Annotated in this window: 103 protein-coding genes, 1 pseudogene and 3 riboswitches (2 of these 107 cut by a window edge); of the genes and pseudogenes, 30 read left to right on the top strand and 74 right to left on the bottom strand. The window is 32.9% G+C overall.

Annotated elements, in window-relative coordinates; translation table 11 throughout:
* From CAB05_RS10120 to CAB05_RS10090, 7 genes are all read right to left on the bottom strand, one after another.
* Positions 1-194: the start of a GNAT family N-acetyltransferase gene (locus tag CAB05_RS10120; RefSeq protein WP_087999719.1), read on the bottom strand. 337 nt of this gene lie to the left of the window's left edge; 194 of the gene's 531 nt are visible here — the first part of the coding sequence; its start codon is at positions 192-194; its stop codon lies beyond the left edge, outside the window.
* Between the two features lie 362 nt (positions 195-556).
* Positions 557-1,264: a response regulator gene (locus CAB05_RS10115; protein WP_087999718.1), complete on the bottom strand. Its 708-nt coding sequence runs from the start codon at positions 1,262-1,264 to the stop codon at positions 557-559.
* Complete coding sequence (locus CAB05_RS10110; RefSeq protein WP_087999717.1) at positions 1,230-2,864, bottom strand: ATP-binding protein; 1,635 nt, start codon at positions 2,862-2,864, stop codon at positions 1,230-1,232. Before CAB05_RS10110 ends, CAB05_RS10115 begins: the two co-directional genes overlap by 35 nt.
* A gap of 81 nt (positions 2,865-2,945) precedes the next feature.
* Entirely contained in the window at positions 2,946-4,472 is a 1,527-nt protein-coding gene (locus tag CAB05_RS10105; RefSeq protein ID WP_087999716.1) for a tripartite tricarboxylate transporter permease, read from the bottom strand.
* 23 nt (positions 4,473-4,495) lie between these two features.
* Positions 4,496-4,948 (bottom strand): tripartite tricarboxylate transporter TctB family protein, encoded by a 453-nt coding sequence (locus CAB05_RS10100; RefSeq protein ID WP_087999715.1) that lies wholly within the window; start codon positions 4,946-4,948, stop codon positions 4,496-4,498.
* Between the two features lie 57 nt (positions 4,949-5,005).
* Positions 5,006-6,022 (bottom strand): Bug family tripartite tricarboxylate transporter substrate binding protein, encoded by a 1,017-nt coding sequence (locus CAB05_RS10095; protein WP_087999714.1) that lies wholly within the window; start codon positions 6,020-6,022, stop codon positions 5,006-5,008.
* Between the two features lie 259 nt (positions 6,023-6,281).
* Positions 6,282-8,663, bottom strand: coding sequence for an immune inhibitor A domain-containing protein (locus CAB05_RS10090; RefSeq protein ID WP_174567289.1), 2,382 nt, complete (start codon positions 8,661-8,663; stop codon positions 6,282-6,284).
* 210 nt (positions 8,664-8,873) lie between these two features.
* Between CAB05_RS10090 and CAB05_RS10085 the strand changes: the two genes are divergently transcribed.
* Positions 8,874-9,458 carry a DNA-3-methyladenine glycosylase gene (locus CAB05_RS10085; RefSeq protein ID WP_087999712.1) on the top strand — a complete coding sequence of 195 codons (585 nt, stop codon included), beginning with the start codon at positions 8,874-8,876 and terminating at the stop codon, positions 9,456-9,458.
* A 131-nt stretch (positions 9,459-9,589) separates the two neighbouring features.
* Here the strand turns inward: CAB05_RS10085 and CAB05_RS10080 are convergent, their stop codons facing one another.
* From CAB05_RS10080 to CAB05_RS10065, 4 genes are all read right to left on the bottom strand, one after another.
* Entirely contained in the window at positions 9,590-11,248 is a 1,659-nt protein-coding gene (locus CAB05_RS10080) for a glycerol-3-phosphate dehydrogenase/oxidase (protein ID WP_087999711.1), read from the bottom strand.
* Positions 11,249-11,493: 245 nt separating this feature from the next.
* Complete coding sequence (locus CAB05_RS10075) at positions 11,494-12,669, bottom strand: sugar ABC transporter permease (RefSeq protein ID WP_087999710.1); 1,176 nt, start codon at positions 12,667-12,669, stop codon at positions 11,494-11,496.
* A gap of 15 nt (positions 12,670-12,684) precedes the next feature.
* Entirely contained in the window at positions 12,685-14,205 is a 1,521-nt protein-coding gene (locus CAB05_RS10070; RefSeq protein WP_087999709.1) for an ATP-binding cassette domain-containing protein, read from the bottom strand.
* A gap of 114 nt (positions 14,206-14,319) precedes the next feature.
* Positions 14,320-15,468 (bottom strand): sugar ABC transporter substrate-binding protein, encoded by a 1,149-nt coding sequence (locus tag CAB05_RS10065; protein WP_087999708.1) that lies wholly within the window; start codon positions 15,466-15,468, stop codon positions 14,320-14,322.
* 593 nt (positions 15,469-16,061) lie between these two features.
* Here CAB05_RS10065 and CAB05_RS10060 point away from each other — a divergent pair.
* Positions 16,062-16,187: a GapA-binding peptide SR1P gene (locus CAB05_RS10060; protein ID WP_087999707.1), complete on the top strand. Its 126-nt coding sequence runs from the start codon at positions 16,062-16,064 to the stop codon at positions 16,185-16,187.
* A gap of 180 nt (positions 16,188-16,367) precedes the next feature.
* Here the strand turns inward: CAB05_RS10060 and CAB05_RS10055 are convergent, their stop codons facing one another.
* The 7 genes from CAB05_RS10055 to CAB05_RS10025 all read right to left on the bottom strand — a co-directional run bounded on the left by CAB05_RS10055 (position 16,368) and on the right by CAB05_RS10025 (position 26,764).
* On the bottom strand, positions 16,368-17,183 hold the full coding sequence (locus CAB05_RS10055) for an alpha/beta fold hydrolase (protein WP_235821426.1): 816 nt from the start codon (positions 17,181-17,183) through the stop codon (positions 16,368-16,370).
* Positions 17,184-17,730: 547 nt separating this feature from the next.
* A complete protein-coding gene (locus CAB05_RS10045) occupies positions 17,731-18,225 on the bottom strand; it encodes a DinB family protein (RefSeq protein ID WP_087999705.1) in 495 nt (164 codons plus the stop codon).
* A 378-nt stretch (positions 18,226-18,603) separates the two neighbouring features.
* Complete coding sequence (locus CAB05_RS22685; RefSeq protein ID WP_217348562.1) at positions 18,604-20,223, bottom strand: BclA C-terminal domain-containing protein; 1,620 nt, start codon at positions 20,221-20,223, stop codon at positions 18,604-18,606.
* A gap of 337 nt (positions 20,224-20,560) precedes the next feature.
* Entirely contained in the window at positions 20,561-20,740 is a 180-nt protein-coding gene (locus CAB05_RS22145; RefSeq protein ID WP_158093239.1) for a hypothetical protein, read from the bottom strand.
* A 647-nt stretch (positions 20,741-21,387) separates the two neighbouring features.
* Positions 21,388-21,822: a TspO/MBR family protein gene (locus CAB05_RS10035; protein ID WP_244972776.1), complete on the bottom strand. Its 435-nt coding sequence runs from the start codon at positions 21,820-21,822 to the stop codon at positions 21,388-21,390.
* A gap of 180 nt (positions 21,823-22,002) precedes the next feature.
* On the bottom strand, positions 22,003-24,540 hold the full coding sequence (locus tag CAB05_RS10030) for a cyanophycinase (protein WP_235821424.1): 2,538 nt from the start codon (positions 24,538-24,540) through the stop codon (positions 22,003-22,005).
* Between the two features lie 169 nt (positions 24,541-24,709).
* On the bottom strand, positions 24,710-26,764 hold the full coding sequence (locus tag CAB05_RS10025; RefSeq protein WP_087999702.1) for a sigma-54 interaction domain-containing protein: 2,055 nt from the start codon (positions 26,762-26,764) through the stop codon (positions 24,710-24,712).
* Between the two features lie 266 nt (positions 26,765-27,030).
* On the opposite strand from CAB05_RS10025, the gene CAB05_RS10020 reads away from it, so the two are divergent.
* The 3 genes from CAB05_RS10020 to CAB05_RS10010 are packed head-to-tail and all read left to right on the top strand — an operon-like array spanning position 27,031 to position 30,909.
* Positions 27,031-28,452, top strand: coding sequence for a YfcC family protein (locus CAB05_RS10020; protein ID WP_087999701.1), 1,422 nt, complete (start codon positions 27,031-27,033; stop codon positions 28,450-28,452).
* 37 nt (positions 28,453-28,489) lie between these two features.
* Positions 28,490-29,668, top strand: a complete 1,179-nt coding sequence (gene iadA / locus CAB05_RS10015) for a beta-aspartyl-peptidase (protein WP_087999700.1) — start codon at positions 28,490-28,492, stop codon at positions 29,666-29,668.
* A gap of 20 nt (positions 29,669-29,688) precedes the next feature.
* A complete protein-coding gene (locus CAB05_RS10010; RefSeq protein ID WP_087999699.1) occupies positions 29,689-30,909 on the top strand; it encodes a cyanophycinase in 1,221 nt (406 codons plus the stop codon).
* Between the two features lie 356 nt (positions 30,910-31,265).
* Here CAB05_RS10010 and CAB05_RS10005 read toward each other — a convergent pair whose 3' ends face one another.
* Genes CAB05_RS10005 through CAB05_RS09995 form a run of 3 tightly spaced genes read right to left on the bottom strand, consistent with a single transcriptional unit; the run spans position 31,266 to position 34,957 of the window.
* The gene (locus tag CAB05_RS10005) at positions 31,266-32,360 is read right to left on the bottom strand and encodes a GerAB/ArcD/ProY family transporter (RefSeq protein WP_142283079.1); all 1,095 of its coding nucleotides are present in this window, start codon (positions 32,358-32,360) and stop codon (positions 31,266-31,268) included.
* Between the two features lie 18 nt (positions 32,361-32,378).
* A complete protein-coding gene (locus CAB05_RS10000; RefSeq protein WP_087999697.1) occupies positions 32,379-33,443 on the bottom strand; it encodes a Ger(x)C family spore germination protein in 1,065 nt (354 codons plus the stop codon).
* A 17-nt stretch (positions 33,444-33,460) separates the two neighbouring features.
* On the bottom strand, positions 33,461-34,957 hold the full coding sequence (locus tag CAB05_RS09995) for a spore germination protein (RefSeq protein ID WP_087999696.1): 1,497 nt from the start codon (positions 34,955-34,957) through the stop codon (positions 33,461-33,463).
* 349 nt (positions 34,958-35,306) lie between these two features.
* Here CAB05_RS09995 and CAB05_RS09990 point away from each other — a divergent pair, with 349 nt between their 5' ends.
* Positions 35,307-36,179 carry a tyrosine-type recombinase/integrase gene (locus tag CAB05_RS09990; protein ID WP_235821423.1) on the top strand — a complete coding sequence of 291 codons (873 nt, stop codon included), beginning with the start codon at positions 35,307-35,309 and terminating at the stop codon, positions 36,177-36,179.
* Between the two features lie 522 nt (positions 36,180-36,701).
* On the opposite strand, the gene CAB05_RS09985 is transcribed toward CAB05_RS09990, so the two are convergent.
* From CAB05_RS09985 to CAB05_RS09940, 10 genes are all read right to left on the bottom strand, one after another.
* Positions 36,702-38,246 (bottom strand): response regulator transcription factor, encoded by a 1,545-nt coding sequence (locus CAB05_RS09985; protein ID WP_158093238.1) that lies wholly within the window; start codon positions 38,244-38,246, stop codon positions 36,702-36,704.
* 17 nt (positions 38,247-38,263) lie between these two features.
* Positions 38,264-39,679 (bottom strand): sensor histidine kinase, encoded by a 1,416-nt coding sequence (locus CAB05_RS09980; RefSeq protein WP_087999694.1) that lies wholly within the window; start codon positions 39,677-39,679, stop codon positions 38,264-38,266.
* Positions 39,676-40,662, bottom strand: a complete 987-nt coding sequence (locus tag CAB05_RS09975) for a substrate-binding domain-containing protein (RefSeq protein WP_087999693.1) — start codon at positions 40,660-40,662, stop codon at positions 39,676-39,678. The genes CAB05_RS09980 and CAB05_RS09975 overlap by 4 nt, the downstream gene beginning before the upstream one ends.
* Positions 40,663-40,918: 256 nt before the next feature.
* The gene (locus CAB05_RS09970; RefSeq protein WP_087999692.1) at positions 40,919-42,145 is read right to left on the bottom strand and encodes a sensor histidine kinase; all 1,227 of its coding nucleotides are present in this window, start codon (positions 42,143-42,145) and stop codon (positions 40,919-40,921) included.
* 7 nt (positions 42,146-42,152) lie between these two features.
* Positions 42,153-42,824: a response regulator transcription factor gene (locus CAB05_RS09965; protein WP_087999691.1), complete on the bottom strand. Its 672-nt coding sequence runs from the start codon at positions 42,822-42,824 to the stop codon at positions 42,153-42,155.
* Positions 42,825-42,885: 61 nt separating this feature from the next.
* Entirely contained in the window at positions 42,886-44,049 is a 1,164-nt protein-coding gene (locus CAB05_RS09960; protein WP_235821451.1) for an ABC transporter permease, read from the bottom strand.
* Positions 44,009-44,713, bottom strand: coding sequence for an ABC transporter ATP-binding protein (locus tag CAB05_RS09955; protein ID WP_088000379.1), 705 nt, complete (start codon positions 44,711-44,713; stop codon positions 44,009-44,011). The genes CAB05_RS09960 and CAB05_RS09955 overlap by 41 nt, the downstream gene beginning before the upstream one ends.
* 22 nt (positions 44,714-44,735) lie before the next feature.
* On the bottom strand, positions 44,736-45,695 hold the full coding sequence (locus CAB05_RS09950; RefSeq protein ID WP_087999690.1) for an efflux RND transporter periplasmic adaptor subunit: 960 nt from the start codon (positions 45,693-45,695) through the stop codon (positions 44,736-44,738).
* A 12-nt stretch (positions 45,696-45,707) separates the two neighbouring features.
* On the bottom strand, positions 45,708-45,992 hold the full coding sequence (locus CAB05_RS09945) for a hypothetical protein (protein WP_087999689.1): 285 nt from the start codon (positions 45,990-45,992) through the stop codon (positions 45,708-45,710).
* 196 nt (positions 45,993-46,188) lie between these two features.
* Positions 46,189-46,563, bottom strand: coding sequence for a hypothetical protein (locus tag CAB05_RS09940; protein WP_087999688.1), 375 nt, complete (start codon positions 46,561-46,563; stop codon positions 46,189-46,191).
* Between the two features lie 431 nt (positions 46,564-46,994).
* Here CAB05_RS09940 and CAB05_RS09935 point away from each other — a divergent pair, with 431 nt between their 5' ends.
* A complete protein-coding gene (locus CAB05_RS09935) occupies positions 46,995-48,245 on the top strand; it encodes an MFS transporter (RefSeq protein WP_235821422.1) in 1,251 nt (416 codons plus the stop codon).
* A 106-nt stretch (positions 48,246-48,351) separates the two neighbouring features.
* Here the strand turns inward: CAB05_RS09935 and CAB05_RS09930 are convergent, their stop codons facing one another.
* The 3 genes and pseudogenes from CAB05_RS09930 to CAB05_RS09920 form a co-directional block, all read right to left on the bottom strand.
* Entirely contained in the window at positions 48,352-49,065 is a 714-nt protein-coding gene (locus CAB05_RS09930; protein ID WP_087999687.1) for a class I SAM-dependent methyltransferase, read from the bottom strand.
* Positions 49,066-49,209: 144 nt separating this feature from the next.
* Positions 49,210-49,548, bottom strand: a complete 339-nt coding sequence (locus CAB05_RS09925) for an antibiotic biosynthesis monooxygenase (protein ID WP_087999686.1) — start codon at positions 49,546-49,548, stop codon at positions 49,210-49,212.
* Positions 49,549-49,591: 43 nt separating this feature from the next.
* Positions 49,592-50,103: pseudogene (locus tag CAB05_RS09920) on the bottom strand (ABC transporter ATP-binding protein); the annotation flags it as partial.
* Between the two features lie 132 nt (positions 50,104-50,235).
* Here CAB05_RS09920 and CAB05_RS09915 point away from each other — a divergent pair.
* Together CAB05_RS09915 and CAB05_RS22140 are read left to right on the top strand one after the other, a co-directional pair.
* On the top strand, positions 50,236-51,171 hold the full coding sequence (locus CAB05_RS09915; RefSeq protein WP_217348561.1) for a hypothetical protein: 936 nt from the start codon (positions 50,236-50,238) through the stop codon (positions 51,169-51,171).
* Positions 51,172-51,314: 143 nt separating this feature from the next.
* The gene (locus tag CAB05_RS22140; RefSeq protein WP_158093237.1) at positions 51,315-51,578 is read left to right on the top strand and encodes a hypothetical protein; all 264 of its coding nucleotides are present in this window, start codon (positions 51,315-51,317) and stop codon (positions 51,576-51,578) included.
* A gap of 247 nt (positions 51,579-51,825) precedes the next feature.
* Here CAB05_RS22140 and CAB05_RS22135 read toward each other — a convergent pair whose 3' ends face one another.
* Genes CAB05_RS22135 through CAB05_RS09900 form a run of 3 tightly spaced genes read right to left on the bottom strand, consistent with a single transcriptional unit; the run spans position 51,826 to position 53,399 of the window.
* Positions 51,826-51,966 carry a hypothetical protein gene (locus CAB05_RS22135; protein WP_158093236.1) on the bottom strand — a complete coding sequence of 47 codons (141 nt, stop codon included), beginning with the start codon at positions 51,964-51,966 and terminating at the stop codon, positions 51,826-51,828.
* A 52-nt stretch (positions 51,967-52,018) separates the two neighbouring features.
* Positions 52,019-52,885 (bottom strand): permease, encoded by an 867-nt coding sequence (locus tag CAB05_RS09905; RefSeq protein WP_087999684.1) that lies wholly within the window; start codon positions 52,883-52,885, stop codon positions 52,019-52,021.
* Positions 52,886-52,943: 58 nt separating this feature from the next.
* Positions 52,944-53,399 carry a MarR family winged helix-turn-helix transcriptional regulator gene (locus CAB05_RS09900; protein ID WP_087999683.1) on the bottom strand — a complete coding sequence of 152 codons (456 nt, stop codon included), beginning with the start codon at positions 53,397-53,399 and terminating at the stop codon, positions 52,944-52,946.
* 172 nt (positions 53,400-53,571) lie between these two features.
* Between CAB05_RS09900 and CAB05_RS09895 the strand changes: the two genes are divergently transcribed.
* From CAB05_RS09895 to CAB05_RS09880, 4 genes are all read left to right on the top strand, one after another.
* Positions 53,572-53,937, top strand: coding sequence for an ArsR/SmtB family transcription factor (locus CAB05_RS09895; RefSeq protein ID WP_087999682.1), 366 nt, complete (start codon positions 53,572-53,574; stop codon positions 53,935-53,937).
* Complete coding sequence (arsB, locus tag CAB05_RS09890; RefSeq protein ID WP_268876394.1) at positions 53,934-54,992, top strand: ACR3 family arsenite efflux transporter; 1,059 nt, start codon at positions 53,934-53,936, stop codon at positions 54,990-54,992. Before CAB05_RS09895 ends, arsB begins: the two co-directional genes overlap by 4 nt.
* 23 nt (positions 54,993-55,015) lie before the next feature.
* Positions 55,016-55,423 carry an arsenate reductase (thioredoxin) gene (gene arsC / locus CAB05_RS09885; protein WP_087999681.1) on the top strand — a complete coding sequence of 136 codons (408 nt, stop codon included), beginning with the start codon at positions 55,016-55,018 and terminating at the stop codon, positions 55,421-55,423.
* 187 nt (positions 55,424-55,610) lie between these two features.
* A complete protein-coding gene (locus CAB05_RS09880) occupies positions 55,611-55,895 on the top strand; it encodes a hypothetical protein (RefSeq protein WP_087999680.1) in 285 nt (94 codons plus the stop codon).
* A 105-nt stretch (positions 55,896-56,000) separates the two neighbouring features.
* Here the strand turns inward: CAB05_RS09880 and CAB05_RS09875 are convergent, their stop codons facing one another.
* The 12 genes from CAB05_RS09875 to CAB05_RS09815 all read right to left on the bottom strand — a co-directional run bounded on the left by CAB05_RS09875 (position 56,001) and on the right by CAB05_RS09815 (position 74,574).
* Positions 56,001-57,089 carry a DNA alkylation repair protein gene (locus tag CAB05_RS09875; protein WP_087999679.1) on the bottom strand — a complete coding sequence of 363 codons (1,089 nt, stop codon included), beginning with the start codon at positions 57,087-57,089 and terminating at the stop codon, positions 56,001-56,003.
* Positions 57,090-57,107: 18 nt separating this feature from the next.
* Positions 57,108-57,878, bottom strand: coding sequence for a hypothetical protein (locus CAB05_RS09870; protein ID WP_087999678.1), 771 nt, complete (start codon positions 57,876-57,878; stop codon positions 57,108-57,110).
* Positions 57,859-58,347 carry an ECF transporter S component gene (locus CAB05_RS09865; protein ID WP_158093235.1) on the bottom strand — a complete coding sequence of 163 codons (489 nt, stop codon included), beginning with the start codon at positions 58,345-58,347 and terminating at the stop codon, positions 57,859-57,861. The genes CAB05_RS09870 and CAB05_RS09865 overlap by 20 nt, the downstream gene beginning before the upstream one ends.
* Complete coding sequence (locus CAB05_RS09860) at positions 58,337-58,960, bottom strand: histidine phosphatase family protein (RefSeq protein WP_087999676.1); 624 nt, start codon at positions 58,958-58,960, stop codon at positions 58,337-58,339. The genes CAB05_RS09865 and CAB05_RS09860 overlap by 11 nt, the downstream gene beginning before the upstream one ends.
* Complete coding sequence (gene cobS, locus CAB05_RS09855) at positions 58,957-59,700, bottom strand: adenosylcobinamide-GDP ribazoletransferase (protein ID WP_087999675.1); 744 nt, start codon at positions 59,698-59,700, stop codon at positions 58,957-58,959. Before cobS ends, CAB05_RS09860 begins: the two co-directional genes overlap by 4 nt.
* A gap of 10 nt (positions 59,701-59,710) precedes the next feature.
* Positions 59,711-60,271, bottom strand: a complete 561-nt coding sequence (gene cobU, locus CAB05_RS09850) for a bifunctional adenosylcobinamide kinase/adenosylcobinamide-phosphate guanylyltransferase (protein ID WP_087999674.1) — start codon at positions 60,269-60,271, stop codon at positions 59,711-59,713.
* A gap of 231 nt (positions 60,272-60,502) precedes the next feature.
* A complete protein-coding gene (locus tag CAB05_RS09845) occupies positions 60,503-61,618 on the bottom strand; it encodes a Ger(x)C family spore germination protein (RefSeq protein WP_087999673.1) in 1,116 nt (371 codons plus the stop codon).
* A gap of 6 nt (positions 61,619-61,624) precedes the next feature.
* Positions 61,625-63,091 carry a spore germination protein gene (locus tag CAB05_RS09840; RefSeq protein ID WP_087999672.1) on the bottom strand — a complete coding sequence of 489 codons (1,467 nt, stop codon included), beginning with the start codon at positions 63,089-63,091 and terminating at the stop codon, positions 61,625-61,627.
* Positions 63,088-64,158 (bottom strand): GerAB/ArcD/ProY family transporter, encoded by a 1,071-nt coding sequence (locus tag CAB05_RS09835; RefSeq protein ID WP_087999671.1) that lies wholly within the window; start codon positions 64,156-64,158, stop codon positions 63,088-63,090. The genes CAB05_RS09840 and CAB05_RS09835 overlap by 4 nt, the downstream gene beginning before the upstream one ends.
* 140 nt (positions 64,159-64,298) lie before the next feature.
* Positions 64,299-68,468, bottom strand: a complete 4,170-nt coding sequence (locus tag CAB05_RS09830) for a S8 family serine peptidase (protein WP_087999670.1) — start codon at positions 68,466-68,468, stop codon at positions 64,299-64,301.
* Positions 68,469-68,822: 354 nt separating this feature from the next.
* Positions 68,823-72,962, bottom strand: coding sequence for a S8 family serine peptidase (locus CAB05_RS09820; RefSeq protein WP_087999668.1), 4,140 nt, complete (start codon positions 72,960-72,962; stop codon positions 68,823-68,825).
* A 367-nt stretch (positions 72,963-73,329) separates the two neighbouring features.
* On the bottom strand, positions 73,330-74,574 hold the full coding sequence (locus CAB05_RS09815; RefSeq protein WP_087999667.1) for a helix-turn-helix domain-containing protein: 1,245 nt from the start codon (positions 74,572-74,574) through the stop codon (positions 73,330-73,332).
* A 523-nt stretch (positions 74,575-75,097) separates the two neighbouring features.
* Between CAB05_RS09815 and CAB05_RS09810 the strand changes: the two genes are divergently transcribed.
* Positions 75,098-75,946, top strand: coding sequence for a MurR/RpiR family transcriptional regulator (locus CAB05_RS09810; RefSeq protein ID WP_087999666.1), 849 nt, complete (start codon positions 75,098-75,100; stop codon positions 75,944-75,946).
* An 821-nt stretch (positions 75,947-76,767) separates the two neighbouring features.
* Here the strand turns inward: CAB05_RS09810 and CAB05_RS09805 are convergent.
* A complete protein-coding gene (locus CAB05_RS09805) occupies positions 76,768-77,376 on the bottom strand; it encodes a TetR/AcrR family transcriptional regulator (protein WP_158093234.1) in 609 nt (202 codons plus the stop codon).
* Between the two features lie 178 nt (positions 77,377-77,554).
* Here CAB05_RS09805 and CAB05_RS09800 point away from each other — a divergent pair, with 178 nt between their 5' ends.
* Positions 77,555-78,742 carry a YhgE/Pip domain-containing protein gene (locus tag CAB05_RS09800; protein WP_087999664.1) on the top strand — a complete coding sequence of 396 codons (1,188 nt, stop codon included), beginning with the start codon at positions 77,555-77,557 and terminating at the stop codon, positions 78,740-78,742.
* Positions 78,743-78,959: 217 nt separating this feature from the next.
* On the opposite strand, the gene CAB05_RS09795 is transcribed toward CAB05_RS09800, so the two are convergent.
* From CAB05_RS09795 to CAB05_RS09770, 6 genes are all read right to left on the bottom strand, one after another.
* Positions 78,960-79,781, bottom strand: a complete 822-nt coding sequence (locus CAB05_RS09795) for an MBL fold metallo-hydrolase (RefSeq protein ID WP_087999663.1) — start codon at positions 79,779-79,781, stop codon at positions 78,960-78,962.
* A 123-nt stretch (positions 79,782-79,904) separates the two neighbouring features.
* On the bottom strand, positions 79,905-80,381 hold the full coding sequence (locus tag CAB05_RS09790) for a YbaK/EbsC family protein (RefSeq protein WP_213087729.1): 477 nt from the start codon (positions 80,379-80,381) through the stop codon (positions 79,905-79,907).
* A 71-nt stretch (positions 80,382-80,452) separates the two neighbouring features.
* On the bottom strand, positions 80,453-81,544 hold the full coding sequence (locus tag CAB05_RS09785; RefSeq protein ID WP_087999661.1) for an MBL fold metallo-hydrolase: 1,092 nt from the start codon (positions 81,542-81,544) through the stop codon (positions 80,453-80,455).
* Positions 81,545-81,875: 331 nt separating this feature from the next.
* A complete protein-coding gene (locus tag CAB05_RS09780; protein ID WP_087999660.1) occupies positions 81,876-82,757 on the bottom strand; it encodes a LysR family transcriptional regulator in 882 nt (293 codons plus the stop codon).
* A 60-nt stretch (positions 82,758-82,817) separates the two neighbouring features.
* On the bottom strand, positions 82,818-83,576 hold the full coding sequence (locus CAB05_RS09775; protein WP_087999659.1) for an SDR family NAD(P)-dependent oxidoreductase: 759 nt from the start codon (positions 83,574-83,576) through the stop codon (positions 82,818-82,820).
* A gap of 81 nt (positions 83,577-83,657) precedes the next feature.
* Positions 83,658-84,317 (bottom strand): type 1 glutamine amidotransferase domain-containing protein, encoded by a 660-nt coding sequence (locus CAB05_RS09770; protein ID WP_087999658.1) that lies wholly within the window; start codon positions 84,315-84,317, stop codon positions 83,658-83,660.
* A 639-nt stretch (positions 84,318-84,956) separates the two neighbouring features.
* Here CAB05_RS09770 and CAB05_RS09765 point away from each other — a divergent pair.
* Complete coding sequence (locus CAB05_RS09765) at positions 84,957-85,715, top strand: alpha/beta fold hydrolase (RefSeq protein WP_087999657.1); 759 nt, start codon at positions 84,957-84,959, stop codon at positions 85,713-85,715.
* A gap of 42 nt (positions 85,716-85,757) precedes the next feature.
* Here the strand turns inward: CAB05_RS09765 and ribH are convergent, their stop codons facing one another.
* From ribH to CAB05_RS09740, 5 genes are all read right to left on the bottom strand, one after another.
* Positions 85,758-86,219: a 6,7-dimethyl-8-ribityllumazine synthase gene (gene ribH / locus CAB05_RS09760; RefSeq protein ID WP_087999656.1), complete on the bottom strand. Its 462-nt coding sequence runs from the start codon at positions 86,217-86,219 to the stop codon at positions 85,758-85,760.
* Between the two features lie 14 nt (positions 86,220-86,233).
* The gene (locus CAB05_RS09755; RefSeq protein ID WP_087999655.1) at positions 86,234-87,427 is read right to left on the bottom strand and encodes a bifunctional 3,4-dihydroxy-2-butanone-4-phosphate synthase/GTP cyclohydrolase II; all 1,194 of its coding nucleotides are present in this window, start codon (positions 87,425-87,427) and stop codon (positions 86,234-86,236) included.
* Positions 87,428-87,439: 12 nt separating this feature from the next.
* On the bottom strand, positions 87,440-88,087 hold the full coding sequence (gene ribE, locus CAB05_RS09750; protein ID WP_087999654.1) for a riboflavin synthase: 648 nt from the start codon (positions 88,085-88,087) through the stop codon (positions 87,440-87,442).
* Between the two features lies 1 nt (position 88,088).
* Positions 88,089-89,174: a bifunctional diaminohydroxyphosphoribosylaminopyrimidine deaminase/5-amino-6-(5-phosphoribosylamino)uracil reductase RibD gene (gene ribD, locus CAB05_RS09745; RefSeq protein WP_235821421.1), complete on the bottom strand. Its 1,086-nt coding sequence runs from the start codon at positions 89,172-89,174 to the stop codon at positions 88,089-88,091.
* Positions 89,175-89,410: 236 nt separating this feature from the next.
* A riboswitch (FMN riboswitch) is annotated at positions 89,411-89,564 on the bottom strand.
* Positions 89,565-89,801: 237 nt separating this feature from the next.
* The gene (locus tag CAB05_RS09740) at positions 89,802-91,073 is read right to left on the bottom strand and encodes an APC family permease (RefSeq protein ID WP_087999653.1); all 1,272 of its coding nucleotides are present in this window, start codon (positions 91,071-91,073) and stop codon (positions 89,802-89,804) included.
* Positions 91,074-91,201: 128 nt separating this feature from the next.
* Between CAB05_RS09740 and CAB05_RS09735 the strand changes: the two genes are divergently transcribed.
* Positions 91,202-92,092 carry a LysR family transcriptional regulator gene (locus CAB05_RS09735; protein WP_087999652.1) on the top strand — a complete coding sequence of 297 codons (891 nt, stop codon included), beginning with the start codon at positions 91,202-91,204 and terminating at the stop codon, positions 92,090-92,092.
* Between the two features lie 81 nt (positions 92,093-92,173).
* On the opposite strand, the gene CAB05_RS09730 is transcribed toward CAB05_RS09735, so the two are convergent.
* Positions 92,174-93,133, bottom strand: coding sequence for a LacI family DNA-binding transcriptional regulator (locus CAB05_RS09730; RefSeq protein WP_087999651.1), 960 nt, complete (start codon positions 93,131-93,133; stop codon positions 92,174-92,176).
* Between the two features lie 274 nt (positions 93,134-93,407).
* Between CAB05_RS09730 and CAB05_RS09725 the strand changes: the two genes are divergently transcribed.
* A complete protein-coding gene (locus tag CAB05_RS09725; protein WP_087999650.1) occupies positions 93,408-93,587 on the top strand; it encodes an H-type small acid-soluble spore protein in 180 nt (59 codons plus the stop codon).
* A gap of 37 nt (positions 93,588-93,624) precedes the next feature.
* Here CAB05_RS09725 and CAB05_RS09720 read toward each other — a convergent pair whose 3' ends face one another.
* The gene (locus CAB05_RS09720; RefSeq protein ID WP_087999649.1) at positions 93,625-94,515 is read right to left on the bottom strand and encodes a LysR family transcriptional regulator; all 891 of its coding nucleotides are present in this window, start codon (positions 94,513-94,515) and stop codon (positions 93,625-93,627) included.
* Between the two features lie 112 nt (positions 94,516-94,627).
* Between CAB05_RS09720 and CAB05_RS09715 the strand changes: the two genes are divergently transcribed.
* From CAB05_RS09715 to CAB05_RS09695, 5 genes are all read left to right on the top strand, one after another.
* Complete coding sequence (locus tag CAB05_RS09715) at positions 94,628-95,674, top strand: YeiH family protein (protein WP_087999648.1); 1,047 nt, start codon at positions 94,628-94,630, stop codon at positions 95,672-95,674.
* 315 nt (positions 95,675-95,989) lie between these two features.
* The gene (bcaP, locus tag CAB05_RS09710) at positions 95,990-97,396 is read left to right on the top strand and encodes a branched-chain amino acid transporter BcaP (protein ID WP_087999647.1); all 1,407 of its coding nucleotides are present in this window, start codon (positions 95,990-95,992) and stop codon (positions 97,394-97,396) included.
* A gap of 139 nt (positions 97,397-97,535) precedes the next feature.
* The gene (locus CAB05_RS09705) at positions 97,536-97,757 is read left to right on the top strand and encodes a hypothetical protein (RefSeq protein WP_087999646.1); all 222 of its coding nucleotides are present in this window, start codon (positions 97,536-97,538) and stop codon (positions 97,755-97,757) included.
* A gap of 25 nt (positions 97,758-97,782) precedes the next feature.
* The gene (locus CAB05_RS09700) at positions 97,783-98,064 is read left to right on the top strand and encodes a hypothetical protein (RefSeq protein WP_087999645.1); all 282 of its coding nucleotides are present in this window, start codon (positions 97,783-97,785) and stop codon (positions 98,062-98,064) included.
* A gap of 230 nt (positions 98,065-98,294) precedes the next feature.
* Positions 98,295-98,420 carry a YjcZ family sporulation protein gene (locus tag CAB05_RS09695; RefSeq protein WP_087999644.1) on the top strand — a complete coding sequence of 42 codons (126 nt, stop codon included), beginning with the start codon at positions 98,295-98,297 and terminating at the stop codon, positions 98,418-98,420.
* Positions 98,421-98,487: 67 nt separating this feature from the next.
* Here the strand turns inward: CAB05_RS09695 and CAB05_RS09690 are convergent, their stop codons facing one another.
* The 3 genes from CAB05_RS09690 to thiC all read right to left on the bottom strand — a co-directional run bounded on the left by CAB05_RS09690 (position 98,488) and on the right by thiC (position 101,315).
* On the bottom strand, positions 98,488-99,027 hold the full coding sequence (locus CAB05_RS09690; RefSeq protein WP_235821419.1) for a DoxX family membrane protein: 540 nt from the start codon (positions 99,025-99,027) through the stop codon (positions 98,488-98,490).
* 322 nt (positions 99,028-99,349) lie between these two features.
* The gene (locus CAB05_RS22130) at positions 99,350-99,520 is read right to left on the bottom strand and encodes a hypothetical protein (RefSeq protein WP_158093233.1); all 171 of its coding nucleotides are present in this window, start codon (positions 99,518-99,520) and stop codon (positions 99,350-99,352) included.
* Positions 99,521-99,539: 19 nt separating this feature from the next.
* Positions 99,540-101,315, bottom strand: a complete 1,776-nt coding sequence (gene thiC, locus CAB05_RS09685) for a phosphomethylpyrimidine synthase ThiC (protein ID WP_087999643.1) — start codon at positions 101,313-101,315, stop codon at positions 99,540-99,542.
* Between the two features lie 132 nt (positions 101,316-101,447).
* Positions 101,448-101,563, bottom strand: a riboswitch (TPP riboswitch).
* Between the two features lie 256 nt (positions 101,564-101,819).
* Positions 101,820-101,929, top strand: a riboswitch (TPP riboswitch).
* A 118-nt stretch (positions 101,930-102,047) separates the two neighbouring features.
* Between thiC and CAB05_RS09680 the strand changes: the two genes are divergently transcribed.
* Genes CAB05_RS09680 through CAB05_RS09660 form a run of 5 tightly spaced genes read left to right on the top strand, consistent with a single transcriptional unit; the run spans position 102,048 to position 105,745 of the window.
* The gene (locus tag CAB05_RS09680; RefSeq protein WP_088000369.1) at positions 102,048-102,650 is read left to right on the top strand and encodes a thiamine phosphate synthase; all 603 of its coding nucleotides are present in this window, start codon (positions 102,048-102,050) and stop codon (positions 102,648-102,650) included.
* Positions 102,647-103,738, top strand: coding sequence for a glycine oxidase ThiO (thiO, locus tag CAB05_RS09675; RefSeq protein ID WP_087999642.1), 1,092 nt, complete (start codon positions 102,647-102,649; stop codon positions 103,736-103,738). Before CAB05_RS09680 ends, thiO begins: the two co-directional genes overlap by 4 nt.
* 23 nt (positions 103,739-103,761) lie before the next feature.
* Positions 103,762-103,965 (top strand): sulfur carrier protein ThiS, encoded by a 204-nt coding sequence (gene thiS, locus CAB05_RS09670; RefSeq protein ID WP_087999641.1) that lies wholly within the window; start codon positions 103,762-103,764, stop codon positions 103,963-103,965.
* A 2-nt stretch (positions 103,966-103,967) separates the two neighbouring features.
* On the top strand, positions 103,968-104,735 hold the full coding sequence (locus CAB05_RS09665; protein ID WP_088000367.1) for a thiazole synthase: 768 nt from the start codon (positions 103,968-103,970) through the stop codon (positions 104,733-104,735).
* Positions 104,732-105,745 carry a ThiF family adenylyltransferase gene (locus CAB05_RS09660; RefSeq protein WP_087999640.1) on the top strand — a complete coding sequence of 338 codons (1,014 nt, stop codon included), beginning with the start codon at positions 104,732-104,734 and terminating at the stop codon, positions 105,743-105,745. The genes CAB05_RS09665 and CAB05_RS09660 overlap by 4 nt, the downstream gene beginning before the upstream one ends.
* A 46-nt stretch (positions 105,746-105,791) precedes the next feature.
* Here the strand turns inward: CAB05_RS09660 and CAB05_RS09655 are convergent, their stop codons facing one another.
* The 4 genes from CAB05_RS09655 to CAB05_RS09640 form a co-directional block, all read right to left on the bottom strand.
* Positions 105,792-106,601: a DUF8832 domain-containing protein gene (locus tag CAB05_RS09655; RefSeq protein ID WP_087999639.1), complete on the bottom strand. Its 810-nt coding sequence runs from the start codon at positions 106,599-106,601 to the stop codon at positions 105,792-105,794.
* A gap of 95 nt (positions 106,602-106,696) precedes the next feature.
* Positions 106,697-106,897, bottom strand: coding sequence for a cation transporter (locus tag CAB05_RS09650; protein WP_087999638.1), 201 nt, complete (start codon positions 106,895-106,897; stop codon positions 106,697-106,699).
* A 14-nt stretch (positions 106,898-106,911) separates the two neighbouring features.
* Positions 106,912-109,302 (bottom strand): heavy metal translocating P-type ATPase, encoded by a 2,391-nt coding sequence (locus tag CAB05_RS09645; RefSeq protein WP_087999637.1) that lies wholly within the window; start codon positions 109,300-109,302, stop codon positions 106,912-106,914.
* A gap of 15 nt (positions 109,303-109,317) precedes the next feature.
* Entirely contained in the window at positions 109,318-109,617 is a 300-nt protein-coding gene (locus CAB05_RS09640) for a metal-sensing transcriptional repressor (protein WP_087999636.1), read from the bottom strand.
* 117 nt (positions 109,618-109,734) lie between these two features.
* On the opposite strand from CAB05_RS09640, the gene CAB05_RS09635 reads away from it, so the two are divergent.
* Positions 109,735-110,283, top strand: coding sequence for a hypothetical protein (locus CAB05_RS09635; protein WP_142283076.1), 549 nt, complete (start codon positions 109,735-109,737; stop codon positions 110,281-110,283).
* A gap of 73 nt (positions 110,284-110,356) precedes the next feature.
* On the opposite strand, the gene CAB05_RS09630 is transcribed toward CAB05_RS09635, so the two are convergent.
* From CAB05_RS09630 to CAB05_RS09615, 4 genes are all read right to left on the bottom strand, one after another.
* Complete coding sequence (locus tag CAB05_RS09630) at positions 110,357-111,529, bottom strand: murein hydrolase activator EnvC family protein (RefSeq protein WP_235821418.1); 1,173 nt, start codon at positions 111,527-111,529, stop codon at positions 110,357-110,359.
* A gap of 174 nt (positions 111,530-111,703) precedes the next feature.
* Positions 111,704-113,365: an acyl-CoA dehydrogenase family protein gene (locus tag CAB05_RS09625; RefSeq protein WP_087999633.1), complete on the bottom strand. Its 1,662-nt coding sequence runs from the start codon at positions 113,363-113,365 to the stop codon at positions 111,704-111,706.
* Positions 113,366-113,367: 2 nt separating this feature from the next.
* Entirely contained in the window at positions 113,368-113,748 is a 381-nt protein-coding gene (locus tag CAB05_RS09620; RefSeq protein ID WP_087999632.1) for a MerR family transcriptional regulator, read from the bottom strand.
* A 157-nt stretch (positions 113,749-113,905) separates the two neighbouring features.
* The gene (locus CAB05_RS09615) at positions 113,906-114,361 is read right to left on the bottom strand and encodes an SRPBCC family protein (RefSeq protein WP_087999631.1); all 456 of its coding nucleotides are present in this window, start codon (positions 114,359-114,361) and stop codon (positions 113,906-113,908) included.
* 338 nt (positions 114,362-114,699) lie between these two features.
* On the opposite strand from CAB05_RS09615, the gene CAB05_RS09610 reads away from it, so the two are divergent.
* On the top strand, positions 114,700-115,343 hold the 5' portion of the coding sequence (locus CAB05_RS09610; RefSeq protein WP_087999630.1) for an isocitrate lyase/PEP mutase family protein. 127 nt of this gene lie beyond the right edge of the window; only the first 644 of its 771 coding nucleotides appear in the window; its start codon is at positions 114,700-114,702; its stop codon lies beyond the right edge, outside the window.

Below are 115,343 nucleotides of genomic sequence, written 5' to 3'. Positions count from 1 at the left end.
CCATTATTTGTAAATGCTCCAAATGTATAATTGATGTCTTTATCTAATATTTCAGCTTTATATTCTATTGGGTCATCTTGTTCAAGTATGTCATCCATCGTTGTACTAAATACTTCTGGATTTTTTTCTAAACCTTCTAGACGAATATTAAGATAGATTTCTGCATCTTCCTTTGTTAATAAACGTATTTTCATTTCTATCTCCTCCGTGTTGTATCCACATTTAAATTTTAACGAACTCAATGTAGGTTTTCAACGCTTTATGAGGTATGCTTCGACTGTCATATATTTGTAAAAAAGGCAGAAAAACGCCTGTATATCAGTATGTAAACAGAATTAAACTGTCTATTTTTCAGTACAAGCTGTTACAGAATTGTTAGCTTTGTCATACTCAACTTTACATTAGTAAGAAAAGATTATTGTTGATATTTACTATTGGCTGTTTTTGTGACTTGCTGCTATTTAACAAAAAAAGAAATGTGTTAATTTCCACTCCAGGATGCTCTTGAGCTAAAATATGTGAGACTCCTAGTCAAAAAACACTGCATTCCAGACCCTTAACTAAGTTTATTAATTAGATAGACTCTTTCAGGTCTTCCAATCGTTCCATAGGCTAAATCAGCAAGTACCTTTCCTTCTGATACTAAGTACTCTAAATATCTTCTTGCAGTTGTGCGACTGACTCCAATTTCATGACTAACATGTTCTGCAGTCATTCCATTACTTTCCTCATGAATCGCTATTAAAACTTTTTCTAAGGTAAGTTTATCTATTCCTTTTGGAAATTGACTTTGATCTTCGATGACGCCGATATTCTTCCCAATTAAACTATCAATCTCACCTTGAGTAATATAAGCACTTTTGGATTGTAAATTGCTAACTTTCTTTGAATAATTCGCATATCTAATTAAAGAATTTTTTAAGCGTTCAAAAATAACTGGTTTAATAATGAAGTCAAATACTCCGTAATGAATAGCTTGATTAACTGACTCTATTTCCTTAGAAGCGGTAATCATAATTACATTCGAAGTTGTTGAGTTGTCTTTTATCCATTTTAAAAAATCTAGTCCGTTCATATCTGGAAAATAAACATCTAGTATTACTAATTGTGGTTTTACGATTTCAAATAGCTCAACCGCTTCTTGATAATTAGTCGCAATACCTATTACGCTGAAACCATCAATTTTATCAATAAATCTCTGATGAATTTCCGCAATTCTACTATCATCCTCAACTATTAATACTTCTATTAAATTCTTTTTCATAGATTATGTTATTCTCCTTTTGTTGTTTAGGAATGGCAACAATAAAGGTTGTTCCTCCATTTTCATTAGAATGAAATGTAATCTGGCCATTTAATTTATGGAGTAATCTTTGAACTAGATGTAGTCCAATACCTGAATTTTTGTACTTCTTTTTTGTCGTGACACCATATAAAAATATATCTTCCACTAGTTTTTCTGGGATTCCATTTCCATTATCATCTATTTCAATGATTAAATCCTGGCCAATGTCTGTAAGAAATAATGATACTTTCTTTTCTGGTTTATTTGAATCAAGCACAGCATCAAATGCATTATTAAGTAGATTCCCTATAATTGTTATTAAATCTTCGCGATTAACCTCTTTTGGCACATCCGCAAAACTACTATTATGATCTAACATGAAATCTACTTTTAACTCATTCGCTAAACTTATTTTCCCCATTAAAAGCCCTGCGATAACCGGATCAGAAATTTCTTCCATAATGAATTGAATGATATTTTGAGTTATATTGGACTCTTTTGAGATTAATTCAATTGCTTCTTGGTATGATTCAAGTTGCATCAAACCTAAAATTGTATGCAATTTATTTGAGTATTCATGAGATTGAGCTCTTAATCCTTCTGAATAAGCCTTTATTTGTGACAATTCATTCAGCACTTTATTCAATTCCGATTTTTCTCTAAAGGAAGTTACTGCACCAACAATATTACCGTCTACTCCAGAGATTGGAACACAGTTGATAATCACCATTTTTTCGTTAATTAGAAATTCTAAATCATATATTGCTTCTCCTGTTTCTACTACTTTTTTCAAATGAGAATTATGTAAAATGTCTTCTATTTTTAATCCTCTAAGTTTTATATTATTTGGAATAGAAAGTACTTTATGGGCATTTTCATTAACGACTGTAATTTCACAATTTTCATCTATCGCAATAATACCTTCATGAATAGATTCTAAGATAGCATGTTTTTCTTGATACATTCTTCCAATTTCTTTTGGTTCTAATCCGAAAATAGATTTTTTAATATTAAATGAGATTAGAAAAGCTGCCGAAATACCAATTACTAATATAATTAAGCTATTAAATAACAACTTTTTATGAAACTTATTAGCTTCTTCTTCAATATCCTTAATTAAATAACCGACGGAAACTACACCTATTACATCTCCTTGATTGTTTATAATTGGTGATTTTCCTCTTAACGAAGGTCCAAGTGTACCGGTAGATTCTGATATGATTTCCTTACCTTTAAATACTTTCTCATTATCACCACCAACCATCCTTTTACCAATTAACATTGAATTGGGATGTGAATAACGAATTTCATTCCTGTTACCAACAACGATAAATTCTGCTCCAACTTTTTTTCTTATTTTTTCTACAATCGGTTGAATCGTTACAGATGGATTTTCTTTCAAAAATGCAGTGCGTATTTCTGGCATATTTGCAACTGCTTGAGAGATTGCTAATGCTTTTAATCCTTTTTCGTGCTTTGCATTTTTTTGAAGCATTTCTTGTGATACTAATTCAAAAACACTGCTAATACATAAGATTAAAACTGATATAAAGATGATTAGTTTATAGTGTAAGCGCATAAAATTCTCCTTGTATTTTTATAATAATCAAAAAACTCCTTTTATTAAAGGAGTTTTTCTAGATATTTAATGCTAGTTATTTTATGCTTCTATATTTAATACAACACTTTTACCTTTTAATTTAATAATGATTGGAACTATAATCCACAAAGCTGCAACGACTAAAAATGAAGCTGAAATTGGATGTGTAATAAATATGCTATAGTCACCATTTGAAACTGTTAAAGCTCTTCTTAAGTTATTTTCAATCATTGGTCCTAACACTAAACCTAATACTAAAGGTGCAATTGGAAAATCATTTTTAGAAAGAAAATAACCAAAAATGCCACAAGCAATTAATAGTAGTAAGTCATTTACAGAAACTTGTACCGCATAAACCCCAAATATTGATATTGCGATAATGATCGGTAGTAAGTATTTTTTCGGTGTTTGAATAATCTTTGCAAACAATCTTACCAATGGCATGTTTAGTACTAATAACATAATATTACCGATAAACATACTTGCAATTAATCCCCATGCAACATCTGGGTGTTCTTCAAATAAAAGTGGTCCTGGTTGAATGTTATACATCATAAATGCACCCATTAATATCGCAGTCGTACCAGAGCCAGGAATTCCTAAAGTTAATAGTGGAATCATTGCTCCTCCAGATGCAGCATTATTAGCTGATTCAGGTGAGGCAACTCCTGCAATTGTACCAGTTCCAAACTTTTCAGGAGTTTTACTTAACTTTTTTTCAACAATATAAGCAAAAAATGAAGCCAATGTTGCACCTGCTCCGGGTAAAATACCGATAAAAAACCCTAACAATGAACCCCTAGCAATGGGTGCAGCACTTTCCTTTAATTCCTCTTTTGAAGGTACTAAATTATTAATTTTTGCGATTTCTCCATCATCTACTTCATTTTCCAGAATCGTTTTAAATACTTCTCCAAGGGCAAATAACCCAACAGCAATTGTTAAAAATTCTAACCCTTGATATAACCAAGGAATATCATAAGTAAATCGTGAAACTCCAGAAACTGAATCGATACCAATCGTCGCAAGAAGTAACCCAACAATTGTCATAATCAATGCCTTAGTTATTGATTTACCTGCCAGGCCACTAACTGCACATAATCCTAAAAGCATTAATGAAAAATACTCTGCTGGTCCAAATTTTATAGCGAGAGCCGACAAAGGTTTAGCAAGTAGTATTAATGCTACAAGTGTAACGACACCTGCAACAAATGAACCAATAGCTGCGATAGATAAAGCACTACCAGCTCTTCCTTTCTTAGCCATCTGGTAACCATCTAATGTCGTAACAACAGATGACGATTCCCCAGGGGTGTTTAAAAGAATAGATGTGGTTGATCCACCATACATTGCACCATAATATACACCCGCAAGTAATATAATCGAACTAGTCGCTGCTTGTTCTGGTGCTAAAAAACCAGTTGCAGAAGCTGTTACAGGTATAAGAAGTGCTACTCCACTCATGGGTCCAATACCAGGCAAAACACCTACTGCTGTACCAATTAACACTCCGACAAAGGCGAATAATAAGTTATACCAAATAAATGCAGTTTCAAAACCTTGAGCTAAATATTGAATTGTACCCAATTGTTTGTCTCCCTTCTAGTCGTTTAAAACCAAATTGGCCATCCAGGTAATGTACCTTTCATAACATTAACAAATACAAAGTAAATAATGATTGAATATCCTAGAGAAATAGTAATTGACTTCAACCATTTCCCTCGGTCTAATGCTTGGAAACAAATCAATAAAAACAAAAATGAACTGATAATAAAACCAATTTTTTCAAGTAAAAGTGCATACATAATGGCTGAAACTAAGACAATTAAAAATCGTTTGTAATTAAATTGGATTGTATCTGTGTTTTCTTGTTTATAAAAAAATGTTTCGTAAAATAGACGAAAACTCAATAATGCCAGAATACAGCCAAGTATAAAAGGAAAGACATTTGGACCTACAACACTTCCATATGCAGATGTAGCAACCCCCCGGCTTTCTATCATAAATGTTAGACCGATTATTAAAAATATGATTGCTGCAATTCTATCAAACTTTTTATTCAATTAATTCACCTCTCTATTTAGATAGTAGAAGGAGATAACTCTCCTTCCTCTCATCATTTATTTTTTCATTCCCAATACTTCTAATAAATCATTAACTTGTGTTTCTTGTTCTGCTAAGAACGTTTTAAAGTCTTCACCGTTTCTATATTCTGGCTGCCAGCCTTGAGTCTCTACTTCTGTTTTCCACTCATCTGTTTCTACTAATTTAGCAATTGTATTTTCCCAGAAAGTATATGCATCCTTAGACATTTTTTCTGGACCGAAAACGCCACGCCAAATGACAAACTCTGCATCAACTCCTTGTTCTTTAGCTGTTGGAACTTTTGATAAAACCTCTCCCCCAATGCGTTCAGGTGCTGTAACTGCAAGAATTTTCACTTTACCAGCTTTTACGAATTCAAGCGTACTTGAAATATCGGTAGAAATAACATCTGCATTTTTTCCTAAAAGAGCTGTTATTGCTTCAGAACCGCCATCATATGAAACGTATTTAATTTTAGTAGGATCAATACCATATTTGTAGGCTGGTAAGATTCCAATTAAATGATCCATTGATCCCGGAGCAGAACCACCTGCTAATGTCACTTTACTAGGGTCTTTTTTCATATCTTCTAAAAGCGATTTTAAATCTGTATATTTTGAATCAGCCCTAACAACAATTGCACCGTAATCAATTGTTAACTGTGCTAAAGGAGTTGTATTTTTATAGCCATATGGACTGTTTCCCTCTTTTTTTAAGTTATTAATAATAATTGGAGGTGAGTTTACAAATAGTTTTTCATTATTAGCTTTATCCTTCGTAGCATACTCAGCCATAAATACTGCTCCGCCACCACCAGGCTTATTCTCCACTGTCATCGGTTCCTCTACAAGATTTGTTTCACTTAAAATTTTTACAAACGATCTAGATGTTAGGTCCCATCCTCCACCTGCCCCAGATGGTGCCACAACCGAAATTGCTCTTTCCGGATACGAAGATTTACTTCCTGAAGTTTCTTTCCCGCTATTACATGCTGCTAGACTTACAGTTAAAATAGATGACAATAATAATAAACTAGCTTTCTTACAATTCATTATTAATCCCCCTTTGTTTGTAAACGCTTACTTATAGAAGTATTATAGTTTAATAATTCAGAAAAATATTATTATGAACGTTAAAGATGTAAGTATCATTAAAACCATTTTGTTCATAAAAACCACAGTGATTTTAAATCTATACAAAGCACATTAAATGGGAAGTTTTCTAATACAACATCTTCTTTCCCTTCGTTTTTTTTAGACATAAAAAAATACGAGACTGAATTTAATCAGCTCGTATTTTTCATTGATCGATTTATTTATGAATCCAAACAGCTCCAGCAGAATTATCTTTTGCTTCTCCAATTACTTGGAACTTTAAGCCAAAGTTTGGAAGGTTTCTTCCTGCATCAGGAATTAACTCATTCATGTATTCGTTTGAATCATCGAATTTTGTTACTCCTGTTAATCCGTCATAATCGAAAATTCCACGAGATGGTGAGTTAATATACCATTCTGGAGATTTATCATAACTGAATGCAGCATCTGAAACTTGGTATCTAGTACTCTGTTCAACTGATTGTTGTCCATTTAGGTTACCAACAATTGCTGATGGATGAGCGTCAACTACACCTAAGAATCCTTCTCCTGGATGTACCCCTACCCAGTTATCAGTATAGCTATCATCACCATACCAAACTACTAAACCAGTATTATACTTAACTCCGCGAGCAAATTCTAATGCTTTATCACTTCCAGCATAATTTCTCCACTCTAAGTAGTAGTAATGTTTCTTGAAATCAGTTCCATTTGATACACTTGCACCATCTAATGTAAATGCTGGTGTACCTTCTGCTCCATCAGTAAATACTACTTGATCATTTACTGTTAACTTTGCTTCATCAAACGCAAAACCATTTGGAGCTAAACCGCCATCAGTTACATACTCAAATTGAACTTTTACATTTTTCCCTTTAAATGCAGATAAATCATATGATTTATCAACCCATAGGCCATTTGATGTTTCATATCCACCTGCTGTATTTTCATCACCAATTGTATCAATTGTCGCAAGTTTATTACCATTCTCGTCTAATACGTTAACATATAGATAGTCAAAATCAAATTCTACTTGATAGTTAGCTTTTAATGAGAAATTAGCACTTGTTGCGCCAGTTAAATTAAACACTGGTGAAGTCATTGTAGTGTGTAAGTCATCACCTTTTGAACTGTAGTAATATTTTGCACCAAATTGAGGTTGAATTTCACTCTTAACCTCTTTATCTGGTAGATTTACTTTAACAATTCCAGGATTATTTGATTTTGTTACACTTTGATCGATAAATGCAGCAATACCTTCTTTATCGATATCTTTATAATCTACTTCTGTCATGTTAGCCCAGTTCCCACCAATTGTTTTTTGGAAGAACTCTTTATTTTGTGGAGAAAAGCTTGTAGGTGTTGTTCCAGCAATTGCACCATTCCAACTACCACCACTCATAATAGACCAAGAAGCAATTGGCTCACCATCACCAGTATATTGCGTATCATATTCATCTGGTAATCCTAAATCATGACCGTATTCATGAGCAAATACACCTACAGCACCATCTTCTGGTTCAACTGTGTAATCATATGCTGCCATATATCCGCCCCAATAAGGAACAGAAGCTTGTGTTCCTGCAAAAGGAGTAACTCCATTTAATACCCAACGGTGTGACCAAATAGCATTATCACCTAATGCTCCGCCACCTGCTTCTTGTCCAACTCCAGCATGAATTACCATTAAGTGATCAACTAAACCATCTGGCTCATTTGTATTACCATCACCATCGATATCGTAAATATCTAGGTCATCATAATCAGCTAAATTCACTCCAGAGTTAATTGCAGCTTTTAATGCATCTTTAATGAAGTCACGTGGACCTTTTGGATTTAAATTATCATGTCCAGTTGCACTATCATCACCATAATCAGCTGCATTGCCTGGAACTGTTAACCAATCAGTTACTGTACCTTTTACAGTGTAACTTCCACCAGATTGTTCTTCATAAAATTGTTTAAACGTTTTTACTTTTGAACCGTCAAATAATGTAAAGTCCTTATCTCCAAAAAGCATATTTTCATAGTGTGCTTTATTGAAGTCTGAAGAATACATATATCCTTCTTCTTGCTCAATACTATTATGTTTAAAATCTGCAAATTCTGCTAATACAACTAATACTTTATCTTCACGAACACCGCCATCGTATTTTGCTTGTTTAGCTGAATCTACTTTGACGATACCATTTTGCTTACCTTTTTTGTAATTTCCATGACCTTTAGCTAATTGCTTTAACAATTGGCTTTTACGTTTTTCTAACGTATTTTTTTGTTTTTCAGCAATTTCTGAACTATGATCATTTGTTGCTTTACTCTTTTCACCTTGTTTTTTCTTTATGTATGCTTTAACCTTGGCTTTAGCAGTTTCAGAACTATCAGATGCCTTAATGACACCTCTGTCTTTTAAAGCTTTTTCTAAACGTTCTTCATCTACAATATTTAAATCTAAATACGGAGAATCTGCTACTTGCTGACTCTTTTCTTCAGTAGGGACCGCAGCTTTTGTCGTAAGTCCCGTTGAAAGAACAGAAAAACTTAATGCTGTGACTAGCGAAATACTTGATAAAACTTTCCAATACGATGGTTTCCTCATGATTTGCACCTCTATTCTGAATTTTCATAACAGTAAATAAATAGTACAAGCTACGTTCTCTCTCGACAATGAGTCTTTATTAACTATTTTTAAGTTAGTCAATAATCAATTATCACTAAAATCTAATAATTTTTAAAAAAGGTAGAGGTAAATAGTCATATTTTTTCGACAAATAGAAACACAAAAATATACTATGAAAATGGTGAAAATCAGATGATTACTCCTATTGATCAAAGCTTTTTTAATAAACCTACACTTCAACTGTCGAAAGATTTACTTGGTTGTCGTTTAGTACATTTAATGGATAATATTGTAATTTCTGGAAGGATTGTCGAAACAGAGGCTTATATGGGGCCTGTAGATCGTGCCGCGCACAGCTTTCAAAATCGCCGTACAAAACGGACTGAAATCATGTATCATGAGGCTGGGCTAATTTATACATACCAAATGCATACACATACTTTAATAAATATTGTAAGTGGAAATATAGATTGTCCTGAAGCAGTTCTGATCAGGGCTATTGAACCGATTGACGGAATCGATTATATGATTCAAATGAGGAATAACCAGCCTATTTCAAATTTAACAAATGGCCCAGGTAAATTAACAAAGGCTATGAATATTACAATGTCTTCTTATGGACAAAAAAGCTGGGAGCCACCAGTATTTATTGCGGAAGGAACCAAGCCGCACGCTATTAGTTCGGGTCCCCGTATTGGCATTGAGAATACTGGAGAAGCAAGAGATTACCCTTGGAGATTTTGGATTACTGATAATCCATTTATTTCAAGGAAATAGTGAAACCACTCCCTGGAATCTAAAAAAATCACCAAGGCTACTAATTGAATGTTAATTAGTTGCCTTGATGATTTCGAATTGTTTTACCCTCAGAGAAGAACTCTTTTAAATTTAAGTTTCTTTTCATTTCATCATTCTCTAAAACCTGTGGTAGCACTAATTATTTGTTCTTCTAGTTCAAATCGGTATTCCTTTGTTTCATAATGACTCCACCCGAATCTTTTTTCCATATAATTAATTACTCTATTTTTGTATTTATTTACAACATCGATTTGAAAATATAATGTCCCTGTACGTCTTATAAAAAAATCTACTGGTTTTACAATCATTTCATATTGAATTCCATACTCTAGCGGTAAAAATAATGTCAAAGGTAAATCATAGTTATCCTTTATATTTCTTAGTCCAATATCTAATATTTGGTCGATATTTGAACCGTACCTATTACTCAATTGCTCATATTCATGTTCATTTAAACCAATTGCAATGCCTGCTGATTCGAATCTTTTTTTATAATAATGAAATCCTTTTGATCCCCCAACTTCTCCACCCGAAATGGGTAATTCTTTTGTTTGGCAATCCTTGTAGACTTTATTTTTAGTCATAAAAAATTCCTTCGAGATATGATCTACAACAGTTTCAGCCATTTTACGGTAACCGGTCAACTTTCCTCCAGCTATTGTAATTAATCCTGAATTTGAAAGCCAAATTTCATCTCTTCTAGATATTTCTGATGGATCCTTTCCCTTCTCATAAATAAGTGGTCTGACTCCTGCCCAACTTGATTCAATATCTTCTTCATGAAGTTGAATTGTTGGAAACATAAATCTGATGCAATTCAGAATATATCGTCGATCATCTAGACTTACTTTTGGGTTTACTGGTTCATTATCAAAAATTGTATCCGTTGTACCAATATATGTCTTTTTGTCTCTTGGAATGGCAAATACCATTCGCCCATCCTCTGTATCAAAATAAACAGACTGATTCAGTGGGAATTTTTTATGGTCAATGACTAAATGAACCCCTTTTGTTAAACGTAGATTTTTATCATTTTCGATTTTATCTTTTTCGCGTAATTGATCTACCCATGGCCCAGTTGCATTTACTACTTTTTTAGCTTTGATTGTAAAAGGAACTCTTGTTATACAATCGATCACTTTAACACCATTAACCAGACCATTTTCATAAGTAAAATCAGTCACTTGGACATAATTGATTGCCTTTGCACCATGCTCAACTGCCTTTTTAATGACTTCAATTGTTAATCGAGCATCATCTGTACGATATTCTACATAGTATCCCCCACCCTTTAACCCATCTTTTTTAATGAGTGGTACTTTAGCAATAGCTAGATTTCTATTTAACATTTTTCGACGTTCTTTTTTATGCACTCCCGCTAAGTAATCGTATAATCTTAAACCAATTGATGTACTAAATCTCCCAAATGTTCCACCTTTATAGATTGGTAAAAGCATCCATTCCGGTGTCGTTACATGAGGCCCATTTTCATACACAATCTCTCGTTCTTTTCCAACTTCTGCTACGATACTAAATTCAAACTGCTTTAAATAACGTAAACCACCATGCACAAGCTTGGTGGATCTACTTGAAGTACCTGAAGAAAAATCCTGCATTTCGACAAGGGCAGTGCTCATCCCCCGCGTCACTGCATCAAGTGCAATTCCGCATCCGGTTATTCCTCCTCCAATGATTAGTACATCAAATTCTATTTCAGCTAAATGTTTCTTTATACTCTTCCTACTAAAATATGAAAATTGTTCATTCATTATTGAAACCTCACTTTAGTTATTTTTCTCGTTGAAATGATTTTGTAAGGAATAAACAATAAATGTGAGATATGTACTCTTTACGTCTCATTCTTTTAGCTTATTAGTCTGAATAAAAGAACATGTGTGAAATACACGAAAATAATAAGATCATTTTTCTAGATGACTAAACTGTAAAAATGGGCAAATAAAAAAACAGAAACATGTCATAACAAATGACTGTTTCTGTTTTTAAATGTATATTCTTATTTTCCTTTATTTCGAGTTATTACATCAAACACAACCGCAAGAACAAGAACAGCACCTCGAATGATGTATTGGTAAGATATATCAATACCCATCAAATTCATACCACTTGTTAGTGAAGCCATTACGAATGCACCGATGATTGTACCTGTAATTTTACCAACACCACCTGCTGCTGAAACACCACCAACATAAGCAGCTGCAATCGCATCTAACTCAAACATTGTACCTGCTTGTGGAGATGCAGATGCAAGTCTTGCTGTAAATAATACACCTGAAAGTGCTGCAAGCATACTCATAGATCCGAATACAATATAAGTGACTTTTTTAACACTAATCCCACTTAGTTCTGCAGCCTCTGGATTTCCACCAACTGCGTAAATGTGACGTCCTAAAGGTGTTCTAGTTGAAATGAAATGATAAATTATAACTACAATTAGCATTATAACAGCAGTCCAAGAAATTCCTTGGTACCCTGCAAGGATATAGCTAATATAGCCAATAATACCTGAGATAAATACTAATTTTAATACTTGCATTGGTACAGAAAGTACTTCAAAGCCATAAGTTATGTTTACTTTTCTCTTTGTAAAATCACTCCAAATTAGAAGAATAATAGAAAGAGCGCCAACTATTAACGTTGATACGTGTAAACCATTCCAATTACCTAAACTCGGAATATAGCCATTTCCAATCGCTTTAAAGTTTTCGTCAGAGATGATAATTGTCCCTGTTTCAACAAGCGACATAAGTAAAAATCCCTTAAAAATTAGCATTCCCGCTAATGAAACAACGAATGAAGGAATTCCTAAATTGGCAACAAAAAAGGCATTAATTAAACCAATAATTGCACCAATTACTAGTACTGCAACAATTGCTAACCAAACAGGTAAACCAAACTTTGTTAAAAACAGAGCAACTACTGCTCCAAGAAAACCTGCTACAAATCCTACTGAAAGATCAATGTGTCTAATAACAATGACCAGCGTCATCCCTACAGCAAGAACTGCAACATAACCCGTCATATTAATTAAATCACTTAAGTTACGAGATGACATAAATAATCCATCTGTATTAATTGTAAACACTAGCATAATTACTGCTAGAGCAATATACATTCCGTATTCACGAATGTTTTTCTTTAATAACATACCTGCTTCTTGAAAAAAATTCATATTATTCAACCTCTCCTAAATCGTAGCAAGGGCCATAACACTCTCTTGCGTTGCTTCTTCTCTTGACAATTCCCCAGTTATTTTACCTTCTGCCATTACATAAATTCGATCACTCATACCAAGGACTTCTGGAAGTTCAGAAGAAATCATGATAATACTCATACCTTGTTCAACCAATAGATTCATAAATGTATAGATTTCAAATTTTGCACCTACATCAATTCCACGTGTTGGTTCATCCAGAATCAGTACGTTTGGATTTGTGAACAACCATTTACTCAACGATACTTTTTGCTGATTTCCACCACTTAATTTTCCTACAATTGAAGCAATGGAAGGTGCTTTAATATTTAACTTATTTAAATACTCATTTGCAACTACTATTTCTTCATGTTGATTGATCACACTTTTTTTAGAAATCTTAAATAAATCCGTAATTGAAATGTTATTTTTTATATCTTGTTCGAGAATCAAACCATCGCCTTTTCGATCCTCAGTTACATATGCTATACCTGCATTTATTGCATCTTTTGGATGAGTAAAACGCTTCATTTCACCTTGCACTAAAACCGAACCATCAAGTTTGAATTTTGTTGGATTACCAAAAATACTCTTTGCTAATTCTGTTCGACCAGAACCCATCAATCCAGCAATTCCAATAATTTCACCTTTTCGAACATTAAGGTTGATATTATGAAGAATCTTACGTCCAAGTTTTGGATTGTAAACATTCCAATCTTTTAATTCTAATGCTGTCTCGCCAAACTTTTGATCTGGGCGTTTCGGATAAATATCATCAATTTCTCGACCAACCATGTGTTTGATGATTGTATTTTCACTAATTTCACCTTTATTCTTATCTAACGAACAAATTGTTTGCCCATCTCGAAGTACTGTAACAGTGTCCGCAACTGCAATAACTTCTTTTAGCTTGTGTGAAATCATAATACAAGAAATCCCTTGATTCTTTAATTCTTCCATTAAGAATAGGAGATTTTCACTATCATCTTCATTTAACGCAGCAGTTGGCTCATCAAGAATTAATAATTTAACGTCTTTACTAAGTGCTTTGGCAATTTCAACAAGTTGCTGTTTACCAACACCTAATTCTTTAATTTGAACTTCTGGATTAACATCTAATTTAACTTTCTTTAACATTTCCATTGCTTTCACAATTGTTTCATTGAAATCAACAGTTATACCCTTTTTAATTTCATGTCCAATGAAGATGTTTTCAAATACAGAAAGCTCAGGAAATAGAGATAGCTCCTGATAGATGATCCCGATACCTTCTTTTTCACTATCACTTATTTTTGAAAACTTTTGTATTTCATCTCCGAAAACAATATCTCCTGCATATGTTCCAAACGGATAAATACCACTTAAAACTTTCATTAAGGTCGATTTACCTGCGCCATTTTCACCTACTAAGCAATGAATTTCACCTTTTTTGACTTTAAAATTTACATTACTTAAAGCTTTGACACCTGGAAATTCCTTTGAGATGTTTCTCATCTCTAATATAAATTCGCTCATATAATCCGTCTCCTGAGATTGCAAATTGATTCAGTAAAAAAATAATAGAATAACTAACAAAATAGTGACGGGAGGCACCATCACTATTTTGCCAGTTTAATATATTTCATCTAATTACTTTAGTCCTGTGAAATCAGAAGCTTGATAGTAACCAGAATCAATTAATGCACTATTAACACTATCTTGATCAACAACAATGATGTCCGTTTGTTTAGTTTTGATATCAGCCTTACCGTTGTTTGTTACACCTGCAGCATCAGGAGTTTGATCTTCTAAGATTGCAGTTGCAGTAGCAATTGCATCAGTAACTAAAGTACGAACATCTTTGAAAACAGTCATAGATTGTAATCCATCAATGATGTATTGTACAGAAGCTTTTTCAGCATCTTGACCAGAAATTACGAAAGAAGTAACATCTTTATCTGCTTTAAATGTATCTGCGATTGAACGAGCTGTTCCATCATTTGGAGCAAGTACTAATACATCACCTTTATCAGCTTTAGTAGCTTTTGTTAAGTTAGATGATGCTAATGTTTTTGCAACGTTGAAATCCCAGTTTGTTGTTACTTGACCGATGATTTTAGCTTGCTCATCACGAGTTAATTCAGCTTTATCTTTTAATTTAACTGCTTCAGATGAATTCACAACTTTGAAAGTACCATCAGCAATTTTAGGTTGAAGAACACTCCAAGCACCTTGGAAGAATAAGAATGCGTTGTTATCACTTGCAGCACCAGCATAAAGGTTTAAAGGTTGACCTTTTTTACCAGAAGCATGATCTACAAGATATTGAGCTTGTGCAGCACCTACTGCAATGCTATCGAATGATACATAGTAATCAACTGCATCAGTATCTGTAATTAAACGATCGTAAGAAATTACTTTAACACCAGCCGCTTTTGCTGCTTCTGCTGAAGCTGCAGCAGCCGCTCCATCTTGTGGACAGATAATTAATACTTTGATTCCTTTTGCAATTAAAGAATCAACATTTGCTTTTTCTTTTGCAGAATCACCTTGAGAGAATAAAATTTGAACTGAATAATCAGTATCTTTTAATGCGTCTTTAAAACGTGTTTCGTCTTGTGTCCAACGTGGCTCATCTTTAGTTGGTAAAACGATACCAATATCAACTTTGCCATCTTTATTTTTCTTACCAACATTAGAGCTTTCATTCGAAGTAGAAGAAGAGCCACAGCCTGTTGCAAATACAGCAAATACTAAAAATGCTGAAAGTATTACAAAAATATTTTTTAACTTTCTCAAAACATTTCCCCCTTAATTTTTCTGTTTACGTTTACATAATTAAGGTATCATGTACTTGTTTGAAAACGCTTTACTATTTCCTTCACTCATTTGTCTATTACCTGTACTTATTTAACTAGAACGGAAAGCGTTTTCAAATCCAACTTTAAAACTAGCATTATTTTGACTTTTGAATAAATTTGTACAGAATTTTTAAGGTATATTTATCTAACCTAGATTAAAAAATTAAAAGATTAATAATAAACTAGACGATTTTTACTTTTATCAATTCGTAATTTGATCAAATAATTGCCATCATAAAAGAAGACCCGTCCGCTAATACGAATTGGTCTAAATTTATATTCTATATATGTGTTAGTGAAAAATGTCTTATATCGTATCTCACAGGCAAAATAGATTTCAAATTCATTATTAATCAATCTAATTTCGTTTTTTATAATGCCATAAAAAAATTTTTTTGCGTCTATTTCCGATTGAAAACCTTGCTATTTCAACGTTTTTTTAACTTGGTCAATTTATGTCCCTAGGGTGGGGAAAGTCCCTGGAGAAATGGTGAATCGGACGTGGTATAGTTGGCGTAGGAGGTGTTTCTCATGCAAATTTTAATCTGTAAAGAATGCGAAGAAACCATTGAATACGCGGAGTATAAAAAAATTGTGAAAATCTATTCAACTTGTGAAGCTTGCAAAAATGAAGCAACTACTTCAACAGCAAAATAGTACACATTTACACTAATAAACACGACAATTTTGATATTGACCTTAATAAAGAAACTAGTTTTTTTAGGGGTTTAACAAAATACTCATAAATACTTAATTGAAAATGATAAAAGGATCTTACATTGAAGATCCTTTTTGATTCTTATTGAACTGACCCATGCGATGAATAAGGCTTGTTTATCATTTTATTTCTAACAGTCTGTCTAACCATTCATTAATAAGATTGTTAAATAATACTTCTTGCTCAATTTGAAGATTGTGTCCTGCTTTGTCTAATATTGCAAAAGTTGCACGTGGAAAATTGCTCAATAGATTAAATGCATCTTTATATCCAACGACTGAATCTTGTAATCCTAAAAGAAAAATACTCGGAGATTCAAACGATACTGAATCGACATCAAATTTGAAACCGTATCTTTTCTTTATTTTAGATAAGAATTCCTGATCAGCAATCGAACAGCCACTTACTACCTCATTTTTATAGCGAAACCAAGTATTCTTATCTAATACAACATTATTCGAACGAAAATCGTTCCTCTCATCTTCACTTAACTTATTTATAAACTCTTCATCTTCAATTATAACAACATGCTCTGGTAATGACCTTTTTTCCATTTCTGGAATTATCATTGGGCAGATAAAGGCCACCCCTTCTACTTTATCTTTTCTTTTAGCTATAATTCCTCTTGATAAGTAACCTCCATATGATTCACCAACCAACAAGAATGATTGACCGGGTATAAGCGTATCGATAAAATTAATAACTACATCCAACATATCATCGGTACTGTTAACGCTTTTACTTCCTGCTGTTTGACCCATTCCTGGTAAGTCTAAATAGATTCTTTTATACTTTTCTCTTTTAGTGAAGATAGGTTCCATACACCCCTTCATTAATCTTGAATCTGGAGTAAAGCCATGAATCATTACTACAGGTTTTCCTTCTCCAATAATTTCAAAGTTTATTTCTAAATCATTAATTGACAATTTAGGCACCTAAAAACCCTCACCTTCGATTATTAAAGTTCATATTTATTTTTTAATATTTCAATTTAGAATTGTATAGTACCCGTTTACTCTATAACATTTATATAACTGCCGGTAAGATTAGTTTTAAATTTATGCTTATGCTACCCAACCTTGTTGAACTATCGCATGCGTTAGTTCAATTAAACTAATCTGTTTTATTTTTGAAAAATAGTTTCCTTAATACATAATAAGTAAAACCAATGCCGAACAAGATTATTAAAAACTGCAATGAAAAAGCCTCTTTTTTATTTAAAATCCAATTCAATACAAAGAAAACAGCAATAAATATCACAGTATCTATTAATAATGGAAATGTCTTTTTCTCTTTCAAAATTGATATCACCTCACTTAATAAGTTTCTATGTTAATGCAGATTCCACCTTTCTTATTCAAATCTATCCGCAGATTTCAAAAAAAAAAAAAACTGCCGAAGCAGCTCAAATGTATGGCTAAGGAATCCGTTATTCATAAAAGCTTACAATAATAAAATAGCTGTAAAGCTAATGATGATTTATTAAAAGCTACGTTTACCTGCCCAAGCTCCTTGCATTTTACTAAGTAATACAATTTGTCCAATATGATATGCGTCATGCATTGCTAAACTCTTCAGTTCAAGCAATAATGAATGATCTTCTCCTGGCACCTGTCTATACAAATCTTCATGTTCTGATGTTGCTAATAATTTTTCAAGTTCACGATGAACATAAAAGCATTCTTGTTTTGTTTCCTTCCAATTTTCTAACGTTTCTGTAGGTAATCGAAATGTATCGTTGTTATTTTCTGCCTGCGGTTCGTTTTCTGTTTCACCAAGAAATCGCAACAGAAATCTCTTTTCATAGAAAAGTAAATGACACATTAATTCCCAGATGGAATTCATTGTCCCATCAGCTGGTTTCCAAATTGCCTGTTCAAAAGTAATATTCTCAAGTACCTTTTCTAGTGGTGGAAACCAATCTTCTTTATCTAAGCAGCTTGCCCATTGTTGCAACAAAAGTGTCCTTGCATCCATATTTTAGTCCCTCCAATTTATAATAAAATGCGAAAAAAATCCTAATCTATAACTTTAATAAACTACTTTATTGATATATATTCCATTTTATTCGCTATCATTTAAATATTAACCTTTTCAATTTTCTTATTTATTCTTTTTCAAATTGTACAATACTGATAAATACATAAAAAAAGCAACCGATAGGCTGCTTTGGATCTTCAACTATCGCATGCGTTAATTGGATAAGAAATATATGATCTTGTTTCAATTTTTTAATTGTTGAATAAAAAATCTTTTTGAAACTTGAATATAAAAAATCTCCTTCTGCAGGAGATTTTTTATTTCGTTTTATTTGTTAAAGATTTAGTGCCATTTGAAAAACTTATCCCTTTGAAACTAATCTAATTTTTTAATGACAATAGAAGCATTTACGTTCGCTTGGGTTCCTCCAATTACAGTTGCAAGCCCAATAGCTGCAGCAGAAGAATGATTTCTAAGAGTAAGCACATCAGCAGCTGAAAAAGCTATTATAGCTTGCCCGTTGTTTTGCTGAGTACCAGCACCTGAACCATAGATCGTACCTGAAACCGGTAAGCCATTTACAAATAGTGCAAATTGGTTTGGTTCTGTACCCGAAACAGAGAAAGTAACTTCGTAAATCCCCGGAGTTATAATTGCAATTGGAGATGTATTAGGCGTATGCGTAATTCCACTTGTCATTATTCCATTTGAATCAAAAATGACATCTGCCTCTACTGCAACCGTCTGAGGAGTTAGATTGAAGATGTATGCGAACTCTGATAAGCCACCACCTGTTGCTCCTGTTGCTCCTGTTGATCCAGGTGTGCCTGTTGGGCCCGTTGCTCCTTGGAGACCTGGTATTCCTTGTGAGCCTGCTGGGCCCGTTGCTCCTTGGGGACCTGGTGTTCCTTGTGAGCCTGCTGGGCCTGTTGGGCCTGGTATTCCTGCTGGGCCTGCTGATCCTGTTGGACCTACTGGACCAGGTGTGCCTGCTGGGCCCGTTGCTCCTTGAGGACCTGGTGTTCCTGGTATTCCTTGGGGACCCGCTGGACCTGTTGGACCGGGTGCTCCTGGTATTCCCGCTGGGCCTGCTGATCCTGTTGGACCCGCTGGACCTGGTGTTCCTGCTGGGCCTGTTGCTCCTTGGGGACCTGGTGTTCCTGGTATTCCTTGGGGACCCGCTGGACCTGTTGGACCGGGTGCTCCTGGTATTCCCGCTGGGCCTGCTGATCCTGTTGGACCCACTGGACCTGGTGCTCCCCCTGGACCTGTCGCTCCTTGGGGACCTGGTGTTCCTTGGGGCCCTGCTGATCCTGTAGGACCTGGTATTCCTGCAGGACCTGCTGATCCTGTTGGACCTGCAGGACCTTGTGGACCTGTTGGGCCCATTGGTCCTACTGGTCCTCCCGATGGGCCAGTAGGACCAGTAATTCCAATTCCTGTAGAACCTGTTGGACCTACTAATCCCTGTGCACCAGTTGGACCTGCTGGACCTACTAATCCCTGTGTACCAGTTGGACCTGCTGGACCTACTAATCCCTGTGCACCAGTTGCTCCTGCTGGGCCTCTTCTTCCTCTTTCACCTTGTTCGCCTTCTTTACCTCTTTTACCTTCTTTACCTCTTTTACCTTCTTCACCTCTTTTACCTTGTGGGCCTGTTGCTCCCGTAACTCCTGGTGGACAGCAACAATGACATTCACATGGACTACAATCACACCTATTACATTTACATTTACATTTACATGGATCACAATGACATTGATCACATTTACATTTACACGGATCACAATGACATCTATCACATTTACATTTACACGGATTACAATGACATCTATCACATTTACATTTACACGGATTACAATGACATCTATCACATTTACATTTACACGGATTACAATGACATCTATCACATTTACATTTACACGGATTACAATAACATCGTTTACATATCGGCTGTTGTGATATTAGACTGGGAATTTTAGGTGGTTGTGACACTTTTTACACCTCTCCTACTTTATAATGTTCGTTCTCATTATTTTATTAAAATAGGACAAAGTGGTTCTTATGTATTATAGAAATAAGCAATATAACTATAAAGTTAAATTAATCTACTATTTATTCTTAAATTAAAACTTTAAAACTCTAATGATATATAATTTATCTTAATGAGCAATAGGTAGATACTAAGTTCCAATTACACCTCTTTTATTCTTGTTCAACTATCATTCCATTTACTTCAATAAAAAATGAGCCACAAAAGTGACTCATGATCTTAAACTATCGCATGCGTTAGTTGAATAAGGAATTTATAATATTAAGGAATATCCTATTTCTAGTCAATTTTACCTTTTCCACTCATCTGAGTTCCTTCAGGCAAACCTAATTGAGAAAAAGTATATGTATAGTTTGATTGTCTTCTCTTTTCTATACCTTCTATTACAACGAAATATTCTTTACCTTCTTCTAAAAGATTATATATTCTGGAATCCTCAATCATTACCTTATAACTCACTTTATTTTGTTTATCATCATTAGCATTTATAATGTATTAGACATCTCCCCACCTCGATGGTTGATTCAAGTATACCTACTCATATTAACTAAACTCCCTATTTTTACAAAGTGGTTTTTATTTTATGTTTTCATTAAACAGGATGATTGCAGTAATAACTGGAGGATGATTCTGAATTGGTCTAGCTACAGTAAGACACAATGTTCTTTGTACAACTCTAAAGCTGTAACCCAATTTAAGTGAAAAATAGGATTCCCTTCAGTATCTTGAAACTCTAGTAATCCATCCAAAATATTTAGAGTAATAACGTCCTATTCACTACGCATGATCGGCTGATGAAGTGAGCCTGCCGGTTCAAAAATAACATCTCATACTTTCGCAATCCATTCTTCACCGTCCATAATTCCAAGCCCCTTATAGTATTACTTAAATATTTTACTTGCTACCCATTTGGAATCAAACCACTCCAATTTGAGTTTACCAATCAAAATTAATCTAGTTATTATGATAAAAAAGTGAGTTAATTTAATTAGAATATTTTTAGGTGAAAATTCTTTCATTTAGTACTCTAGCCAAAATTAAGTTAAGTACTCGGAAACTCTTTAATATCATGAGATTCCATACAACTTGTAAAGTTAGAAAGCTCTTTATATATTCAGTCGATATATTCTATAAGAAAGATAGGTGGCAAAAATAACCCAAACTACATAAGGTACTAAAAGTAAGGCAGCTAATAATGAATAAGGAATAGTTAAAAAACATAACAGTATTCCTGTTAATGCTACTACTAAGCAATCAATCGTAGCTAAATCAAGCCTTTTCACCTTAAATTGGAAAAAGCTAAAAGCTTGGTTAGCCAAATAATTTATTATCCAGGTTAATAAAAAATAACTAGATGTATTTAATATCCCCACTTTGCTTTCAACAATTGTAATGGACAAAGCGATTAAAAAATATAGAAAACCCCAGACTATACCAAAGAGTTTACTTGGGGGTGTCCAATTTGGTTTTTTCAACTTGGAATACCAAGCTACATCTATTGGGAATAAAAATGCTGATATAAGAAAAAGTAAATATGTCAAAATAAATACACATAATAGATTTAGTATAATTAACTCCTCCTATCGATTGTCCACTTTAATTTAAGCATATGTTTTTTAATTTTATTTATTATTGAAATTCATAAATAGATCTTGATCTAAAACTAATAAAGTCATGCCATTATATGGCATGACGAATACAGAGATGGTATTTGAATTAAACTATTTGATTTCTACGTTAATTGGCTTAATATCTAAAGAAACTTTAAGTATACTATAGTCATCTTTTTGGCCATCCGTATTAGCCCAATAGCCGTTTGTTTCAACCGTTTTTCTAAACGTTAATTCAAATCCCTTTCCTTCCATAAAACTATAGCTTTTTACTTCATTAGCCTTGATATTATCAATTAAACCATAAGCTAATAAATTTTTTAATAGTCCATGCGGAGAGAATGCACCTGAATATGGGGGCACTTTATTATCATAGTATTCGTTATCTCTAGTTGGTGATTTAGTATTGCTAATAAGAATTTCATTCGTTAATAAATCTACACTATCGCCTGGTGAAATGACAGAAACAATTATATTTTTATAGTTACTTGATTTATTTTTATCTGTGTGAACTTTTGATAAGTCAATTAGAGTAAGCCCACCTCGACCAACTACATTAACCCTTTGGTCTTTGTTATTTACAACCATTGCTGTGTCTTCGTCTATTCCATATGCTAATTGATTTTTTTCTCCTTTTTCATAAGCAGTGGCAATCAATCGCCCTAATCTGGCTTTATTATCGAAATGTTGATCAATAATCCCATATTGAAAGAAATTTAAACCCTGTTCCAAATAGACAGGTCCACCTTCTTGTTGTTCCATATTAACGTATGACTCTGTAAACCCATATCTCAAAGCTCCATAACTATCTCCACCAGCTATCATTGTATTGCTCATAATAGCTGCACCGGCACTAGTTCCACCTATTACTGCACCATTTTTATAAACTTTCCAGATTGCTTCTAACACCTTAGATTTTGAACCATTTTCATTTAACAGTGATTCAGTGATTAGCGTCTGGTCTCCACCTACAAACCAAATACAATTTAAATTATTTATTTTACTAACCAGTTCTGTACTATTCTTATTTCCATTCCACTCGGACTCATCTTCTTGTGTTCCTTTAAAATCATGGTTTGAAACAGGTAATATTTCAATAGAATCCTTATTTACACCTTGTTTAATTAAATCATTTCTAAAGTCAATTGATGAAGTTAATTTAGAACTAGCAGCAGGAATGATGCCTACTTTTGCCTTCTCTTTTCCACCAGCAAGCTCTATTAGTTTTTTATAAACCTCACTATTACTACTTCCTAGTGCTCCGCCAGTGATGACTAAACTTCCTTCTATTTTTTCATTAACATTATTTTTAGTAGTTTTAAAAGCTGATTTTTGATAATCGCTAGTTTCCTCTTTATCTGAACTAAATGTAAAAGTTTTAGGAATGATATTCATCGAAACATTTTCAAGGGAATAATCATCCTTTTGTCCATCAACATATTTCCAATAACCATTCGTATCGATTTCTTTATTAAAGATAATCTCAAATCCTTTACCTTCTTTATCATATATATAGGATTTTAGAGTTTGCATCGATTCGTTATCTATAAGAGAATAGGCTAAATAATTCTTAAACCTACCGTACGGAGTTAAGATTCCTGTATTGGGTCTTGCGTAAAACTTATAATACTCGTATCCCCTTGTTTCATATTTACCTTCCGCAAATTCAAAAGTGTGAGTAATATAGTGAATCTTATCCCCAGCTGTTAGGTAGCTGATCTTTATATTTTCTAAGATGGGCTTGTCACTTTTTTTTGATTCACCAATTCTTCTAGCTTCGTTAGCATTTATAACAGCTACCCCATTACGACCTATAACTTCAATTATCTTTTCTTTATTCCTAACAACCATAGCAGTATCTTCATCTACTCCGTAGGCAAAATTACCTTCTTTTTCATAATTAATTGCACTGATTGCAAGTCTAGCGTAACGTGCTCTTTCGTTCATATGTTGATCTATAATACCATTTCGGAAGAAACCTAATCCACTTTGAACAGTCAAAGGCTCATATTCACTTACGTTTCTTTCATCTATATTCTTTTCATAAAATCCCTTCAACGCACCTAGACTATCCCCTCCAGTAATCATTGTATTACTCATTATAGCTGCTCCTGCGCTTGTTCCTCCAATTACTGCACCATTACGGTAAATATCCCAAATAGTTTGTAACGCTTTTGAATCTTTTCCGTTCGTACGAAGCGTATTTACAATGCGTAGTTGATCTCCGCCTACGAACCAAATAGCAGAAAGTTTCTTTATTTGGTTTACTATTTTAGAATTATTCACATTGTCTTTCCAATTCATTTCATTCTCTTCCGTATCTGAAAAATCATGGTCTGATATAGGTAAGATTTCTACAAATTCAGATTTTACACCATAAGATGCCAAATCTTTCTTAAAATCATTAGAAGACTTTAACTTACTGCTTGCTGAAGGAATAATCCCAATTCTTGCATCTTTTCCACCAGCTAATTCGATAAATTTTTCGTAGACATCTTTATTTGAGGTACCTAAACCACCTCCTACGATTAAAAGATTACCTTTAATATCATCGTTTTCAGTTTGAGCGTTTCCTAAAGTTAAGCCAAAAAGTGATGACATTAGCATGGAGCTAGTTAAAATAGAAATTAGTTTTTTTCTCAATTCCATAACCCCTTTCAAATTAGTATGTTTCACTTAAAAGTACAAGCAAGTTTTATACCAATTTGATTCCATTAAAATACTTAATTTAATCTGATTAATTAAATATTTTTGTTAATAACTGGTTATATATATTCACCCAAATACAACCAATTTAGGATTATAAAGAAAGAAAAAACTAATATGTTGAATTAGACTTTAGAAAATTTAAATATTTAATACCATTAGGAGTAATCTTGGTACCAGCCCTCCCTTTCCCCTTCGTTATTAGACCGTTTGTTTCCAAACCTTTTAAACGGAGTCTGATTTGTTGAGGAGATAAGTATCTGTCCTTTTGTTTACTTGCACTTGAAATATTATCTCTACTTGCTACTTTACCTACATCATTAAAATCCTTAATTGATTCAAGAATTAAAATTGATTCTTCAATTTCAAGTACGCTTGCAGAAGCATTAAATGGATATTCGTCGATATATTTATTTTGGTCTACATTATCCTGTAAAAGACTATTTTGAGGAAAATCTTTTAGTGAAATTACATCCCCTTCGCAAACAGTAAGCATGTAATCTATAACACCTTTTAATTCTCGTACATTGCCTGGCCAATCTAGTTTCTCTAATTTATTTAGCACTTCTTCTTCTATAGAAATCCCCTCTCTTTTCGAAATAAAACTTTGAACTAATAACGGAATGTCAGTTCTTCTTAGACGTAAGGGAGGAATTAAAAGATTTAATACATTTAATCGATAATACAAGTCTGAACGAAAAAAACCTTCTGAAATCTTCTGGTAAATATCTTTATTTGTAGCAGCTATTATACGTACATTAATAGGAATGATTTTTCTGCCGCCTATTCTACGAATCTCTTGTTCTTGGAGAACACGTAATAAATGCGACTGAACGTTTAAACTAATGTCACCTATCTCATCTAAGAAAATTGTACCTCCATCTGCAATTTCAAAAAGTCCTTTTTTACCTCCCTTTTTTGCACCTGTAAAGGTTCCATCATCATAACCAAATAACTCACTTTCTAACAAACTTTCCGTAAATGCACTACAGTTTATAGCTAAGAATGGTCCATTTTTACGAGTTGACTGTTTGTGAATGGCATGTGCAAAGAGTTCTTTTCCTGTCCCAGTTTCACCTTGAATTAAAATTGGATGTTCAGCTTTTGCTAGTTTCGTCGCAACTCGTTTACATTCTAAAATTGCATGATGGTTGCCAATTATATCTGAAAAATCATATCTAGCGTAAAATCCTTGTTTTCTAAACTCCTTTTGTGCTGTCTTTTCTATTTCAAAAGCTCGGTTAACGCTTTTAAAAGTCGCTACAATTCTTTCATCCTCTTTAATAAAAGTTCGATAGATAACAATATCGGTGTTATTTATTGAAAAGAATTTTGATTCCTCATTTCCATTTAAAATAAAGTCTTTAATATTTTGTTGTGAAATTATCTCCTCAAAATGTTTCCCAACAATATTCTCATTATGTAGTTTAAACAAATTTGCTAATCGTTCATTAAATACGGTAATCCTTTTATAACTATCAATGGCTAAGATTCCATCATCAACAGCATTTACAACATTTTGAATGTGTTTATTTAATTGCCTTGCTTGTTGCTCTGCATTTAAAAGTTCTCTTTGTAATTCAATAATATTTCTTATATATTTTTCAGAAATTAAAGAAGCTATATTTCTATTAAGCTTACAGTATTCTACAATTTGTAAAATAGTTGCAATATCAAACAGACGAACACCTATATCAATAACTTCTTTTATGTAATCGGGGCTTAAATGAGTTTCTCCTGGTGAAATTGCAACTTCAATATCTGGATAATATAATTGTTCCATCTTAAATGGAGTAAATCGCAAGTGATCAATCCCCATTTGGTATAAGGACTGAATCAATTCAACTGTCGATTCAAAATCATCATTTACAACTAGGACATTCTTCCCCTCTATTATCTTTAATAACTTATCAACGTTTTCATGATTAAGTGTTCTCTTCCCTACAAGTACATGCTTGCCTAACACTTTTGCTATTTTTTCAGTTTCTTTTTTCACTTGTTCCGATGAAAAAAGGATAATATCATCCTTAATTTCATCAATACCTTTATCATCAATGGCAATTGACTTAATTGTTATGTAATCTTCTAGCAATTGAGCAAGCTGATTTGATAATGTTTCCTTTGTTTTTGAACTTCCGGTAATTAAAGTAAGTGATGTTGTTTTCATAGTAAAGGATCACCCTATCGGTTTGAATTGGTTTAAATTGATTTCATTTTATCATTTAACAAACCAAAAAGAACCAATAAATATTAGCAATCAGTAAAATTTTCTTAAAAATAAGAATTTAAATATTGGCACACTATTTGCTTATATAAAACTAGAAACCTTTTTTAAAGAATTCAATTTGTAGGGAGGAATAATATGGAAGCGCTTTAATATTTTTTTACTTCAAAATTCGTACACAATCTAGGAATAAAAAGGGGGAGTAGTTAATGACACAAATTCAAGCTACAGAAGTTACAACTAAGACAAAGGATAAGAAAGAACGTAAAATAAATGTTTTTGCATTATTACTCGTTATATTATTAATTGCAACCATTCTTACTTATATTTTACCTACTGGAGAATACGCTCGAGTTGATATTGATGGACATACAACAGTAGATCCAAATTCTTATAAATCAATAGCATCAACTCCAGTTGGTTTGTTTGAAATGATTAAATCCATTCATACAGGTATGGTAGAAGCGGCAAATATTATTTTCTTCGTCCTTATTATTGGTGGGTTTTTTGGGGTATTAAGCGCTACTGGCACTATTGAAGTGTTAATTTCAACAATGGCTAGAAAACTTGCTACTAGGGAAAAGTTACTAATCCCTATTATGATGTTATTCTTTGCAATTGGTGGCTCATTAATGGGAATGGCTGAAGAAACTTTAGCTTACATACCACTTTTGGTCCCTCTAGCACTTGCATTAGGTTTTGATACAATTACTGGAACTGCTATTGTATTAGTCGGTGCATCTGCTGGTTTCACAACAGCAATTATGAATCCGTTTACAGTTGGTATCGCTCAAGGAATTGCCGAATTGCCTACTTTTTCTGGTATGGGATTTCGATTAATTTTATTTGTAATTGTTTATCTTGTTTCAGTTGCGTATATCTATCGTTACGCTATGAAAGTTAAGAAAAATCCTAAACTGGGCTTTTACGGAAAATATTCAATTGAACAAACGAATGAACTATTAATATCTAAAGCTAGACTAACCACTAGACATAAATGGATTCTAGTTGCTTTCCTAATAAATTACATTGTTTTAGCTTTTGGCGTAATTAAATATCAATGGTATATTACTGAAATTGCTTCTTTATTTATAATCTTAACAATTGCAATAGGAATTATTGGCAGATTATCTATTGATGATGTAGTTAAATCATTTACCCAAGGTTCTGCCGCATTGATTAGTGGGGCTCTTATTATCGGTGTTTCGCGTGCTATTTTAGTAGTGTTAAATGAAGGACATATTGTTGATCCGATGCTTCATGGTGTTTCAGAGGCTATTAAACATATCCCAGCTTATTTAAGTGTTATTGGAATGTATAATTTCCAAGCAGCTATCCACTTTATTTTAGCTTCAGGTAGCGGTCATGCAATGTTAACGATGCCAATTATGGCACCATTGGCTGACCTCTTAGATATAACTCGCCAAACTGCTGTATTATCTTTCTCTTTTGCGGATGGGATTGGAAATATTATTTTCCCAACAGCCGGTACTTTAATGGCAGGTTTAGCAATTGCAGGTATCCCTTGGACAAAATGGGCAAAATGGATTTTCCCATTAGTATTCATTCAATATTTAATCGGTTTAGTTGCCGTAGTAGTAGCACATTTAATTAACTACGGTCCATTCTAAAAAAATTAAGTCATCCAAAGATTTAGGGGGAAATACGTTGTTAACTTTAATAAAAAATGGTCAAGTATACACACCACACTATATTGGCAAAAAAGACATACTAATAGCGGGTGGCAAAATTGAAATGATTTCCGAGCAAATTGAATTCCCACCCGCCCTCTTCTCCTGCAACGTTATTGACGCATCAAACTCATTTGTGGTACCAGGATTTATTGATTCACATGTCCATATTATAGGTGGAGGTGGTGAAGGCGGTTTTAAGACTCGTACTCCTGAACTTAAATTAACTGATATAACTACTGCTGGAGTTACTACTTTGGTTGGTGTACTTGGTACAGACGGAACCACAAGAAATGTAGAAAGTTTGCTTGCTAAAGCACGCGGATTAGAAGAAGAAGGTGTGACTTGTTATATTCATACTGGTTCATATCAAATACCTGTAAAAACATTAACGGGTACTATACAAAGTGACATTATTTTAATTGATAAAATAATTGGTGTAGGTGAGATTGCCATTTCTGATCATCGTTCATCTGAACCTACTTTAGAGGAAATGGCAAAGATTGCTTCTGCTGCTCGAAACGGTGGAATTTTATCAGGTAAAGCCGGTATTTTAGAAATTCATGTTGGAGATGGTGAAGAAAAACTCTCGATACTCCATGAACTTGTAGATATGACAAATATTCCTATACGGCATTTTCATCCAACTCATATAAACAGAAACGAGGAATTATTTAAAGCAGGTGTACAATATGCACTTCGAGGTGGCTATGTGGACTTCACAACAAGCACAATTCCACTATTTCTAGAGGAAGGAGAAGTGAAATGCAGCAAAGGACTTCGTGTTATGCTTGAAGAAGGTGTAGAAATTCAAAACATAACTTTCTCTTCAGACGGTCAAGCAAGCCTTCCATACTTTGATCAGGACGGTGAATATATGGGGCTCCAAATAGGAAAAATCTCATCCCTTTATCAAGAAGTTAGAGATGCAGTTATAGATGAAGATATTCCATTAGAAGTTGCATTACAAGTTATCACATCTAATCCTGCACAAGTACTAAAGTTGCAAACTAAAGGCAATATCAAAGTTGACAATGACGCTGATATTGTCCTAATAAATCAAGAAACGTTAAATATTGAAACAGTAATTGCTCACGGAAAAATCATGGTAGAAAATAGTATACCAATTGTAAAAGGAACATTTGAATACAATTAAAAATGGAGGAGTAATAAAATATGAAACTCAAAATATATAATTCTTTCGTATTATCCTTTGTTTTAGTAGTCTCTCTTGTACTTGGTTCATTTTTCTTACCAACTAAAAAAAATGCAAATGCAGCAACAGCTCCAAAAGTATTTTTAATGGGTGGGGCTATCGCTGATAATAATTCAGAAATTTATAATGCTCTAAAAACAGCGACTGGAAAAACAAACCCTGTAGTTGCAGTAGTATGTAGTGCAGCAGCAGACTATGCTACAGCATTAGACGCTTATACAAATGATATTCCAGGTCACCTATCATATAAAAATCTGTTCACTAGTTACGGATTCACACCTGTTTTTATTCCTGTAGCCGTTGATAATTATACAACTGAAGCTTACAAACAAAGTAATATTGATTTAATTAACTCGGCAGACGTAATCTTCTTTAATGGTGGAGATCAGTCACGTCATGTTCGCAGCCTTTTAAAAGATGATGGAACCCCAACTCCGTTATTTTCGGCAATTCAACAAAGAGCATCGGCTGGTGCAATAATATCTGGTACTAGTGCAGGTACTTCTGTTCAAAGTCCTAAAACTTATGGTGAAGGAATAAGCTACGGATACTTATATTTTAACAAGTTAGCATCTAAAAAGATTAGTGATGTTTCTTTAGCGGATTCTACACACCCAGACAACGGTGGCTACACAACAGGATTTGGTTTTGTAAATGCAGCAATTGATACACATTTTGATGCTCGAGGGCGAATTGGTCGTATTTTATTAGCAGAACGTGATTTAAATCTAAAGGTCGGGTATGGAATCGATGAAAACACAGCGTTATATCTTAATGGCACGACAGGGAAAGTGTACGGAGAACGTGGTGTTTTTGTTGTAGATTCCACAAATGCCGTGTATGGAACATTATCTTCATTTACCGCTAATAATGTAAAAGTAAGTTATTTAACTTCAGGAGATATCTATAATAGTAGTACAAAAACTGTAACATCAACAAAAACTCTAATTACAACACCTTATTACACTACTATTCGTGATTCATCTAATATTTTCGGAGAATATGAAACTACAACAACAATTACAAGATTAGTTGATACGAACGTTTCTTACTTATATGGAGACACTTATGAAACTGGACCACAATTTACACTAAAATTTATAAAAGATGCAAATACAAAAGGTTATTATAAAAATGGTAAATACACTGTAAGTAATGTCACAATAAATATTTCCTATTAGAACGTATAAGAGCACTCTTTTATAAGAGTGCTCTCTTTGGTTTTAAAATTATGACTTCCTTATACTTATAAGATAAAAAATGTTATTGTTTAAAAACAAGTTGTGAGCAAAAAATCAACCATTAAAAATGATTTTATCACTGTTTATCTATTTTTCATTAGAAAATAAATCCATATTTTCCAAACTAAAACTGTTATTTTACGCAATAAAAAAATCTACTACACGGTTGATCATGTTGTACTACAACTATTGCATGCGTTAGTTGAATAAGCAAAAATATTTAATGTGGTGGTTTTCGTATAAATTGATGTATGATAAACATTCCATATCATATAGAATTATACAAATTATAAAGTTTAGCTACTAAAGTGGCGCTGTATTTTTGATTTTATGTAATTTATAACAAATAGGAACGGAATATAAATATAAATAAAATATAACCCTAGTGTACCTACTAATTGATTTAACATATTTATGCTTATTCTTCCTTTTATAAAAAAAACGGAAGAATATATAATAATAGAAACAATAAGAAGTGAATTTTTTGGTTTAACATTAAATAAAATCTCTAGACTTCGTCCAACACTCCAAACTGGTAAACAAACTGTGGGAAGGACAACTAAAAACCAAGTGAATATTACAACATACTCAAAACGTTCTAAAATCGGGAACGAAATAATCTTTGTCATATTTAAAGTAGCCCAAAGAGCATGTAGCATTTGTTCTTCATTAAAGTACATATAAGATATGACCATAATAACTGCATATAAAACCATAGTGAATATACTGCCAATTTGTGCCCATTTATGCGATTTATCTGGTTTTTTAATAAATGGATAATATATTAATATTGATTCAAATCCCATAAAATTTAACGTTAAATCTTTAATTCCTTTAAACATACTCGTAAGAGAATGATCAAAAATAGGCATGATATTTTCTAGGGCAGAGTATTTTAGCGGAAATCCTAAAGAAACTAGCAATAAACTAGGTATCACCATACCCCAAAAACAAATTCCTGTAACTACTCTAAACCCACTGACAACTGTATAATATATAGCGATAATGAAAAAAAGACCAAGATACCAAGTCGCAAAGGTTGGAAATACCCAGATTTGCAAGATGTCTAGGTATGTTCTAAAAACAATTAAAGCAGATAATATTAAGTAAGTACTAAATGCTAATGTAAGTATGGTTCCTATAAAGCTACCAAATGAATGATTGTGAAGATTTATTAAATCATTTTTGTCTTTTAGCATTTTGTATATTAAGAAAATAATGATGTTAATCGATATACCACTTAAGATGCATACAATCCATGCGTCATACCCTACATCACCGGCTACTTTATTTTGAAATCCTAACATACCTATTCCTGTTTGAGCACTATGTATCAAAAAAAATGCAAAAAATGGAGATACTTTCTCTTGTACGCCTATAGGATGATTCATAACTTTCACCTTTCCTTGTTATTCTCCTATCCCTGAATATAATATTGTTGTATCAACATTTACTGTAATGTTCATTTTTTGATAGGTACTTCTGTAATCATCTAGAGACCAATTTCTCCATCTACTTCTTATAAAACTGCCAATACCTAAACTGTCCACATTATTCTCTTGTAGTTGACGAATTAGTTTTTCAGCTTCCTTTTTAATATTTTCTTCGATTTGTTTTTCTACTAGTTGAACATTTGGTTTATTCTCAAGATTAATCCATTCTGGGTAGTCCTTAATCATTCCATTTAGCTTTACCTTTATATGTACAGTAGGTATTTTACTTTTAACAACTGAATACTTTACCTTACTATTTATATTTTGTAATAAAATTAAATCCTTTTTATCTTTTTCGTAGATAGGAAATAAATGCATTCCTGAAGATGCATCAGTATTGATAATAGTAAAGATGAAGGATTGATCTATATTTAAATTCATTACATACTTTCCATTTTTCAATAAAGTCAAGCCGCCAATCATTACTTCATTTTTACCTTTCGTTCTTAGATATGGGATAAATGAGTCCTCCCACTTACTGTAATAAGAACAAAGAAAAGTATGCAAATTGGAATTTGGAATGTTTCCTGTTTTAATGTTTTGATTAATCATATTATAAATATATAAAGAGTCCTTCTTTTCTGTTGCCTTTATTATTTCCTCAGCTTCTTGTTCAGTGATCGCTAAATTCAAGGTTCTGCCTATATCAGGATTATTGACCAAGCTCCTTATAGTTTTCCCTATATCTTCTTTAGCGTAACTCATACCAAATAAAACAGTTCGTAACTGACCTACTTGTATAGTGTAATTGGATTGATTATTTATTCCAAAAAGAATATCATTATTAGTTTCGGACGTATCCTTAAGCGTTTCGGATTTTGGAGGTATTCCACCTATAAAATTTGGAGATACAATGGTTCCTTTTATTTTTTCACCTTCTTTATCGTATCCGATTGTATGTACTATACGAATCTTATTTACTTCATTACTACATCCACACAAAAAGATACACATTACAATACCAAAGTATCTCCATTGCATAATTAATCACTCCTAAGTCAGAGTTTATCTTTTTTCAAGTGTGCTTTTTCACGATTATATCTCCAAATATTCTTTGGACGAAGATAACTTGCTCTTTTTGATGTAAGACTATACGAGGATCTAATTAGTGTATCTCCCAAATCTGCTTTTCTAAATGGATAAAATGGTAACAAATAAGGTGTTCCTAATGAAGTCAGTCTTAATAGATGAATGAGTATCATGGTCAAACCAAACATTAATCCATACCCTCCTGCAGCACCTGCCAATATAATAAGTGGAATCCTTAATAAACGAATCGTGTTTGACATCTTAAAAATTGGGGTCGTGAAGGATGCTAAAGCTGATAATGCAACAATGATTAGTAATACATTACTGGTTAGTGCAGCCGCCACTGATGCCTGGCCAATTACAATACCACCTACTATACCAAGTGTTTGTCCAACCTTTGTAGGAAGTCTTGCTCCTGCCTCGCGTAATAATTCGATGGTAATTTCTAAAAATAACACTTCTAGTACAGGTGGAAATGGAACATTCGCTCTTGATACAACAAGTGGCCCCATCAAATCCTTTGGTATCATTGTATAGTGATAGGTTAAAACCGCTACATATATAGATGTAGCACAGGTCGAAAATAATACACCAAAAATACGAATTAACCGAAAGAAAGAACCCACCACCCAAGGAAGGTAATAATCTTCTGGGGATATGAAGAAATCAAATAAATTTGATGGTCCTGTAATGGCATACGGAGATCCGTCACTGAAAATAACAACTTGCCCGTTAATTAATGTATAGACCGCTCGATCAACTCTTTCTGTAGACAAAAATAGTGGAAATGGTGTATTTGTATTATCAGAGATTAATTGTTCTATAAATGTAGCATCAAAAATCACATCAAAGTCTATGTCTTGCAGACGTTGTCTAATCGTTTGAATGTATTGTTCATTTGTAATATCTTGAAGATATGCTATCATTACTTTTGTTTTAGATGTAGAACCAATTGTCAGTTCTTCAAAAATTAGATTTGAAGTTACAATGTGGTTACGCAATAAGTTGAGATTTATTTGGATATCTTCCACAAAACCTGTTTTAGGACCTACAACACTGTATTCATTTTCAGTGTCGTTGTATATCCTTTTTCCTACCTTTACATCTTTTACATTAAGTAGTGCTACTACCTTATCCTCTCCTTGTAATTGCAGAAGAATGTGTCCTTGAAGTAATTTTCCTTCTATTTCTTTAGCATCTGAGGAAATTGATATCCCTTCTAATGGAATAAGTCTTTTTATTTCTTTTATCTCACTAATTTCTTGGTTTAAATATGGGAGTACAAAGTGATGAACCGATTCAGAATCTATCAATGACTCATAGTAAAATAAATCATAAGTAATATTATTGAATGGAAGATTTATATGTGCAAAATCGCTTGACTGACTTGCTATATTAATAATTTTGTTAATATTAAGTGTATTGTTTTTCTCTTCTTTCTTAATTCTGTTTATACGACTTCGCATAGTATAATCCTCCGAATTGTATATCACAATTAATAAAATAAATAATAAAAACTTACCTTTATTATGAAGGAAAAAATATTTAATTATTCATTTACAGAAGGAAAATAGATTTTTTAAACAAAATAAAAAACACTACGGTCAGTGTTTTAGCAATAGTGGTTTTATTTAGTACTTACTTTTTTATCCAATTACAATAGTCCTTATCATTACTACTTATTCGTTATTCTTTAAAAGATTAGAAAGTAAGTTCCTGAAAGTATAATTACTCTGTTTAAACAAGTTTCAATCGCTGTTGGATATTTTGTTCTGGAGACAAACTATAGTTCGTAAATACTACCAAAATTATACCTTGGAAGCGAACCGTTGTTACTTCAACAACTGTTTCTCGATATCCACTGCTTGGCAAAGTTACTATAATGATAAATTAATCGAAGGATACTCATTAATTACATTAAAAGCATATCAGGTACAGTCGAATCTATTAATTAAGCATTTTGGTGATATCGCAATTGACCAAATTACTAATGATGGATTGAAACAGTATCTAGCAAAGGTTGGTGAAACCTTAAAACCTGCAAGTCTGGCACATCGCGTGCGTTTTATTAAATCATTGTTCCGTTGGGCGCATGAAGAAGGTAAAATCCATAGAAATCCTTTCTCAAAACTAAAAGAACCGAAGTCAGGAATTCGAGTCCCTAAATTCTTAACTGAAAAAGAGATTGAACACCTTCGCGAAGCATGTCAAACTGCAAAAGAACATGCAATAATTGAATTTATGTATTCATCAGGATGTAGGATAGGTGAAATTGTATTAATTAATAGAAAAGATATAAATTGGTCTAATAACTCTGTTGTTGTACGAGGGAAAGGTGATAAGGAAAGTGAAGTTTACTTCAATATCCGATCTGAAATTTGGTTAAATAGGTACTTAAATGAGCGACAAGACGAAGATGCCGCATTATTTGTAACAGAGAGAGCCCCTCACAGGTTAAGTATCGCACAAACACGGTATATCATAAAAAATGTTTCTTTACGTTCAGAGTTTAATAAAGAAATTTCACCTCACCAACTTAGACACAGTTATGCAACTCATTTAATAGATAATGGTGCTCCTCTTGAAGTTATACAAAGTTTATTAGGTCATGAAAAGAGTAAAACAACACGCATTGATGCCGTACTAAGTGGTAAGCAACGACATGAACATTATAGTAAATACTTTTAAATAATGGACCTAAAATGGTCCTTTTATTTATAGAGTCTTTAAAACTAACTCTTTCTTTAACAGAATTAATTTTGTTTACTTCTATTAGCTATATTAACTGAGTAGCTATTTGCTGATTTGTTGAAGAACGATAAAATAATTGTAAAAACCATTGCACCACACGTTGAGTTAGGTATTTACTCCTTCTAATAAATGGTAAAGTAAACTACTCCCCTTCGTTAACATTTTGGTCCGATATTGGAAAAACGTGCTTGAATTTAGGTATACAAATATAAAAATACGACTCAGTTTGTGAAAGGTTTCACTTAAACTAAACTGCCATTTAGTTTAAGTGTAATACTTCACATATTAAAGGTAAGTTAGTTAGATTTAATCCGTAAATAACGCTGGATCCAAATATTGTTTCAGAGTTACTTGATTTTTCTATATTCATTTTCTATTAATCCAACGATAATTAATTCGTACTGCCATCACTACTTCACAACAAAAAAACGACCCAAACCTGAGTCGTCTAAAATCTACTTACCTATTAATCAACTTATTCCGATACTGCTTCGGAGACTCATTTGCATACTTCTTAAACACCCGACTAAAATAATTCGGATCCTTATATCCAACCTCATAACTAATTTCTTTTAAGTTCAGTCGGTCATCCTGCATTAGCTTCTTCGCTTGTTCAATTCGCACCTTCATCACAAAATCACTAAATGTTTCACCGGTTTTCTTTTTAAACATTTTACTAAAGTAGAACGAATTTAGATTTACATGGTTTGCGATTTGTACGAGCGAGATGTCTTCACGATAATTCTCATATATATAAGCTTTTGCAAGTTCGACAAAATGGTTAATCCTTGTTTCTTTTTCTTTACTCATGATTTGGATTAACTTAATCATCTGCTGTTCAGATACTTTTTTAATTAAGACTACTTCGTCAATATCTGGAAATTCAAATGTAGTTACCTGATAGTTTTGCTGTTGTAGGAGTTGTTCCAGATGATTAAATAAAATGATTAATTCTGCCTTCAATTGCTTTGTATCTAAATTTAGTTCCAGTGTTAAACGGTCATAAATTCGACTAAATTGTTCAAGGGATAAGTCCAAATCAAGCATATTTATCGCGCTGCTAATTGATAGTAATTCATCATTTGTAATCTTTACAAATTTTGATGAAAGTTTGGTTTCTGAAACCTCGTCTAAACCAGCATTAAATAAATACATTGCTTCAAAATAGGATTTCCTCCAACCTTCGATCCCTTTTTGGATAGATCCAACTTCACATCGAATAGAATATCCTGTTTGTTTTTGAACATATTCTTTTAATTTTTTTGCACTATTTTTAATTTCAATTTCTTGTATTAGGTGTAATCTATTTAATTCTATTGGCTCAAAAATAGCAATTTTACCATCAACAATTGGGCTGACGATACAGTTATTTTCCGACTTCATATAGTGCTTTACACATTCATATATTCTTTTTAAATCTAAATCTTGTAATAGGTCATGAGAATCAATACATACAACTTTACTAAAGCCATACTCTACCTTGAAGTCTAGTAAATTAGTCATTTCATCGGGGCTGATATCCTGAATCGTATTTAACATAATCATTAAAGACAATTCATTTTCTGTTAATGGTCTAAAATGCGAGAGCATTTCAATATGATGTAACTCCTCGACTCTTTTTTGATAATCTAGTTCTATTTCTGCAATCAATCCCTTTAATAAGGAAATAATCTGTTCTCTCTTTGCAGGCTTTAAAATGTAATCCTTTACTCCCAATGAAATTGCAGCTTTAGCATATGAAAAATAATCATATGCAGTTACAATGATTATTTTAGCTAGAGGTAATTTTTTTCTAATTACTTCCACTGCTTCAAGCCCTTGAATACCTGGCATTTTTATATCCATAAAGATAATATCATAGTGATTTTTTTCAGCACATTCTATCGCAACTCGTCCATTTTCAGCGTGATCAATTTTAAATAATTCAGGTAATCCCTTCTTAATCGTAAGCTCTAATCCTTCTCTTTCTAAAGGTTCATCATCTGCGATTAACAATCGGTACATTATGCTTCCTCCTTTCATTATGAACTGCACGGTATCGTTAAAATAATTTTAGTTCCTTCATTAATTTTGCTCTCTATTTTCACTATATCTTCTTTTCCATAATATAATTCTAAACGTTTAAATACATTGATTGTACCTAGACCTGTAGATTTTCTTTTTTCATGTAATGTATTTGTTGTATTTAATAAACTGTATTTAACCTCTTCAGTCATTCCTCTTCCATTATCGTAAACGGTTATGACGATCACATCAGTAGATTTTTTTATTTCTAAACCAATGACAGCACCATTTTCCATGTGCTCTATTCCGTGAATAAAAGCATTTTCAAGTAATGGTTGGATTGATAAACATGGAATTAATTGTTCTAGACATTCATCATCAACATTAATCTCGAAACTTACTCGATCTCGAAATCTAGCTTTTTGAATTGAGAAGTATTCTTTAGCATTTAGAATTTCATCTGAAATCGTTACGGCCTCGTCAAGCTTTCGAAGATTATATCTCAATAAATTAGAAGTAGAAATTGTTAAATCACTCGTTTGTTCTGCTCCCTCTATATAAGCCAATTTTGAAATAACATTTAAAGTATTAAATAAAAAATGAGGATTAATTTGACTTTGAAGAGCTTTTAACTCAAGTTCCTTAACTAGACGGTCTTTTTCAACTATTTCTAAATTTTTTGACATTAGAATTTTTAAATTATGCATCATTTCATTAAATATTTCGCCTAGAATTCCAACTTCATCCTTCGATGATGTAGTAAATGGGCCGACTTCAAAATTCCCTTTACCAATCTGTTTCGCCATATAAATGAGCTTATTGATTGGCAGAATAATACTTCTAGACAACCAGATAGCAAAAACGATACTCATGATCGTTGTAATAATAAATAACATAACTCCAAGTTTATTCATAGAATTCGTATATTTAACGACATTATTATAAATTGGATAATAAGTATTCAATTCAATATCAACTAGATTTTGACTATCTTCTTTGATAAATGAAGCAATCTTTTCTACTTCCTTATACTGTTCAACATAATTTGAATAATTTTTTTGAATGAGACTATTTGTAATGCTGTCTTCTTCTTCCAAAAATGAATTTAGAGTATAGTAATAGTTTTCTATAATCAGTTCATTATTTTTTTTGACACTTTGTTTTATTAATTGGTTTTTTAAATGTTTCAATTTTTCCTTATGGTTAATTAATAATTTATAGTTTTTTGAATCTTGATATATGATATAGCTACTTAAGAATCGTAAATTTTTATCTGTCTCATTAGAGATTTGTTTATAAATATAAATTTTATCAATCATGAGATTATAGCTTTCTTGCACTTTTTTTCCGCTCTCAAAAATAAAAAATGAAACAAGATTTAGTAGCAAAACAATGATTGGTATAAATATAAATAGCTTAGTACGTATTTTCAATGCCTTACCTCCTGAAGGACATTATCAATAGTAATGACCTCGGTTGGCGTATGATTAATTTTAACAATTTGCTCTCCATGTATTGATTTATAGAGCAATTCTACACCTTTAAACCCCATATCATATGGCTTTTGGACAATTGTAGCTTTAATTTTATGATCAATAATCCCCTTCATTGTTTCATCTAAACCATCAAATCCATAAATTTGAATTTCACGTTCAAACACATTGTTTGTTGCATTTGAAATTCCAATTGCATCTAATGCACTAATACCAACCATTATATTGATATTGTCATATTTACGTAGCATACGCTCAGCTTGGAGCGATGCCTGTATTTTCGAAATATTCGAACTAGAACGATCAATCACATGCAGATTCGGATATTGATTGATCACATTTAATAAACCATTTAACCTCATCTTTTGGCTTTCAGAGGTTTCACTACCTATAATAATGCCAATATTACCTTTCCCATTCGTCATTTGGGCAACTGTTTGACCTAACTGAATACCAGCTTTATAATTATCAGTCCCAATATATGATTTTCTTAAACTATCAGGTGCATCGGTATCAATCGTAATAACAGGGATATTTTTCGAAATAGCTTGATTAATAATAGGGGTAAACTTTTTATTATCTATACTTTGTACAATGATTCCATCAACTTTTGAAGCAACCGCTTTTTCTAAAAGCTTTAATTGCTCATCTACACTCGTTCGAAGTGGAGCAACATATTCTATATTAATATCGTATTTTTTCGCACTATCTTTTGCACCCTTATTAACACTTTTCCAATATGGGTTGTCATATTCTTGACCAATTAATATAAAATGTTTTTTCCCAACCTTCTTATCTTCACTAATAGACAAAGACTCAATTGCACGCTCAATTTGATTAGAGCTAGCTTCATATCTTAGAAGAACATAGATGAACAATATTAGTAATATCGTAAAACTTAAAATCCATTTATCGAATTTCATTTTTTCTCCCACCTTATATTTCTATCTTATTCATTAATGAATACGTTTACAATATATTATTATTTTGTAGACTATGTTTTCCTAGTGCTATTGCATGAATAATTAAAATTCTGTTTAAGATACTAAAAAACTTTAACTTGACCGCTCAAACAAAAAAGCACACTACATGTGTACTTTTTCAGGTGAATATGACATTCTTTTATGATGATTTCCTTCTTTTTCTACAATATTTCCTAAGAAATACTGCTTTATTACATTATTTAGTTGAATGAATCGGCAAGCTAATTTCAAAGGTTGTTCCTTCATCCTTTTTACTGTGCACTCGAATCTTCCCATTATGTTCCTCTACAATCCACTTGGCTATAGACAATCCTAGACCAATACCTGATTTAGACGTCCGTGATTCATCTTCTTGGAAAAATCGATCAAATATCCTTGATACGTTTTCTTCTTTGATTCCAACTCCACTATCTTGAACTTTTAAAACAATATGATTCTTTATTTGTTCGCAGCTAATTTGAATGGAATCATTTTCTTTTGTAAACTTTAAAGCATTATCGATGAGAATGACAAGTAACTGATGTATTCGCTCTTGGTCACCATAATAAAAATGGGTATTACTTATTAATAATGAAATTTCTTTATTTTGAAATGACACAATTTCAGAGAAGTGAGAAATAACTTCCTCTAATAATTCGTTCAGAGAAAACATTTTTCTGTTCAACTGAATTTGACCTGAATCTGATCTAGCTAAAGTTAACAGACTTGCTACAAGTTTAGAAAGTCTTCTATTTTCTTTTAATAGGATTGAAAAGTCTTGTGCTTTTTCTTCAATAGTAGCATTTGGACTCCTTAATATTAGCTCTAGTCTTGATTGAATAACGGTTAGTGGTGTTCGTATTTCATGGGATGCATCTGATACAAATTCTTGTTGCTTTTGCCATGCGTTTTTGATGGGAATTAGCGCACGATCCGCAAGAATGTTACCAGCTATCACAGACAAAATACTACCAATGACCCATCCAACAATTAAGATAATTAACAAGGTGTCTAATAGCTCTTTTTCAGAATCTATATTTCGTAGAAGCTGAAGTGTTATTTTTCCGTGCCTAGTATCACCTTGAATAGAAATCGTCCGGTAGTTCATGTTTCCAACTTTATCATCATACAGCTCATTGATTTTTTTAGGATATTTCAGTTCCTCTTCTAAAAAAATTGCATTTGCACCTGGCAACGGATTAGTGCGTTGTTTATTCTCATCCCATATGATCATTAATAATCTAGGATCTCGATTTGCAATTTGCAAGCCAGCAGGATTATCACTTTTTTGAATCCGTTCGATTGTCCATAATAAAGATTGGTCAACGTCCTTGTACAAACGTGTATTTGTATATGTGAAGATAACGACGGACAGTATTCCAATCAATAGGCTAAATACAACTGAATTTATGATTGTTAACCGAATTTTTGTTTTCTTAAACATACTTCACCTAATCTTCTTTCATAATATATCCAATACCTCTTACTGTTTTTATGGCAGTACCATAATTGAATGGTTCTAACTTTTTACGAAGCTGATGTACATATACTTCAACGATTGCGACGGTTGTATCAGAGTCAAATCCCCAGACTCTATCAAAAATTTGTTCCTTCATTAAAATCTTACCTTGATTCTGTATTAAATACTCCAATAATTCAAATTGCTTAATTGTTAAGTGAATCGTTTCTCCATTTACTTCAACTGGATGTTCCTTCCCTTTTAACACAATACCTTCATATTTTAATGAACTATCAATTGATAGTTTTCCACTTCTTCTTAAAAGAGCGTAAATACGAGCAAGTAATTCTGGGCCTTGAAAAGGCTTAACAAGATAATCATCTGCACCTAAATTCAAGCCTTCTACTCGATCCTCAAGAGCATCCTTAGCAGTCAAAAATAAGACTGGTGTAAGTATACCTTCTTCTCTCAAATCCTTTACAATCTCAAATCCATTTTTATATGGTAACATCACATCTAATATAATTACATCATATATATTTTGCATTGCTAAAAATAATCCTTCATCACCATCTAAAGCCGAATCAACTGTAAAATCAACCGATAATAACTCTACAATGGATGTTAAAACTTCCTCATGATCTTCTACGACTAATATCTTCATTTATCTTCCTCCATAATGCTAAAAAAGAAGCGCTCCAAAAGGTTACGCTTCATTTCATTATTTACTCAAATCGTAATGCTTGAATCGGTCTCATATTAGAAGCTTTATATGCTGGGAATACGCCGAAAATCACCCCAACCAATAAAGAGAACGTAAATGATAAAACGATGACAGGAATTGAGAAAGAAATGGCTGTTCCTGAAATCAATGAATATATCTTCGCCAAGCTTACACCTAAGCCTACTCCTATCATACCACCAAACGAACTTAATACGATGGACTCAATTAAAAATTGTAGCAAAATATCAATTTTTTGAGCACCAATAGCTTTTCTAATTCCAATTTCTTTCGTTCTCTCTGAAACTGAAACTAACATAATGTTCATAATTCCAATCCCACCAACAATTAATGAGATACATGCAATTCCACCTAACATAATTGACATTGTATTTGAAACTGAGCTAACAGTGTCAATGACATCTTGTTGGTTTGTAACGCTAAAATTATCCTGGCTACCTCCAAATAACACCGATAGTGAGCTCTCTATATTAGCTTTCGCAAAGTTTACCATATTTTCATTTTGAGCTTGAACGTAAATTGAACTGATTGTTGTATTTTGAAGTAATCTCTGTGCTACTATAATTGGAAGTAACACAGTACTATCACCACTTTGTCCTAAAGAGCTACCGCTTGATTCAAGTACTCCGACTACTTTATATGAAGTTCCATTAATTTGTACTGACTCACCAATCGGATTTGATAGTCCAAATAACGTTGTCGCCGTATCTGAACCTAGAATAGCAGTTTTTAACCTCTCTTCATTATCAAAATCTGTAACAAATCGTCCTGAGCTTACTTTCACATTTCTTACATCTTGATAAGAGCTCGTAGTACCAGTCACTGAAACTTCTGAAGAAGTCTTTCCATTTTTGACTGTAACTCGTCCAGATACAACTGGTGCTACTTCTTTTACGCCATTTAATTCTTTTAATGTCGATATATCTTTCTCTTTAAATGAAGTTGAGTCCGTATTATAGAAATTTACAGTTAATAAATTTGTACCGAGTTCACCAATTTGATCGGAAATTTGCTTACTAGACCCTTGGCTGATAGATACCAAAATAATCACCGAAGAAACCCCTATAATCATACCTAACATTGTTAAAAATGCTCTTAGTTTATTACTAACTATACTTTTTACTGCCATTTTGATTAATTGTGACATTCCCAAGTGGCATTCCTCCTTCCTCACTTAGGCATCCGTCCTCAATTCTTACGACTCTAGAAGCTTCCATCGCTATTTTTTCGTCATGTGTGATGAGTATAATCGTATGTCCCTCTTTATGAAGTTTTTTCATTAGATCTAATATTTCTCTACCCGTCTTTTGATCTAATGCTCCCGTTGGTTCATCTGCTAATAAAATATCTGGTCTACCTGCAAGAGCCCTTGCAATTGCTACCCTTTGTTGCTGACCACCAGAAAGCTGTGATGGAAGATGATGCATTCTCTCTTCCAACCCAACTTCTCTTAAAACTTGAATTGCCATATTTGTTCGATCTTTTTGCGAAAGTCCTCTATAACTTAAAGGTAATTCGACGTTTTCTAATGCACTTAATTTAGTTAATAGATTAAAGTTTTGAAAGATAAATCCAATTTTTTGATTACGAATAAGTGCTAGTTCTCTATCATTCATATCCTCAATTGCTTCTCCATCAAATAAATAACTCCCTGAATCTGGCTGGTCTAAACAACCAATCATATTCATAAAGGTTGATTTTCCTGAGCCTGAGGGTCCTACAATCGCTACGAAATCTCCTTTATTAATCGTGATCGAAACATTCTTTAACACCTGGAGCGTTTCTCCACCAAATTCATAATATCTGTTCATATCCGTTATTTGGATTAGATCCTTACTTTCCACTGTTATCACCACCACGGATCATCATTCTTTGACTACCTTGTCCACTTGGACCTGAAAAGTTTCCTCCCATTTGGAATCCGCCACCTGGGCCAAAGTTATTCGAATTAGATGATTGAATTTGTGGTAATACGACCTGCTGTCCAGCTTGAATACCTGATATAATTTCAACGTAGTTTTCATTAGTAATTCCGGTCTTAACTTCAACTGTACTTGTAGTTGCTTGATCTTCTGAATTCGAAGAAGAACTATCATTTACGATAACGTATTTTACATTATTACTTGTATTAATTGCTTCAACTGGAACATATGTTACATTTTCTTTCTTTTGAACTAAGACAGCAGATTCTGTAGTCATACCAACTTTTAAATTATTTGATTTATTTAGTTTAACTTTTACATTGAAAGTAGAAACGCCATTTGAAACTTCTCCCTCTTTTGAGACCTCACTAACTTTCCCTTTATATGTTGTATCTGGAAAAGCACTTACATCAACCGTTACACTTTGTCCAACTTTTACTTTTGCGATATCTAGTTCATCAACACCAATTGTTGTTTCTAAATTTTTATAATCTGTAATATGCATGACAACTGTCCCTTGATTCACCATATCTCCTTCTTCAACCGCAATAGAAGTGATTGTTCCTGAAAATGGAGCTTCAATTGAATCGCTACCATTTGAAAAACTGATTAGCTCATCTCCTTCTTCTACTGTTTCATTTTTTGAAACAAGAATTTCATCAACTTCAGAATTTGTTTCTGACATCAGATCTTCACTATTCGTTGCTGCAATCGAACCTGAACCACTTACTTTTACTTCTAATGTCCCTTTTTGTGCAACCTGTGTTCTTGTAATTGTTGAAGTTTCTTGTGCCTTTGGTTTTAAATAAAAATATCCACCCGTACCCGCACAAATAATGATCACTAATATTCCGATAATCCACTTTTTCATTTCTTCTCCCCCTTAGTTATTAGATGGTTGTCCTTGATTTTGTTGATTGAACATATCACCATTAGGAGCATTGAAGTTACCACCATTAGGGAAGTTTGTTCGGATCATTTGATTACGATTCATGTCTTTAAAGCTTAAATACCCAATTCCAGCTAAACTAAAAATACCAATCACTAAATTAACGATTAATAAGATTGAAATTAATTTAGGGTTCATCTCTAAACTTGATTTATTTCTTGCTTTTTTCTCCAATTTATTCAACTTTTGTGTAATCTCATTTGTTTCCATGTTTTGCATACATAACACTCCTTTTAATTGATTAATTGCATTATGTAATAGATTCCTTAATTTTTACTTAAGATTGTTTCAGCTTAAAGAATATTGATTATAGTGAGGATTCTTTTGTTTTCTTTTTGTGATCCAAAATCTTAAACAAGCATGACTAACGTAAAAGTAGGCAAAAAAAAGAAGCTATTTTTTAATAGCTTCTTTCTTATCCTAGTTTTACTTTCCGAACAACTTGTATTTTTACGTGTTTCGGGATATCCCCTTTAATAGTCAATTCTCCATTTTGTAATTGAATCTTTGCGCCCCATCCATTTTTATACTTTTTAATTTTCACATGAAGAAGTCGAATTTCAACTAATCCTAGCCCTGATTTGTTTTTTACTTCAAGCTCTTGTGTTCTAGCATTTCCAATATTATGTAGAAGAAGTTTAACTTTTATGATTGGCTCTTCTCCACTTTTTACAATTACATATGCGTTACCCATTTCATCTTCTTTAAATTGATCGTATGATACTGAAAAACTATTTGTACTTAAGTAAATCTCTCCCTGCTCATTCACTTTATAAACTGGTGTAAACATATGTCTCTTCTCCTTGTTGTAAACTTAATTATGTATAAAACAACATATCTACAATAAAAAATTGACGTTAAAATAATGAATTATTTAAACGTCAACTCTAATAATAGTATGGCTTAACTATTTAAAAATGTACTTTCCAATATTTAATAGGTTTAAATAAATTTCTTATATTTTTGCAAACAAAGATTATATTAGTTTAGTCAATTTTATGTGTAAATGCAATTTTTAAGTACTTTTTTTCACAACGTTTTTTTTAAAAATTTATGGATAATTTTTCACCAAAAACTTTGGTTTTATCCATAGATATTTCATCATAAATATGCTATTGTTCATATGAATTATTTAAAAATTTAAAATCAACTAAATAACTTATAATTTTATCAGTATTCGAACTCATTTAATAACATTAATAAAGGAAGAAGGAAAATCAGTTGATTTACAGTAAACAGGACGTTCTTCATAACGAATCCCAGAGCATAAAAAACGGGGCTGCACAAACGATTGCACTTAGCTTGTCTAATAACTATTTTATTTTGTTTGCGATTGCAATATTAGGTGCTTCTAATTATCAAGTAAGTTTAATCTCTTCATTGCCTTCAATTGTAGGAATGGCTGCAATGCTTCCAGCTGCTTTTATTGTTAATAAGCTTGAAGAAAAAAGAAAATTCACAGCTTACTCCATTCTATTTACGCGCTTGTTTCTTCTTCTAATGGTATTTCTTCCATTTATAAAATCAAATCATATTGCCTGGTTTTTTGTAATTTTAATTGCAATCATGAATTTGCCAGGAACGTTTATGAATTTAAGTTGGCAGGCTTTTATTGGAGATTTGATACCTGCAGAACGAAGAAATCTATTTTTTGGTCAACGAAATAAGGTTCTTACATTGATCGGCATGATTGCAACCCTAATTGTAGGATTATGCATGAAAGCCTATCACTCTTCTAATGCACTTCCTTATCAATTATTATTTTTAGTTGCATTTATTTTTGGGATGTTTGAGTTATATTATATTTTGAAGCATAAAGAAGAGAAGACAAATCTTCAACTTACAGAGCACTATTCTCCTTTTTCAAAGCATCTTTTTCAATACAAACCATATGTAACTTTTTTGATTTGTGCTCTATTCTTTAACTTTGCCTGGCAAATGGCATGGTCACTTTTTTCGATTTATCAAATTCGAATTGCACATGCAACTGCGTTTTGGGTCAGTTTATTTACTGTAAGTAATCAATTATCACAAATTGTTAGTTACCCATGGTGGGCAAAAATGGCAAATCGCTATAGTAACACCCAACTGTTAATTTGGATTTCAATTGGAATGGCTACAGCACCAATTTTAAACATTCTTTCAACTAATTTTATTTACTTATTTATCGTCAATTTCTTTTCAGGCTTTTTCGTATCTGGAACTGTCTTAATTCTATTTAATAGTTTATTAGACGCAACTGAAGAAGACCATCGTACTTCCTATATTGCCAACTATAACTTTTTACTCTCAATTATTGCATTTATAGCACCTCAAGTTGGTGTATTTTTGCTTGAATCCTATAGCATGAATTTTGCAATGATTATTTCCACAATCTTTAGAGGTCTTGCAGGTGTTCTTTTTGGCGTAATGGCATATAGAATGACACAATCAAAACAATTAGATTATAAGCAAGATAAAATTTCAATGTAAGGTCAATATCATTTCTATTATTTCCAAGATGAAGGATTTCTACTTCTTCTTCTTTTTATACAAACGGTAAAGAGTTCTATTCAAAGAACTCTTTTTTTACATCAATTTATCCATTATTCTTAACTGCTTTTATCATTAAAAATCTTGGTTCCCTTGATAATGTAAGATAAGCTTTTGGATTTATATTCTTCAGTTCAGGTATAGGTTGTGGTTCGATGAGAGAAGATAGCGTAAAGTGATTTACCGTTGATTGAATGATTTCAAGTAGTGGTCTTCTATAAAAAACAACTTCAATATCTTTGCCTGCTTTCGTCCACAGATCAGATAGTAACTCTTTTGAAAAGTAATTTTCACTTTTAAATATTGTGTAATCAGAAAATGGATGATGAACTGAGAACAATAATATTCCATTTGGCTTAAGTACTCGCTTAAACTCTGTAAATACTGAATCCCAATCTTTTATGTAATGTAGGGTTAAAGAACTAATAATGATATGAAATGTTTCATTTTGGAATGGAAGTGTCTCCTCTAAATCATGACATAATATGTTGGCCTTATTTCCTACTCTTCGTTTTGCAGCTTCAACCATGCTTAGACTAATATCAATTGCAGTCACAGCTGCGCCTCTTTTTAATAGGGCATCAGTGTACCAGCCTGCAGCACAACCAGCATCTAAAATTTGATAATTCTCGAGATTCTTTTCTAACTCTAACATCATCGCAGGTCTTTCATAGTGTGTATTATACGGGCTTTCGTGGTCTACTGTATTTTCATAAGCAACAGATAATTGGTTAAAAGATTCAATCACTTGTTTTTTCATTTACACTCCTCCTTACAAGTCAGTATCATCTAGTCGACAATCAATACTATATCATGATACGAATTGCAATGAAAAAGAGAGCTCTTCAACAAACTCTCTTTTCTGGGGGATATTATGATTTTTAAATGCTTAATTAAACAGGTCTTACTTTTCAACCTCTTCGCTTAAGTGCTCTACAGGAATTTCATAACATGTTAATTGTGAACCTAAAATGATGCTATTTTCATTTGAAGCTTGCTGTTCTTGTCTTTTTGCATGCGCTGATTTAAAAGAATCTGAATTTACCCATCCTTGGAAATCTTCCATTGCTTCCCAAGTTGTACATACTCTCACTTCATCGTACTCTTCTAAATCCATTGTTTTTAGAACTTGCATACGGATAAAACCTGGAAACTTATGAATCCCTTTTGAGATTTTAAATCGTTCAATTACTTCATCTCCATGTCCTTTTACGACACGAATTGTATTTGTTGTCATAATCATTTTTAATGTCCCTCCTATATATTATTGAAATTGACTTACTTCTTTAACTATGTACTTGGATACGTTCTTCTTCTTTTAATTTATCTACATTTCTGATTGGTTTAAAAAATGGTCGATCCCCATCTTTAAATATCTCTACATCAATCTCAAATATATCATGGAAAATCTCTTTGCAAATCACATATTCTGAATTTCTATCATATTCAATGCAACCATTTTTCAAGACAATTAATCTGTCACTATAAGTGGCAGCCTGATTGATATCATGTAACACCATAACAATTGTCATGCCAAAACGATCATTTAACATTTGAATCAGTTCCATTACTTCTAATTGATGTGCGATATCTAAAAATGTAGTTGGTTCATCTAATATTAACACATTAGGACGTCCCGCGGTTGCCATAGCAATCCAAGCTCTTTGTCTTTCTCCACCTGATAATGATTGAAGAAATCGAAATTCATAGGATTGTAAATTTGTTACTTCTAGTGCCCAATCATTAATTTTTTCGTCTTCAAAATCAAACTTTGAAACCAACCTTTATGTGTATTTCTAAGGTAACAGTCAAATCATTAAAACTACAATTTTAACGACTAATTACTCTTTTAAAAAAAGAAATGGGCGTATGAACAATCTCTTTTTTTTTACTTTTTACCTTAAAACAAATTAATTCATTATTATTTCTCTTGCTTCAACATAAATTTGATAATATTAAAGTAAAACAAGAAAGGGATCATGATATGACAATTACATTTCGATTTTATGAGAACTCTTCGGACCTCGATTTGCAATATTCTTTTTGGAATCAAATGACAAAAAACTTACCATATGCATGGAAACCAACATTTTCCCCTAAACTATATGAGTCTCAAGTTGAGTTTAATAAAAAGTCACGTGTATTCGCTTTTGAAAATGAAAGACTAATTGGATATATGAGCTTCTCAGGAAAAGGCGATTTTGTTTCGCTAGGATACCCTTGGGTTTTACCAGAATTTGAAGGTTCTGTTCAGGATGAATTATTTGGGAAAGTTTTAGACTTTGCGAAAAGTGACGAATATGGTGGGAAAGTTTTCGCGCAGAGATTTAGAAGCCAGTGGAATAAACAAATAGACTATTTCTTATCAAAGGGCTTCCAAATCACAAATAGATCTCAAATTATTGGAGCAAAATATCCAATATTATTAAAAAGTATACAAACAATTCCAGACTTCTCTTTTGAAATAAAAGATAACTTTTTATTTGAAGAGTGGAAAAATATAAAAACGAAGCAGCAACCATTAACAAATGAACAACTCTCAATGTTAAGTGAGTATTACGGTTCAATAGAATTTGACTATGCATTAGAATGTAAAATTGCAGATGAACCAATTGCCTATTTTGGCGTGACAATTCGAGCTGATACAGACTATTCCGAAATACTTGCAGTAGCACTAGACCAAAAAGCCATCCCATATTTTTATGACTTACTAACACTAGTACATAATGAAAATAATAAACGAAAAGTAAAGACTGTTACGATGGCAAAGTCACATCTTCCTAAAGGAGTTATTTTAGAAAAATTAGGTTTTGCTGCATTAACTGAAGATGTCATGATGTATATGAGGAAAGAACAACAAGCGTAATTTTAGAGCAGGCACCTTGAAAATGCTTCTACTATTAGTTATTTATTTAAAAAGCCTAAGTTCTCGCTAATTAATGTGAGACTTAGGCTTTCTTTGAATATATTAAAAAATTTTAATCCACTTAAATCTACGGTGCAAAAGTAATGATATTTAAATCACGGTTTATTGCTGTAGCAGAAGTAATACTACTAGCAGTTGTTACAATTATCCTTACACTATATGTGGATGTGGCATTAGCAGGTGCAACATCAACTTGTGTAGAGGCTAATGGAAAACGCTGGGTACCTGCACTTGAAGAAGATCTATTAAATGCTCTTGTATCAATTAAAGTAGCATCCCTATATAATCTCATTTCGAATACAATTTGCCAGTTTGCTGTAGTAGCGATTTCATCCGCTAATGCATAATCAATTTTTAGTCGTTGGTTAGCAAGAATAGAACTAATTTGCTTCTAATTATCTATTTAAATAGAGAAAACCAATGTACACAAACACAAAACAGAACTTCACCACAGTTGGTGATTTCATGTTAATGAAAATGGTACATTGGCTAGATTCATTTTAACTTAATTCACTTTGTAAAATAGAAAAAGAGCGAATAACACATTTGTTGTATTCGCCCCAATTAATCTTATAAATATTTAAAGTTCACTACTTAACTGCAACATTTATTTTCTGTTTCTACTTTCACTTCACAGCACTCTTTATTTTCATCTGAATCTTTTACCTCTTGAATAGTAATCGTGCAACAATCACTTTTTGAACCACCAACATGTATTTTAAAGCCTTTAAACATTTGAATTCCTCCTTTTAAATTGTTATCTATATCAACCTTTGAGGTTAATACCTTATAGTAGGTAAAATAATGTGCCTGACAATGTTGACATTGTAAATACGGAGAGTAAAAAAGCAACAACTAATCTTCTATGAAAAATAGAGTTTAGTAGTGTTACCTCTGGCAAACTCGCGCCAGTTGAACTAATCATTATTGCCATAACTGGACCTAGAGCCATTCCTTTTAAAACCATAATTTGAGCTATAGGTATCATTGTGGAAAGCCTAATATACAATGGGATTCCAATAATTGACGCAATAGGAATTAGCCACCATTGGTCACCACCGAAATATGTGGCAATAAAGTTTGTTGGAACAACCCCGTGAATCAGTGAACCAATTAGTGCACCAATTAATAGATACGGGTAGACAGTTTTCATCAAGTTTAATGTTTCTGCCCATGCGAATCGTAAATCAAACTTCCCATTTGGTTCTTTTCCACCTGAGATAATTACGTTTTTTACAGCAGACTCAAATCCAAGTGCTTCAAGTGAAAATCCAATGACAACAGAGAAGAATGTAGTAATCAGAGTATAAATAACAGCTACCTTCCAGCCTAAAAGTGCTCCCATTAAGGTTAAAATCGTAGGATCAAGAACTGGTGAGGCAAATAAGAAAATCATGACGTATCCAAACCGCATTTTTTTGTTTAACATTCCTACAACTACTGGAATCGTAGAACAAGAACAAAATGGAGTAATAAATGCTAAGATAATCGCAACTGATGCCCCAATAAACTTGTTTGAGTTGAATAGATACTTTTCCATTTTTTCATAAGGGATGAGACCCTGAAGGATATTAATCACAAATGAAATCAAAAAAAATAAAAGTGTAAGCTCAAATGCAATCGATAAAAAACTTAACAATACATCTTTCCACATAATAAAACCCTCCTTATTATTTGCAAAATGCAAGTATTATGTAAAAATAGTGTTCTCCTTATTTAGGAGAACAGCAATAATCCTCTGACTTTCTCATCGCATCATCTAATAATTTAATTGAACGAATTACCGATTCTTTTTCGTAATCACTTAAATGAGACAAGATTTTATTTAAATAAGTGTTCATTTCTTTATTAATACTTTCTTCAACGGTTGCACCTTTTTCAGTAAGAGATAGAATGTATACTCTATTATCACTAGGATTAGGTGTCTTTTTAACTAGACCTTTTTCAACTAAAGTTTTTACTTGGCGACTAAATGTAGTGACATCTAATCCAAGTGCATTCGCCACATCTTGAATTGAAGGATTCTTCTGTCTTGAAATTTCATATAGAATATGGCTTTGCATTGTACTAACCTCTTGACCGCAGCAAGATTCACAACATTGATCATTAAGAAAACCAAAGCGACGTACAACCATTTGGAACATGCCTCTTAAGTTATTATTTTCCATCTGTTTTCACCTCTAATTAAGTTATATGCTATTTATTTGCAAAATGCAACTAAAAAATATTTGCGTTTTGCAAATATTTTTTAGTTTGCAACTTTATAGAATAACATTTAATATAAGTACATACTTATATAAGCGATTGGTTATATAAATTTATATACTGAAGGAGAAGCAAATGATAACAAAACCTAAATCAGTTGAAGACGTATCAAATATACTCAAAATTTTGAGCGATAAAACTCGTTTAACAATGGTTGCTATTCTAGATCAACAAGAATGCTGTGTTTGTGAATTCACAGAAACATTCGATATGAGTCAACCGGCAATTAGTCAGCATTTACGTAAACTGAAAGATTATCAAATTGTAAATGAAACGAAAAAAGGGCAATGGGTTTACTATTCATTAAACAAAGAATCAATGAACTATCCAATGATTAAAGGCATTTTTGAGCATACTCCTGCGCAAGATGACCTAATAGAAAAGTTAATCTCTAATAGTCCCGTTAGACAAAAATGTTGTGAGGAGGATGCATGTAAGTGAAGACAGATTCAAATAAACGTTTAGGCTTTTTGGATCGCTATTTAACATTATGGATATTTTTAGCGATGGCGATTGGAATTCTTCTTGGAATCTCGACTCCAGGATTTGTAGATAGTCTAAATAAATTACAAGTTGGTACTACTTCAGTTCCATTAGCGGTGGGACTTATCTTAATGATGTATCCACCTCTAGCAAAGGTTAGATACGAAGAAATCGGAAGAGTGTTTAAAGACGTTAAAGTATTATTTTTATCTTTAATTCAAAACTGGCTTATTGGTCCAGTGCTAATGTTTTTATTAGCTATTATCTTTTTAAGAGATTATCCAGAGTATATGGTTGGTTTAATCATGATTGGTTTAGCACGATGTATTGCAATGGTAATCGTGTGGAATGATTTAGCAGATGGAGATCGTGAATATGCTGCTGGATTAGTAGCGTTTAACTCAATTTTTCAAATGATCTTTTTCTCGGTATATGCATACTTTTTCGTTACAGTTTTACCGAGGGTATTTGGTTTAGAGGGAATGACAATTGATATTACAATGCCAGAAGTTGCGAAATCAGTATTCATTTATTTAGGAATTCCATTTTTGGCTGGTTTAATTACGAGATTAATCCTTGTAAAAGTAAAGGGAAGAGAATGGTATGAAAAGGGATTTATTCCTAAAATAAGTCCAATTACATTAATCGCATTACTTTTTACAATCATTGTGATGTTCTCATTAAAAGGAGAAGTAATTGTAGAACTACCTCTAGATGTCGTTCGTATCGCAATTCCCTTATTAATTTATTTCGTCATTATGTTCTTTGTCTCTTTCTTCTTAGGAAAGAAATCTGGAGCAAGTTATGGAGTATCGACTACTTTGGCTTTTACAGCAGGTAGTAATAACTTTGAATTAGCCATAGCAGTAGCTGTCGGTGTATTTGGAATTAATTCTGGTGCTGCTTTCGCTGCTATAATCGGTCCGCTTGTTGAAGTTCCAGTTATGATAGCTTTAGTTAATGCAGCGCTTTGGTTAAGAAGAAAATATTTTACGAAAAAATCAACAATATAATTTAAATCAAGGTGGAATAAAACATGGCAGAAAATAAAAAAACAATTTACTTCTTATGTACCGGTAACTCTTGTCGGAGTCAAATGGCGGAAGCATGGGGGAATAAATATTTAGGTAACGATTGGAATGTTTTATCAGCTGGTATTGAGGCTCATGGAGTGAATCCAAACGCAATTAAAGCAATGGATGAAGTTGATATTGATATACGAAACCAAACTTCTGACATTATTGATAATGATATCTTAAACAATGCCGATTTAGTTGTTACGTTATGTGGTCACGCAAATGATGTGTGCCCTGTAACACCATCTCATGTAAAACGTTTACACTGGGGATTTGATGATCCTGCAGGTCAAGAATGGAATGTGTTTCAAAGAGTACGAGATCAAATTGGTGAGCGTATAAAAACGTTTTCTGTTACTGGTGAGTAAATATTAAAGAACCTTCTAGTACCATTAGAAGGTTCTTTTTTGTTCAATTAATCTAATCTAAATTATCATTTGAGGATTAACCTGTAAGTTCCTCGGTTATTTTTATTTAATCCCCCACAGAAACTTAATAATAATTGAATATAACTTTGCTAATAAGGTAGATAATATGATAAAAAGGTGTGTCATGATGGACTTTCCTACGATTCAAACAAATTTTTGGGATGCGGTTCTTGCAGTTCCCATTGTATTAGTAGTCACTCAACTACTAAAAGTATTTTTAAAAATAAAGAAACCATATGTACCTATTCTTGCACTAGTTTTAGGATTCTGTTTTTCTATTTTCATTAGTCATAGACAACATCTGTTTTCGGGTATTTTTATGGGTTGGTTTTATGGTTATGCAGCAATTGGTTCTTATGCATCCTTAAAAACAACAATTCTATCATTTAGAAAAGAAAATAATAGTGAATAGATTTAAAAATAAAAATAGAGTTGCAAAGGCAACTCTATTTTCAGTTTGCTGATAGAGATTTATATTAAAACCACCAGCAACATAGTTTATTTAAATTTCAGCTTGTTATTCAACTATAAAGTCTTTACTCACCATTTCATTTCCATTAAGTAAGATTGTTATTGTGTGCGTTCCACAATAATGTTTTCTCGTAGATAAGTCTTTAAAAGAATGGGTTTTATTGTAGTGTAATGGTTTCGTTTGATCAACATGATTCTCACTTACTTTAAAAATTTTCTTTGAACGACTACCGTTTGCTTTCACATAATCAATTTTATATTCAATGCGAATTTTGGAAGGTGTTGTCTGATTACTTGTAACTTTAAATGAGAAGTGCAAGTCTTCTCCAATACTTAATTTCTCAGAACTTATTGCAAAATCATCAATCGAAACTGAATCTGCTGAATCAAATCCAAAGATCGACATTGCTTCCTTGTTCCCTTGTTTTAATAATGTTCTACATGCATGCTTAACGATCCAGTTCGTATATGCATTTGTTCCGTACCAGCTTTTAGCTAGATCTAATACAAGATTCGGATGGTCTCTTGAAATGTCATTTATATTATTCGCTACACTTTTACGAACATAAAGAGATTCATCTTCTTTTAAATTCTCTAAGATTGGTAATATTGGAGAGGGATTATTCTTTAGACTTTTTAGCACCATTCCCCAAGGTAATCTTGGTCGGCTCCCTTCACTTGCTAACCTTCTTACATGTTCATTTGGATGTTTAGACCATTCTAACATTTGAGCCATCATTTTTTCTTCATCTTCAACAATGAAAGGTCTAACTGCAAATTCTGATGTAGAATGTTGAGTAAATAATGCTAGTGCTTCAATCGATGAATCCCAATTTGCTAGACCATATACTTCTACAAAATCAGGAAAGAAGATACAGCCTAAATTATTTTTCGGAAACATATTTACTATTTGCTTTAATATGCTAAGAGCTTCTAGATAATCTTTTGGTAAAGTATCTCCTAAACAAAGCGTAATATGTCTCATTCTTTCTTTCAGTGTTTTTTCAACCCATTGTGCATTAAAAACTAATTCAGTAAATTTCTTATCCGCAAAATCTGGATAAACTTCTTTAATTGACTGAGCAATTTTAGATATAAATTCTTCGTTATAAATATCTTTTAAAGCGTTAGCCATATACATTCTCCATTATCTTTATATAAATTCACCTAACTGTGTAATTTGTTGTGATATACATTCCTGTACTTTTTGAATATGATTCCGATCAACAACTGCAATTACACAAGTAGCTGGGCCAGCTGATTTTTCTATTAAAGTAGGTTCATTCTCGTAAATTTGAATGTCCTTATTATGTGTTTTACTTAATTGTTTTAATTCATATTTCACACCTTGAGATCCGACAGGCAAAATATCTTTTACACCTGGAAGAACCGTTAACTGTTTTAACGATTGAAAATTAATGATTTCGTTTAAATTTTCATTTATATCTATTAATACTTCTTGTCCAACTTTAGGATATCCAATTAAGATAGCTACATCACCCTTATTTACATAGGGCCTTTCAAAAGGTTGATAGATTTCTCCCATTACTGTAATCCCTAATGCTGTTTGTAAAGTAGGAATATTTTCTTCTGTACTTCCAGTAATATCAATATCTAATGCTTCATTAAAAAATTGAACCTCATTATACTCTTTAATTGCCTGTTTAATGCCTGATAAAATAAGTTTTCCTCTACCTTCCATCTCAACACATAATGTATTAATAAGCAAAGTCGGTTTTGCACGAAATGCTAATGTTTCAAATAGGCAAACGCGTGATGTTAAATAACCCACGATTGACTCTTCCACCTTTACAATATCTAATTCGCTCATTCCAATTCCACCACAACTATCACAAGCAATTGTAAAATATCTGGATTCATCAATTTGTAATAAAGTTAAATCCCTATACTTGGAAACGTGCACGATTCATCACCCTTTGAATTATGTATGCAATGATAATGTTCACCGCTGAAACAAGTGTTAAAGGAAGTACCATTAACTGAAAAAAGCCAATCACTGTCACCGTTTCATCTAAGTATCCAATTAAAATACCACTTAAAAACGTAGCGATTGGACCGTTCAGCAAAATCGCTACGCTGATTGCTATTACATCCTTCGAGCGCTTATATAACACTCCAAATAGCCAGACGATACAAAACATTTGGAATGCAATCAATACATGCATCGGTACTGTCAGTGGAAAACCAGATGTAAACGAAGAAAGTAAATGACCTACTGCTCCAACGATTGCACCTGCAATTGGAGATATTAGCATGGCTGCCAAAAATGCTGGCATAGAATCTAACGCAATCGTAGAAAAAATTTTAATATTAGACAAAACTGCACTAATTGAAATAAAAAGTGAAAGTATTACAAGTCTTCTAATCTCCAAATTCCTCATCCCCATATTCGAGTTGACTTATATTTTTGATATATCCAAATCCATCATTATATATTATTTCTATTACACACCCATTACTTGTATAGAACTTCCAAAATTCCTTTAAGTCTAAATCCAATAATGCTAAAATGATTAATTTTATAATGCCACCATGTGAAACAATGACCGCATCTTCATTCCTATTGATTAAATCTTTGCAAAATGAACTTACCCGATCAAAACAAATTTTTAAACTTTCACCATTTGGAATTTGAAAATGAATGCTATCTTGAATCCAAGACTCTAGTATATCTGGATACATTCGAGTTAATTCTTCATATGTTTTATCTTCAAAGATTCCAAAATTCGTCTCACTTAACCTTGAATCTATAATTTTAGTAGTTTGTAACAATCTTTCAATTTCTTCGGCAAGCTTCGTACATCTTTGAAGTGGACTAGAATATAATGAATAAGTCGATGTAGGAGAGATGATATGTAAAAGCTTCATCATAACTTCTACAATTTGCTGTTCCCCAAGCACCGTTAACACATAATCAGTTGATCCGGCATAAACCTTTTTCATATTCCCTTCACTTTCAGTATGTCTTACTAATAATATCTTCATATGAATTTACCACCAATTAGGACAAGGCATAAAAAGCACAACTGAGAAAATTCAATTGAAAACCCAATGACATCCCCCGTTATTCCATCAAGTTTACGATTGATTCTTTTAATAACTGCAATCATGACTAAGTATGTAAAGATGAGTGCTACAATCACCTCAAACTGGTGAAAAACAATACTTCCTGCACAAATAAGTACTGTAAAAAAAATAAAAACTATTAATGACCTTGTATTTTTCGCCTCTATAATAAACTGATTTCCAAAGCCTTCTTCTCTAGCATAAGTACTCATTCTACATGTCCATAACGCGATCTTGCGACCTATTATTGGAAATACAATGATGACAAAAACGGTGCTTTTTGATAAAAATATCCAATCACCTAGTAAGAGCACGATTAATGAAACAACTCCAAATGTTCCGATTCGACTATCTTTCATTATTTCTAGTATTCTTTCTTTAGAGCGATGACTAAAAATACCGTCACAAGTATCTGCTACACCGTCAAGATGTAATCCACCAGTTAAAAAAATATAGAATACGATGATGAAAAATGCACTAATCTGATTCTCTATATTTAGTAATTGTAAAAGCATAAATAAGCCGCCTATTAAACAGCCAAATATAATACCTACTAAAGGAAGCATCCGAATACCTTTTCCAAGCTCTGATTCAATAAATTGAACATTCTTTACTGGAATGGTTGAAAAAAAACTAAGGATCATCTTAAATCGATTCATTATTTTACCTCTATTTAATTCGTAATGGAATACCTGCTGTTACGAGTATTACTTCAGTTGCTTTAGACGCAATCAGTTGATTCATTCTTCCTGCAATATCTCTAAAAATAATACCTAATCGATATGAGGGTACAAGACCAAAACCAACCTCATTGGAAACAATACATAATGTTTTTTTATTACGCTCACATACATCAATTAGCTTTAAAATCTCTTCTTTAATTCTACGTTCAAGCTGTTCAATTTCCTCATTTGTAATATTGTCAAAATCAGTATAATAATCAAACATGATATTTGTAATCATAATCGTTAAGCAGTCAAATAAGATATGATTTACATTTTGAAAATTAAGATTCGTTTCTAGTAATTGAAAATCCTTATATTGCTCAATTGTATACCATTCTTTTTCACGATCTTGTTGATGTCGCTTAATTCGATTCACCATATCCTCATCGGTAGGAATTGCCGTTGCAATATATAGTACATCATTCAAACTTCCTTGCATTTCTTTCATCCGTTTTTCAGCATACGAGCTCTTTCCACTTCGTGCGCCACCAATTACAAGAATCAAACTGTTTCACCTCGAATAAACCTCAAATTTTCATAAAAACAAATACCCCATAATGGGGTATGAACTTATGTATTGTTAAAATAATCGTAAGCTACATCCTGAAACCTCGTCAAGGACTAGTGTGTAAGTCTGATGATTAATCATTTGATCCTGTATGTTATTTCATGTTTTTAACAAGTCGCTTTTTTCATAAAAAAAGAAGGTTATTTATTAACCTTCCGTCTTTTCTATTTACCTTTTATATGTTTGATTTTCTTGTATATATACATCAACATCTATATCTTTTACTGAATCCTTTTTTAATTCATTTATTTCTTTTATATCCCATTGCTTCGAATGATATCGAAAAGTCCTTTCAGTTATATTCAACAGATCTGCATCAATATCTGTTGACTTTGTTAAAGTTACATTTAAATCATCTTTGATTTTATCTTCAATCAATTTCTGTATTTTTTTCGTACCAAGTGAATTTTCGTTTTGTTCTACAATTGCTACAGCATTGATTTTGATTTTATATTGAGGCTCTTTTTCGTTTAATACCTTTATTCTAGATTTTGATTTACTAACATCTAAATTAAGCTTTTCCTTTTCAAAACTAATATTAATTACATCATTCTTTTGTTCTAGCCACCTGACACCAATTAGATCTCCTGATGTAACGAATCCACTATATTTTTTATCTAATAAAATATAAGCACCATTCACATAAGCAATTTTTTTCTTTACATCTTCTTCATAATTTTCTTCATTCATTGCTAAAGAAGGAATTAGTATGGTACCTACTGGTTCATTGTATCTTGAAATATAATCTAAGTATCTTATATTTGAAATGATTAAGTTTTTTCTATCCTGTTGAAGCTGAGGCAGATCAAGAACTGTATATAATGTTGGTAGATTAAAGAAACTTTCACTAGAAAAAATGTCCTTTATGTCCTCCTCCGTTCCAAATAGCCATGTATTATATCGTAATAATGACTTTTGACTAATAAAAGCATTCACATTCTTCAGTTGTTTTTCAATTATATTCTTACTGAGTACGATACTGATAACATGTCCTAAATAGAGTGGTAACGGAGCTTCCTGTTCTAATTTGTTTAAAGCTAACTGAATAGAGGCGCCAGTTGCTTGTCCTATTAAAACTGGTGGAGCTTCAACTAGTGATCCACCTTCCTGCTTAGCAATATTTGAAAAGTTTAACGCCTGAAATGTAACGATATATTGATTATCTTTAAAATCAAAACCTAGACCAGTAACAAAGGTCTGGGCTTGAACTAATTTTTCTCCCCAGCATCCTGATAACATCAATAAATGAAAAATAAGAAGTACAATCGCAACCGCTTTTTTCATTTTTTGTTACTCCTTTTTCCGCGTATCATCGATTGGATCTAATGATTGATGACGTTTTTTCAAAAATTTCTGAGGGAGTCTAAAAACCATAGACATAATGTCAAATTTATTAGGTTTTGTAGCTGTTAAAGCGTATGGTTGACCAAAGCTAGTTAATGAAGCCACATGTGTTAATATAAGGAAAAGTGCTGAGAAAAAACCTAATAATCCTAGAATTGTAGAGCAGATAAGGACAAATACTCTAAGGATCACAATATTTCCAGCTATATTTTGATTAACAAGTGTATAACCAGATATTACAGTTATCGCAATGACAACCAACATCGTAGGGGAAGTTAAACCCGCTCGAATTGCTGCATCTCCAATGAATAACCCACCTAATACTGCAACTGTTTGCCCGACAGCTTTTGGTAAACGAACACCCGCTTCTTTAAATAATTCAAAAAAAGCTAACATGATAAATGTTTCAATAGTTGATGATAAGGGTAACCCTAATCTGGAAACTGCGATTGTTGCAATATAAGGGTAAGGTACTTGATCTAAATGATATGTAACCAAAGCTAAGTAAAATCCAGGTAATAGAATTGTTGTAAATAAAGCTATCATCCTTAGATAATGTACTAAATTAGAATAAAAAAAACTGCCATGAATATCTTCAGGTGAATATAGTAGTTGATTAATGCTAGTTGGCCCGACTAAACAAGTAGGATTCCCATCCACTAATATTCCAAATCTCCCTTGATTTAATGATTGAACAATATAATCTGGTCGTCCTGTATGATCCATTAATGGAAAAATAGAAAAAGAATGATCATATAATAATTCTTCAATTTCATAACTACTAACAACAATATCAAGTTTAAGTGAACTTAATCGTTCTTTTACAGTAGAGAGGATTGTTGGATTTAGAATATCATCCATATAAAGTAAAATGACTTTTGTCTTACTTCTATCACCGATGAAAAACTCTATACTTTTTAGCGACGATGTCTTTAATCTTTGTCTTATTAATGCCATATTGTCAGAGATATTTTCAACGAAACCATCCTTTGGACCTCTGACCGATGTTTCAATATTTGATTCCTCTGGAGATCTCTTCGGAGGACTAGCCGCCGGAATTAAGAAAATATCATTTAAAAATGAGCTTAAAATAACTAAAGTCCCTGAAAAAAGCTCCTCTTCAATTTGATTCAAGACATCTTTTTGTTTATCAATTTTATTCGTTTCAACAACATTACTAATCAATTCATAATTTAGCATATTTTCTTTTTTTACAATTTCATATACCTTCGGAAGTACTTGACTTATGTATTCTGTACTCACTAAGTTATGACAATAAATTGCTTTAATAAAATGTAATGTTTCACCATCATTATAAGATTTCGTACGAATTTTAATATCTGAAGAATTTTCAAAAGAGTCTAGTAGATCTATCAAGTTTAATTGATCTATTGAAGTTAATTCATTCATCATGAAGTTTCACCTTTTACTGTCATAATAATCAATAAAAATACCATTGTTATACACAGGAAAATTAAATTAATTAGAAAATAATAATGATGTAAGAAATAAAAAAATGAAGTCCCTCCCCAAGGAATCATTGCTCCTACCATAATAAACAAATATAACATTGGAAGACTCCACTTTTTTGTTCCGGTATGATTTAGAATACTATTTGCAATAAAACCGCTAAGGCTAATACGAATAAAAGTACCTGATATCCACTGGAAAATTGAAAGAAAATCTAATCTTGTAATATGTAATCCTAGCGTTAAAATTCTCCATTGCTCATACGCTGGGTTTCTTAGTTTTTCTGCCTCACTAGCCCCAAACTCTGTAATGGCACCAATTAACGGTCCTAGTATTAACATTAACAACACACAGCTAACAATGAATAACCACTTTTTCTTTAACTGATCAGATAGAAAAGGTGTTAAAAATAATATAAAAAGAATTTCAAAGAACCCTGAACATGTATATAAGAAACCTTGAAGATAGTCTTTATATCCATTTTCAAAAATAGGAAATAACAATTCATAATTTTTATTGTGAGTATTTCCTATACCAACTAGAAAACCAAAAAACACTACAATTGGTAATATGACCCATGCAATCGAACTAATTGTTCGTATACCTTTATATGAAGCGTAAAAACAAATAAAAGTAAACAGAAAAACAACAAAAAAATCAGGTACTTCTTGTGTATAGTTTGTATTCGCCCAATAAAAAGTAGTTTTCAGTGAAATGTAAGCAGTAAACAAAAAATAGATAATAAAAATACCAGCAAAAAGATAATAAAATGGTTTCTTTAACACCTTATATAATATAGAAAGCAAATCTTCATTGTTCATTTTCTGATAAACAAAGTAAAGTAAGAAACTCCATATTAAAAATGGAATAATACTAGAAATAACAGTTAACCATGAATCTCTATGCGATGAAGATAGAATACTTGGTAGAATTAAAACATGTAACATAAAACCAGTAGACATGATGAGTAGTATGTATATATGAACAGATTGAATCACCTTATTATTCATGACAATCCCCTTAGAAACTTTTATTCAAATAATGTAACCAAAATAAAATACATTTATGTAAATAATTCCAGTTCTCACTAAAAAAGAGAAGCCAAAAATGGCTCCTCTCTTACACAACTCATATACTAACTTTATTCCTATTACTTCAGCCCTAACTCAGTTAAAATACTGTCCAATGTAGCCCCTTTATATGAATTTTTAGCTTTTGGCGCATTTGAAACTGATAGATTTGTCTCACCGAAGTTCTTTACGATATAATTCATATCTTTTACATCAACCACTTTGTCAAAGTTTACATCTGTGGTTACTTTATTTGTTCCCCAATATTTTTGGATTTCAATCGCATCTAGGACATCAATTACATTGTCTTTATTTACATCTCCAGCTGCTGCTAGATCTAATAAGTAACGAAGCTGTCTACCCATTAAATCGCCACGAATATTATCAAATAATGGATCCATTTTTTGAGTCATTGTAAAGTGTCCTGGTACATCTACCTTTAATGTATATGGTTTGGAATCAACCTTAACTCCGTCAAATGCATAGTCACCTTGTTTTGAAGTAATTGGCGCTTCTAATATAGTTTTACCGTCGTATGATGTTAATGTAATTTTTGCACCAACTGTTCTTTGATCCACTGCATAATTTGTTTCACCTGTAGTTGGATTCTTTGCACCTTCAACTTGTAGTGTTCCTGTAAGTCTAGAAATTGTTGGTTTTACTTGATAGTCTTCAATATAAGTAAATACATTGTTTGTCACTACATTCGATTGGTTAATCGTTGATCCGCTAATATTCCACGACTGAATTGCAGCTCCTGTTGTAAAACTTTTATCAAGTGTTTTTACATCGAAATTAAATAGTTGTAAATCTTTTGGTAACTTGTCTTCACCTAAATACGTAAAAGTAAACGTGTATTCTGATAAATCCGCTGAAATAGCTTTAGATGTTACTGAAATCTCTGCATCACCATATTGTTTAACTGCATTATTCACTTTTACATTTTCAATGATTCCTTGGTTATTAAGTACTCTCATAGATATTTTAGTCGTTTTCAATTTTTGTACATTATTTGAACTGACTGAGTAATTTACTGTATCACCAGTTGTAATATTCGTTTGATTTGCTTTTAAATAATAATAAGGTGTTGTATTTTTAACAAACACTACTTTTAGTTGAGCAGTAGGGTTTAGCGCAGCATCCAAACCATAGAATGTTAATGGTAAAGTTGGATATTTACTATCTACTAAAATTTGATCTTTATAATCACCATTTTTATCCACATGAATTGGTTGTGATGGGAAGAATGAGTTGTACGTGTAAACAAATGTATTATCTGATTGATCTACAGGTATACCATATTGGCTAGCTGCTTCATCGATTTCCGGATCATTTATATTTAAATGGAAGTCATATAAGAATTGTCCATTTTCATCTAGTTGACTATCTTTATATTCAATTAGCTTCTTCTCTAATTTATCAAAGCTAGATGTTAATTTTGGCACCCCATATTCCAGCATAAAGTCTTTTGCAGCAGCAAATGATTTTCCACTTGGACTAGTTCCAACTAATCTTAATTTATAATGTCCTGGTTTAATTAATTCGTATTTACTACTAATTGGATTTTTGGCATCTCCTGTGAATGGATAGTAAGTTGCTCCAACAAGTCTACCAATATTGTAAACTTGATTTTCTGCCATTACTGAAGTATTGAATGAACCAATTAAACCTAAATCTTCCCCGGTTGTCGGATCTTGAATCACCACATCTAGCGTTTTCATATGTGTTTTTAATGCAACTTTTCCATCCATAAATGGATACGCATAAGTTGGATTTGTAATTTTATTTGAGTAAAGTGGGTTAATTAAATCAAATGTTTGGATACCCTCTTCTACAACACGTACGCCAAATGGGATTTGATATTGCTCAGTTGGGTCTGCATTATTTGTGAAAGTAATATAGCCTTCATATGTTCCTACTTCAGCTGTTTTTGGTATGTTTAAGCTATATTTTATCGATTTTGAACTAATTCCATTTAATTTAACTGATGAAGGTCCACTTAAAGTAACGTTATTTGAAACGGCATCTTTTGAACCTCTTAATCCTGTTTGATACTTCACATCTACACTAAATGTTTTGGCTTTTTCACTTCGATTTTTCAATGTAATATTACGAGCTTCTGAAATATCATTACCATCAAATCCAAATGAACCAAAGCTCATTCCACCAGTTAATTCATTAATCATTTTTTGTTTTCCATTTACAATTGTTGGCGTTTGATCAACAACTTCTAATTCTACATTTGAATGAATTGCTTCATACGCATCAACTCGCCCGCTACCTATTTCAAATACGCTATAAGCGTTTGATAATGGATCCGCAGTATTCATTAAAATTGATTTAATATCTGCTGGTTCAAGCCCTTTATTTGATTGGAGTAATAAAGCTGAAACCCCTGCAACATATGGTGTCGCCATTGACGTTCCTGATAAGCGCTCGTATGCGTATTGATAATCTTCTGGTTTTGTACCGTCACCCGTCTTATTGTTTACATAAAATGGAACAGTTGAAAGAATTGATACACCTGGTGCAGTTACTTCCGGTTTAATATCGTAATTCACTCGAGATGGTCCCCTTGAACTAAATGCAGCTAATTCATCTGAAGCTGTTTGAATTTTAGAAAATTCGCCGAATGTAAACTCATTTTTACCAGACTTAATGGATTCTGTGATTGCTAAACCTTCATCGTATGAAACTGAGAAGGAAGGAATTGCATCAACCGATTCACCTAAAAATGCTTGAATTGCCCCTTCATTTTTGTTTTCAACATTGTTAGCCATTAAAACGCCTACAGCACCAGCCGCTTTTGCATTTTTGATTTTATCAATTAAGGCAATCGTGCCACGATGGATATAAGCAATTTTTCCTTTTACATCTTTACCTGCAAAGTCAGCCGGATTTGCTAATCCAACATCTACAAGTTGATATGCTTTTCCTTTCAAGGTTGTTAAATCATCTGAGTAGTTTTGTGCTAATTGTCTTACATTGTAGTCAGTACCATTTTGCTTTCCACTATATTGATAAAGATCAATTGCCACTGATGAAGCGCCGACTGTTAATGCTAATGCTGCAGCTCCAGGAGAACCTAATGTATCCATTTTGTCTCCATTATTCCCCGCTGCTACAACAGTCGTTACGCCACTAAGCACAGCGTTATTAACTGCTACAGATGTTGCATATAGTGGATCATTTATTGAGGCACCTAATGACATATTAATAACATCCATGCCATCTTTCACTGCTTTATCAATCGCAGCAATAATATCATCACTTGCACCACTTCCACCTGGACCAAGTACGCGGTAAGCATACAGATCAGATTCTGGTGCAGCACCTACTTGTTTATATTCACTATCTGATACACCTCTCCCACCTATAATACCTGCAACATGTGTACCGTGTTCAGTATAATAGTCTGCACCATTTGCAGATCCTGGTTTTCCAGCCTTTACCCAATCCGTATATGTAGTTTCCATTGGATCACTATCATCATCTACAAAGTCATATCCGCCTTTATATGCGTCTTTTAAGTCTGGATGATTGTAATCAATACCTGTATCAAGAATACCTATTTTAATGCCTTTTCCAGTTAAACCCTCAGCATGCAACTGATCTAATCCATCATATGGTGTATAGTTCGCAATATTAAACTCATCTGCTTTTAATTCTTCAGTTTTTTCTAGCTCTTTTGGAGGATCAACCGTAAATTTTTCATTACTCCAAACTGTTTTAACAGCTTTTGATTTTAATAGGTTTTTTATTTGATTTGCTGGTAGATCCAATGCAACACCATTAAATGCGTGTTTATAAGAGCGTTTAATCTTAAAGTCTACCTTCTTATTGTTCTCATCCGTTAATACTTGTCCCACATCTTTACTAAAAGTTACATGGTCTTGCTCAGCTAATTTTGATGCTTCTACTTCTGTTAAAGACTTTCCTTCAACCTTAGCTTCGACTTGGGCAACTTTTGCTGGTTTATTAGAAAACTCTACAATAACTGATGTTAGTCTAGTAGTCGTTTGATCAATTTCCTCAGAAATTTGTAGTCCAGTCTGTTCGTTCGTTGAAAGTTCTTTAAGTGCTGCTCTTTGCTGTGAAGTTAAATTAGCAAGAATTGTTTCTGTCTTTGTTTTACTTGCAGCGATTGACACATTTGTCACTTGTGATAGTGGAGCCATAACAAAACTTGATGATAGAGCTAAAACCGTAAAGCTTTTTAAAAACTTTTTCTTTTCTACTCTTTTCCCCATTGTTCATCCTCCTAGAAATCTCTCAACTAAAAGTAAAGTTTAATGATTTTTGTAATTTGAATACTAAAGTTAGCAAACCCTTCAGAAATCATTTTCTTCTATTCACTAAAGCTTACTTTGTCTATTTCAATTATCAAGAATATCCAAATTAGGGTCAATTGGGTTAATGATCCCCTAAAATAGCAACGTTTCACCATACCCTTTTTCAAAATTTGGCATATTCTCTTATAAAAAATGATTAAAAAAACCCAAGATAGCCCAAATTTTAATAAAAAAAGAGAAACCATAAAAATGGTCTCCCTTTTCAAGTCTAATTACCTATTTTATAAATATTTCACTACTTTTTTCCCTGTCCTACTTCATTCCTAGCTCTTTTAAAATACTGTCCAATGTTTTTCCTTTATAGGAATTCTTAGCTTTTGGCGCATCATTCACAGTCGGATTTTGTAATCCAAAGTTTTTGATAACGTAATTCATATCCTTAGAATCTACTACTTTATCAAAGTTAAAATCTGCAGATGCTTTGTTAGTTTCCCAGAAGTTTTGTACTTCAATTGCATCTAAAACATCAATTACATCATCTTTATTTACATCCCCAGCAGCCGCTGTTGATAAACTATATCTATACCACTTACCGATTGTTTCCCCACGAACTTCATCAGATAAAACAACTTGTTGATTCATCGTAAAATGACCAGGTACATTTACAGTTAATGTATAGGCATTTTTATCCGGTTTAATTCCATCAGCATTATATGAACCATATTTGTCGATAATTTGGGCTTCAACAACTGTTTTTCCATCGTAGGAAGTAACTGTTACTTTTGGGTTAGCTTTACTTAGATCAACAGCATAATTCGTATCACCAGTAATTGGATCTTTTCCACCCTCAACTTGTATTACTCCTTGTATTCTTGAAAAAGTAGGCTTAACTTTAAAAATTTCCATATAAGCATAGACATCTTTCGTCTCTACATTTGCTTGATCAACCGTTGAAGCACTCATACCATACCAGTAAGGACTATCTTTCGTAAACTTGTCAGACGTTTTTAGGTCAAAATTAAATAACGGTAAATCTTCTGGTAATTCTTTATCACCTAAATAAGTAAAAGTAAAAGTATAATTCGATGGTGTAGAGACTAAACTAACCTCCGCGTCACCATACCTTTTAACTGCATCATTTACGACTACATTTTCAACTGAAGCGTAATCATAATTTCTCATTGTAATTTTAGTCGTTTTTAACTTTTTGACATTATTAGAACGAACAGTATAGTTAACAACATCACCTGTATTAACATTTTGTTTATTTACTTTTAAATAGTAATAAGGTAAATTTTGATCCACAAACACGACTCTTAACATATTAGATGCATTTGCAGTAAAGTTTCTCGCTGCATCAAAACCATAAAACTGAACTTGCAATGGTGCAGATTGCTTTCTCACTAAAATTTGGTCAGTGTAATTTCCGTCTTTATCTGTCTTTATTGGATTCGCAGGAAATGGACTATTGTAAAACGAAACAATCGAGTTACTTGATTGATCAAGACCTAAGTAAGCTGCTTCTTCTGTTTCTGGATCATGTAAGTTAATGTTAAAGTCGTATAAGAATTGTCCATTTTCATCAAATTGACTATCTTTATATTCAATTACCTTTTGATCTAACGAATCAAAACTAGACTTCATTTTTGGAGCCGCTAAGTCATAGATGAAATCTGATACTTTTGAGAATGATTTCCCTTGATTATTCGTTCCAACCATTTTTAATTGATAATGACCTGGTTTTGCAAAGCTCGGTTCATTACTTATTGGATTTTTAGAGTCTCCTGTGAAAGGATAGTAAATTGTATTAAATCCTCTTCCAATAAAGTACAACTGATTTTCATTTAGTGTAATCGGTGTAAATGAACCAATTAAACCAAGGTCTTCCCCTGTAGTTGGGTCATGTAATAATACATCCAAAGTCTTCATTTCAGATTTTAAAGAGAATTCAAAACCAAGAAACGGAAACGAATTTGCTGGCCATGAAGTATCTGTTGAAAACGCTGGATCTGCTTTAAAGAAATCAATTCCTTCATTCACTACTCGTCCACCGAATGGAATTTGATATTGTTCTGTCGGATCTGCGTTATTCGTAAACGTAATATATCCTTCATACGATCCTTTTTCTGCTGTTTTCGGAATGTTAAGTTTGAGATTAATAGTTTTTGAGCTAATTCCATTTACCTTCACTGAAGTAGGAGCATCTATCGTTACATTGTTTTTTGTCGCGTCTAATGATCCTCGAGTGCCTGTCTGAAATTTAACATCTACGTTAAACGTTTTCGCTTTTTCACTACGATTTTTTAGCGTAACATTTCGTGAATCCGATACATCTTGATCATCAAATCCAAATGAACCAAAGCTAATTCCGCCTGTTAATTCTTTTATTGTTTTTTGTTTTCCATTTATCATAGTCGGTGTCTTATCAACAACTTGTAATTCTACGTTTGAATGAATTGCTTCATAAGCATCAACTCGACCGCTTCCTACTTCAAACACACTATAATCCTTTGATAATGGGTCTGCAGTATTCATTAAAATTGATTTAACATCAGCAGGTTCTAGGTCTTTATTTGATTGAAGTAATAATGCTGATACACCTGCTACATAAGGTGTAGCCATTGAAGTACCTGATAGTCGTGCATATGCATACTTATAATCTTCCGGTTTCGAACCATCGACGGTTTTATCATTTATATAAAATGGAACTGTCGCAAGAATTGAAACACCCGGAGCTGTTACTTCTGGTTTAATATCATAATTCACTTTAGAAGGACCTCTTGAACTAAAAGCTGCCAATTCATCAGATGCTGTTTGAATTTTACTAAAATCACCAAATGTGAATTCTGTTTTACCGGCCTTTATAGCAGTTGAAATCACTTGTCCTTCTTCAAATGATACTGAAAACGAAGGTATCGCATTCATTGATTCACCTAAAAATGTTTGGATTGCTCCTTCTGCTTTATTTGCTTCATCATTTGCCATAATCACACCTACAGCACCTTGAGCTTTTGCATAAGCAACTTTAGAATCTAATGTATAAACGCCTCGGTTCATAAATACAAATTTCCCTTTTACATCTTTACCTGAATAGCCATTTGGATCACCAAGGCCTACATCAACCATTTGAATCTTTTTCTCTTTTAAATCTGAAAGGTCATCCTTATAATTTTTCGTTAATTGTCTTAACTTATAATTTTTCCCCTCAAGAGAACCAGTATATTGATAAATTTCAATTGCAACAGATGAAGCACCTACCGTTAATGCCAATGCGGCAGATCCCGGAGAACCAAGTGTCCACATTTTATCACCGCTATTCCCCGCAGCTACAACAGTTGTAACACCACTTAAAACAGCATTGTTTACGGCAATTGAAGTTGCATAAAGTGGATCATTTAATGTTGCGCCAAGAGACATGTTAATAACATCCATTCCATCTTGCACTGCCTTATCAATTCCGGCAATAATGCCTTCACTCGTTCCACTACCATAAGGTCCCAATACACGGTAAGCATAAAGATCTGCCTCTGGTGCAGCACCAATAGATGAATACTCGCTATCTACTACTCCACGTCCACCGATAATTCCCGCTACATGTGTACCATGTTCCGTATAATAAGTACCTCCGTTTACTTCTGGTTGACCTGATTTCTTCCAATCCTCATATGTTGTTTCCATCGGATCATTATCGTTATCAACAAAATCATATCCGCCCTTATATCCATCCTTTAAATCTGGATGGTTATAATCCATTCCAGTATCTAAAATACCAATTTTAACTCCTTTACCTGTGTATCCTTCTGCATGTAAACGATCTAAACTATCATATGGTGAATAGTTTGCTACATTAAATTCATCAGCTTTTAATTGCTTATTTTCTTGGTTCTCAACAGGTGGATCAATTGTAAACTTCTCATTACTCCAAACCTTCTTAACAACTTTTGATTTTAAAAGATTTTGAACTTGATTGGCTGGTAGACTCATTGAGACTCCACTAAATGCATGCTTATATGAACGATGAATCTTATAATTTATTTTTTTTTGTTTATCATCAGTTAATACTTGTCCAACTTCATTCGTAAAAGTAGAATGATCTTCATCAACTAATTTTGAAGCATCCTTTTCAGTCAATGTTTTCCCTTCTACACCTGCTTCAATCTGTGCTACTTTCGCAGGTTTATTTGTAAATTCAACGATTACATTTATTTGATTTGAAGATGTCAAATCTATGTCTGAAGAAATCTGTTGATCAGAACCCTCATTAACTGACATTTGATGTAAAGCATTTCTTTGTTCAGTTGTTAAATTTGCTAATATATCTTCGGACTTCGTATTACTTGCTGCTTTAGTAACCTCCATTGTTTGACCAAGTGGAGATAAAACAATACTTGATGATAGGGCTAATACTGTAAGGCTTTTTATTAACTTCGTTTTCTCTACACGTTTCCCCATTTTTCTTCCTCCCATTTATCATTGTCTAAGATCTACTAAAAAATTGAACGATGTATTGAAATCAATGACTTACTCTTGAACTTCAATTTCACCTGAACAAACTTCATTTGTATTAGTTTTATTATGAAAAATAAGATGGGCATTATCAATTGGGTTATTTATCTAGGATTCTATCAATGTCTTCGCTGTTTTCGACACGAATCAACAAATTCTCCTACGAGGATTCACCATAAATAAACCAATTTTTTATTTTTCTATTTGTTTTATAATGACTAATATAATGTAATGTGTTTAAAAAATTTTACGCAAAATAAAATAAATACATAGAAGTCTAGTTAGGTCTAAACATCTATGTATTTCATATTTTTTACACAATAACAGATTGGGCTAATTCAGTTGCTTTTTGATATTGGTTAGTCTCAATATAATATAAATAAAGCTGCTTTCCATATTGCTCGATATAAAAATTATTATTAGTTGAATAAAAATATGGTAGTGCTTCATCAACTAAAAATTGATAGTACTTACTGTCATTTTTTTCAGCTTTCAATTTAAATAATTTAATTAAAATAGTATGAACTGGACTTTTTAACATTTTTGCTAAAGCAGCACCGATTTTGAGCTTCTTTATTAGAATGTCTTTTTGTAATAATGCACCTTCCGTACTTGCTTCAAGATAGTTACATAAGCGTCGTAAATAGACAATAGATTGCTGATTCTCTGTTTCATTCATACTTTTCTCAAAGTATTCTTGTGCCTTATCATATTCTTGTCTTTTAAAGTACTTAACGCCAAGATTATTTAACAGGATAGCCTTACGATCACGTGCGCCTAATATTTCACAATTATGTATTAAGTCTGTATACCTTTTAACGGTTTCAATAAAATCCATTTCAACCTCACTACCATATTGAAGTAGCATGACTGTTTCAGCACTAATCGCTAATAAGTAGTTATTCGTTCTTTTAAAATATGCTAATGCCAATTCAGTATATTTATAAGCCAATATTTTGGATTTTCCATAATGATAAGCAATCCCTAAATGGTAGTAGTATTCTTCATTTCTATATTCATCTATATTGATTTTTTTTAATATTTGTATCGCTTTTTGATGATCTTCATTACTTGAACTAGCATTAATCTGAATATAATACATTCCTTGTAAGTGATATAGTAAGTTTTTTTCAAACGCAGATAGCTCAGAAAAATCTTTTTGTACATCATTAATTGTTTGAAATGCTAATTCTAAATTTTGATGATGAAAATAGTATCGAGCTTTTAGTAAAAAATAATGTGCTGCATATTGTGTGTAAGCAATAAAAGGCATTTGATCAAGCTCTGTTTTTAAAGCTTCTATTTGTTGTCCTTTTTTCATAATCAATGCATCATGCCATTGATTAAGTAGATTTTCTATGAGATGAAACGACTGTATTTCTTGATGTATATCAATTCCTAGTCTTTCTGAAAATAAGGTAATAATGTCAGGTGAATATGCAGTTTTTCCTCGTTCAATTTTGCTAACATGCGTCGTTGTACATATCCCTTCCCCAAGCATGGCTTGAGTAAGACCCATTTTTTCTCGATAAAATTTAATGATTTCACCTTCTAACATTATTCGCCCCCCTTAAACATCCTCTATATCTCTTTATCTATCTATGTATTCTTTCTTGAAAATTAATATCCTCTAATACTTTTACGAATTAAGTAGATGTACCTAAGGGAAATAAAATTTGTAAAAAAAAGACAAAGAGTCCCAAAAAAGGACTCTTTCTTTTAGACTATTTTTTGTAATCATTTAGTCATTTAACTTGTCAGACATTATACAAATATATTGAGAATTATAATAATGCTCAAGCATTTATCTTTCACCTATTCTTAGATTTTGTATTTTCTTTACCTGACGTGATAAATAATATTTTTATCCATAAAATAATGTCTAATTAAAAAAATTTTTTTTGTTACTATTAACCATAAAAGAAATTTTTCACAAGAAAGGGTTTTCATATCATTTAAAAAATCTGATTCTTTACTATATAATAAGATTAAAGAGTTTATTTTCTAAAAAAGAACACTATTAAGCTTAAATCATTTTAAATTTTATGTTATCTAATAAACAATTTGAAGGGTGTAAAACGATGGAACAAACCAACAGTTTAGGCAAAATCCGTTCTTACTATGCACGATTAAGTGACAAAGAAAAAAAGATTGCAGATTATATACTCCAAAATCCAAAACATATCATTCACAGTACCATTACTGAAATTGCTGAGATTTTAAACGTCGCTGATGCAACCGTTTTCAGATTTTGCAAACGAATTGGTTTTAAAGGCTATCAAGCTCTAAAAATTGCACTTGCGACGGAGATTATGACACCTATTCAACAAATTCATGAAGAGATCAATGAAAACGACGATGAAATTACAATCGCTAATAAAATATTCAAATCTAATATAAGAACATTAGAAAATACGGCACAAATTTTGGAAGGTTCTTCATTTAAAAAAGCAGTAGAATTAATTCTTTCTGCCAACCGTGTAGAGCTTTATGGAATAGGTGGCTCATCCGTTATTGCTATGGATGCATTCCATAAATTCATTCGAACCGGCATAAAAGCAAATTCATACACAGATTCACATTTCCAATTAATGGCCGCTTCACAGCTTACAAAAGATGACCTAGCAATCGTCATCTCCCATTCAGGTTCAAACAAAGATACAATTCGTATACTACAAGTATTAAAAGACTCAGGTGCCAAAACGATTGGAATTACTGGCTTCCCAAAATCAGCATTAAGTCAAAATGTAGACGTAGCCCTTTATACCTCATCAGAAGAAACAGAATACCGTCCCGAAGCACTTGCATCTAGAATTGCTCAATTAAGTATTATCGATGCTTTATACGTTAATGTTATGATATTAAATGAACACAAAGCCAAAGCCTCATTTGAAAAAGTTCGCACTGCAATTTCTGAAACAAGGTCATGATTCATTAATGGGTTTGGATTAAGAGAATAAATATATAATTAAACAAATAATTAAAAGACCAAATCGCATATGATTTGGTCTTCTTGTTTTGTAATGCATGCATGACCTACATCCTGTGGGCCAAGGAGGCTCAGCGCCAACCTTCATGGTAAGCAACCATCTTGGAGTGGAATTCAAGTATTCCTTTTTATATAAACATTATTAGATGAATAGAACTTTTAAAAAATGATTTTTGTTTTAATTTAGAAATAGAATGGAACGCAAGGATGCTCGACTCCTATGGGAACTGTGGGACAGCTGAGACCTCACAGGCGCGTACGCGCCGAGGAGGCTCAGCGCCCACCCCATGGAAAGCAAGCGTCTTGGAGTAGAATTCAACGCATTCTTTTTTATATAAGCATTTATTATTAGGTGAATAGAACTTTTAAGAAATGATTTTTGTTTTAATTTAGAAATAGAATGGAACGCAAGGATGCTCGACTCCTATGGGAACTGTGGGACAGCTGAGACCCCACAGGCGCGAACGCGCCGAGGAGGCTCAGCGCCCACCCCATGGAAAGCGAGCATCCTGGAGTGGAATTCAACGCATTCCTTTTTATATAAACATTATTAGATGAATAGAACTTTTAAGAAATGATTTTTGTTTTAATTTAGAAATAGAATGGAACGCAAGGATGCTCGACTCCTATGGGAACTGTGGGACAGCTGAGACCCCACAGGCGCGAACGCGCCGAGGAGGCTCAGCGCCCACCCCATGGAAAGCGAGCATCCTGGAGTGGAATTCAACGCATTCTTTTTTTATTGTTTCTATTCTATTCTGTTTATTTAACCATTCCACCAAGGATTTGACTCATAAATTTAACAATCTTCAAATGCACAATTGCCATCTCCTCTGGTGTATGAGGAACATCTCTCTCTAACCATTGTTCAATTACACCAAAAAAGGCTGAAGAAATAAAAGCAGTAGAATATTCATACGGTATCGTCAGCGAATTTTCAGTACCAATTAACTTTACTAACTTCTCATATAACGCTGTTTTTAGGATATTCTTCATTTTCTTTGGAAATGCTGGATCACCTTTCGAACTAATAAGCACTTTGATAAATCGAGCATTTTCTGTTAAATATTCAAATACCTTTATTATTGGCGGATATTTCAAATCATTTGAGTAATGCTCAAAAAGGTCCGACGGATTCATATCCTTCATAGCATCTTTTAAACCAACAAGTATTTCAGTTTGGTTCTTTTCCATTAGATCATACTTATCTTGATAATGAAGGTAAAAAGTCCCTCGATTTAAACCAGCCTTCATTGTAATATCTCTTACTGAAATTGATTCAAATCCTTTTTCTTCAATTAATTCTACGAATGTATCTCTAATTAATTGTTTTGTTTTTGCCACCTTTATTTCACGTAATGTTTGTGTCATTATTTGCATCCTTTTACATTTTTTCATTTCACTAGACATATTGTTAGAAAGTGTTCATTAATGAACATTTTCTATTTTATTGGTTATTGTGATTAATTAAAATTCATTGTAATATTTCTTCATAATAATAGTCAACACGGTGTTTAGTAATTTACCAAAGCAATAAGGAGGCAAATAAATGAATTTACTAAAACAAAAACAAGCGTTACTTGCTCCAATTATAGTATTAGTTGTTGTCGTTATTTTTTCACTTACTTTAGCATCATCCGTTAACCCGACACCAAAAAACCTGCCCATAGCTATTGTAAATGAAGATGAAGGAATAACTGTTCCAACAAAAGGTGAAATCAATCTAGGTAAGATTATGGTTTCAAAAATAAATGAAGTAACAAACTCCCAAAAGGAGAGTGCTGTTAATTGGATTCAAGTGTCTAGTGAAGATAAAGTAAGAAAAGGCTTAGATGATAAAAAGTATTATGCAGCACTGATTCTTCCAAAGGATTTAAGTCAAAAACAAGCTACATTAATGACCCCTAATCCATCTCCTATTGAGATAAAAGTATTGTTAAATCAAGGGATGAATGCCAATGCATCTACAATGGCAGGCCAAATCCTAAACAATGTAGTGAGCCAATTAAGTATGAATATACGTACCGAAGTTTTAAGCGAATTAGAGAAAAATAACACTTTAATTTCAGCAAATCAAGCTAGTGTTTTAGCAATTCCAATATTAAATAAAATCGAAAATGTAAATGAAATTGGTACACATACTGCAAATGGAAATGCACCAGTCATTTTAATTACCCCTTTATGGATGTCTAGCTTAATTGGGGCTGTTATTATCTTTTTAGGTAAAAAGAAAGCAAATATGACAACATCAGTTAATAAATTAAAAGTAATACTTGAACAAATAGCTTTAGCCATTATTTTAGCATTTGTGGCTGGATTCGGGATTACATTAATGGCTGATTGGATTGGCTTTACAATACCTAATTTTATAGATACTGCTCTATATTTAACGATTGCATACTTTAGTTTCCATATATTAATATCTGCAGTTATGTCTTGGGTTGGTTTTGGAGGAGTTGCTCTATTCGCTCTAATTTTCTTCTTTGCAGGATCAATTATTGGAGTGGCACCAGAGCTTTTACCAAAATTTACACATGATTGGATTTACTCATGGGTTCCGATGCGATTTGGCGCTGATGGTTTAAGAGAAATCTTCTATTTTGGAAAGGAATTATCATTCAGTCATTCAATGGTCATATTAGTTTGGATTGCATCTGTTTCTACTATTGTATTACTTGCATCTGCATTCAAACAAAATAAGATTCAGAAGGAACAACAGCTATCATTAAATGAATAAAAATAATTAATAAAACAAATAAGGACCTTACAAAGGTCCTTATTTGAGTTTGTAGACAAGGTACAAAAACTAAGAGATTAAGACTGATTGAAAACACTTGTCTTTCGAGGCGTGAAGCCTGATGAGGAGCGGAGTTACCTTAGACGGTAATGAGCACCGCAGACAGGCGAAACAACGAAGAAAGCGAGCGTTTGGCGGGCAGTCTGTAAGAAATAATTTAAGTTTTAAATAAATTACCATTTAATGCATCTATATATCTGCTGGCAGATCTTCTTACTACATTTTTAGCATCGTATGTTACGACTCCATGAAACGCATTATATATTCTATCAAATGTCATCTCATTAACAGCATTTGAAATTTCTTGAACCTTGATTGCTGGAAGTGGGATTAGGTTTGGATAACTGTACATAAAACTAACCCAATTCGGGTCGGCAACCACTTGTATAATATCTCCCGTTAATAAAATCCCTTTTTGATTATTTCCATTTTTCCATTCTAAAACTGCACCTCCCTTAAAATGACCTCCTAAGCGATGAAGCATAATTCCTTTATGTAATTCATGTGTATCTCCAGACCAAAAAATAATTCGGTCACTAGTCCTTACAACCCACTCTCTGTCATCTTCATGTATATAAATAGGGACATCAAAAGCTTCAGCCCACTCGATTTGGCTTGAATAATAATGCGGATGAGATAGTGCTATTGCATCAACTCCTCCTAACTGATTAATCGCTTCTATCGTGTGTTCATCGAGTAAAGTGATACAATCCCATAAAATATTGAATCCATCCATTTGAATTAGATAGGCTGTTTGACCGATTCCAAATTTAGGACTTGTTTTTATACTATATAATCCATCCTCCTCAAGTATAATGGAATTTTGATAGGTTCCCATTTTCATAGATTCTAATGTGGTCCATGACTGACCATTTGGGTTAACATATTGTCGTTCTTCATTACAGATTAAACAATTATTCGGATGATTAATTGAGCCTTCATATTGAACTCCACAAGTAGTACAAATAAAGTTTTCCATCTCTAGTTTCTACCCTCTTTCATAAAGATCATTATTACAATAAATAAAAAAGACATATAAATATGTCATGACTCGAAAATGCTAACTTCGTATCCATACATTTATATGTCTAATAAAATCTAATTATTTTATATTTACTACTGTCCCTTTCGTCATCTCAAGCAGTTCATTTGGTGTTAGTTGAAATATTGCTTTTGGGTGACCGGCTGCAGCCCAAATTTCTTCGTATTGAAATAAATCTTCGTCTATAAACGTTAAGAGTGTATTCTTATGCCCAATAGGTGACACGCCACCTATAACAAACCCAGTGTATTCGCGAACAAATTCTGCATCAGCTTTACCCAATTTTTGATTCAACAATAATTCGATTTGTTGTTCATTTACTCGGTTTACACCACTTGCAATCACTAATACAGGTTCATTACTCTCCACTAATCGAAAGATAATTGATTTGGCAATTTGAGCTACTTTGCAATTTAATGCATCTGCTGCTTCTTGTGCAGTTCTGGCACTCTGTGGTAATTCAATTACTTGATTGTTATATCCTGATTGTATTATCACGTCTTGTACAATTTGCGCACTTTCCTTTAAAACGCCCATCATCATCACTTCTTTCTACTATAATGTAGTAATAATTCTATATACAGACAGAACATCCTTTATCCACAGTATCATTTCCACCAAATTGAAGTTGGAAATTCTTTTGTACTAATATTCATCAATTCACCTATTTTAGGCGTAGCAATGATTAAGTTATTTTGCTTAGCAGCTTTCAATACTCTTTCAATTGGATCATACCAATCATGAAATGCTAGTGTAAATGCACCCCAATGAATTGGGATCAGCACTTCCCCCTTCACATCAATAAATGCTTGGACTGTTTCCTCAGGTAACATATGGATCGCAGACCATCGTTCATCGTATTGACCACATTCCATTAATGCCACATCAAACGGACCATATTTTTCACCAATTTCCTTAAAATGTGACGCATAGCCACTATCACCACTAAAAAAGATTTTATGCTGATTGCTTATAATTATCCAAGAACACCATAAAGAAGCATTCCGATCTGTTAGACTTCTCCCTGAAAAATGTCTTGCAGGTGTACAAGCAATTGTTAAGCCTTCAAATGAAAATTCATCCCACCAATTGTGTTCTGATATTTTATCTGTTTCAACACCCCACCTTTCAAGGTGACCCCTTACACCTAGTGGAACAATGAAATGGTTTACTTTATGTTTTATTTTTTGGATTGTTCCATAATCCAAATGATCATAATGGTCATGTGACAAAATTACTGCATCAATAACTGGTAAATCAGCTATCTCAAACGGTAAACCTCCACTATATCGTTTTCCTCCAAACTGAGGGAATGGTGATGGGACATTACCAAACATTGGATCAACTAAAATATTCTTTTTATCGATTTCGATATGTACAGCCGAATGTCCAAACCAAGTTATTTTTGCTTCATCTTGATCTGACAAAATGAACTTCTTCATATTTGTCATTGGAATTGGAACACTTGGTTTTCTGTTTGGATTACTCTTTACAAAATCTCTTAACATTGTATAAGTAGTTCTTAAGTCCGTACTCATACTAGTTGGTATTTGATTTTGAAATTTTCCATTTTGATAGTTCTCTAACTGTTGAAAGGTTTGCTGTTTCTCTTTTGAGTATGTCTTACCAAAATGCGGATAGTTATTCATAAACAGATAGGCAATCATAATGACCACCAATAAAATGATAATAAAAAGCATTTTCTAAATTACCCTCCAAGTAAAGTCCGTTAAACGAACGTGTTAATTTTTTCAAAATTAAAAATCACTGCGTTTTTTCTTAACACTAACATATAGTTTCACTGTTAAACAAATATAACGAATAAACCTATACTTAGTCTTTTGGCAAAAAAAAAACACCTTTTACATTGAATATGAAAGTGTTTTTTGATGCATGAAAAAACAGACTTCATTGAGGTTATTTGAAAAATTGCCATTGATATAATTATATTTCTGATTTTCTCTACCACATTAACTCTAAAATACTTTTTGATTTTTTCAAACGATATTTAGATACTTTACGTTTAAGTAACTATCGCGATTCACATGCTTCTTTTATTGTATTCATCATTTCAATAATCTCAGGTGAACTTTTATGTTTTACTTGATAAGCAAGGAATAGTTCGTTCGGTATTTTATAATTTGTTAAAATCATTTTTGCTTTCTGGTCATTCATTGCACACTCAATTAAATAAGTTGGAATCAGCGTAATTCCTAAGCCCATTTCAACGCTATTCAATAAAGCATGTAAATTTGGGATGATATGAACCGGTCTGATTTGAGGTCGCTTATTGAAAAATTCTCTCCAAAACCTTCTAATAATCGGTAAGTCTAAACCATAGCTTAACCAGTTTTGTTTATTTAACCAATTTTCCATTTCAACCTTATTCTGAAAATCAGGAATTAATAATTCATTTGGAGCAACCAAAACAAACTCCTCTTCAAATAGACTAGTATACTCTATTCCTAATTGTTGATATTTTTTTGATGTAACAATAAGATCTACTTTATCCTCTTTTAATGCCTCGATTAATTCAGAAGCTAAACCAAAGTGAGCAATAAAACGGAAATTTTCATTATTTAATATAGGTTGAATTCGTTCCTGAAAAAACTCAATTGCCGATCCAAATCGAATGACAGGACAAGTAGGTGAAGTGTTCAATTTAAGCTCCAGTGTTTTATTTTCTAAGGCTTCGATTAAAGGCACAATTTCTGAATAAAACTCTTTCCCTCTTTCAGTCGGAATCATTTTACGCGAGATTCGATTAAATAAGGGTTGCCCGACTTCTGCTTCTAAAGCTGATAAATGCTGGCTCATCGCTGGCTGTGTCATCATTCTTTCCTTGGCAGCTTCAGAAACAGAATTATGTTTGTAAATACTAATAAAGCTGCGGTACCATTCAAAATCAACCATTTTATTTCCTTTCTTAACGAATAGTTTTTACCATTATCTAAATAGACTACTTGAAATGTTTTACAGTAGCTCCTTAATAGAATAGATTCTTCCATTCTTTAATTCGGTTTGGAATAATAGATTTAATAATGCATTACTAACTACTTCAGGTGAGCGTAATTCATTATTCTTTTTGTAATCTAAAAACTTATTTATTTCTGCAAAAGCATCCTGCTTCGATCCACGAATAACATATTGCATATATGTATCCATAACACCAGGATTAAATCCAATCATTTTATTTTTTGAATCCATATTACTTTCTAGCTCTAATCCTGCAACTTTTGTATACATATTTATTGCAGCCTTTGTACTGTTGTATACACTCCAACCGTGAATAGGATGCTCTGCCGCACCAGAAGTGACATTTACAATTATTATTTCTATTTCATAATCTATTAATTCTTTTAAGAGCAAATTATTGATAAGCATCGGAGTTAAGTAATTTAGCTGAACCGCTTTTTCAATTATTGCTGCCTCTAAGTAACCTACTCTCTCAATTGGATCTACCATTCCCGCGTTATTAATGACATAAACTTTTTTAGGCTGCTTTGTAATAATTTTCTGTACAATCCCTTTAAATTTCACCTCAATTTCTTTTATATCACATAGGTCAATTTGAATATGAGAATAAACATTATTTTGCGTCTTTTTAAAGTTATTCATATTCGAATTCATGCTACGAGACAAACCAATTACCTCGAAACTAGATTGTAAGAACGCCTTTGAAATTTCATATCCTAAGCCTTTTGATGCACCAGTGACAATCGCTAAATCCATTTTAGTACCCTCCAATATTTTACTTATTTAAGTAAATATAAAAGGTTGATATCTTTTAGAAGATATCAACCTTTTATTCTATTATGCAAGTTTTTCAATTACTGCATGAACAACTGCTAAAGTAGATTGTGGATTTTGACCTGTAATAAGATTGCCATCTACTTCTACATGAGAATTCCAATTAGTAGCTGTTACAAAATGTGCACCAAGCTCACGTAGCTTACTTTCTAATAAAAATGGCATCATTTGATCCATACCAGCTTCTTTTTCCTCAGCATCAGTAAACGCATTAACCTGTTTTCCAGCAACTAATGGCTGACCGTTTGATAAAGTTACGCCAACCAGCCCCGCTGGTCCATGACAAACTGCTGCTACAATTTTATTCGCTTCATATAAATCACGAATTACAGTTTGAAGTTTTAAGTTATTTGGTAGGTCATACATCGTACCATGCCCACCTGGTAAGAAAACTGCATCATATTCACTAAAATGAATGTCTTCTATCTTATTTGTATTCTGCAAAATCTCTTTCATTTCAATCATCTCTTGTGGTGTGCTACCATCAATACTATTTGGATCAATAGGAGCCATTCCACCAAGTGGACTAGCAACCGTTACATCGTAGCCTTGCTTATTAAATTCAACATAAGCTTCTGCAAACTCCGATAACCAAATCCCTGTTTCTTTTTCATTATTTATCTTTGAATGGCTAGTCACAACCATTAACACTTTTTTTGACATATAAGTTTCCTCCTAAATGTTTTTGTCTTACAAACTGAATTTTAAAACAAGTATATCGATAAAACAAATTACAAAATAATGATTTATCTATAAATATATTTATAGATAAACCATTATTTTAAATAGCGCTAGATAGTAATGTAGAAATCATCTAGCTCTTAAAAATCAATTAAAAAACAAAACATAACTATTTAAGCAATCAGATTCAAATTCAAGAATTGATTCTGATTGCTTAGGTTTGTAACTGAATGAATAGTACATGATATTTGCAACTAACGCATAAGTTGGTGAATGTTCGATGTTATGTCGATCTTTTTTATGATAAGAATGGCAGTCTAGGTATATAAGTTATTGTATAATATTGGAAACAGACAATTTTGTAACTCTACTTATTCAACTTACACATGCGTTCTTCATAGTGAACGAAATACTCTTTTTGCTTAGCGTAGTTTGTACGATCTGAGTGCTAGTATTCGCGCCAAACTTTCGTAATGTATCAAGTGTCCCATTTGAAAATTAATATTCTATTCATCTATTATTTTTATCAAACTATGAACACTGTAATTCTTTAAATCTCATTTGGGTTACATGCAATGAATCTATGGTGATCACGATCAATAAAAAATAAAGAGGTGCAGTATGAAACCGATTCAAAAGAAGAAGATTTTTACGAATAGCGGTATGATAGAATTCGCTCAATTAGGCGAAGGAGTTCCTACAGTTGTCCTCATTAATGGAGGAAGTGGTCCAATTGAAGGGTGGTACAAAGTATTTCACGAGTTAGCAGAAGAGACTACTGTGTTAGCATATAATCGATTAGGTGTAGGTAAAAGCGATCTGCCTAAAAGTCCCCAACATGGGATTTCTATTGTAAACACACTCAGACAACTACTTAAGGAAATAAACGTTAGCCCTCCTTATATATTAGTTGGGCACTCTTTAGGTGGATTATATGCCAACTTGTTTGCTAGACAATATCCAGAAGAAATTGCAGGCGTTGTTTTGTTGGATGCTAGTCATCCAGAAGATGTAAGTATTAATGAAACGCAAGGTGCACTCATCCGCGGTATAAATAAATTTTTAAAAGCTTTTGACTCTTTTTCATCCCACAAAAAATGGAATGAAGTAAATTTTGTAGTAGAAACAGCTAAACAAATACAGCAGGCAGGTTCTTTTCCTGATGTACCGTTACTTGTATTATCTGGAGATAAAATGCCAAAGATGATGCCTGAACATGCTTTTCAAATCAGGAGAGCTAATCAAATGAATCTTGTACAACTAAGTAATCAAGGTAAACACATCTTAGCTACTAAAAGTGGGCATTTTCCTCAGCTATCCGAACCAGAATTAGTAATAAGCGCAATTCAAGAATGTATTCAAATGGCGAAAAATAATTAAAGAGAGGCAGGTTGCCTCTCTTCTTTATAGTTAATTATGAAATTAATTGATTTCTCGTAATAAATTAGCCATTTCAATTGCAGATATACCAGCATCCCAACCTTTATTTCCTGATTTTGTACCTGCTCTTTCGATTGCTTGTTCAATATTTTCGGTTGTTAGAACACCGAAAATGACCGGTATGCCAGTTTGTAGTGAAATTGAAGCAACTCCTTTTGCTACTTCATTACATACGTAATCATAATGAGTTGTTGCTCCGCGAATTACCGTACCAAGCGTAATGATCGCATGATATTTGTTTGTATCTGCCAGTTTTTTAGAGATTAGTGGTATTTCAAATGCACCTGGCACCCATACTACATCAATATCTGATTCTTCTACTCCATGGCGTAGTAATGCATCTTGGGCACCACCAAGTAATTTTGATGTAATGAATTCATTAAAACGTCCAACAACAACTGCAATTTTCAATCCAGATCCAATTAAATTTCCTTCAATTTTCATATTAATCTCTCCTATTAGTAATTTAGTAAATGACCCATTTTTTCAAGTTTAGTTTGTAAATATTGTTCGTTATCTGCTTTCATTTCAGTTTGCAGAGGAACCCGCTCATTAATTGAAATCCCGTAAGCTTTTAACTCTTCAATTTTTAGTGGATTATTTGTTAATAAATTGACTTTCATAATCCCTAAGTCCTTCAAAATTTGAGCAGTAATTTCATAATTTCTTAAGTCTGCTTCAAAGCCAAGATGAAGATTTGCTTCAACAGTATCAAGACCTTCCTCTTGAAGTTTATAGGCCTTTAATTTATTAAGTAGCCCGATACCTCTTCCTTCTTGTCGCATATAAACAATTACGCCTCTTCCTTCTTCTTCAATCATATTTAATGCAGAATGTAATTGAGGTCCACAGTCACAACGGCATGATCCAAACACATCACCTGTCAAACATTCCGAGTGAACTCTTACAAGGACTGGCTTACCATCATCAATGTTTCCTTTCACAATGGCCGCATGTTCTTTATCATCGACTGTATTGGAATAACCAATCATTTTAAAATCACCATAATCAGTCGGTAATTTAATTTCGACCTCTCTCTTAACTAGCCTTTCATTCTGCTGTCGATAATCAATTAAGTCCTTAATCGTAATCATTTTTAACTGAAACTTCTTAGCAATATCGATTAATTCTGGTACTCTTGCCATTGTTCCATCATCATTCATAATTTCACAAATGACTCCAACTTCCTTAGATCCCGACAGTCGTGCTAAATCTACCGCAGCCTCTGTATGGCCAGGTCGCTCAATGACTCCACCACTTTTTGCAATTAAAGGAAACATATGCCCTGGTCTACGAAAATCTTTTGCACTACCTTCTTCTTTTAACAATTGTAAAACGGTATTAGATCGTTCAAATGCAGAAATACCAGTTGTTGAAGTGTGATGATCAATACTTACTGTAAAAGCTGTCCCATGTGTATCAGTATTTTCTGTTACCATTGGATTTAACTCAAACTGATTTGCAATTTCCTCCGATATTGGGACACAAATTAATCCACGTCCATACGTCGCCATAAAATTAATATTCTCTGGTGTCGCATACTCACCAATGACAACAAAATCACCTTCATTTTCACGATCTTCATCATCACAAACAATGACAATTCTGCCTTTTTTTAAATCTTCAATTGCTTCTTGTATTTTAGAGAACATATCATTACTCCTTTATAAATAGCCATTTTGTGATAAAAATGAGGTTGTTATGTTTGAGTCTTTTTTTACTTCATGTAATCCAAGCATTTTCTCGACATACTTACCTAATAAGTCGAATTCAACATTAACGGTATCACCTACGTTTTTACTGCCCAATATTGTATTAGAACGAGTATGAGGAATCAGTGATATGGTAATCACTTCATTTTCAACTTTAAATATTGTTAAGCTCGTACCATCAATGGTGATACTCCCTTTTGGTAAACAATATTTTGAATAGCGCATTGGAATGTTTATTTTATAAGTAACTGCATTTTCAAGAGGTTTAATCGCAAGAATTTCACCGGTTACGTCAATATGTCCTGAAACAATATGTCCACCAAACCTTCCATTTGCAGCCATTGCTCGTTCTAAATTCACTTTATGATGATTTGATAACATTTTTAGATTAGTAGATTGATAGGTTTCTGGCATAACATCTACTGTAAATTCGTCTTTCGTAAAATTAGTTACTGTCAGACAGACTCCGTTGATCGAAATACTATCCCCTAAATGAACATCTTCTAGAATTTTTTTTGCTTGTATTGTTAGGACTAGTGTTTGTCCCTTATTGACCGTATTTTTGACTGTTCCAATTTCCTCTACAATTCCAGTAAACAAGTTAATTCACCTCGTTTTGAAGATGCATTCGAATATCAGTTCCAATTGTTTCAACCGATAATAATGTTAAATTGGGAACATCCTTCATCATTACATTACCTAAACCATTTAATAGATTACCATTATGGATCCCACCGATTAGTTTAGGTGCATAATATAATATTAGTTCGTCAAATAAGTTTTCTTCTATGAATGAGGTATGAATCTTACTACCACCCTCTACATAAACCGAATGGTAGCCCATTTCTCCTAAAAGAGAAATGACTTCTCGTACCTTAACTTTTGATTCACTTGTTTTTATCATTTCAATTCCTTTTTCTTGATAAGGAATCAGTTCTTTTTCGGTTATTTGATTACCAACAAAAATAATTGTTTTTGCTTCAATCGTATTTGCTATTTTCGAATCAATTGGCGTTCTTAAACTCGAATCTAAAATGACTCGAACAGGTTGTCTAGTTTCTTCTTCCAATCGTACTGTTAAAGATGGATTATCATGAAGAACAGTTCCAACGCCTACTAAAATACAATCATGTATTCGACGTTCCTCATGCACTTTTTCTCTAGCTTTTGCACCAGTAATCCATTTACTGTCTCCTGAGTATGTGGAAAGTTTTCCATCTAAGCTAAGCGCTGCTTTTAAAGTAATAAGCGGTCTTTTTTTGTTTATAAATGTAAAGAAGCCTTTATATAAATCCTTTGCTTCCTCATGACAAACTCCGACCTCAACCTCTATACCAGCTTCTTTCAACTTTGAAAATCCTTTTCCACTAACTTTTGGATTGTCATCTTGCACTGCTATGACGACTCTTTTAACCTTTTTCTCAATTAATAAATCGGCACATGGTGGCGTTCTACCATGATGACTGCATGGCTCTAATGTTACATACACGGTTGAGCCAATCGATTTTGTTCCAGCCATATGTAAAGCATGAACCTCAGCATGTGGTTCACCTGCTTTTACATGACACCCTACTCCAACAACAGAACCGTCTTTTACAACTACAGCTCCTACTGGTGGATTAGGACTTGTTTGCCCAATTGTTGAGCTTGCAAGTTCAATAGCTAATTTCATAAATAGTTGATCCAACTTATCACACCCTCTAATTCAAATTAATTTGAAAAAGTGAAAAAGCCCCTTAAGAATGTACTTAAGGGGCTTTAGATGTTTAAGAAAGGAAGCATACTTAAATAAACGCCGAAACAATTCATAAATTCACATGATTGTTACGCATTTATTGTTGTGCAATTGATTAAACGACACAACAAACTAAGCCTATATCAAACGAAAATTTGAAAAAATCAAACTCGTATTGATATATGCACTCCATCCTTCTCCCATCCAGACTATACTGTCGGCTCTAGATTCTAACTAGATCAGCAAACATATAAAAAAACATATGCAGCTCACGGGCTTAGTATAAAAATAATTTTATACAACACCGCCGGTTGGGACTCTCACCCGACCCCGAAGGACACACTAATTATCAAATTTGTTTCATTATAACTAGCAAATTATTCAAAGTAAAGTATTATAGATTTCTAGTTTTATAAAAGAAATAGCAAAATATTAGTAAATTCCTATATTTTTCTAGTAAAATTCTGAGATAAAAAAAAAGAAAAAAATCACCTAAAATTGGTGATCTTTTCTATGCATTACTTATCATTTTTTTGTCAATTCAACACACTTATTTTTTTATAGCATAGATATTTCCTCTTACAAGTCATTTCCAACCTGACAAATCATTTTTTGCTCCCTGATTGACTCCTTTTTTTGCAGCCAACCAAAATAGACTGCTACTACTACAATTGCTAATAAAATATAAATTGATGAAAATAATAATATACTAAAAAAACAAATCGCTAGAATAGCTGACCCTATTTTTAGCCATATTGAATCAAAAATACGCATACATGCTAAGACGCCAAGTAAAGCGTTACATAAGAAGAAAGCATTCGCAATTGCTACTAGCTGCTGAATGGAAATAATGTTCAAAAAGAATAATGTAAACACAATAATATGAATACAAAACAAGCTAAGTAAGCCACGGGTAGCAACGTTATTTTTATTTTTGTACGATAACCATGATGGCAACAATCCGTTTTTAGCTTGATCCGAAATCAATCTAGATACTGCTCCTATAACAAGTAAGACAGTGCTAATACATAGTGCGATTGTTATAGTTGAAATGATTGGAGTCGCCCAATTGCCAAATAAGCTTTCAAGTAATGGCGCCAACGATTGATTTGTTGCACTTTTTGAATCCGAGTGAATCCATTGGAAAGCGAGTGCAACCGATAGACTGACAACTGCAATAATAGAAAAGCTTAAAGCAACTGCTTTTGGAATGGTCCGTTCAGGTGTTTTTACTTCTAACGAATAACTACCAATGACTTCCCACCCAATTAGTGCCCAAAATAACAGAAGTAAGCTTTGACCAAAATCAGAAACAGTAATCGGATTCGATAATGTGATATTTCCATCTACTGTAAATAATGTGTGCAAGCTTCCCACTAATAAAGTTACAACAATAAACGTGGACATGATAAATGCAAATTTACCAACATCGGTAATATTTCTTGTTAAGATTAAATAAACAAAACATAAAAGTCCGAGTGCTAACCATTTTTCATGAAACAGTGATTGTGAAGTAAGTAGCTGTAAATAATGTCCTGCAGTTCCTAACACAGCTACTGGTCCGAAACAAACTGCAAGTAAAAAGAAAATGGCTGATAAATTCTTTATTTGGGTCCCAAATGCTCTTTCAACTGCTAAAGGAACGCCTGAATCTCCAGGGATCAACAAGCTTAGTTTTCCAAACATGTGAGCAAATAGCATACTCAAACCTAACATAATCATCCAAGCAAAAATTGCGTAATTTCCAGCTGTATCAAAAACTGCTGGAGGTAATATAATGATACCCGAACCTAGAATAGGCCCTACCATTAAGCCACTGAGCAATAAAAATCCAATTTTACGATTTTTCATACATCACCTCAAAAGTTATTGAATCTAATACTAATCTCGTATAATTTAAGTATATGAAACATCAATAAATCGGTAAAATGAATAGTTACGATATAAACCATCGGATTTTCCGATAATTGGAGGTTATTATGGAAATTCGCCATTTGATTACTTTTAAATCAATTGTAGATATGGGTGGATTCTCAAAGGCTGCAGTTCATTTAGGATATGCACAATCAACTGTTACAGCACATGTTCAAGCATTAGAACAAGAACTAGGAGTACCATTATTTAATCGAATCGGTAAAAAGGTACAATTAACAGAAGTTGGTGAGCATTTCTTATCTCATGCGATCGAAATGATTCAATTATATTCAAAAGCGAAAGATGTCTTTCAAATGGAAAAAGAAGAAACTGCCACCTTAAGAATTGGTGCACCTGAGTCATTAACGATTTATCGACTTCCATTTATTATCCAGGCTTTTCGAAAAAAATACCCAAAAGTAAACATTATAATGAAGTCAGGTTCATGCTGGGACTTGCAAGAATCATTAAAACGAGGCGATCTTGATATCGCATTTTTCTTACAAGCTAGTGTTTCTGATCCAGATTTAACGATGGAGACACTTGTTGAAGAACCACTTGTCATTTTATTACCACCTCACTCTGACTCAACAAGAACACTTTCATCATTTTCGTTAAATGAAAATGAAAATATTCTATTAACAGAACAAGGAAGCTATCGTGATTATTTTGAAGCATTTTTGTTAAGTAAAGGAATCCAAACAAAGACTGGAATTGAGTTTTGGAGTGTCGAGGCAATTAAACAATGCGTTATGTGTGGATTAGGAATTTCTATGCTACCACTTGTTACAGCGAATCAAGAAATTGAACAAGGGAAAATGAGATCTATTAAATGGGATACCAGTCTTGGGAGTGTTTTTACGATTATGTCATGGCATAAAAACAGATGGCAGTCTCATGCAGCTAGAAAATTTTTGGAAATTGTAAGGGAGCATGCTCGAGGGTGGAATTCATAGTTAAAGCACGACTCATCCAAGTCAAAACCTAATTGTGGCTTTGATTCGGGATTTATCGTGCTTTTTCATTTCAATTTTAACTTAAACAGTCTGACGTTCAATTAATTTAACTGACATTTCTGTTTGCGATTGTTCATTAAGTAGAGCCTGATGTAATAACTTTTGACCCATTTCTTTTATCGGCATTTCAACAGTTGTTAGTTTCATGTATTTTGCAATTGGTTGATTATCAAAACTAATGATTGCAAGATCCTCTGGTATAACGATGCCTTTCTCATTACAACAAGTTAAAATCCCTGCTGCTACTTGATCACTAGTAACTAGTAAAGCTGTAGGTCTATTTTTTGATTCAATTAAAGTATTAACGATTCGTTCTCCATCTTCAAAATAGCTACATTTTTTTATAATTTGTTCATCATGATAAGGTAAGTTGTATTTATGAAGGAAATCCTTATATGCTAAATTTCTTTGAAGGCTATTTGTACCACTACTGCGTCCGATGCAATAACCAATTTTTCTATGACCCTTTTTGTATATGTATTCTAAAGCAATCGTAAAGCTCTTATAGTGGTCTACAAAAGTCGAAGATATCCGAGTATTCCTCGTATCCTCACATAAGATTACCGGCCCATATTCTAAATATGCTTCAACGACTTCTAATGAGCAGATTCTTGAACAAATAATGAGAGAATCTATTTGTTTGTGCTTCAACATTTCAAGTGCTTCCAACTCTCGCTCTTTTTGATAATCTGTTTGAAACAATACAAGCTTATAATTTTTCTTAATTGCTTCTATGGAAATTCCTTCTATTAACAATCCAAAATACGGATGATTTGAATACGGTACAACTACCCCGATTAAATGAGTTTTCCCTTTACTCAAATTAACAGCATTTAAATTTCTTTGATACTTCGTTATTTCAATTGCTCGTAATACAGCATTTCTTTTTTCATCACTAACATACCGTTCATTGTTTAATACCCTTGAAACAGTCGTAACTGAAACGCCAGCAATCTTTGCAATATCTTTAATATTAGACATAACTTCACCTTTTCAAAATTTTTCTTGCTATGAAACCAGTTCCATACTTTACGCTAATTTTAATGAAAAAGGAGGAACAAATATGAATATTTTATTTGGTATATTTAGTTTGATTTTTATGTGCAGTACCATCTTACTTTTTGCTTCTATCGCTATCATACAACAAGAAAAGCAAATGTTTAAAAAGAAAGATTGGAAATGATCATCTTTGCTGAATACTATTTATTGCATTCGCAAATAATATGATGGGTTCTAATAAAAGGAGGTCATTATTATGGATACAGAAAGAGCACTTGAAATAATAGCTTCACCTAATATGATTAATGTAACTTGTGATGGAGTTCCAATTTATATTCAGCATGTAAACAAAAATGAATCAACCGCAAGAGTTTATCCCCTAGATGAGCCTCATAATGACAAAGAAGTTTCATTAAGTAATTTAACTGAACACTAAATCACTACCTAAAACCTCCACTAATGAATGGAGGTTTTTATTTTTGCTTCTTATAAAAATCTTGTATTAGCTCGATGAACACTTGCATTGATTTCGTTTGCAATTGAACTGGTTCAGTTAAAATCGAGAAATTCCTTTTGATTGGTGTACCTTCTACGTTTAACATAAAAATGGTATTGAGTAATTTTTCTTTTTTCACTGTTAAATCGGATAAATAACTGATTCCAAGACCAGCTTCTACGGCTTCTTTAATTAACTGAGTACTACCAAACTCAACTAATGTGGTTGGACTAATGTTCAATGTTTCAAATAAACGATCTGTAGCCTCTCTTGTTCCAGATCCTTCTTCACGAACAATCCAAGTTTCACGTTCTAATTGTTCAATTGTTACCTCTTTATTTTTTGATAAAGAATGATTAACTCCAGCCATTATATACAACTCATCAGTAGCAACTGTTTCCATAAATACATTCTGATGAACGTACTCGCCCTCCACTATTCCAACATCTATATGATGAGTTAAGACAGCTTGAGCGATTTCTCTTGTATTACCAATTTGGACAGATGGGATCACATTTGGAAATTTTAGCTTTAAATTTGCTAATATATGAGGAAGTACATATTCTCCAAATGTATAACTAGCCCCTATTTTTAATAATCCATTTGCTTCATGCATTAAATCATCTACTAATGTCGACATTCGTTTATACAGACCTGTAATTTCTTTCGCATGTGAGTAAACTATTTCTCCCGCTTTCGTTAACTCAACAAATTTGTTTGTTCTATTTAATAACTTTGTTCCTAAATTTTTTTCGAGTATTTGTATTTGTTGACTAACTGATGGCTGAGTCATATGAAGCTCTTCTGCTGCACGCGAAAAGTTCTTTTTCTCAACAACTTCTATAAAAACTAAAAGTAAATGGTCCATCTGTTCACCTCTTAGTATCGTTATTACTTATGATAACTATCATAATCATTTATTTTTCTTATCGTCAATCATCGCATAGGATAAATATATAAATTGAATTGATGATTAGGGGATGATAGATTTGGAACCGAATTTAATCGTACAAAAAAATCCAAAAGAACCAATTAAAGATAAGGAGAAAATTTACTCGTTGTTTCTTGGAATCGGATTTACAATTTTAATCGCTTGCATCGGATTTGGATTATCTATAATCCCTAAGCTTGGTTATATTGGTCCGTTTGCATGTGCCATACTCGTTAGTGTTCTTTATAGACAAATTTTTGGATATCCAGAACATATACGTATTGGCATTCAATTTTCCTCAAAATACTTTTTAAGATTTGCGATTGTTCTATATGGTTTAAAATTAAATATGAATGTCATTTTTAATCAGGGTTTTATGATTATGATAAAAAGTGTGATAACAGTACTATTTTCTTTTATCGTGCTAATGTTGATTGCAAAATTGATAAAGGCAGATCTGAATCTTTCATTACTATTAAGTATTGGAACAGGAATATGTGGAGCTGCTGCCATCGCTGCAATTTCACCAATTATAAAAGCGAAGGAAGAAGATACAGCAATGGGGATCGGGATCATTGCCCTAGTAGGAACTATATTTTCAATTATTTATCCACTCCTCTTTCCTTTCTTACATCTAAGTAATGCAGAATACGGAACTTGGGCGGGCCTTAGCCTTCATGAAATTGCAAATGTTGCATTAGCAGCCGCACCAGCAGGAGAAAATGCTTTAACATTTGCTTTATTATCAAAACTATCAAGAGTTTTCCTCTTAATACCTGTAAGTTTTTTATTTATTTTATGGATGAATAAAAAAGGAATAAAAAAAGAAACTGAAGTCAAATTTACATTTCCTTGGTTTCTAATCGGTTTTATCTTGATGAGCTTTTTAGGAAGTTACTTCATAGGTGAATTAATTGAAACAAAGGAACTAAACATACCAATCGATTTTTTAACATCTTTTCTGTTAACGATGGCAATGACTGGTTTAGGTTTAAACATAAATGCAAAAGAGCTACGAATGAAGGCAATTCGTCCTTTCATTGCAATTTTGATTACTTCATTATTTCTATCAATCTTTGCTTTTTTTTGTTTTTAAGAGAGACATGAATATATCATGTCTTTTTCTCATTATTATCTTTGGATAACAATTGCACAGTGTAATATTTATCCATTGTTTTGAATTTTCAACCAATTAATGACTAATTACCCGTATTTTTTTGCGTTTTTTTGAAAAAATAGTCGAAAAATTCTTTGTACAAACCTTGAACGTATGTTATTATAAAAATCAATTAATCCTAACAAATAATATTTTTTCGTTAGTAATTGTCAGAATTTTCTATTTTTATATAAAACTATCAAAATAGTTAGGTTAATTTTAGAAAATTACAACAAGAATTTTAAGGAGGTTCATATGAGTTTATTTCGTAAAAAATCTGTCGTAAGTGCAACTCCAAGTAGTTCACTTAACAAAGTACTAGGTGCATTTGACCTAACAATGCTAGGAATTGGAGCTATCATAGGAACTGGTATTTTCGTATTAACAGGGGTAGCAGCTGCTGACTATGCTGGACCAGCACTTATTCTTTCATTTATTATTGCAGGGTTAGCGTGTACTTTCGCTGCATTATGTTACTCTGAATTTGCTTCCATGATTCCACAAGCAGGAAGTGCTTATACGTATAGCTATGTTGCTTTCGGTGAAGTAGTTGCTTGGATTTTAGGTTGGGATATGGTACTTGAATATGGACTAGCATCATCTGCAGTTGCTAGTGGATGGTCAGGATACTTCCAAAGTTTATTATCTGGTTTTGATATACACTTTCCAACAGCATTAACAAGTGCATTTGATCCAAAAAACGGAACATATATAGATTTACCGGCTGTATTAATTGTTTTAATCGTTACATTTATTCTAACTAGAGGTGTTAAAGAGTCAGCTAAACTTAACACTGTAATGGTAATTATCAAATTAGCTGTAGTAATACTTTTCATCGCAATTGGCGTTTGGTATGTTGAACCTACAAACTGGACACCATTTATGCCAATGGGATTTGGTGGTGTAACAGCTGGAGCAGCTGTTGTAGTATTTGCTTACTTTGGTTTTGATGCAGTATCAACTGCTGCTGAGGAAGTTAAAAATCCTCAACGTAACTTACCAATCGGTATTATCTCTGCATTAGCAGTATGTACAATTCTTTATATTGTTGTTTCATTAATTCTTACAGGTATCGTTCCATTCGATCAATTAGGCGTAAAAGATCCTGTAGCATTTGCATTAAACTTCATCCACCAGGATTGGGCGGCTGGATTCATTTCTCTTGGCGCAATCATCGGTATTACAACAGTATTAATGGTAATGATGTTTGGACAAACTCGTTTATTCTATGCAATTAGTCGTGATGGCTTACTACCTAACAAAATGTCTAAAGTTAACAAGAAAACTCAAGTACCTGTAGTAAGTACTTGGATTACTGGTGGATTAGTAGCAGCATTCGCTGGATTAATTCCATTAAATAAATTAGCAGAATTAACGAATATTGGTACACTATTCGCATTCTCAGCTGTATCACTTGGTATTTTAGTGTTAAGAAAAACTCAACCAGATTTAAAACGTGGCTTTAGAACTCCATGGGTGCCTGTTGTCCCAGTTCTAGCAATCGTATTCTGTGTATATTTAATGCTTCAACTTTCAGCATTTACTTGGAAAGGTTTCGTAGTTTGGTTAGTAATTGGTTTAATCATCTACGCTGCTTACGGTTACAGAAATAGCCGTTTAAATCCAGAAAACAAACTAAATGATTCAGAACACTCAGCTTAATTAAAAAATATCCCATTATAGGCAACTATAATGGGATATTTTTTTGTTTGAAGAGGTATGATATTTTAATAATTGAATTTATAATAAATATGAAAAATAGAATGAAAATATATGCTAATCAAAGGTAGGAGTGATTGAAATGAGTTATATTATAGGAATATTGGTTATTTCAATCAGTATTTTAATGATTTATCAATTGACCAAAAAGAATGTATCTTCCTCTAGTCAATTCGGAGTGTATGTTCATACCAATTCTGGCAAAATCCCTGAGCATATTGAACAAATACCAATCGTAGAAACTAAACATGAAATACCATACGAAGAATCACCACAATCTACAAATAACTCTGAATCAACGTGAAGGATGAAGAGCAGGAGTTGATGAAATGTTCCCCTTAAAAAACTACTATGAATCTTTTATTAAGAAAGAGATTATTGGCCTGAAAAGAGAAGTTGCTTTAAAACGTTTGAGTAATTTACTTGCATGTCAAAAGATTAGCAAAGATACAGTTGATGTTGTACATATCCGCTATTTTACTTGTACTGAAACACTTCAGCCTACTGATACATATCTAGGAACAATAGCGGTTAAATTCTCTAATGGATATGTTATAGATTCGGCAATTTCTACACCAAAAGAAACTAATAATGAAATACCTTTTATATAAGTTTAAGATTCACAAAACATTAATGACTGCATAAAATGCAGTCTATTTTTTCAGCAAGATTTCTTATATATTATTGGGTTAAAGCCTATTTAGTGTATAGACTAGTTCCATAGTCATCAAAAAAACATACGATACATTATCCACCTCTCCTAATTGTAATATTGCTACATTCCCCTTACAGGGAAGTTTTTGAAAGCCCCTAAAAATTTAGAGTGAAGGAGGTTTAACGAATGGGTAGTGAATATGGACATCATAACAGCTTTGCTCTGATTGTTGTATTATTCATCCTATTGATCATTGTTGGAGCAGCTTGTTTCGCAGGTGATCATTTTGGAGGCGGCTATGGCGCTTGGTAATAACTAAAAACTATAAAACCTCTTGAAAATATTCAAGAGGTTTTTTATTTACAGTTTATTTTAAAATTTAAGCATTCAAAACTTCTGATTGTTGGTAATTTCTTTCCACCGCAATCTTTTGTCTTTTAACATGAATATATTTCTCAAATCCTAAGTAACGATCTAAACTTAATACATAACTACGGTCTAAAGAAAGTAAAATTGCAAATGCACTTGTATAAAGTGTAAGACTGATTAAGTTCATATTGCCTGAAAGAATAAAATTAATATGCATGAAAAGACAAATCAGTATTGAAGGAAGTAGCATTAATCCTACGATCAATAAAATACCGATTATAATTTGTACAACTGGAATCGTGTAATTAAAAAACATATAATGCTTTAAAGCAAAGTGTTGAATGAAATACTTATAAAATTCCGGGACATTAGGCTTTTCAAGAGCCATTATAAAATAATTTTTAATAAAGACGCCAGGTTCGCTATACCAATTTTTTTCTGTAATTTTTGTGATACCAGCAAATAACCATCCTACTCCAAAAAGAATTCTCATCAGTGTAAATAATGCTTGAAATACCTTATCTTTTAATTGATGCATCATATTTTCCATTAATTAATCTCCATTTCTTTTGCCTAGAAAAAGAATCCTATTGGTCTTCATCTACATATCATGTTGTTACTAACTGGTAAATTTTTAGAGTATATAAGTCGTCTTATTTGCCACCTCATTTATTGAAAACGATTATCAATAACGTTAAAATATTAACAATAATGATAATCATTGTCAATTAGTTTTTTGTACTTACTTTCTCATTTTCATATATTTTATTTTTCTTATTGAATGACTTAACGTTCTGTTTGGTCATAAAAAAAATAAACCTCCAAAAATGGAGGGTTATTTTTTCAAACAAAGTATAGGTTTTTTGTTAAGCTTACCAATATAGACTTTCAATATAGTGGCACTTTGTACATACCTGTATATAATCGTTCTTTTGAAATTCATGTTCGCAAATTTTTTGGATATTAATTAATTCTTTTTTCAGTTGATTCACTTCTAATTCTAGCTCTTTTAATTGTTTTGCTATTTGGATCACCCGGCTCATTCGAGGCTCCCCCATTCAATCATTGGTATATTTCCCCACCATTTTTTCTAAATTGATCGGCCTTTTCTTTTAGACCCTCATCAATCGCTAACTCAAAATCCTTTTCATTTACTAAATCCCTAATATCTTGAGAAATTCTCATACTACAAAACTTTGGACCGCACATCGAACAGAAATGGGCTGTTTTTGCACCCTCAGCAGGTAAAGTTTCATCATGATATTCCATCGCTCTTTCTGGATCAAGTGATAGGTTAAATTGATCTCTCCATCTAAATTCAAATCTTGCTTTTGACAGTGCATCATCTCGTTTTTGAGCACCTGGATGCCCCTTCGCTAGATCCGCTGCATGTGCTGCGATTTTATAAGTAATGACTCCTACCCTAACGTCTTCTTTATTCGGCAATCCGAGATGTTCCTTTGGTGTTACATAACATAGCATTGCTGTACCAAACCAGCCAATCATTGCAGCACCTATTGCAGAAGTAATATGATCATAGCCCGGTGCGATATCCGTCGTAAGTGGTCCAAGAGTGTAAAAAGGAGCTTCATTACAAATCTCTAATTGTTTATCCATATTTTCTTTAATTAAATGCATTGGTACATGACCTGGTCCTTCGATCATTACTTGGACATCATGCTTCCAAGCTATTTTCGTCAGCTCCCCAAGTGTTTCTAATTCAGCAAACTGAGCGTCATCATTTGCATCTGCAATGGAACCGGGTCTTAATCCATCACCAAGTGAAAATGTAACATCATATCGTTTCATAATCTCACATATTTCTTCAAAATGAGTATATAAAAAATTTTCTTTATGATGTGCAAGACACCACTGTGCCATAATTGATCCACCTCTAGAAACGATACCTGTTACACGTTTTGCTGTTAGTGGTATATAGCGTAAAAGTACACCAGCATGAATTGTAAAATAGTCGACACCTTGCTCCGATTGTTCGATTAATGTATCTCTAAATACTTCCCATGATAAGTCTTCAGCAATTCCATTCACTTTTTCTAATGCCTGATATATTGGTACTGTTCCAACGGGTACTGGTGAATTTCTAATAATCCATTCACGAGTCGTGTGAATATTTTTTCCGGTAGACAGATCCATCATCGTATCTGCTCCCCAACGTGTTGCCCAAGTCATTTTTTCAACCTCTTCTTCAATCGATGAAGTGACAGCTGAGTTACCAATATTGGCATTGATTTTCACATGAAAATTACGACCGATAATCATTGGCTCACTCTCTGGATGATTTATATTTGAAGGAATGACTGCTCTCCCTCTCGCTACTTCAGATCTGACAAATTCAGGAGTAACATGCTCCCTAATAGCGATAAATTCCATTTCTGGCGTAATCAAACCTTGTCGTGCATAATGTAACTGCGTAATATTTGCACCATCTTTTGCTCGTAATGGTTTTCTATCTAGTCCTTGGAAGACCTCTATATTTTTCTGTACAACCTCACTTTTAAAGCCATTATCTTCAGGCTTTACTTTCCGACCATCATACTCGATTACATCTTCACGCTCAGTAATCCATTTTCCTCTTATAGACTTAAGTCCTTTACGAATATCAACTGTTTCGCTTTCATCGGTATAAGGACCGCTTGTATCATAAACACGTACAGGAGCGTTTTCCTCTTCCCCAAATGATCCAGTTGTTGGACTTAATATGATTTCACGCATCGGAACCAACAAGTCAGGTCTTGATCCTTCTACATATACTTTTTTACTTCCCGAAAAACTAGACATGATTGAAAAATTCATTTCATTTACAGAATTGTTCATTATGATTTCCCCTTTTTAATGTGATTAAAAAGAACAAAATCCAATCCACGATAAGCATGAAAAAAAGCCGTATCTTAAAAATATAAGACCCGGCTAATGGTTAGTTTGACTACAATAATGACAAATTATCACTACTGTAATAAACGCTAACTTCCCCACGCTGGTATGAACCAGATCAGGTCCTGAGGGTTAAGAAACTTAAAGCGCGTTTCTCTCTCAGCCCAACTAATTGGACACCCCTAGTCTAACTATTCATTTGTACAGACTTAATATAAACCTATGAATCAATCTTGTAAATCATTTTATTTACCTAAAATTTTACAGGGTTGGGTGAAAATTCATATCTATGCCTGGAAACATTCACTATTTTCACATTAAAAAATTATTTTTTATTATATTTTTAAGTGTCTATTTTGCTGACTTTTAAAATAATATTTACAAACTATCATTTTTTTAATCTTGAATTATTTTATTTTTATGCTATGCTAAATTTAATTTTCATAGTGTATTCATCACTAGGGGATCCCTTGATAAGGGCTGAGAATAAAGTAGTTACTTTAAAACCCTCATAACCTGAACAGGTTCGTACCTGCGTAGGAAAGTGGCGCAATGTCTTTTTATGCGTTTATTTGTGTATCTTACAAACCACTTTCCAGTTTTAGGAAAGTGGTTTTTCTTGTTTTAAAAGGAAATTTACAATACATACACCCTATTTCTCAAAAAGGAGGAGCAAATTTGAAGCTAATTGCAGTAACGAATAATATGTATTCTGTTCATGATCTTGCTTCAAAGATTATTCAAATACATGATGTTGTTGATTTAGTTCATATACGAGAAAAATCTAAAAGCAGCTCGGAACTACATACCCTATTAAATCTTTTAAGAGATAACAAAGTTCCTATGAACAAGATTGTCATAAATGACAGATTAGATGTAGCGTTGCTTAACAGTCTAATAAACATTCATTTGCCAACTCACGGCCATCCGGTCAAGTTAGTGAAAGAACAATATCCAACAATTAACGTCGGTCGCTCAGTCCATTCATTAGCAGAGGCTATTCAAGCTGAGAAGGATCTGGCCAATTATGTCATTTATGGACATTGCTTTATCACAAATTGCAAAAAAGGTTTACGTCCAAATGGAATTGATCAGTTAACTGAGATGAAAAAAGTTCTTACAATTCCAGTTTACGCAATTGGTGGAATAGCTCCTGATCATCTTCCTATACTAAAAGAGTGTCAGGTTGATGGAATTGCAGTAATGTCTGGTATTTTTTCTTCTGAAAACTCGCGTGATGCTGCTCTAAAATATATGGAGAGGTGCACTAGTAATCTATGAAACAACATTTTGATGTAATTGTAATTGGTGGTGGAATCATTGGATGCTCAATCGCTTATTACTTGGCAAAAGAAAAAATAGACGTTGCCGTATTCGAAGCACAAACGATTGGTTCGAAATCAACTAGCGCTGCAGCAGGCATGCTCGGAGCTCATTCTGAGTGCAATGATTCAAAGATTTTTTTACCTTTTGCAAGAAGCAGTCAACTAGCTTATTTTGAACTGAATGAAGAGCTTAAAAGACTAAGTCATATCGACATTGAGCTGAAAACAGGTGGGATTTTTAAACTTGCTTATAATGACGATGAAAAAATCCAATTAGCTTCCCTTCTTTCTCAATCAACGGTTAAGTGGTATGAACCAACTGAAATTCAAAGGAAAATACCTAATATAACAACAGATATAATTGGAGCAGCATATATAGAAGATGATGTAAGCGTCCTACCCACTTCTGTCTGTATGGCTTTTTGCAAAAGTGCACAAGTGCTCGGAGCTACAATACACGAAAATGCTTGTGTTTTAGACATTCAAAAAATTGAAAATACATTTATGATTCATTCTACAAATGGAAAATTTACAGCTGATAATATCGTCATTGCAAATGGGGTTTGGAGCACTTCTTTTTTCAAGCAGCTCGGATTAAATAATCGTCTTACCCCAGTTAAGGGAGAATGTCTTTCGGTTACAAGTGAACATTTGACGTTGGAGCATACAATTTTCCATGATCATAACTACATTGTTCCTAGGAACAATGGAAAACTTGTTATTGGTGCAACGATGGTTCAAAACGAATGGAATGAAAAACCAACCCTACTAGGTATTGAATCATTAATTGAAACTGCCAAAAAGATGCTACCTGATATGACTAAGATGACCATTGAATCATTTTGGGGAGGTTTAAGACCACAAACCATTGACCAAAAACCATATATCGGAAAACACCCTGATAATGACAATATATTTTTTGCAACTGGACACTTTCGAAATGGCATTCTTCTTGCTCCTGAAACGGGCAAAATGATTCGAGATTTTATTCTTAAAAGAAAGATTAGAACTGAGTGGGTAGAAGCGTTTAAAGTGAATCGGTAATTTTAAGGAGAGGTGTAAAACGTTTGATCATCCAATTAAATGGCAAAAGTATTCAGCTAGGTGAAAATATTTGTACAGTAAAAGATTTACTTCATTCTTATCAACTAGAAAATAGAATCGTTGTAGTAGAAGTGAATAAAGAAATATTGTATCGAGAACTGTACGGTACTACAGTTCTTTCAAACGGAGATATTGTAGAATTAATACATTTTGTAGGTGGAGGTTAATGATGTTAACAATTGGAAAACATTCATTTCATTCAAGATTGTTTCTAGGTACAGGCAAATACCCTTCTTTTGATATTCAAAAACAGGCTATTGAGGTATCTGAAACGGAAGTATTAACATTTGCTGTTAGGAGAATGAATATATTTGAGGAATCTCAACCAAACTTTCTTGAACAATTAGATTTAACAAAATATAAGCTTCTTCCAAATACCGCTGGGGCAAAAACTGCTGAAGAAGCCGTTAGAATCGCCAAACTAGCAAAAGCTTCAGGGCTATGTGACATGATTAAGGTTGAAGTAATTGGTTGCGACAAGTCGCTTTTACCCGATCCAATTGAAACATTAAAAGCCTCTGAAATGTTACTTTCAGAAGGATTTATCGTATTACCCTATACATCCGATGATGTCGTTTTAGCAAGAAGACTTGAAGAACTTGGAGTCCATGCAATCATGCCCGGCGCATCACCAATAGGGTCTGGAAAAGGTATTTTAAATCCTTTAAATTTAAAGTTTATTATTGAGCAATCCTCCGTTCCTGTTATTATTGACGCTGGAATTGGTTCACCTAAAGATGCAGCATTTGCTATGGAATTAGGCGCGGATGGCGTGTTACTAAATACGGCTGTTTCTGATGCTGCTGATCCAGTAAAGATGGCTATTGCAATGAAAATGGCTATTGAAGCAGGTAAGCTTGGTTTCGAAGCTGGAAGAATACGTGAAAAAAATTATGGGGTGGCAAGTAGTCCGATTACAGGGTTGGTGAGTTCTTGATTGACAGATATATGAAGCAGCAATTATTTTTAGGTAATGACGGACAAGAGAAAATACAACATGCAAGTGTACTAGTGATTGGAGCAGGAGCACTCGGCTCATCAATAGCAGAAATGCTAGTGCGTGCAGGCATTGGAGAATTGACGATTGTCGATCGTGATTATGTTGAATGGAGTAATTTGCAAAGACAACAGTTATATTCAGAAGAAGATGCTAAAAATAAGTTACCGAAAGCAATTGCAGCAAAAAATAGATTATTAGAATTAAATAGTAGCATAAACATTAATAGTTTTATTACAGACATCAATGCTAAAAACATTGATGAGTTTGTTAAAGAGAAAACTATTTTAATTGATGCAACTGATAATTTTGAAACTAGAATGATTGTAAATGATGCAGCTATAAAATTTGGTGTTCCATTTATTTTTGGTGCATGCGTGGCTAGCTATGGAATCACATTTCCAATTATTCCTGGTAAAACACCATGTTTAAACTGTGTATTAGAACATATACCCAGTTTACAAGATACATGTGATACTGTTGGTGTCATTAGCCCCATCGTTCAAATTATCACTGCATTTCAAGTTACATCTGCTTTAAAGCTCATCACTGGTACAGAAGTAATACCACTATTGCAATCTTATGATGTTTGGAAAAATGAAAAAGCTGACATAAACATTGAAAAGTTAAAACATAAAAATTGCCCTACATGCGGTGATTTGCCTATTTTTCCGTACTTACAAAGCGACCCAGAAATGAAAACAGATATATTATGTGGAAGGGATGCAATTCAATTAAGAAATATGTCCTCTCTTTCACTTTCTCTTGAGGAATTATCGAAGAGATTAATAAATGATGTGAATGACTTAATTGTGAATCCTTATTTACTTTCTTGTTCATTTGAGGATTATAGAATTGTATTATTTAAAGATGGCAGAGCAATTATTCATGGGACAAATCAACCTTCACAGGCAAAGTCTATTTATAAGAAAATAGTAAACTTCCAATAGGCATCATAAAAAGAAGAAGCTATTATGATAGCTTCTTCTAAAAAAATTATTTTACTTTTACAGTAAAATCGACTGTGAATTTTTGTCCGTTTTGTTGAAATTGTCCCCAGATTTTATACATGCCGCTTTTTGGGAAACTTGTCATAAATTTTGCTTCTGGACCTGTTGAATCTTCATTCATTGGATGAACATGTAAGTAGTTTTTTGTATCTTCACTAATAGCGACCACATGTCCAATTGCACCTAAGTAAGGTTGTAAATTTCTAATCGGTTTTTTTGATTTTTCATCCTTAATAGTAAAGGATAAAGTGATATCTTTATTTGTCGTTAACTCATCTGTTTTAAATGAGATTTCTTTGCCAGCAACTACTTTTGTTTGGTGCTGGTCTTCCTTTAGAACCACCGGACTTCGTTCACTACCTAATACTTGAATCGTTTTTGTTTTTACTGTTTTAGCAGAGTCTTTAGGCACAAAATCTGCATATAATGTATATTTTCCACCTGATGGAAAGTTTGGTGTAATAGTAAATAATCCATCTCCTTTATACTCTGGGTGGATATGGTCAAAATAAGATAAATCATTACTTACAACGATTAAATGCATTAACTTTTCATGTTCAACTTCAAAGTCCTTGATTGTTTTACCTTCTGAATCTTTAACTTTAATAACTAGTTCTGAATTCTCTCCACTTTTTGGATTTTGATTGAATGTAAAACTTACTTTAGTCTGCTTTTCTTTTTCTTTCTTTTCATGATTCATTCCATGATGATTCGATTCCGTATGATGTCCATTGTTTCCGCATCCGCTTAAACCGATCAATGTGATTGTACTAAGTATTAACATTAATTTTTTCATTGAAATAGTCTCCCCATAAGTATATTCTCTATCAACATCATTCTCTTATATATTACAGCCAAACAAAAAGCGAACCTTAGTCCGCCTTTGTTTTTTTATAAGATATCGTATCCTTGATCTTCAATTGCTTCTTTCACTTTTTCTACTGTTTCTGTATCTAGATGTTTGAATGATACTTCTTTATTTTCTAAACTAACAATTATATTGTTTGTATCTGATACACTTTCTACAGCCTTAGTAACCGCAGCCTTACAGTGTCCACAAGTCATTCCATTTACTTTTAAAATTGTTTCCATTTGATATTTCCTCCTTAAATTTTTACCCTTTTTAATCGAAGTGAATTTATGACAACTGATACTGAGCTAAATGCCATTGCAGCACCTGCTACCCATGGTTCAAGTAATCCCATAGCTGCAATTGGTATACCCAAGCTATTATAAAATAGAGCCCAGAATAAGTTTTGTCGTATATTATGCATTGTTTTCTTACTTAGTGAAATTGCCTTAGGAATATGAGATAAATCTCCACCAACAAGTGTGACATCCGCTGTTTCAATGGCAACATCTGCACCAGTTCCAATTGCCATTCCTATATCAGCTTTCGCAAGTGCAGGAGCATCATTAATTCCATCTCCAACCATTGCTACGACTTTACCTTGTTTTTGAAGTGTCTCAACTATTTCTGCTTTCTTTTCTGGTAACACTTCTGCGTAAACGTTCTCGATTCCAACAGCATCTGCAATTGCATTTGCAGTTCGAGCGTTATCACCTGTTACCATATACACTTCAATGTTTAAACTCTTTAATGACTGAATGGCCACATTTGAAGAATCCTTAATTGTATCTGCAACTGCAACAATTCCTTCAAGTTCTCCGTTAATTGCAACAATCATGCTAGTTTTACCCGAGGCTTCGAATTGAATTAGCTGTTCTTCAATGGAAGATGTAATTATATTCTTTTCCTGCATTAATTTACGTGTACCAATAGCAATTGAAGAATCTTCTACCATTGCTTCTACACCATACCCTGGAATTGCAACGAATTCTTTAACTTCTTTTAATTTCAAATCTTGTTGCTTAGCATAATCAACGATTGCTTGAGCCAATGGATGCTCTGACATTTTTTCCACACTCGCAACCAGACTCAGCAAATCATCTCGTTGATGAAGACTGATCACATCCGTTACTTCTGGTTTCCCTTTTGTAACCGTACCAGTTTTATCAAGAATAATTGCACCTATTTTTTGAGTGGTTTCTAAATATTCTCCACCTTTATATAAAATACCGTGTTCCGCACCTTTTCCACTTCCTACCATAATAGAAGTAGGTGTTGCTAACCCAAGTGCACAAGGGCAAGCTATCACTAAAACTGCAATTGCAGCTTCGATCGCTTTCGGTAAATTTTGAGGATCAATCATGAAAAACCAAATCAGAAAGGTTATGGTCGCAATGATTATGACAATTGGAACAAATATATTTGAAATTTGGTCTGCTAGTCGTTGAATTGGCGCTTTTGAACCTTGAGCTTCTTCAACGATTCTCACGATATTTGCTAATGCAGTATCTTTCCCAACCTTCTCAGCTTCTATCGTCAAGAAACCATTTCCATTTACAGTTGCCCCAACTACTTTATCGCCTTTCTTTTTATCAACCGGCAGGGATTCCCCGGTAATCATAGATTCATCTACCGTAGACATTCCAGAAAGAATCATACCATCTACGGGTATCTTTTCTCCTGGTTTCACAAGAAGATGATCTCCAACTTTGACATCTTCAAATGATACTTTTACTTCTTCTCCATCTTTTAAAATAGTGGCTTCCTTGGCTTGTAACTCCAATAACTTCGAAATTGCCTCAGTTGTTCTACCCTTCGCAATATGCTCAAAATATTTACCAAGCAAAACTAGTGTAATCAGTACCGCACTTGTTTCGAAATAAAGATGAGGCATATACGAAGAATCTGATACTGTCTTCAGTGTTTCCACTAAACTATAAAAATAAGCAGCAGAAGTACCAAGTACAACAAGCACATCCATATTCGCACTTCTATTCCGTAAAGCCCGAAATGCTCCTTCGTAGAAATGCCAACCAATGATAAACTGAACTGGAGTTGCAAGTATCAATTGAAACCAAGGATTCATTAATAAATGTGGCATCCAAATATTAGTTGAAATTGGTAAATGTGTAACCATTGAGTACAACAATGGTAGTGATAGAATAATTGAAAACATTAATTGTAATAACTTTTTTTTCGTTGCATGATTTCCTTTATTTACATCCTCATTTTTTACAGTGGCACTATAACCAATGTGATGGATTTTATCTATAATTGATTGAAGTGAACGAACTTCGGGTAAATAGTCAATGGTTGCAGTATTCATCGCTAAGTTTACGTTAATTTTTGTAATACCTTCCATTTTTCCGATTACCTTTTCAATTCGTGCAGAACATGCAGCACATGTCATACCTTCAATATCAAGTGTTGCATGTTCAAGAGCAACCTCGTAGCCGATGTTATGAATTTTATCTATTATATCCGTAGTTTGATACTTCTGATCGTACATAATAGTGGCTCTTTCTAAAGCAAGATTTACGTTTGCTTCAACGCCATCCATTCGGTTTAAACTTTTTTCGATTCTGGTTGCACATGCAGCACAGGTCATTCCTTCAATACCGAGTGTTAACTGCCTTGTTTCACTCATATATATCAGACCCCTTTATTTTACGTAGCGTTTAATAACCTCCATTAATTCAGTTACGGATGCTTCTCCATTGTTTTCTTTCACTGCTTTTACCATACAATGATTAGCATGTCTCTCAATTAATGAAAAGCTTACTTTTTTCATTGCAGCTTCGATCGCCATTATTTGAGTTAATATATCTATACAATAACGGTCTTCCTCGACCATTTTTTGAATACCACGTACTTGACCTTCGATTCTGCGAAGACGTTTCATTAAATTTTCAATTTCCTCTTCACTTCTAGGCACCATAGAATCGTCATGACAATTTTCCATTTTATCACCTCACTCATATTATATACTCATAGGGGGTATAGGTGTCAATTTTTTTATTCTATTTATTTTTAGTTGTCCATATGATGATACAAAGCGACTAATTAGGGGGTATTATGTATGTTGACGGGTTGGATCTGCATATGCGTATCAGTTCTCATATCCTTTCTATCTATTTATAATCGTCCAACTAAGGATGATCGAATGAATCAAATGATGTTTACGATGATAATTAGTATGACAACTGGGTTATCCATTGGCGTATTGATTACTCTCACGATGCCTCAACAATTTTTCTATTCACTTTTACTTTCAATGGGGCTTTCTGCTTCAATTGGTTTATTTATTGGACTGCGACTTAACTTTCTTGCATTGTTAGAAGGAATATTTACAGGGATGATGTCGGGTATGATGGGGAGTATGATGGTCTCAATGCTTTCAATAACAGAAGCAAAAACACTATTGTTAATTTGTTTATTACTTGTCACATGTACTTCTATTTTTTGTTCAATCATGTTCTTAAGCGATCAATTCCCAAAGCTTTTATCCTCATTCTTTCCAGCTATTTTTATTTCTAGCCTGTTGATTATTTTTACTGTTTACTATTCCTTTTCACATGATGAAAGTAATTTCATTTCAAGTGATATTCATAATCAACACTCTCAATAAGTGTAAAAAGGCATCCATATTGGATGCCTTTTTCATAAAAAAATTTATTTAAATATTAAATGAATTGATTGCTTTAAAAATGAATGTATTTTGCTGGATCAACTGCATTTGATTTCGCCTGATTCCATTGTCCTTCATGTAATTCAAAGTGTAGATGCTGACCAAATGATTTACCTGTGTTCCCCATTGTTCCAATTGCTTGGCCTTTAGAAATACTTTGACCAGATGACACTTTAAAACTACTCATGTGGGCATATACAGAAGTAAATACTTTTCCATCAATATTATGTGTAATAAATACAACATTTCCATAACTAGATGATTTGTATGCACGTATCACCACTCCATCTGCTACTGAGACGATTGGCACATTGCCTTTTTTGACAATATCGACTCCTGAGTGTTCTTCGTTATCAAATGAACGGTATCCGAAACCAGAAGATACATACCCATCTGCAGGTCGCATAAATTCACCACTTGAATGAGAATTTTTCGAAGCAGATTTTATTGCTTTTTCTTGTTCTGCTAAAAGCTCTTCTTGTTCTTCTAAACTTAGTACATCATGTTCTTTTTCATGTATCTCAGATTTCAGCTTTTCTAGTATAGCCTTCATTTGAATTTCTTGATTCATAAGTGTACGATTTAGATTTTGAAGCATTTCTTTATCGTTCTCTAGTTTAGTTTGCGAAATATATAAATCTTTTTCTTTTTGTTCAACTTTTTTCAAATCATTTTGTTGGTCAACTAAAATATGTTGATCTGAATCCATAAATTTCGCTATTGTATTGATACCTTGAAATAACTCTCCAATATTAGATGCACCAAATAAGATATCTAAGTACTTCTTATTTCCACCCGATTTTTGAAGTGTTCTCAACCGATCGTCTATAATGACTTGACGTTGATCTAAACGATTTTGAAGATTCATGATTTCATCTTGCATAATCGCAATTTCTTTTTTACCTTTTACTAATTCTATTTCTTTTTCTCTCATCACTTCTTTGGCATGTTCAATGGAAGTATTGATAGAATCTAAAGAGTTTACTAAAACTTCTTGTTTATTCCTTAATTGTTCAATCTCATTTTTCACTTTTTGAGTTTGTTCTTGAACTTTTATCCTTTTATCTTGAATTCTATTAATCTCTGTACTTTTATTACTTGAAGCAAATGCACCATTAGGCAGTAAAGCAAATGACAAACTACTTGCAATTGCTACTAGTGCAAAATTATTCACAATTCGTTTCATCTTCTTCTCCCTAAGTCTTGACATATACTTATACATGTTAACTTAGGAATGTAACGTTGTCATGCCAATTAGACAACATTCATATTACAACTCTTTTACAAGTCCTTTTCTATGCAACGAAAAAAACAGGAGACCGCTATGTTGGGTTTTCTGTTTTCGTATTCTTTCAAATACTTATTTCTTAATAGTCATTTTGCTATTTACGATTTCATTATAATATTTTAAAGTAAATGGCTCTATGATCAATTTATCTCTTTGATAACGTTCTTGAACAATCACCTTTGCAATATACACTTTACGAGTATTTCTATTTGCATCCCCAATTGCGATCGCTGATTCTAGTAAATCAGCCATTTTGTTCGCAATTTTTTTGGCATAAAAAGTTTGCGTATTCAGATCTATTGTTAAAGCATAATTTACTACTTCTTTTAAGTCATTTAGTTTCTGAATTACTAACTCTTTTTCATCTGCTAAAGATTCCGATGTGTCTACTAATTTTGATTCAATAAATGATATAAAGGTTGGAAAAACATTTTTCTTAAGTAATCGAAGAACCTCTAAGCCTAAAATATTGGCAGAGCCTTCCCAAACGGTCAATACTTGAGCATCTCTTAATAAACGTGGTGTAACAAAGTCTTCAATGTATCCATTTCCTCCGTGCATTTCAATTGCTTCATGAGAAAAATGAATTGCTTCTTCAGCTGTACGCATTTTTAAAATTGCAATTAGCAATCGAACTAAGGCTTGTTCTTCATTTGTTCCATTTTCTTTACCAATGACACGATCGTATAAAGCAATTAAATCAAAAACTGCACTTGTTTGTACTTCTTGGATCGTTGCAAGCTTCGATAAGGTTTCTTGAATCATTGGATAATTTGTTAACAGCTGTCCAAACGCAGGTCGATTTTCTGCATATTGTTTTGCTTCAGTATAAGCTCTTCTCATGATGCCAACGGATGCTACAGCATTGCAGATTCTAGATAAATTTAATGCTTCCATCATATAATAAAAGCCCCTACTGGCATCTCCAATTAAAAAGGCTTTTGCCCCATCAAATTCTACCTCACCAGAAGGTACCGCTCTCACACCTAATTTATCTTTTAAACGACGAATGGTTAATCCATTATTTTTACCATCCTCGTTTTTCCAAGGTACTAAAAATAAACTTAAACCTTTACTCCCAGAAGGTGCACCTTCAATTCTCGCAAGGATCGTTGTTACTCCACATTGCCCTGCATTACTAGCAAAATATTTTTCTCCGTAAATTCGATAATGTTCATCTTCCTTTATCGCCTTTACAACGTTTGCACCTACATCAGAACCACCTTGTCGCTCGGTTAAAAAAGTTGCTCCCTCGAATAATTCTGTCTCGCCAGTTGATAGTAAATGTGGTAAGTATTTTTCCTTCAAGGCTTCATCTGCATATCGTTCTACTAAAAATGCTGCAGCCATTGATAATGTCACAGGACAATAGAACCCTACTTCAGTTTGCGATAATAAGTAACCTTGTGCATATGAGTAAATATAATTTCCTTTTATCCCTAATTCAGGTATCGGTTTGTGAAGATAACCTACAATTCCTTTATAATAAGTATCTTTAACCGTTTGTTTATAACCTTCATTTACCCATACATGAGAAATATCATTTCCGTATGCATCATATTTAATCAAACGAGGCTGCCCTTCGCGGTCTGTGTGAATTGCTCGTTTATCAAATTCATTTGCACATAGTCTCCCGAATTCAATCAATTCATTATTTGCCCAGTTAAAAAACTCTTTATCTAAATGTTTTTTTAATAGCTCATGTAAATGAAGATCTTCTTCATAAAAGTTCATTTCTACACCTCTATCTCAGATAATGTTCGTTCAAGCTTACTTTTTATTTTCACTATCTCTTTTTTTAATAATGTTAGCTCATTTATTTTTTGTTCTAGTTCTTCAATTTTCTGGTTGCCATATTCAATTGTTTTTTTCAACTGCTTTTCTCCAGTACGATCAATCGTGAATAAATTAATCATTTCTTTTATTTCCTGTAAATTGAAGCCCAAATGTTTTCCTCTTTGAATTAAATAGAGGCGTGTTCGGTCTTTTTGACTGTATTTTCTTCTTCCACTTTCGGAATAAGTAGGTTGGAGTAAGCCAATTTCTTCATAATATCTCAGCGTTCTAGGAGTCATTTCAAACTCTTTTGTTAATTCACGTATTGTATAAAACGCCAAAAATCCCCTCCCCTTTCTAGTTAATACTTTTATTATAAAGTTTACGTAAACGTAACTTTCAAGATGAAACACTTCGACAAAATCATACAAATATCATCCGTTTCTCTTCATAACAATCTGAATGGTCATCCTACAACAGAACTGTAAATTGATTTATTCAAACCTTTATCTCAGCAATTTTTTTCAGTTCATTTGCTCGAGTGGCAATAAACGATTTCATATATTTCTTTAAAAATAATAGATCAGCTAATACACCAAGGTAGCCGAGAGGAGATTTATATTCAAAGAGGTCAAACATTAAAGTACCCCCTTTAACTTCTTTGAACTCATGAGTATGAATGAACGAGTGGAAAGCACCCTTTACCATTACATCCTGAAATTTATAGGGTCTTTCCATTATTGTGACTTGAGCAGTCAATCTTTGCTTAATACCAAAGTGAAAGGCTTCCCAGATCACAATGTCACCAAGCTCTAGTTGACCTTCCATTACTCCACCAACAACTCTTTCCTTTGTTTTTGTAGCTGTCAACGTATGAATAGTAACATTCCTTGCAAGGTCAAAACATACATCGATTGGTGCTTTAATGAATTGTTGATGTTCTATGAAAGGCATCCTATTAACTCCTTTTACTTATCTATACTTTTTATTTGAGTATTATAAAAGGAAAACCATGATTTGGTTTTCCTTTTTACTATTCTATATTATAAGTTATTGTCCCTTTGTTAATTTCTCTATAACTGCTTGTAATCCATTTACAGCATTATCTAATCGATTAACTACGTGGAAAATTTCTTGAAGGTCACTAAGTTGTTTTTGCACTAAATGAATTGCATTTTGAAAATTATTAGCAAAAATTCCGCTGATTTTTGACTATAAGAGCAAGAATGAGGACGAATTTAGCTATACTTCATTGCTAAAATAGGAAATAACTTATTTTAGGAGGAATTAACATGAATAAAATACAAATTTTTAATGAGCTCAATACATCAGATGATTTATTATTTTTAGGCAATGCATGGGATTTACTGTCAGCATTAACACTTGAAAAAGTTGGATTTAAGGCTATTGGCACAACTAGTTGGGGTATTGCTAATTCAATCGGACTTGCAGACGGAGAATTAATTGATTTTGATCGCCATTTACGAATCATCCAATCTATTGCAGAGAATGTAAACATTCCTGTTTCAGCAGATATTGAAGCAGGCTATAGTGAAGATATAAAAACAATTGTATACAATGTTTTAAGAACTGCTAATGTTGGTGTTGCTGGGATTAATATTGAAGATTCATTTAAAAGTCATAAAGGGCTAAAGAGCATATCACAACATAGTAAACTCATATCAGAGATTAGAACTGCTTTAGATAATAATGGTTTTAAAGACTTTTATATTAACGCAAGAATAGATACTTATTTCCAACTTGAACATCCACTGATTGAAACGCTGAATCGTGCAAAGGCATATGTCGAAAGTGGCACAAGTGGAATTTTTGTACCTGGTTTAAAAAATGAACATGAAATAAAAGAAATCATCTTACATGTAGATGCACCACTTAACATATTATCTTTACCAGGATTAACAAATTGTAATAAGCT

The organism is Gottfriedia solisilvae (assembly GCF_002128405.1).
GTDB classification, from domain to species: domain Bacteria; phylum Bacillota; class Bacilli; order Bacillales; family Bacillaceae_G; genus Gottfriedia; species Gottfriedia solisilvae.
This window is presented reverse-complemented; position numbering and strand designations above follow the sequence as displayed.

What these genes read in the sequence shown, in the direction of transcription:
- CAB05_RS09805 (WP_158093234.1), bottom strand. Translation starts at nt 77,376, where the DNA reads ATGACACAAACATTACGTGAAATAAAGGTGGCAAAAACAAAACAATTA.
- CAB05_RS10115 (WP_087999718.1), bottom strand. Translation starts at nt 1,264, where the DNA reads ATGAAAAAGAATTTAATAGAAGTATTAATAGTTGAGGATGATAGTAGA.
- CAB05_RS09715 (WP_087999648.1), top strand. Translation starts at nt 94,628, where the DNA reads ATGATAGATTTGGAACCGAATTTAATCGTACAAAAAAATCCAAAAGAA.
- CAB05_RS09695 (WP_087999644.1), top strand. Translation starts at nt 98,295, where the DNA reads ATGGGTAGTGAATATGGACATCATAACAGCTTTGCTCTGATTGTTGTA.
- CAB05_RS09895 (WP_087999682.1), top strand. Translation starts at nt 53,572, where the DNA reads ATGATAACAAAACCTAAATCAGTTGAAGACGTATCAAATATACTCAAA.
- CAB05_RS09930 (WP_087999687.1), bottom strand. Translation starts at nt 49,065, where the DNA reads ATGAAAAAACAAGTGATTGAATCTTTTAACCAATTATCTGTTGCTTAT.
- CAB05_RS09665 (WP_088000367.1), top strand. Translation starts at nt 103,968, where the DNA reads ATGTTAACAATTGGAAAACATTCATTTCATTCAAGATTGTTTCTAGGT.
- CAB05_RS09700 (WP_087999645.1), top strand. Translation starts at nt 97,783, where the DNA reads ATGTTCCCCTTAAAAAACTACTATGAATCTTTTATTAAGAAAGAGATT.
- CAB05_RS09815 (WP_087999667.1), bottom strand. Translation starts at nt 74,574, where the DNA reads ATGTTAGAAGGTGAAATCATTAAATTTTATCGAGAAAAAATGGGTCTT.
- CAB05_RS10070 (WP_087999709.1), bottom strand. Translation starts at nt 14,205, where the DNA reads ATGAGCGAATTTATATTAGAGATGAGAAACATCTCAAAGGAATTTCCA.
- CAB05_RS09840 (WP_087999672.1), bottom strand. Translation starts at nt 63,091, where the DNA reads ATGATGAATGAATTAACTTCAATAGATCAATTAAACTTGATAGATCTA.
- CAB05_RS09900 (WP_087999683.1), bottom strand. Translation starts at nt 53,399, where the DNA reads ATGGAAAATAATAACTTAAGAGGCATGTTCCAAATGGTTGTACGTCGC.
- CAB05_RS09860 (WP_087999676.1), bottom strand. Translation starts at nt 58,960, where the DNA reads ATGAAGATATTATTAGTAAGACATACTGAAAGTGAAGGGAATATGAAA.
- CAB05_RS09770 (WP_087999658.1), bottom strand. Translation starts at nt 84,317, where the DNA reads ATGTCAAAAAAAGTGTTAATGGTTGTGACTAGCCATTCAAAGATAAAT.
- CAB05_RS09640 (WP_087999636.1), bottom strand. Translation starts at nt 109,617, where the DNA reads ATGGAAAATTGTCATGACGATTCTATGGTGCCTAGAAGTGAAGAGGAA.
- CAB05_RS09950 (WP_087999690.1), bottom strand. Translation starts at nt 45,695, where the DNA reads ATGAAAAAGTGGATTATCGGAATATTAGTGATCATTATTTGTGCGGGT.
- CAB05_RS10000 (WP_087999697.1), bottom strand. Translation starts at nt 33,443, where the DNA reads ATGCAATGGAGATACTTTGGTATTGTAATGTGTATCTTTTTGTGTGGA.
- CAB05_RS09845 (WP_087999673.1), bottom strand. Translation starts at nt 61,618, where the DNA reads ATGAAAAAAGCGGTTGCGATTGTACTTCTTATTTTTCATTTATTGATG.
- CAB05_RS10010 (WP_087999699.1), top strand. Translation starts at nt 29,689, where the DNA reads ATGAAACTCAAAATATATAATTCTTTCGTATTATCCTTTGTTTTAGTA.
- ribH (WP_087999656.1), bottom strand. Translation starts at nt 86,219, where the DNA reads ATGAAAATTGAAGGAAATTTAATTGGATCTGGATTGAAAATTGCAGTT.
- CAB05_RS09645 (WP_087999637.1), bottom strand. Translation starts at nt 109,302, where the DNA reads ATGAGTGAAACAAGGCAGTTAACACTCGGTATTGAAGGAATGACCTGT.
- CAB05_RS10095 (WP_087999714.1), bottom strand. Translation starts at nt 6,022, where the DNA reads ATGAATTGTAAGAAAGCTAGTTTATTATTATTGTCATCTATTTTAACT.
- CAB05_RS09835 (WP_087999671.1), bottom strand. Translation starts at nt 64,158, where the DNA reads ATGAATAATAAGGTGATTCAATCTGTTCATATATACATACTACTCATC.
- bcaP (WP_087999647.1), top strand. Translation starts at nt 95,990, where the DNA reads ATGAGTTTATTTCGTAAAAAATCTGTCGTAAGTGCAACTCCAAGTAGT.
- CAB05_RS10080 (WP_087999711.1), bottom strand. Translation starts at nt 11,248, where the DNA reads ATGAATGAACAATTTTCATATTTTAGTAGGAAGAGTATAAAGAAACAT.
- CAB05_RS09945 (WP_087999689.1), bottom strand. Translation starts at nt 45,992, where the DNA reads ATGCAAAACATGGAAACAAATGAGATTACACAAAAGTTGAATAAATTG.
- CAB05_RS09705 (WP_087999646.1), top strand. Translation starts at nt 97,536, where the DNA reads ATGAGTTATATTATAGGAATATTGGTTATTTCAATCAGTATTTTAATG.
- CAB05_RS09810 (WP_087999666.1), top strand. Translation starts at nt 75,098, where the DNA reads ATGGAACAAACCAACAGTTTAGGCAAAATCCGTTCTTACTATGCACGA.
- CAB05_RS09965 (WP_087999691.1), bottom strand. Translation starts at nt 42,824, where the DNA reads ATGAAGATATTAGTCGTAGAAGATCATGAGGAAGTTTTAACATCCATT.
- CAB05_RS09655 (WP_087999639.1), bottom strand. Translation starts at nt 106,601, where the DNA reads ATGAAAAAATTAATGTTAATACTTAGTACAATCACATTGATCGGTTTA.
- CAB05_RS09785 (WP_087999661.1), bottom strand. Translation starts at nt 81,544, where the DNA reads ATGCTTTTTATTATCATTTTATTGGTGGTCATTATGATTGCCTATCTG.
- CAB05_RS09780 (WP_087999660.1), bottom strand. Translation starts at nt 82,757, where the DNA reads ATGGTTGATTTTGAATGGTACCGCAGCTTTATTAGTATTTACAAACAT.
- CAB05_RS10025 (WP_087999702.1), bottom strand. Translation starts at nt 26,764, where the DNA reads ATGAAAACAACATCACTTACTTTAATTACCGGAAGTTCAAAAACAAAG.
- CAB05_RS09790 (WP_213087729.1), bottom strand. Translation starts at nt 80,381, where the DNA reads ATGGGCGTTTTAAAGGAAAGTGCGCAAATTGTACAAGACGTGATAATA.
- CAB05_RS10045 (WP_087999705.1), bottom strand. Translation starts at nt 18,225, where the DNA reads ATGGATGCAAGGACACTTTTGTTGCAACAATGGGCAAGCTGCTTAGAT.
- CAB05_RS09730 (WP_087999651.1), bottom strand. Translation starts at nt 93,133, where the DNA reads ATGTCTAATATTAAAGATATTGCAAAGATTGCTGGCGTTTCAGTTACG.
- CAB05_RS09765 (WP_087999657.1), top strand. Translation starts at nt 84,957, where the DNA reads ATGAAACCGATTCAAAAGAAGAAGATTTTTACGAATAGCGGTATGATA.
- CAB05_RS22140 (WP_158093237.1), top strand. Translation starts at nt 51,315, where the DNA reads ATGATATTTAAATCACGGTTTATTGCTGTAGCAGAAGTAATACTACTA.
- CAB05_RS10075 (WP_087999710.1), bottom strand. Translation starts at nt 12,669, where the DNA reads ATGAATTTTTTTCAAGAAGCAGGTATGTTATTAAAGAAAAACATTCGT.
- CAB05_RS09635 (WP_142283076.1), top strand. Translation starts at nt 109,735, where the DNA reads ATGTTGACGGGTTGGATCTGCATATGCGTATCAGTTCTCATATCCTTT.
- CAB05_RS09735 (WP_087999652.1), top strand. Translation starts at nt 91,202, where the DNA reads ATGGAAATTCGCCATTTGATTACTTTTAAATCAATTGTAGATATGGGT.
- CAB05_RS09740 (WP_087999653.1), bottom strand. Translation starts at nt 91,073, where the DNA reads ATGAAAAATCGTAAAATTGGATTTTTATTGCTCAGTGGCTTAATGGTA.
- CAB05_RS09795 (WP_087999663.1), bottom strand. Translation starts at nt 79,781, where the DNA reads ATGGAAAACTTTATTTGTACTACTTGTGGAGTTCAATATGAAGGCTCA.
- CAB05_RS09995 (WP_087999696.1), bottom strand. Translation starts at nt 34,957, where the DNA reads ATGCGAAGTCGTATAAACAGAATTAAGAAAGAAGAGAAAAACAATACA.
- CAB05_RS22135 (WP_158093236.1), bottom strand. Translation starts at nt 51,966, where the DNA reads ATGTTTAAAGGCTTTAAAATACATGTTGGTGGTTCAAAAAGTGATTGT.
- CAB05_RS10020 (WP_087999701.1), top strand. Translation starts at nt 27,031, where the DNA reads ATGACACAAATTCAAGCTACAGAAGTTACAACTAAGACAAAGGATAAG.
- CAB05_RS09830 (WP_087999670.1), bottom strand. Translation starts at nt 68,468, where the DNA reads ATGGGGAAAAGAGTAGAAAAGAAAAAGTTTTTAAAAAGCTTTACGGTT.
- CAB05_RS10005 (WP_142283079.1), bottom strand. Translation starts at nt 32,360, where the DNA reads ATGAATCATCCTATAGGCGTACAAGAGAAAGTATCTCCATTTTTTGCA.
- CAB05_RS09615 (WP_087999631.1), bottom strand. Translation starts at nt 114,361, where the DNA reads ATGCCTTTCATAGAACATCAACAATTCATTAAAGCACCAATCGATGTA.
- CAB05_RS09905 (WP_087999684.1), bottom strand. Translation starts at nt 52,885, where the DNA reads ATGTGGAAAGATGTATTGTTAAGTTTTTTATCGATTGCATTTGAGCTT.
- CAB05_RS10060 (WP_087999707.1), top strand. Translation starts at nt 16,062, where the DNA reads ATGCAAATTTTAATCTGTAAAGAATGCGAAGAAACCATTGAATACGCG.
- CAB05_RS09775 (WP_087999659.1), bottom strand. Translation starts at nt 83,576, where the DNA reads ATGGATTTAGCGATTGTCACTGGTGCATCAAAAGGCTTAGGATATGAA.
- CAB05_RS09650 (WP_087999638.1), bottom strand. Translation starts at nt 106,897, where the DNA reads ATGGAAACAATTTTAAAAGTAAATGGAATGACTTGTGGACACTGTAAG.
- CAB05_RS10110 (WP_087999717.1), bottom strand. Translation starts at nt 2,864, where the DNA reads ATGCGCTTACACTATAAACTAATCATCTTTATATCAGTTTTAATCTTA.
- CAB05_RS09690 (WP_235821419.1), bottom strand. Translation starts at nt 99,027, where the DNA reads ATGGAAAATATGATGCATCAATTAAAAGATAAGGTATTTCAAGCATTA.
- CAB05_RS09630 (WP_235821418.1), bottom strand. Translation starts at nt 111,529, where the DNA reads ATGAAACGAATTGTGAATAATTTTGCACTAGTAGCAATTGCAAGTAGT.
- CAB05_RS09955 (WP_088000379.1), bottom strand. Translation starts at nt 44,713, where the DNA reads ATGAACAGATATTATGAATTTGGTGGAGAAACGCTCCAGGTGTTAAAG.
- CAB05_RS09875 (WP_087999679.1), bottom strand. Translation starts at nt 57,089, where the DNA reads ATGGCTAACGCTTTAAAAGATATTTATAACGAAGAATTTATATCTAAA.
- CAB05_RS09720 (WP_087999649.1), bottom strand. Translation starts at nt 94,515, where the DNA reads ATGGACCATTTACTTTTAGTTTTTATAGAAGTTGTTGAGAAAAAGAAC.
- CAB05_RS10030 (WP_235821424.1), bottom strand. Translation starts at nt 24,540, where the DNA reads ATGGAATTGAGAAAAAAACTAATTTCTATTTTAACTAGCTCCATGCTA.
- CAB05_RS09975 (WP_087999693.1), bottom strand. Translation starts at nt 40,662, where the DNA reads ATGAAATTCGATAAATGGATTTTAAGTTTTACGATATTACTAATATTG.
- CAB05_RS09960 (WP_235821451.1), bottom strand. Translation starts at nt 44,049, where the DNA reads ATGTCACAATTAATCAAAATGGCAGTAAAAAGTATAGTTAGTAATAAA.
- CAB05_RS09925 (WP_087999686.1), bottom strand. Translation starts at nt 49,548, where the DNA reads ATGATTATGACAACAAATACAATTCGTGTCGTAAAAGGACATGGAGAT.
- cobS (WP_087999675.1), bottom strand. Translation starts at nt 59,700, where the DNA reads ATGAATCGATTTAAGATGATCCTTAGTTTTTTTTCAACCATTCCAGTA.
- CAB05_RS09940 (WP_087999688.1), bottom strand. Translation starts at nt 46,563, where the DNA reads ATGTTTACACCAGTTTATAAAGTGAATGAGCAGGGAGAGATTTACTTA.
- CAB05_RS09985 (WP_158093238.1), bottom strand. Translation starts at nt 38,246, where the DNA reads ATGTACCGATTGTTAATCGCAGATGATGAACCTTTAGAAAGAGAAGGA.
- CAB05_RS09820 (WP_087999668.1), bottom strand. Translation starts at nt 72,962, where the DNA reads ATGGGGAAACGTGTAGAGAAAACGAAGTTAATAAAAAGCCTTACAGTA.
- CAB05_RS09970 (WP_087999692.1), bottom strand. Translation starts at nt 42,145, where the DNA reads ATGTTTAAGAAAACAAAAATTCGGTTAACAATCATAAATTCAGTTGTA.
- CAB05_RS09725 (WP_087999650.1), top strand. Translation starts at nt 93,408, where the DNA reads ATGGATACAGAAAGAGCACTTGAAATAATAGCTTCACCTAATATGATT.
- CAB05_RS09880 (WP_087999680.1), top strand. Translation starts at nt 55,611, where the DNA reads ATGGACTTTCCTACGATTCAAACAAATTTTTGGGATGCGGTTCTTGCA.
- CAB05_RS09755 (WP_087999655.1), bottom strand. Translation starts at nt 87,427, where the DNA reads ATGTTCTCTAAAATACAAGAAGCAATTGAAGATTTAAAAAAAGGCAGA.
- thiO (WP_087999642.1), top strand. Translation starts at nt 102,647, where the DNA reads ATGAAACAACATTTTGATGTAATTGTAATTGGTGGTGGAATCATTGGA.
- CAB05_RS10085 (WP_087999712.1), top strand. Translation starts at nt 8,874, where the DNA reads ATGATTACTCCTATTGATCAAAGCTTTTTTAATAAACCTACACTTCAA.
- CAB05_RS09625 (WP_087999633.1), bottom strand. Translation starts at nt 113,365, where the DNA reads ATGAACTTTTATGAAGAAGATCTTCATTTACATGAGCTATTAAAAAAA.
- arsC (WP_087999681.1), top strand. Translation starts at nt 55,016, where the DNA reads ATGGCAGAAAATAAAAAAACAATTTACTTCTTATGTACCGGTAACTCT.
- CAB05_RS22130 (WP_158093233.1), bottom strand. Translation starts at nt 99,520, where the DNA reads ATGAGCCGGGTGATCCAAATAGCAAAACAATTAAAAGAGCTAGAATTA.
- CAB05_RS09800 (WP_087999664.1), top strand. Translation starts at nt 77,555, where the DNA reads ATGAATTTACTAAAACAAAAACAAGCGTTACTTGCTCCAATTATAGTA.